Genomic DNA, 115,343 nt, shown 5'->3' with positions numbered 1-115,343 from the left:
ATTGACGGAAATCGATCGCTTTTGAGTTCTTTGGATAACAAATGAGTACGTCCTCCTCACATGTCTTCACCCGACTCCTTCAGGAAAAAGCGCGATGTTTTAACTCGCGCTGTCAGAGACGAACAAGACCCGGGTTCGTCATCCGAAGGATGAAGAAGACTGGCTTGTGTCTCGCCTGAGGAAAGCGGGTGAGAAGACAGTGAGGTGAATAGTGCGTTACATCGGTCATTTCGCATCATGGCCAAATGATATTACCTAGAAACATCATCCCAGCAAATAAACCAATCATTAAGAAGACAGTAGTTTGTGGTTGGAAACGTTTCTCCCGATAACGTCGAAATAAACGGTCCCCCAATGCCTGTATACAGAATAACAGACCAATAAAGAGTAGGAAGAATTGCCATCTTTCTAGAACATCGAGAGCATCAATGTAAAATAAAAAAACAATACATAAAGCTATTAATATAGACGTATAAAAGGTACTGTGTGACATATTTATCGCTCCCTCACAGCCGTCGTCTGAAAAGCAAATAAACACGAGAAAGCATGTGCTTGATCCAGTAATCGATGCCCCGTCATGACGGCTCCTTCCTTTTGGATGACTGCTTCATCGAGCAACGTCCAGCCACACTCTTTTGCCAGCTGCAACAATTCCCACGGCATCATCGTATTTCCCATCGCGACTTCTTCACCGTACAGACGACGATAAGCAAGTTGCCGTGGTGCGGCTGTCGGACCGAGTAGGCTGATGACGACAAGCGGGGCGACACGTTCGATTTCTTGCAACACTTGAACGGGACGTGTCGACCATTCGAGTGAGTTGACGGCGAGGACGACATCAAACGCATGATCGGCGAACGGCAATGCTTCACCCGTTCCAACGATGAACGTCTGCTCGGGTGACTTCTCACGGGCGATTCGGATCATCTCATCTGAAACATCAAGTCCGACTGTCTGAAAGTCCGGTGTCAGTAAGCGACAGGCTGCACCATCACCGCAACCGAGATCAAGCAAACGACCACCGGTGATCGTTTTTCGTAAGAACGGCAAAACGGTTTTTCGGCTGCCGTTCGTCCACATATCGTCAGCGCGATCCGCCCAGTCGGCGGCTTTTTGATTCCATACATGCTCGGTTTGACTCATTTTCAACCACTCCTTTTTATCAGTCTAACAGGAAAATTTGTCCATTGACTGATTTTTTATTGCTACTGAATCATTATTCATTTATGATGAAGATGTAGAAGAAGCACACCAAAGTCGTTGGGCTTCTTTTTTTGTCAGTATAATGAATGGTTATTCATTCAATTTAAAATCAGGGGGTATATCATGGCGAGTCAAATCGGTCAGCCGACCACAATCCAGTTGACGAAACACATCCAATTCGCCGTCATCATCGGTTCAGGGGTGATGGGTGCAGGCATCGCGGCACATCTTGCGAATGCTGGCATACGGACATTGATGCTTGATATCGTACCAAAAGAACTTACGGCACAAGAAGAGAAGCAGGGCTTGACGCTGAGTGATCCGCGCGTCCGCTCCCGCATCGCGCGCGATAACCGCGAAAAACTCTTGAAACAAAATCCAGCACCACTCGCGTCGAAAAAATTGATCGATTTCATCGAGGTCGGAAACTTAGAAGACGACTTAGAGCGTCTGAAGGAAGCGGACTGGATCGTTGAAGTCGTCGTCGAACGACTCGACGTCAAACAGCAATTGTTCGCAACGATCGAACCGTTCATTCGGGAAGACGCGATCGTCAGTTCGAACACATCCGGCATCTCGATTGAAGCGATGCGCAAAGGGCGCTCGGAATCGTTCAACCGTCGTTTCCTCGGGACACACTTCTTTAACCCACCACGTTATCTGAAGTTGCTTGAGTTGATTCCGACGTCAGACACGGATCCAAGTGTCGTTGACTTCATGAAGCAATTCGCAGAGGAACGACTCGGAAAAGGTGTCGTCATCGCGAAGGACACACCGAACTTCATCGGCAACCGAATCGGGACATACGGTCTCCTCGTGACGATGGATGAGATGAAAAAAGGTGGCTATTCGATCGGGGAGGTCGATTCGGTCACAGGTCCACTACTTGGTCGCCCAGGGTCAGCAACATTCCGGACACTCGACGTCGTCGGCATCGACACGTTCGTCCACGTCGCGAACAACGTCTATGACTTGTTGCCAGAAGGCGAAGAGAAGGAGACGTTCGCGGTTCCGTCTGAAATGCGTCGCCTTGTCGAACAAGAATCACTCGGTGCGAAGACGGGTCAAGGTTTCTATAAGAAAGTCGGAAAACAGATCCTTGAACTTGATCTCGAGACATTTGAGTACGTTGAAAAGAAAGCGCTTACTGAACCGTCAGTCGGACAAGCCAAAGCACTTCCGGGCGCAAAAAACAAACTGAAAGCCGTCGTCTTCGCGCAAGATCGTGTCGGCGCGTTACTCTGGCCAATCCACGCGAAAACATTGCTCTACTCGGCTCAGCTGACTGGTGAGATCGCAGACGACATCAAAGCGATCGATGAAGCAATGAAATGGGGCTTCGGCTGGAAGATGGGACCGTTCGAGACATGGGACGCACTAGGCGTCGAGAAGACGGTCGCGAAGATGAAACAAGACGGTTACGAAGTACCGGCATGGGTCGATGAGATGCTCGCGGCAGGGAAGACGAGTTTCTATGATGCGTCCGGTCGTCATTATGACACAACGACACAAGACTACGTCGGAGCAACGGTCAATCCGAAGGAGATCCGACTCCGCGACGTCCGGAAGTCAAACGGTGTTTTACTTGAGAACAACGGGGCACGCTTGCTTGATATCGGCGATGATGTCGCAGTCCTTGAGTTCACATCGAAGAGCAATGCGATCGGTGTCGACATCATGCAGATGATCGAACAGTCGGTCGATCTCGTTGAGAAAAACCACCGTGGTCTCGTCATCGCGAACGATGGCAAGAACTTCTGTGTCGGTGCGAACCTAGCGATGATGCTGATGGAAGCGGAAGATGAGAACTGGTTCGAACTCGACTGGATCATCAACAAGTTCCAACAATCGATTCAAAAGATTCGTTACGCATCGCGTCCGATCGTCGCTGCTCCACAAGGGATGACGCTTGGTGGCGGTACAGAAATCTCGCTTCCGGCAGCTCGCCTGCAAGCTGGTCTTGAAACGTACATGGGTCTCGTCGAAGTCGGTGTCGGTCTAATTCCAGGAGGCGGCGGAAACGTCAATACGTACCGTCGACTGTTAGAAAACACACCAGACGGACTCGTCAATATCGAAAAAGCAGCGCAAAAGACGTTCGAAAACGTCGCGATGGCAAAAGTCTCAAAATCAGCCTTTGAAGCACGTGAACTCGGATATGTCCGCTCCATTGATCAAATCTCGATGAACCGGGATCACTTGACGTATGATGCGAAACAACTCGTCCTTGAACTGGACCGGACCGGCTACACGGCACCAGCGAAAGCGAAGATTCCAGTCGTCGGTCGTGCTGGTAAAGCGACGCTGGAACTTGCAACACGCGAAATGTTCTACGGCGGTTATATCTCGGAACACGATTTGAAAATCGCAAGTAAACTCGCACACGTCATCGCCGGCGGTAACGTCGCCTTCGATAGCCACGTCGATGAACAATATATGCTCGACATCGAACGGGAAGCCTTCTTGAGCCTGATCGGTGAGATGAAGACACAACAACGGATGCAGCACATGCTCGTCAAAGGCAAGCCGCTTCGTAACTGAGGACTGGGGGGATTCGGATGAAGGAAGCAGTAATCGTCGCCGGTGCACGAACACCGGTCGGAAAAGCAAAAAAGGGCGCATTCAAATCGATGCGCTCGGATGAATTAGCAGGCATCGCCATCCAAGAAACGTTGAAACGGTCCGGTTACACGGGAGCGGTCGATGACGTCATTCTCGGATGTGCCTTACCGGAAGCAGAGCAGGGGATGAACATCGCCCGTTACGCTTCAGTCCTCGGTGGTTTATCCCATGAGGTACCGGCAATAACGATCAACCGGTATTGCTCAAGTGGACTACAATCGATTGCTGACGCAGCGATGAAGATCATGACGGGGCAAGCAACCGCTGTCGTCGCTGGTGGACTCGAATCGATGAGTCAAGTCCCGATGCCGGGTCACGTCGTCCGACCTAATCCGTCGATCGTCGACACAGCACCGGAATACTACATGAGCATGGGGCATACAGCGGAGCAAGTCGCAACGACCTACAATGTCTCACGAGAAGATCAAGATGCGTTTGCGTTGAAGAGTCACCAAAAAGCAGCGGCAGCAATTGCGGCTGGTAAGTTTGCTGACGAGATCGTCCCAGTAACGGTGACGGAACAATTCGTCAACGATGAACTGAAAATCGAAGAGAAGACATTCATCGTCGAGCACGATGAAGGCGTTCGCCCGGATTCGTCACCGGAAGGTCTCGCGAAACTTCGCCCAGCGTTCCGCCTCGGCGGCAGCGTCACGGCAGGGAATTCTTCGCAGACGTCAGACGGTGCGGCTGCCGTCCTCGTCATGGAACGGGAAGAGGCAGAACGCCAAGGCTTACCGATTCTCGGTAAGTTCAAATCGTTCGCTGTCGGTGGTGTCCGTCCGGAAGTGATGGGTATCGGACCAGTCGTCGCGATTCCAAAGGCACTCGAACTCGCAGGCATCACACTTGAAGACGTCGGTTTGATCGAGTTGAACGAAGCGTTCGCTTCGCAGTCGCTCGGTGTCATCCGTGAGCTTGGACTAAATGAAGACATCGTCAACGTCAACGGTGGAGCGATCGCCCTCGGTCACCCACTCGGCTGTACAGGAACGAAATTGACATTAACGCTCTTGCATGAAATGAAACGCCGGAATGTCCAGTATGGTGTCGTCTCGATGTGTATCGGTGGCGGAATGGGCGCAGCAGGTGTATTCGAACTAGTTGAAGGAGGAACAGGACAATGAGCCAAACGACAAACGAATTAATCAAAGGTGGCAGTTTCGTATTAGATGAGTTAGCACCAGAACGTCTCTTCACACCAGAGGATTTCTCAGAAGAACACAAAATGGTTGGTGATATGACAGCGAAGTTCGTCGAAGATCGTGTCGTTCCTGTCCTTGACCGAATCGAAAAACACGAGTTCGAACTGTCGGTTGGTCTACTCCGTGAAGCAGGCGAGCTTGGTCTACTCGGCGCAGATGTTCCGGAAGCATACGGTGGTTATCAGATGGATAAGATTTCGTCTTCGATCATCACGGAGAAGTTCGCGCGTGGTCGTTCATTCGCCCTCAGCTACGGCGCACACGTCGGAATCGGTTCGTTGCCGATCGTCTTCTTCGGTAACGAAGAGCAAAAGCATAAATACTTGCCGAAACTCGCTTCAGGGGAGTGGATCGCTTCGTACGCATTGACAGAGCCGGGCTCTGGTTCGGATGCCCTCGGTGCCAAAACGACAGCTGTCTTGAATGAAGCAGGGACGCACTATATCTTGAACGGTGAAAAACAATGGATCACGAACGCAGGTTTCGCAAGCTTGTTCGTCGTCTACGCAAAAATCGACGGTGACAAGTTCACAGCCTTCCTCGTCGAAGGATCGTATCCAGGTGTCTCGACAGGTGTCGAGGAGCAGAAGATGGGGATCAAAGGGTCATCGACACGGACATTGATCTTACAAGATGCAGAAGTACCAGTCGATAACGTCCTTGGTGAGATTGGACGCGGTCACGTCATCGCCTTCAACATCTTGAACGTCGGTCGTTACAAATTAGCTGTCGGTGCTGTCGGTTCGTCAAAACGAGCGATTGATCTTGCAGTCCAGTACTCGAACGAACGGAAACAGTTCAAGACACCGATCAGCTCGTTCCCATTGATTCAAGAAAAACTCGCGACGATGGCAGCACAGACGTATGCGATGGAAAGTTCAGTCTACCGGACGGGTGGTCTGTTCCAAGACAGTCTCGATCAGTTGTCAGAAGAAGAGAGCAAGGACGGTAAGAAAATTGCCGATGCAATCGCGGAGTACGCAATCGAATGCTCAATGAATAAAGTCTTCGCTTCGGAAACATTTGATTATGTCATCGATGAAGCGGTCCAGATCCACGGTGGTTATGGCTTCATGGCAGAATATGAAGTCGAGAACATGTACCGTGATTCACGGATTAACCGGATCTTCGAAGGAACGAACGAGATCAACCGTCTCCTCGTCCCAGGAACACTACTGAAGAAAGCGATGAAAGGCGAGTTGCCGTTGCTTGCGGAAGCACAGCGTCTACAACAAGAAGTGATGAGCTTCATGCCGACAGACATCGGAACAGCACCACTTGATCGCGAACGCCACTTACTCGCGATGATGAAGAAGATCTTCTTGTTGACTGCCGGAACAGCGGTCCAAAAATACCAGGACAAACTCCAAGGCGAGCAAGAAATTTTAGCGAATACAGCCGACATCATGAGTGCGATCTATGCGCTGGAGTCAGCAATCGTCCGGACGGACAAAGCGATTGCTGACAAAGGAATCGAGAAGAGCGAACTGAAAGTCCGTTACACGGAAGTCTTCGCACAACAAGCGTTCGAAGCTGTCGAGCGTGACGCGAAAGAGACACTCTACGCGGCAGCAAGCGGCGACGAACTCCGGATGTTGCTCTCGGCGCTGAAAAAATTCAGCCGTTACCAGCCAATCAACGTCATCGGTACGAAACGCGACATCGCAAAACGTCTCATCGAGTCAAACAAATATACGGTCTAAGTCAGGTTTACCGCTTCGCCTTTGCAGGGAAAATCTCTGTAAAGGCGAAGTTTTTGGTTGAGGAGGGAAAACGAGATGCGCCAAGAATTGGTTGAACTGCAATTTGCGATTGCCTACTATCAATCCCTTGAACGTTTGTCGTCGGAAGAATGGGATCTGCCGCTTGCGCTCAACAAGTGGACCGTCCTTGAGTGCGTCAGTCACCTCTATTTATGGGACCGGTTTTATTACGATCATGCCATCTCGAAGTTACCGGATGAACCGTTGACGCTCGTCGAGACGGATTTTGATCAGTTCAATCGACTGGCGGTCGAATATGCGCATCATATCGATCCGCTTGCTTTGTTGAAAAAAGCGATCAGTGTCCGGCGTGATATCGTCGATCACCTCAATCGTCTGTCTGATGAGCAATTTGCGGCGACCTATGAGAATTTCCGACCGCAAGAATTCGTTGAGTCGTTCGTCGCCCATGACGCCCATCATCAAGATCAGATCGACGGGGCGCTCGCACGCTTGAAGCAGAAGTGATCCATCTGCTACTCTTGGAAGTGAGGTGATGAACATGACAACAACAGTCACGATGTACGGCTACCCGAAATGTAGTACGTGCGTCAAAGCAAAAAAAGCACTCGAACAACACGGTGTCGAAGTCGATTACAAACATATCGTCGAGGAGACACCATCTGCAACGACGATTCAGGAACTCCACCAAAAAAGTGGGGAGCCATTGAAGAAGTTCTTCAACACGAGCGGTCAATCGTATCGTTCGCAAGGAATCAAGGACAAACTCCCTGAGTTATCAGAAGACGAGCAATACAAGTTGCTCGCAAGTGACGGCATGTTACTGAAGCGTCCGATCGTTACAGACGGAAAAGACGTCACGATCGGCTTCAAGGAAGAAATGTATCAAGGAAAATGGTATTAAGTTCAGAGTCGATTTTGGTATACTGAACACGTTAGTCCAAATTAGTCCACAGGGGGAATCGGAAATGAGTCAAGTAAAAGACAACTTACGCTATTCGGAAGAACATGAATGGGTCGAAGTATCAGAAAACAAGGCGCGCATCGGAATCACGGATTTCGCGCAACACGAACTCGGGGATATCGTCTTCGTCGAATTGCCTGAAGTCGGGGATACGATCACAGCAAACGAGCCATTCGGTTCAGTCGAGTCGGTCAAGACAGTCTCGGAATTATACGCACCGATCTCTGGTAAAGTCGTTGCCATCAACGAAAACCTTTCGGATTCCCCAGAACTCGTCAACGAGTCACCATTCGAAGGCGCTTGGATGGTCGACATCGAAATCGAAGATGCTTCACAAGTCGAGGCATTGATGGACGCTGCAGCGTACAAATCGATGATCAACGAGTAATACTTAACGAAAAGAGAGTGAACGAGGCGCTTGCGTTTCGTCCGCTCTCTTTTTTTTGTATACTGACGACAGATACCACGAAGAAAGGAGCGACCGTCATGCAAGAGGTCACGACCGTCCCGGAAAACGGGCTATTGTATGTCTATGCACCGATGTGCGGGACATGCGCCATCGCGGAACGTATGCTCGATATCGTCGAAGCGACGGAATCAGGTCAATCGATTCAGAAGGCGAACGGGAATTTCATTCCGGATTTCTTAGAAGAAGCCCGTGTCATGAGTGTTCCTGCGTTGTTGCGAATTGAAGAAAACCAAGTCGTAGAGCGACTTTATGCTTTCCAGTCCGTCCAAAACGTCTTTGCTTTCTGTCAAGAACGGTAAGAAAAGTCCGATTGGATTTTTCTTTTTGTTAAATTGTCGGAATATTTACAATAATCCGTTGACAACGCAGAAATATGAATGGTATATTCATAACAACTTCTAGAAATGCATTATAGGAAGTCTAGCAGAGATGATCGTTCAATACGATTCAAGTCCTGAACCCTTTCTCCCATCCTAAGCCGGTGTATTGTTTCCCCTTAAGTCGTCCCCCAAAGACGAAGCGGTGCAATGAACGGGTGGTGGATCGAAAGGACCGATCAGGAAGTGAACGTAAGCTGGCGATCATGTCGAACAGGCGCCGTCCTCCACGCGGAAGAGCGAACAATTCCGAATGGAGCTGGGTTTTCCTTCGTAGCATTTCTAACCACATTATTCGTGTTGTCGGTTCGCCGGCAACGCCTTTTTTTTGTTTTCTGGAAGTTTTTCGAGCCGGTCGCTTGCCAGGATAGAATCTCCTTGCTACAATGCGAATAAGGAAAATTACTTTAATTCATATCCGATTACTCGGAATTAACTGGTGAGATGGAGGACGACAAGGCATGACAGTACGTTTTATGGATGTTTTCACAGAATGGGCATCAACGTATGACGAGACAGTAACCGGACATGATCCGGAGTATAAAGAGGTTTTTCGTCGATACGATGAGATTTTGGATACAGTAGCGGATAAAGCGCAGTCGCCGGTCATTGAATTCGGAGCAGGCACAGGGAACCTGACACAACGTCTTCTGGCACGTCACGACGCCGTACTCGCCGTCGAACCAAGTCCGGAGATGCGGGCAATCCTGACGGAAAAGATTCCGTCACTTGATGTACAAGACGGTCACTTCCTCTCGTTCGAGGTGAAGGAAGCACGCAGTTTTGTTTCGACGTATGCGTTTCATCATCTAACAGATGAGGAAAAGGGAGAAGCAATCGAACTGATGGCATCACATTTACCGGCAGACGGAAAAATCGTCTACGCGGATACGATGTTCGTCTCAGAAGAGGCACGCCTGCAAACGATCCGTGAAGCACGTGCTCAAGGGTTTGATGCGTTAGCGGAAGATCTCGAACGCGAGTTCTACCCGTTGATTCCAGTCATGGAAGAATTGTTTACAGCACGGGGATTCACTGTTAAATTTATACAATACAATCACTTCGTCTGGCTCGTAGAAGCCGAGAAAATGGGGGAATAAATCATGGCACTTCAAAAAATGAACGTCGAAAGCTTTAACCTGGATCATACGAAAGTCAAAGCACCTTACATCCGCGTCGCAGGATATAAAGAAGGTAAAGTCGACCAAGTCGTCAAATACGATATCCGTTTCACACAACCAAACGTTGAGCAAATGCCGATGCGTGCGATGCACACACTCGAGCACTTACTTGCTGAAAACATCCGTAACTACTCGGATGATGTCATCGATGTCTCGCCGATGGGATGCCAAACAGGTTTCTATATGGCGATGATGAACTTCGACTCGGTCGAAAAAATGAGCGAACTCGTTGAGAAGACGTTGAAAGACGTCCTCGCAGCAGAAGAGATTCCAGCGCAAAACGAAGTCCAATGTGGATTTGCGAGCGCACATGACCTCAAAGGAGCGAAGCACTATGCCGAGAAAATGCTTGCCGGTCGTGATGAATGGGACATCGTCTTCGGATGATCGCGAACAACGTCCGCGACCTCGTCGGAAACACACCACTCTACGAGATCATTTCATTCGATTTGCCTGCTGGTACGCGCATTTTGGCGAAGCTCGAATGGATGAACCCTGGGGGCAGCGTCAAAGACCGCCTTGGCATTCAACTCGTTGATGCAGCAATCGAAAACGGACATGTGACACCAGGCGGTACGATCATCGAGCCGACAGCCGGGAATACCGGCATCGGCTTGGCGCTCGCCGCTAAAAAATACGATCTCCAAGTCATCTGTGTCGTTCCGGAAAAATTCAGTCAGGAAAAGCAGACGTTGATGCGGGCACTCGGCGCAACCGTCGTCAACACGCCGACTGAACTCGATATGCAAGGGGCCATCGACCGGGCAAAAGAACTCGGTCAGGAAATTCCGAATAGTTACGTTCCGTTACAATTCGAAAACGAAGAGAACCCAGTCACGTATCAGCGGACACTCGGTCCTGAGCTGATTGCGGACTTACCGCATATCGACTGGTTCGTTGCCGGTTGTGGTTCAGGTGGTACGTTCGCCGGAACAGCGGACTTCTTAAAACAACGTCTCGGTACAAAAGCAGCAATCGTTGAACCGGAAGGCTCCGTCTTGAACGGTGGTCCAGCCGGTCCGCATAAGACAGAAGGTATCGGTACAGCGAAATGGCCAAGTCTCGTGCCGCGTGAGCTCGTCGACGAGATTCATACGATTTCTGACCGTGATGCATTTGACGCGGTTCATACACTCGCTGCTCGCGAAGGATTACTCGTCGGTAGCTCAGCAGGGGCAGCGCTCGTTGCTGCGCTTGATATCGCAAAGCGTCACCCCGGCAGTACGATCGTCACCGTCTTCGCAGACAGTGCCGAACGCTATTTAAGCCAACAAATCTTTGAAAAGGTGGACGAAACTCATGCGTAAGAAGACAGCATTGATTCATGGAGGAACAGGTGTCGATCGGGCAACAGGAGCCGTCACACCTCCGATCTATCAAACAAGCACATACAAGCAAGATAAAATCGGTCAACTCAAGGACGGATACGAATACTCACGGACAGCGAACCCGACACGGACGAGCATCGAACGATTGATTGCGGATCTTGAAGGCGGCGCACGTGGTTTTGCGTTCGGTTCTGGGATGGCAGCGATTCATGCTGTCTTCCACTTGCTTGAGTCTGGCGACCACATCGTCATGACGGACGACGTCTACGGTGGTACGTTCCGTTTGATGCAACGCGTCTTACCGAAGTTCAACATCCAAGTGACGTTCGTCGATACGACGGATCTTGCGGCAACGGAAGCAGCGATCCAAGACAATACGAAGATCGTCTACGTCGAAACGCCGACGAATCCGTTGTTGAAAGTAACGGACATCGCAGCAATCGCAACGATTGCAAAACGTCACGATCTTAAACTCGTCGTCGACAACACGTTCGCGACACCATACCATCAACAACCACTCGCACTTGGTGCTGACATCGTCTTGCACAGTGCGACGAAATACATCGGCGGACATTCAGACGTCGTCGCTGGACTTGTCGTCGTCAAAGATGATGCGCTTGGCGAAGAGATGCACTTCATCCAAAACTCGACAGGCGGCGTGCTTGGACCGCAAGACAGCTTCTTGCTCGTCCGTGGTCTACGTACGCTCGGTATCCGGATGGATGCGATCGAAGAGACAGCACATGATCTCGTTGCGTTCCTACAAGCGCAAGACATCGTCTCGAACATCTTCTACCCAGGACTGGCATCACATCCTGATCACGACATCCAAGCGAAACAAGCGACTGGATTTGGTGGGATGATCAGCTTTGATGTCGGTTCAGCAGCGAACGCAGAAAAACTCGTCGAGGCGACACACTTCTTCACACTCGCTGAGAGTCTTGGTGCCGTCGAGAGTCTGATTTCGGTGCCGGCACGGATGACGCACGCGTCAATCCCAGCAGAACGTCGGGCAGAACTCGGTATCACGGACGGTCTCGTTCGGATTTCAGTTGGACTTGAGGATGCGGAAGATTTGAAAGAAGACTTAACACGTGCTTTCACGTTCCTCGAAAAAGTTTCTGAAAAAACTGTTTGACAACAAAAATAACCCCTGCTAATATTCAGAATATATTCTACAAACTTAATACCGAAACTCTTATCGAGAGTGGTGGAGGGACTGGCCCGATGAAACCCGGCAACCGCGGATCTAATCCGAAGTGGTGCTAATTCCAGCAGACAAAAGTCTGGGAGATGAGAGCAAATGGTTTTGTGTACTGAAAAGTGCGCGCGTTTGCTCTAAAACGCGCGCACTTTTTTTATTTTAGGAGGGACAGTTGTGATTCGTTTACAAGACGTAGGAAAGATTTATCGCTCAAAGCGCGGAGCGGTCGAAGCCGTCGCGAATGTCGATCTGACAATCGAGCGCGGTGAAATTTTTGGAATAATCGGTTATTCCGGAGCAGGGAAATCGACCTTGATCCGATTGTTGAATATGCTCGAAGCACCAACGAGTGGTTCGATTCAAATCGATGGTGTCGAAATGACATCACTGAAACCAAAAGAATTACGGGGCGTCCGCAAGAATGTCTCGATGGTCTTCCAGCACTTCAACTTACTTTGGTCACGAACAGTTGAAGAGAACATCATGTTCCCACTCGAACTTGGTGGCTTTCCGAAGGCACGCCGCAAGGAACGGGTCGCGGAACTGATTCAACTCGTTGGTTTGGATGGACGCGAAAAAGCCTATCCGTCGCAATTATCGGGTGGTCAAAAGCAACGTGTCGGTATCGCTCGGGCACTGGCATCGAACCCGGATGTTCTCTTATGTGACGAGGCAACAAGTGCACTCGATCCGAAGACGACGGACTCGATTCTTGAGTTACTCGTCGACATCAATGAAAAATTGAAACTGACGATCGTCTTGATCACACACGAGATGCACGTCATTCAAAAAATCTGTCACCGGGTCGCCGTCATGGAGGCCGGTAAAATCGTCGAACAAGGACCGGTCGCAGAAGTCTTCCGTCATCCGAAGCAAGCGATGACGAAGGAATTCGTCAAACAATTGACGTCGCCATCGGAAAACGAGTTGACGTTCGCGAAACTCCGCGAACGCTACCCAACCGGAAAAATCGTTCAGTTGACATTCGTCGGATCGACGGCGGAAAGTCCGATCCTCGCGGAAGTCATGAAGGATTCACCCGTCCTGTTCAATATCATCGGCGGAAACGTCGGTCAATCACAGGAAGGGGCGCTCGGTACGCTGTTCATTCAGTTAATCGGGGAAACAGAAGCAACACAAGCGGTCATCACGAAGCTTCAAGCCAGTGATGTTGAAGTGGAGGTGGATCACCGATGATTTCATTCTTTGACAACCTAGACTGGGACATGGTGTGGGAAGCGACAGGCAGTACGATCTATATGACGGCAGTCGCTGGTCTTTCGACATTCGTTCTCGGTTTGATCATTGGTTTATTATTGTTTGCGACAAATGAAGAATTGTTGTTCAAAAATCGGGCGTTTTATTCGATCTTGAGCTTGATCGTTAACGTCTTCCGTTCGATTCCGTTCATCATCTTACTGATCTTATTGATTCCATTTACGAAAGCAGTCGTCGGTTCGTTCCTCGGACCAACAGCAGCATTACCGGCACTGATTTTAGGAGCCGCACCGTTCTACGGTCGGATGGTTGAACTCGCACTTCGCGAAGTCGATAAAGGTGTCATCGAGGCAGCTGAATCGATGGGCGCGACGAAGTTCCAAATCATCTACAAAGTCTTAATCCCAGAAGCATTGCCTGCTATCGTTTCTGGTATCACGGTTACACTCGTTGCACTTGTCGGTTACACGGCAATGGCCGGAGTAGTCGGCGGAGGTGGACTCGGGGACATGGCCTTCATCGAAGGATTCCAGCGTTCTCAAAACGATGTCATCGTCATTGCGACACTCTTAATCTTAGCAATCGTCTTCGTCATCCAAATCATTGGGGACTTACTGATCCGAGCAATCGATAAACGTTAATTCAAATTTTATTCATATTGGAGGAATCATTCATGAAAGTTTGGAAAAAATTCGTAGGTACTGCCGCTGTATCCGTTTTAGCAATCAGTCTTGCTGCTTGTGGCGAAAAATCATCAGGAAGCGACGACAAGACACTCGTCATCGGTGCTTCAAACGTACCGCACGCTGAGATTCTCGAGCACGTTAAAAAGGAATATGAAGCAAAAGGCTACAAACTTGAAATCAAGAAGTTCCAAGATTATGTGCTTCCGAACAAAGCGCTCGCTGAAAAAGAACTCGACGCGAACTACTTCCAGCATGTGCCGTATCTCGAGCAACAAGAGAAAGAAAACAAATCGTATAAGTTTGCGAACGCAGGTGGCGTCCACGTTGAACCACTCGGTATCTATTCGAAGAAATACAAGTCACTCGATAAGTTGCCAAACGGTGCAACGATCTTAACGAGCTCAAACGTCGCGGAACGCGGTCGTGTCTTGACGTTCCTTCAAAATGAAGGGTTGATCAAACTTAAAGACGGTAAAACGACAGATGCACAACTCGGCGATATCGCGGAGAACCCGAAGAAACTTAAGTTCAAGACGAACATCGAAGCATCGCTTCTTCCGCAAGCTTACAAAAACAATGAAGGCGACGCCGTCCTCATCAACACGAACTACGCAATCGATAACGGTCTGAACCCGTTGAAAGACGCGATCGCGTCAGAAGATGAGTCGTCACCATACGTCAACATCATCGTTACACGTGATGGCGATGAAAAAGACAAGCGTGTCACAGCACTTCTTGACGTTCTACACGAAAAGAAAAACCAAGATTGGATTCTCGACAAGTACAAAGGTGCGGTCGTTCCAGTCAGCAAATAAGTTCACCGAAGCCGGCATCCTTCCTATATAATGGAAGGATGCTTTTCATTTGTCTGAAACAGGGGTTAGGGGGAATCATATGCAACGCATACGTCAACTGCATCCGTTGACACTCGGGGTCTTGTTCGGGACGTTTTTCTCACGTCTCGGAACATTCATTACGATGCCGTTTTTCGCTATCTACATGACGACCGTTCTGAAGTTTGATCCGGTCGATGTCGGCTGGGTGCTCAGTATTTCGGCGATCGCCAGTCTCGTTATGAGTTTCATCGGCGGTACATTGTCAGACCGGTATGGTCGCCGGGCGATGATGCTCGCCGGAACGATTGGGTTCGCGATCGTCTTCATCGCACTCGCGCAAGTCGAGACGTTCTGGGCATTCTTCATCCTCAGTGCCTTGAACGGTGTCTGTCGCTCGATTTTTGAGCCATCCGCTCGTGCCTTGATCAGTGATACGACGAACGAAGCGAACCGATTGTTCGTCTTCAATATCCGTTACGCGATGATCAACATCGCAGCAGCGATCGGGCCGGGAATCGCCTTGCTGCTGAGTGCGGGGAACACCTCCGCGACGTTTTACATCACGGCGTTCGTCTATATGGCATACGGGGTGATGATTGGATTCTTATTTAAACGTCATCCAATCACTGAGACACATGGTGGCAAGAAGGTCTCATTCGGAGCGACGGTTCGTCTGTTGCGGACGGATGTCGCCTTCACGCTGGCACTCGCCGGCATCATCTTCGGGGTCTTCGGCTACAGTCAGTTCAATTCGACCTTGCCGCAATTCTTGACTGAGACGTCACTCCTTGAAGGCGGGAAGACACTCTATGCGATCTTAATCACGATCAATGCGATCACCGTCTTGATCGTGCAGTATCCGATCATGAAGTTCGGCGTCAAGACGTCACCGCTCGTCTCGATCACGACCGGGATTGCGACTGTTGCGATCGGACTGTTCGTCATGGGGAATGCAAACGCGATCTGGTGGATGATCGTCGCGATGTTCATCTTCACGTGCGGGGAAGTCATGATGTTCACGATGACTGACATCTTGACCGATCGCTTCGCAAAACCAGAATTACGGGGCAGTTATTTCGGGGCGATGGGCTTGACGTCGATCGGACAATCAATCGGTCCAATTGCCGGAGGACATTTATTAAGTTTATATGGAGCGGACCGTCCGTTACCGATTTTCGGGATTTTAGCGGGCTTGACATTATTCGGAATACCACTGCTCCTACTGTCACAACGGATTCATCGGACTTCGACGATCGAGGAACTGGAGGAACCGGTGAAACTTTCGAATGATTCTCAACAAAACGCATGATTTTGAGAAAAAACAACGAGCGATGACGCTTGAATAATACGCCATGTTTCTTTAAGATTAGAATGATACTAAATTAGTAACGCTCGTGTTCTGAATCGTCAGTCACGAAATGAATAGATGGAGGGATTCTAACATGAAGGCTTCACACTTGAAGATTGAAGATCTACACGTCGCGATCGACGGCAAGGAAATCTTGAAAGGCGTCAACTTGGAAATCAAAGGCGGGGAAATCCACGCGGTCATGGGACCAAACGGGACAGGTAAATCAACACTCGCATCAGCATTGATGGGTCACCCATCGTACGAAGTGACATCTGGTTCAGTCACACTCGACGGCGAAGACGTCCTCGACATGGAAGTCGATGAACGCGCACAAGCAGGTATGTTCCTCGCAATGCAGTACCCAAGCGAAATCAGTGGTGTTACGAACTCAGACTTCCTTCGTTCAGCGATCAACTCGCGTCGTGAAGAAGGCGATGAAATCTCACTCATGAAATTCATCCGTGAACTTGATTCACAAATGGGTCTTCTCGAGATGCCTTCAGAAATGGCACACCGTTACCTCAACGAAGGTTTCTCTGGTGGAGAAAAGAAACGTAACGAAATTCTTCAGATGATGATGCTTAAACCAGCAATCGCGATTCTCGATGAAATCGATTCAGGTCTTGATATCGATGCACTTAAAGTCGTTGCAAAAGGTGTCAACGAAATGCGTTCACCTGAATTCGGCTGCTTGATCATCACGCACTATCAACGTCTCTTGAACTATATCGAGCCAGACTTCATCCACATCATGATGGGCGGAAAAATCGTCATGTCTGGCGGTAAAGAACTCGCACACCGTCTCGAAGCAGAAGGTTATGACTGGGTTAAAAAAGAACTCGGCATCGAAGACGTCGAAATCGAAACAAAAGCGTAAGACGAGGGAGGAAGCATGATGACTGTAGAACTGAATCTTGCAGTAAATCGCGAGGCAGTGGCAGAACGTGCGACTCGCTTAGGGGAACCATCTTGGATGATCGCAAAGCGTCAAGACGCGCTTGATCTTGCCCCAACGCTCGCATTGCCAAAAGTAGAAAAAATCAAGATCGAAGGCTGGAACTTCACAGAAGGTACGACGGAACTTGAAACCGTCACTGGTCTTTCTTCAGATATCGAAGCATTGATCGGCGAAAACCGTGATCACATGCTCGTCACGCGTAACGGACAACTCGTCCACGCGCAAAACAGTGAAGCGGCGAACGGCGTCATCTTCACGACGCTCGAAGACGCATTAAAACAACACCCGGAACTCGTCGAGAAGTACTTCATGACTGAAGGTGTTCAAGTCAACGAAGATCGTCTTGCGGCATTAAACGCAGCACTTCGTAACGGCGGTACGTTCCTTTATGTACCAAAAGGCGTCAAGCTGTCTGTACCGATGCAAGCAATCTATACGCTTGAGCAATCAGGCGCTGCCCTTTACCATCACGCAATCATCGTTGCAGATGCTGACAGCGAATTGACGTATATCGAAAACTTCGTCTCTTACGGTGACGAAGCGCATAACGTCAACGTCGTCACAGAAGTATTCGTCGAAGACAACGCAAAAGTTCTCTTTGGTGGTGTAGATACACTATCTAAGGGTGCCATCACGTATATGAACCGTCGCGGTGTCGTCAAACAAGGCGCGAAGCTCGAATGGGCACTCGGTCACATGAATGACGGTCACACGGTCACAGAAACAAAAACACACCTCGTCGGAAACGATTCGTTCTCAGATACGAAAGCCGTTACGGTCGGTCGTGGAGAGCAAAAACAAAACTTCAACGTCCGTACGGACCATTTCGGTAAAGGATCAGAAGGTTTCATCTTGATCCACGGTGTCCAAAAAGACGCAGCAACATCAATCTTCAACGGAACGTCGATGATCCATCACGGCGCTTCGAAATCAAACGGCGTTCAAACGGAACGTGTCCTCATGTTGTCGGAAAAGGCACGTGGGGATGCAAACCCAATCCTCTTAATCGATGAGGATGACGTCATGGCAGGACACGCGGCATCTGTCGGTCGTGTCGATGAACTACAACTCTACTACTTGATGAGCCGTGGTCTTTCACGGAAGGAAGCAGAACGCCTCGTCGTTCACGGATTCCTCCAGCCAGTCGTCTCGGAACTTGCGATTGACTCGGTGAAAGAACGTCTCGTTCAAGTCATCGAAGGGAAAGTAAACTAATATGGGAATCGATGCATCCATCCGCAATCAGTTTCCGATCCTCGACCAACAGGTCAACGACCGGAAACTCGTCTATCTCGATAGTGCGGCCTCTTCGCAGAAGCCGCTCGTCGTCATCAATGCGATTGACGACTACTATAAGACGATTCATTCGAATGTGCACCGTGGCGTCCATACGCTCGGAACACGAGCGACGGATGCGTACGAAGGTGCGCGTGAGAACGTTCGTCGTTTCATCCAGGCGCAACACCATGAAGAAATTATCTTTACCCGCGGCACGACGACGGCGATCAACATCGTCGCGTCAAGCTACGGCATGGAGCATGTCGAAGAAGGCGACGAAATCGTCGTCACGTACCTCGAACACCATGCGAATCTCATTCCGTGGCAACAAGTCGCTAAACGCAAAAAAGCGAAGTTGAAATACGTTGATTTGACAGCAGATGGTCGCGTGACGGTCGAAGCGGTCGAAGCACAACTGTCTGACCGGACGAAAATCGTCGCGATGGCACACGTCTCGAATGTTCTCGGTACAATCAATCCGATCAAAGAAGTCGCTCGTCTTGCGCACGCTCGTGGTGCCGTCATGGTCGTCGATGCTGCGCAAAGTGCACCACACCAACGGATTAATGTCACGGATCTCGACTGTGACTTCCTCGCTTTCTCCGCACACAAGATGTGTGGTCCGACAGGCGTTGGTGTTCTTTACGGGAAAAAGGCATTACTCAATGCGATGGAACCGGTCGAATTCGGTGGTGAGATGATTGATTACGTTGGTCTTGAAGAGTCGACGTTCAAACCGTCTCCATATCGTTTCGAAGCGGGTACACCGATCATCGCAGGTGCCGTTGGTTTATCGGCAGCGATTGATTTCTTAGAAGAGATTGGTCTAGAGAACGTCGAAGCACACGAACGTGAACTCGCGCAGTATGCGATGGCACAAATGCGTGACATCGACGGACTCACGATTTACGGTCCGGAAGAACGCGTTGGACTCGTCACGTTCAATCTCGGTGATGTCCATGCACATGACGTCGCAACCGTCCTTGATATGCAGGGAATCGCGGTTCGCGCCGGTCACCACTGTGCACAGCCCTTGATGCGTTGGCTCGGAGCGAGCTCGACGGCTCGCGCTAGCTTCTATCTCTACAACACGAAAGAAGAGGTTGACGCACTCGTGACAGGACTTCGCCAAACGAAGGAGTATTTCAGTCATGGATTTTAACAATCTCGATCACTTGTATCGTCAAGTGATCATGGATCATTATAAAACTCCCCGAAATCGCGGTGCGATCGAGGGGGGCGTCACGATCGACATGAACAATCCGACGTGCGGCGACACGATTCGTCTCCAGCTCGCGATTGAAGACGATGTCGTCCGTGATGCGAAATTTGACGGGGAGGGCTGCTCGATCAGCATGGCGTCTGCTTCAATGATGACGCAACTCGTCAAAGGTAAGACTATCGAAGAAGCCTTACGACTCGCGGATATCTTTTCGGACATGGTCCAAGGAAAAGACTATGACGACGAATCGTTCGACCTCGGGGACGTCGAGGCACTCTCGGGTGTCACGAAATTCCCGGCACGCATCAAATGTGCGACACTTGCCTGGAAGGCGCTCGAACGCGGCGTAGAAGAAGGGAAGTAAACTTCGGTCACAAGCAAGTAAGAGGAGGAAATGAACATGGCAAAGAACATGCCGGAAATTGGCGATTATAAATATGGTTTCCACGATCGCGATATCTCGATCTTCCGTTCTGGACGTGGCTTGACGACTGAAGTCGTCGAAACGATCTCGAAAATGAAGGAAGAACCACAATGGATGCTTGATTTCCGTTTGAAATCACTCAAGATCTTCAACGAACAAGCAATGCCAGCGTGGGGTGGCGATCTCTCAGAATTGAACTTCGACGATATCACGTACTACGTTAAGCCGTCTGAACGTGCAGAGAAATCGTGGGATGAAGTACCGGAAGAAATCAAACGTACGTTTGACAAACTCGGTATCCCAGAAGCAGAGCAAAAATACTTGGCAGGTGTCTCGGCTCAGTACGAGTCAGAGGTTGTCTACCACAACATGAAGGAAGACCTCGAAGAAATCGGTGTCGTCTTCAAAGATACAGATACAGCCTTAAAAGAGAACGAAGATATCTTCCGTGAGTACTTCGGAAAATTAATCCCGCCAACAGACAACAAGTTCGCAGCCTTGAACACAGCGGTCTGGTCAGGTGGATCGTTCATCTACGTACCAAAAGGCGTTAAAGTCGACACGCCGCTTCAAGCCTACTTCCGGATCAACTCGGAAAACATGGGTCAATTCGAGCGGACGTTGATCATCGTTGATGACGAAGCATCGGTTCACTACGTCGAAGGATGTACAGCACCGGTCTACACGACGAACTCGCTTCACTCAGCGGTCGTTGAGATCTTCATCAACAAGAACGCTTACTGCCGTTATACAACGATCCAAAACTGGGCGAACAACGTCTACAACCTCGTTACGAAGCGTGCGATCTGTGAAGCTGGCGCAACGATGGAATGGGTCGATGGTAACATCGGTTCGAAACTGACGATGAAATACCCAGCCGTCATCCTCAAAGGTGAAGGTTCACGTGGTATGACATTGTCAATCGCAATCGCTGGTAAAGGTCAACACCAAGATGCGGGTGCGAAAATGATTCACTTAGCACCGAACACATCGTCGACGATCGTCTCGAAGTCGATCTCAAAACACGGTGGTAAAGTCACGTACCGCGGTATCGTTCACTTCGGACGTAAAGCGACAGGCGCACGTTCGAACATCGAATGTGATACGCTCATCATGGATAACCAATCGACATCGGATACGATTCCGTACAACGAAATCCTCAACGATAACATTTCGCTCGAGCACGAAGCGAAAGTCTCGAAGGTCTCGGAAGAACAATTGTTCTACCTCATGAGCCGCGGGATTTCACAAGAGGAAGCAACGGAAATGATCGTTATGGGCTTCATCGAGCCGTTCACAAAAGAACTTCCAATGGAATATGCGGTCGAAATGAACCGTCTCATCAAGTTCGAGATGGAAGGTTCAATCGGATAATTCGTCTTACTCTCTCATCTGCGGATGAGGGAGTTTTTTCATGGTTGGAGGAAAACGGGTATAGGAGGGAAAAAGGAGGGGTTACTATGCGTGACATCGTCTATTCCTTTCAAGTCTCACTTGACGGTTATATCGAGGATGCGTCAGGCAGCATCGATTTCGCTTCACCGGATGCGGAACTGCATCAATACTTCAACGATTATGAGAGAGCGTTCGATACCCATGTCTATGGACGTCGTTTGTATGAAATGATGCAGTACTGGGAGACAGCGGATCAAGAAGACGAGCCGATCATCGTTGAGTATGCGAAAACGTGGCAGGCGCTTGAGAAGATTGTCTTCTCGCGAACGCTCGACGCTGTCGAAGGAAAGGCGCGTCTAGCGACCACGTCGCTTGCCGAGGAACTTCAAGCACTAAAAGCCCTACCTGGGAAGCAGATTGCGATCGGGGGGGCGACACTTGCTGCTGAAGCGATTGAGCTTGGACTCGTCGATCGCTATCATGTTGTGATCTATCCTGTTCTACTCGGAGATGGGAAACGAATGTTTCCAGTGTTTGATCAATCACAAGCGCTACGGTTAGTCGAGACACACGTCTTTAAATCGGGATGTATCGTGTTATCTTACGAAAAAATCTAGCCTTTATAAAAAGAGTCTCTTATTTCAAAAGAGATTCTTTTTTTTGTGACATTCAATAAAATTTGGATATTTTCATTTAATATGGGCGAAAATAGATTATAATAACTTTTGTAAAAAATCTATAAAACTGATTAAGGTGTGAAAAAATGAAATTTTATCAGGAAATTCCAGTCATTCGATCGATTGCGGCAATTTTGGTCGTCGCTGTCCATGTCATCGCTGGTCTCTATTATTCTCAAGGAGAATTTACAAACGAGGCAATCGGTTATATCAACCAGTTTGCTCGAATCGGTACGCCGATTTTTGCCATCATCAGTGCTTTTCTATTGATGTCGATGGTCCAGCGCAAAGGATTTAATCTTGGAACATTCGTTAAATCGCGTTTTTCTAAAATTTTCATTCCTTATCTGATTTGGAGTACCGTCTATCTCGTGTATCGTTTTCATGTAGAAGATAGTTTGAAGCCGGGTGTGCCGTTATCGGAGTACTTCCTTTACGGAACGGCGAACTTCCATTTGTACTTCATTTTGACTGTGCTTCAGTTTTATGTCGTCTTTCCATTTCTCGCAAGATTCAAGAAAGGAACCATGCTACTTGTTGCAACAGTGGTTGCGATGGGCGTCAACTATTTCTGGCTGACGTCAGGAAGCTTAACGACGAATAACGACTTCCTCAATCAAGTCGTCAACAGTCGCTCTTTCTTACTTAACTGGATCGCGTATTTCATGATGGGAATTACATACGCTGTTTATTATGAAGAAATACAACAGATTCTAAAACGTCATCGGACGATCTTGTTGCTCATCAGTGGATTGATTTTAGTTGATATTTGGGTCAGTATTGATTTGAACCGAATTTATACTTCTACGAATCTTGCGAACCTCGTGTATATCCCGTTCGTTCTTGTCGTTTTGAATTATGCTTTTCAATATGTGCAGAGAGATGCGACAGCAATGCGACTCTTTCAAACGATTGGAACACATTCGATGGGCATCTATCTGATTCATCCGCTCGTCATCCGCGGAATCGGTCGAACGGATCTCTTTGCTTACTTCGACTCTGCGAGTATGTTCGTTTGTGCGATGATCGTCACGCTTGCAGCTTCGATTTCTGTATCGTATGTCATCAGTCTATTGCCCTACGGTAACTATATCGTTCCGGTACCGAAACGAAGAGCGCCTGCTCCAAAAATCGTTGAGGCACAGACTTCTGCTTCATAATGAAAATCGTTAACTAGACATCCTTTTTCTTCCTGCATGAGCAGGGGGGAAAGGGATGTCTTTTTTCTGAAAAAGAGTGTTTGCTCAGGAAGCATCGAAGAAGAAATCCTGGATTCTGCTATGCTATGATAAATAGGTAGAATAGAACACGCGAGGGGGAAGAGAGCATGATATATATCGGTGTCACGGGCTGGGGAGATCATGATAGTCTCTACTTGACCCCGCAAGATCGAAAAGAAAAACTAGCTGCCTATGCTGGGCATTTTCCAGCAGTTGAGGTCGACTCGACGTTCTATGCGATTCAACCAGAACGAAACTATGAGAAATGGGTATCTGAGACACCGGACGGTTTCCGCTTCATCGTTAAGGTCCACCGCGCGATGAGTGGGCACGACCGGGAAAATAAAGATCCGCTCGGACCAATTTTTGAACAATATATCACGTCGATTGAACCGATGCGTAAGAGTGGAAAAATTGCGGCAATCCTTGTCCAACTTCCACCATGGTTCGATGTCAGTAAATTGCACTTGGAATACTTGCAAACGATCCGAAAATCGCTTGCTGGACTGCCAGTCGCGATCGAATTCCGAAATCCATCGTGGTACTCGGAAGCCTATCGTGAGCGGACGCTCCGTTTTTTGAAGGAACATCAGTTCATCCATACGATTTGTGATGAACCGCAGACGGAAGACGGTTCCGTACCATTCGTACCTGTCGTGACGCAGGAGACGGCATTCATTCGATTACATGGACGAAACAAGGCCGGTTGGTTAAAGAAACCGGGTCAAAGTAGTGACGATTGGCGAAAAGTCCGCTGTCTCTATCGTTACTCAGAAGATGAGCTACAGGAACTTGCAAGTCACATCCGCGACGTTGCAGCGGAAGCAAAGGATGTCTATGTCTTTTTCAATAACAACTCAGCAGGAGATGCTGCCCCGAATGCGAAACGATTAATCGAAATTCTTGATCTCGACTATGAACTCGCGCCGCGACAAATCTCTTTGTTTTAAATCATCAAGGGGGGCTTCTGCATGAAGTTACACATCATTCACTATAATGATTTGCACTCACACTTCGACATGTGGCCTCGCTACATGTCATTCGTCAAGGAACACCGGACGTATGATTCGCTTGTTTTTGATTTAGGCGATCATGCTGACCGTGTCGATCCAGCGACGGAAGCGACAAAAGGAAAAATTAATACGCATTTATTGAACGCGTTGATGCCGACTGCTGTGACGATCGGAAACAATGAAGGGATTACGTTTCCGCACGACTGGTTAGCAGACCTCTATACGGAAGCAGACTTTCCAGTCCTTGTCTCGAATTTAGAAGCACCATTCGCCAAGCAAGGTGTCATTCATGAGTTACCGACGGGAAAAGTCGGTGTTTTTGGTCTGACGGCACCTTATATTGAACTATACGGATTACTCGGTTGGACGATCGAAGAACCATTTGACGTCGCGGCGCGCGAGATCGAACGTTTGCGCCAGGAAGTCGACGTCCTGATTTGTTTAAGTCACCTCGGATTTTATCAGGATGAAGAACTTGCGATGCGCTTTCCAGAACTTGATTTAATCATCGGTGCGCATACGCATCATGTCCTCGATGATGGTGTCGTCAAGAATGGTGTCTTAATCACGCAAGCCGGAAAACACGGTCAGTATGCGGGTGAGATTTATATGAATACGGATACGGGTGAGAAAGAAGCAGTACTTCATTCCCTACACGATTACGTTGAGGATGAGGCAACAGCGAAATTACTCGATCGAGAACAATATCTGGCGGAACAACAGATGAAGGAACCGATTGGCGAGACAGCGGGTCTAGCCAATGATTGGTTCAGTGAGTCGCCGTTTTCACAGTTGCTCGTCGAGACGATGCGCGACTGGTGTGAGGCAGATATCGCTTGTGTACCAGCCGGTATTCTGCTCGGGTCGCTTCCACCAGGTCCCGTCTCTGCCTTTGATTTACATCGACTCTGTCCACATCCGATCAATCCTTGTAAAGTCACGATGACAGGAATGGAATTACAAACATTCCTCGATGAAGTCAACAAAGAACAGTTCGAGCACTTAAAGGTTCGTGGTCTTGGATTCCGAGGAAAGTTGATGGGACGGATGCATTATGCTGGTTTGGCGGATCATCAACCGCTTGAGCTAACACGCAATTATTCTGTCGTCTTGCCGGATATGTTTACGTTTGGTCCATTATTCCCGGCCATCAAAGAGATGCCAAAAGAATATTTCATGCCTGAATTGTTGCGTGATTTGTTGTTTGAACGCTTATCGGAGAAGTCGGAATATAATGAATTGCATGTTCGCAAACCCTGATTGTTTGTTATACTAAAGCAGACTTAATTGACTTTTTGGGGATGAAGGGGGAAGCGAAACCATGGGACGCGGAGAAATCCAACGTAAACCGGAATGGTTGAAAATCAAGCTGAATACGAATGAGACCTACACAGAATTAAAGAGTATGATGCGCGAGAAAAAGCTACATACTGTCTGTGAGGAAGCAAAGTGTCCGAATATCCACGAGTGTTGGGCGGTACGCCGGACGGCGACGTTCATGATCCTCGGAAGTATCTGTACACGTGCGTGCCGTTTTTGCGCCGTGACGACAGGACGTCCGAACGAACTCGATCTCGAAGAACCAAAACGTGTCGCGGAATCGGTCCGTTTGATGAACCTGAAGCACGCGGTCATTACAGCGGTCGCACGCGATGATCTGAATGATTTCGGAGCAGGCGTTTACGCTGAGACGGTTCGTGAAGTTCGTCGGATGAACCCGGAGACATCAATCGAAGTCTTACCTTCAGACATGGGTGGGAATTTCGAAGCTCTGAAAACATTGATTGACGCACAACCAGACATTATGAACCATAACATCGAGACGGTTCGCCGTCTGACACCAACTGTTCGTGCAAAAGCCACATACGACCGGACGCTTGAATTCCTTCGTCGTTCGAAGGAGCTCGCACCTGAAATTCCAACGAAGTCGAGCTTGATGCTTGGTCTTGGTGAGACATGGGAAGAGATTCTCGAAACGATGGATGATCTTCGCGCAAACAACGTCGACATCATGACGATCGGTCAGTATCTCCAACCGACGAAAAAGCACCTCGACGTCATCAAGTACTATACACCACAAGAATTCGCTGAACTGAAACAGATTGCGCTTGGTAAAGGCTTCTCACACTGTGAAGCTGGTCCACTCGTTCGTTCATCGTATCATGCAGATGAGCAAGTCAACGCAGCGAAAAAGAATAAAACAGCACTTCCGATCGACTAACGATCAACGACCGTTCGAGCAGCTGACTCGGACGGTTTTTCGTCTGTCAGGAGAAATGGAATATGCTATGATAAGAACAGCAGGAGGTGGGAATAATGATACAAGTCAATCGGGAACGTTATGAAGTCGTCGAAGAGAAACGGGAAGGCTTTAATGAAGAAGCCTTCATCGGTCGTTTCAGCGATGTCCTTGAAAAATATGATTATATCGTGGGCGACTGGGGGCACGGTCAATTACGACTACGTGGCTTCTATGAGGATCAACACGAGAAAGCGACATTCGATACAAAGATTTCGCATGTGGCTGATTATCTCTACGAATACTGTAACTTCGGATGTGCCTATTTCATCGTCAAGAAGGTCGGATTGGTAGAAGGAGAAGAAGCACCACCTCGCTTCGACGGTTCTTCATCCAATACGTTGAAGTTGAAACGGAAGTTCGCACCTGCACCAGACAAGACGGAAGGCGAGTAATCAAACTGTCATACAGAAAAGCGTTTTTATTGGAAGGAATTCGGCTATTACTATAAGTATCACGTACCTATAGGAGGAATCATCCATGCGAATCGTTGGAATTTACTCATCCGTACCAGAAGTCGTCAGTGCCGTGCACGATCTCCGTGTTGCGGGTGTCGTCTCGACTGATTTAAAAGTCTTAGCACACGACAAATACGATCTCGAACAAATCGAGGAATTGGCGGATCTAAACAACCAACAGACATCCACGCGTCTATCGCAGGAAGATCATCGTAATCTATGGCAGGAAATCAAGAGTATCTTCAAAAAAGATGAATCGGTCTCTCATGGAGATGCCATCCACGGAAGTGGCTTGACGAAGGAAGACGTCGATCGTGCGAATCATGCAGTCGAAAGCGGTCAATTCGTGTTACTTGTCGGTGATGAAGCGGATCAGCATTCAGAGCGCCGTGCTCATGACGAGTCAGATAATACGAATGTCTTTAGCGGACCGAACACACTAAATGAACGAAACGATCGTCTCTTATAAGACAAAAAAGCCTTCGTCCGCGACGAAGGCTTTTTTCATAGACCGATATAAGCGCGAAGATACATTTCGAGTTCCGTTGCCGCATCGTCTTCGACGTCAAACGCCGTTGCGATGTAGCCGGGTTCATCGAAATCATCCGCGCCGATGATTGCATACCGATTCGATAAGAGATTCAAGACGAGAATCTTACCGTAAAAATGTTCCGAATGCGTAATGGCGAGATCAAAGCGACTTGCTTCGCCAATCCAACTGACGAAGCGTGTCTTTGTTTGTTCGACATCATCGTATAAAAAATCACGTTCTTCCATCATTCAGCTTCCCTCATTTCCCTAACGTCTGTTTCAGATTAAAGGGTTTGGGGGACTTTTTGCAAGTATGGTTTACGCGATAAGCTATGCTCGGCGATCACTTTTCGGATTGTCCGTGTTTTCGAACGCATGACAAGAGATGTCGTTTCAACGATATCATCCGTCAAGAACTTCACGCCATCGAGCATTTCGCCTGTCGTGACGCCTGTTGCTGCGAAGATGCAGTCGTCGCTTTTGATCAGGTCGTCGAGCGTTAAGAGTTGAAGTGGATCCGCTAGACCCATTCGGATGACGCGAGCTGTTTCTTCTTCGTTCAATGGATGTAAGCGTGCTTGCATATCGCCACCCATCGCTTTGACGGCAGCAGCCGTGATGACACCTTCAGGCGCACCGCCTGTTCCGATGAAGATATCGATTCCTGTCGCAGGAGAAAGTGGTGCGATTCCAGCTGAGACATCACCGTCTTCAAACAGACGGACGCGTGCGCCCATCCGCATCGCTGCTTCGCGGAAATGATCATGACGTGGACGGTCTTGCATGATGACCGTGACGTCCTCGATCCGTTTATTGTTATATTGTGCTGCCTTTTCGATGATGACTTCAAGCGGGTCGTCGAGTGAGACGTGCCCTTTCAAGTTCGGTCCGACTGTTAATTTATCCATATACATATCGGGTGCGTGGAGCAGGGCGCCTTGATCGGCGACGGCGATGACGACCATCGCATTGCCAAGTCCTTTAGCGACGATATTCGTTCCTTCGAGCGGATCGACGGCGATATCAACGATTGGACCGTTCGCTGTTCCGACACGTTCGCCGATGAAGAGCATCGGTGCTTCGTCGAGCTCGCCTTCACCGATGACGACCGTTCCGTTCATGTTGACCGTATTCAAGACTTCGCGCATCGCAGTCGTTGCTGCGTCATCCGCTTCATTTTTCTTACCGCGACCAATCCATTGAGCAGAAGCTAGTGCTGCTGCTTCCGTAGCGCGTACGATTTCCAGTGCGAGTTCCCGTTCCATGTATATAACCTCCACGTCACCAATGTGACATACTATTTTCAGCAAAAATCTAAATTGAGGATAACACATTGGTGAATGTGATGCAAATGACCTTTCTGCTTTTCAGGATTGCTGGATAACGATAAAATGGAGAATGTGAGGGGGAATGAAGATGTATTTCGTCAATCGTCAAAAAATCGAAGAGACGGTCGTCTGTTATGAGACAGCACTTCGACAAAGTAAGGAAATTACGGGGGATCCGGTGACGACGGCACTGGCTATGGAGCGGATCGGTTTTTTAGTCATCGAGAGTGTCATCGATATCGGAAACAGTATGATTGATGGATTCATCATGCGGGATCCGGGAAGTTATGAAGATATCATCCTCATCCTAGAAGATGAGAAGGTGATTGATGGACCGCTTGCGACGAGTCTGAAAAAGCTCGTTGTGTTACGTACGTTGATCGTCCGGTCATTCACACAGTCGAGTATGGCGGAGATTCGGGCGATACTTGAGACAGAGGAAGCAGAACTACGTCGTTTTCCGGAAGCGATTCGCCGGTATATCGAGACAGAACTCGGACCGGTGTCTGCATTTTTACCAAACGAGGAGTGAGTCAGGATGAAGGCAAAAGGCTATTTATTTGATTTAGATGGAACGATGTATAACGGAACGGAACCGGTAAAAGAAGCGGTCGATTTCGTCAATCGTCTGCAAGCAGAGGGCATTCCGTACTTGTTCGTGACGAATAACGCGTCGATGACGGCAGAAGCCGTGGCAGAGAAACTACGCGGGATGGGTGTTCATTCCGATGCGAAACACGTTTTGACGAGTGCGATGGCGACTGGTCGTTATATTGCTGACCTGTCACCAAAAGCGCGCGTCTATGCGATCGGAGAAACAGGACTGATCGACGCGCTTGAACGAGAAGGGTTAGACGTCGTCGCAACCGAAGCGGCAGATTACGTCGTCATCGGTCTCGATCGTCAAATCACGTACGAAAAACTCGCTGTTGGTGCACTTGCGATTCGTGCCGGTGCCCGGTTTATTTCAACGAACGGTGATATCGCGATTCCGACCGAACGTGGTTTCCTGCCAGGTAATGGTGCTTTGACGTCCGTCCTGCGCGTGACGACGGAGAAGGAACCGTTCTTCATCGGTAAACCAGAACCAGTCATGGTCGATATCGCGACAGAAATGATTGGTCTGTCAAAAGAAGACGTCATCATGGTCGGAGACAACTACCATACGGACATTCTTTTCGGGATCAATGGAGGTATCCGGACGATGCACGTCAATTCTGGCGTCCATACACCAGTCTTCATTCAAGGGCAGGATCGTCAACCGACATACATGGTTGATACGTTAGCTGAATGGATTCTATGAATCAAAAAATCCCGAACGAGAATTCGTTCGGGATTTCATGTATTAGAAGACTTGTTCGACTTCGACGACGCCAGCGACTTCTTCAAGAAGGGCACGTTCGATACCGGCCTTCAATGTGATTGTTGAACTTGGGCAGCTACCACAAGCTCCCATCAAACGGAGTTTTACGATTCCGTCTTCTACATCTACGAGTTCAACGTCTCCTCCATCACGAAGAAGGAACGGACGCAATTTTTCAAGAACTTCATTCACTTGATCAAACATTTCCATGCGTAAACACATCCTTTCGTATAGTTTCATTGTAACAGGGTTGAAAAATGTTCTCAATCTGGAAAACTTGTATACTAAAGAGGAGTGAATTGAAAAGGGGGACTTCAAGATGGAAATCACGGTTTACGGAACAGCGGTCACCTGTCCGAGTTGTGTCGGGGCACCTAGCTCGGAAGAGACATTCAGTTGGCTACAAGCCGTCCTCGGGCGGAAATATGAGCAAGCGATGACGCTTCGCTATGTTGATTTCGAGACAGCAACATCAGATCAATGGACGGAAGCGCTGAAAGAGGATGTCTATTTTTATCCACTGATCGTGCTCGATGATGAGATGATTGATGAGGGGTACGTCAAACTCAAGACGATCACAGCGGCAATCGATGCGAAGCTGAATCAGGCGGGATGAACGAAAAAGAGGTATCCCAAAGCCTGGGACACCTCTTTTGCTCATTTAATCTTTTTGTGTTTCCATAAGACACCGGACTTCAAGAGACGTGGGACTTTCCCCGTCAGTGCTTGTTTGCCCATGACGATTCCGAAACCATCTGATTTTCCGAGTGAACCGAGCATCCCGCGCAGTTTAATTTCTGGCAGCTTCGGTAATTTCTTTCCTTGCCACTTGGCTTGTAAGACATCGACGACTTGTTCTGCCTGATGTTCTGCGAGTTGACCACTTGGTGCATACGGTAGACTTGCACAATCACCGATGACGAAGACGTTATCGTATTCTGGTACGTGATGATGTTCCGTCAATTTGATCCGACCGCCACTATCCGCAGCAAAGCCGAGATCGCGTACAACTTTGACCGGCTGCGTACCAGCTGTCCAAATCGTTAAGTCGGATGGATACGTATCGTCGCCGTTTCGCACATCGTCCGCTGTGACGAGCGTGACATTCGAGTTGTTGATGACTTCAACATCATGTTCCTCGAACCATTCCTGAACGTAAGACGAGACTTTATCGGATAGGAAAGACAAGACAGATGGACCGCGGTCGAATAGACGAATCGTCAAATCCTTCCGGCTCTCATGTAGTTCACTGGCGAGTTCGACACCAGATAGACCAGCACCGACGATCGAGACAACGGATTCCGGTGACAGACCATAAATCGCTTGTTGTGTCTTCCGTGATTCTTCTAGTGTCTGGATGCTGTATGTAAATTCTTGAGCACCCGGAATGTTGTGGTATTTATCCTCGCAACCGAGGGCGATGATTAAGTCATCATAGAATAATTCTGATCCGTCCTGCAGATGGACTGTATTCGTCTCTGGTGAGATTTTGATGACATGTCCATATTTATAGGTAAGATGTTTCCCCTCCGGAAATTCAATCCGGACATCCCGATCTGATAATGTACCTGCTGCGAGTGCGTAGTATTCCGTTTTGAGTGCGTGGTACGGTAGACGGTCGACGAGCGTGACGGCAACTTCCTCGTCCTTGAATCGCTCACAAATCCGCATTCCACCATAACCTCCGCCGAGTACGACCAATTGCTTCATAACGTAAAATCCCCCTTAGTTCCCCTAAATCAGTCTGACCTTGTATAATACGACATGAGGCAGGTCGTTTCCTGCTTGAAGGAGGAAAAAAAGTGAATCCGATTATTGAATTTTGTATTAGTAACTTAGCGGCTGGTACACAGGTCGTCATGGAGCAACTTGAACGTGACCCGAATGTTGACGTCGTCGAATACGGTTGCCTCGGTTATTGCGGGATTTGTTCGCTTGACCATTTTTGTCTCGTAGATGGTGAGACCGTCGTAGGTGAAACGCCGGAAGAGTTGCTTGAAAAGATTTACCTGAAAATCGAAGAGAATGAGCTGTGAGCATGGACAGCCAAAAAATCCCCTCGTTCGTCTGAACGAGGGGATTCGTGTCCGTCAGCGGGCGCAGCTTTTCGGATCAGGCAGATTGTTGACGGCGCATCATCCATGGGCGTAGTTTCAAGAACAGTGGAATGAAGAGTGCCGAGATGAACAAAGCCTTGATGACGTTAAACGGTAAGATACCGGCAGTGATCGCTGTCCATTTGACAGCTGGATCCGCCATGTAATCCATACCGAGGAACCATGCATACGCTGGAAGGATCAAGATATAGTTGAGGATCGCAAGACCGAGTGCCATCGTGATCGTACCAGCGACGAGACCAGTTGCGAGACCTTGTGTTGATTTCTTTTTGTGGTAGAACCAGCTGACAGGTAGTACGAATGCGACGCCTGCAGCGAAGTTCGCGAATTCTCCGACCGGAACACCACTTCCGCGGAAGATGTAGTATAACACGTTCTTCAATGCTTCGACGATGACACCTGCGACCGGTGAGAACATGATCGCTGCGACAAGAGCAGGAACATCACTGAAGTCGATCTTCAGATAGTTTGGTAAGAACGGTAGTGGAAAATTGATAAGCATAAGAACAAATGAGATTGAACCTAACATTGACAGAGTGACCATTTTTTGTGTGCGTTTCATACGAGTATTGTCTCCTTTTGCTCGTTCCTCTCGATGAAGTATTGGCATGACTGCGACCATAAAGAAACCCCTATTGATCAGATCAACAGGGGAGAAGTCCGCATTAAATAAACCTAATCGATTATTGCAAAATCGATCAAATTCAAACTCATGCCGCCATCTTCTCCCATCCAGACTGTACTGTCGGCTCCTGAATTACACAGAATCAGCAAATAGCGCCCTATTCGCTCGCGGGCTTCAACTTAAAAAGAGTTGTTTACCGCCGGTCGGGAATTTCACCCTGCCCTGAAGATGGAACGATTATTTTATTGTACATACCATTTATACAACGAATTCAAGATAGTTTCAAGCAACTAGGTTTCGATTCGCTCAGAAGTTGCGTATACTAAAGAAAAGGAAGGTGATGACATGATCCATTTAACGGAGGCAGCAGCGCTACAAGTCCAGGACATGATGGCGCAGGCACCAGCAGATGAACGAAATCTTCGGATGCTCGTCCAAGGTGGTGGATGTAGTGGTCTGTCGTACGGAATGGGATTCGATCAACAAAAAGAAACGGATCTCGTTTTTGAACAGCACGGCGTGACCGTCATCGTGGACGAAAAGGATTATCCGGTCGTCAAAGGACTGGAAATCGATTATAAACAGTCAATGCTTGGTGGCGGATTCACGATCACGAATCCGAATGCCATCGCAACGTGTGGTTGCGGAACGTCATTCCGGACAGCAACGAATGCCGGGACACCAGGTGGCTGTTAATGAATCCAATCGTGGACATCGTCCACGATTTTTTTTGTTGCTCTCATACAGGAGACTTGTTGAGTTTACTCGAAATATTACAGAGAGTGAATGCTACTACGAACAGGGAGGGCTTCAGGATGAGAAAAGTATTGATCTTCGGGGGAACACGCTATTTCGGACGACGCTTAGCAATTCGTTTAGCCGATTCGGGGGATGATGTGACGATCGTCACACGCGGTGAGCATACTCCACCGGTCGCGAAGGGCTTGACATTTTTCAAAGGAGACCGGACGTCAAGTAGTACGATGAAGGATTTAAGCCAACAGCACTGGGATGTCATCTATGACAACATTTGCTTCACGCCGTATCAAGCCAAGCTCGCGATCGACGCATTTGAAGGAAAAGTCGGACGCTATGTGTTGACGTCGACGATGTCTGTTTATGAAGACGGTGGTGCGAATATTTCGGAACGCGCCTACAATCCGTTTCCCGGGAAATATGATCTTGAGAAGGAACATGGGTATGGCGAAGGAAAGCGCCAAGCGGAGAGTTATTTCTTCCAACGGGCGATCTTCCCTGTCGTTGCCGTTCGTTTTCCTGTTGTCCTCGGACCAGACGATTATACGGAACGACTTGTCTTCCATATCAAACGCGCGCTTGACGGTCGTCCGATTATCGCTGAAAACAACTATGCGAAGATGGGCTACATCTCAAGTTACGAAGCCGCTGCCTTTCTGGAATGGTGTGGTCGTTCGGAATTGACAGGACCGATCAACGCTGCGAGTGACGGCGTCCTATCGATTCAAGACCTGATGGATAAAATCGACCGTATTGCGGGAACGACGAGCCAAATCGTCGCAAAAGGAGAGGATGAATCGCCACTTGCGCCAGAACGCGATTTCTATATGGATACGACAGCTGCGAAAGAAGCGGGCTATCTGTTCCAACATATCGATGACTGGCTCGATCGTTTGATTGAAGAGGAGGTGCGCAATCACCAATGATGCAGTTGATGAAACCAACTCTTGCGTGGGAAACGGAGTACCGCGCCTTTTTAGAAGACTGGCGAGAGTCAGGCGAAACGATCGTACCGGAAGCGGTCGGGGATACGTATGAACCGCTCGCTACCTATTTCGCGGAGCTTAAAGAAATGGAAACGACAGTCAGAGAAGGTCTTGTCACGCATTCGACGTACTGGATGGTCGACGGACAACGAATCGTCGGCGCGTTAAACTTCCGGCATGACTTGACGGAGAACTTAAAATTGTACGGCGGACATATCGGATACGGCATCCGACCATCCGAGCGTCAGAAAGGATATGCGACGACCGGTCTTCGATTGGCGCTTGAAGAAGCGTGGCAACGTGGACTCGATCAAGTGCTGTTGACGTGTGGCGTTGATAATCTAGCATCTCGCCGTGTCATCTTGGCGAACGGCGGACGAGAAATTGAGCCGACTGTTCGTAATGGACGCGAGACACGTCGCTTCATCATCCCGTTATGAGAATTCGTGAAGCACGTCTTGAAGATGCGTCGACCATTGCGCGCGTTCATATTGATGCCTGGCGGGAGACATATCAAGATGTCATCCCGGATTCGTATTTAGCGCAGTTGTCGTACGAGAAACGGACGAAACAATGGGAGCAGACGTTAGTCGATCAGCGCGTGTATGTTGTGGAGTTAGAAGACGAAGTCGTTGGCTTCGCGCAAGGTGGACCAAGTCGAAGGGATGCGCGTGAAGGAGAACTCTACGCGATTTATGTTTTGCGAGCTTCTCAAGGGCAGGGGCTCGGGAAGGCATTGTTTCAACGTATCATCGAGGACTTGGCGGAATACGAGGCAATGCAGGTTTCTGTCTTGCGGGATAATCCGGCGTGCCAGTTTTACGAGCGGTTCGGCGGTCAGCTCTTCGAAGAATCGATGATTGAGCGTGGTGGGGTAGAACTCGTGCAGCGGGTTTACCGGATGCCTGTTAAAAGATCATTCGTATGAAATCGGACGTTTCAACATCTTCGCTTTCCTCAGGCGGGATGTAAGCCGCGCCAGTTCCCATTCCATGTGATCTGTCGGGTCTTCCTTATCCCTGACGGAAGCACACATCGTGCTTCCTTTTCCTGTAGGAGTCAAAGATGTTTGGTCACGTCCTAGGTGTGATTCCATCAAAATAAGAGGTCGGACTCCGGTATGTTATCCAGAATTCGACCTCTTATTTGTTTGCAGCCATTCATTTATCTCAAGAATGGTTCGTTACTTTTTCGAACAGACTCGTCGAGTGTTGCGGGTGACGAGCCGATGGATCGACAAGAAGTTTCGCCTGGTTGACGGCAATCGGTGCTTCACCGAAGCCTGTTGCGATCAATTTGACGCGTCCTTCGTAAGTCGCAATATCTCCACAAGCGAAGACGCCTGGAATCGCAGTCTCCATCTTCGAGTTGACGCGAATCGAATTGCGTTCGAACTCGACTTCCCATTCTTTGAGCGGCCCAAGTGACGAGACGAAACCAAAGTTGCAGACGACATCGTCAGCAGCAACGACGACGACTTCGCCACTTTCAGCATGTTTGAACGTCATCGTCTCGATGTGCGTCTCACCTGTGACCGATTCGAGCGTATACGGCGTCATGACGTTAACGGATGAGTCATGTAATAGTTCGACCGAATGTTCATGGGCACGGAACTTATCGCGACGGTGGACGAGCGTGACAGATTTGGCAATCGGTTCAAGCATCAATGACCAGTCGACTGCTGAATCGCCACCACCAAGCAGGACGACTTGACGATCCTTGAAACGTTCCATGTCGTTGACGAAATAGTGCAAGTTTGTTTCCTCGAAGCGTTCCGCGTCCGCGACACCGAGTGGGCGCGCAGCGAACGAACCGTTCCCTGCTGTCAAGATGACGGTCTTCGTATAATGCTCGCCTTTGTTCGTGACGAGGCGGATGATCCCATCATCCATCCGTTCATAAGCGATGACTGTCTCACCGAGCACATACGTCGGATCAAATTCATTTGCTTGTTCAAGTAGCCGGTCGACTAGTTCCTGCGCTTTTACTTTTGGAAAACCGGCGATATCGTATATATATTTTTCAGGATAAAGCGTAGCGAGTTGACCACCTAATTGAGGTAGACTCTCGATGACCTTCGTCTTCATCTGGCGCATTCCTGAATAAAACGCGGTGAACAGTCCTACCGGACCGCCGCCGATGATCGTGACATCATATGGTTGGTACATCTGATTCCCTCCTAGCATTGGATAGGTCTATTATATAGGAAGTAGGGGGTTCAGGTGCAAGTACGGAACATCTCACATTTTTTTAAAGGAAATTACATTTTTCTTTTGCAATCATTCTTAAAAAGTGTTTCAATAGGCTTATAGACATGTGAACATTATTTGAACAAAGTTTTTGAACATTCGTCTGTAATTGAATGTGAAGAAAATCACAACAAAACTACGATTCGTAAGGAGTATCAGAACATGAACACACCTAACATTGTTATTCTTGGAGCGGGCTACGGTGGATTGATCACAGCAGTCAACCTTCAAAAGAAACTCGGCGTCGATCAAGCGAACATCACGTTGATTAATAAACACGACTATCATTACCAAACAACTTGGTTGCATGAACCAGCTGCAGGTACGATGTCTGCGGAGCAAGCACGCATCTACATCAATGATGTCATCAACCCATCACGCGTCAAACTTGTCAAAGGTATCGTTGAGAAAGTCGACACGGCTGCTAAAACGGTTCTTTTACAAGATGGCGGAACAGTTCCTTACGATTACGTCGTCGTTGCTCTCGGTGGCGTTCCTGAAACATTCGGTATCAAAGGATTGAAGGAACACGCATTAACGATCAGCTCGTTGAACAGCGTCCGTAAAATCAAGGAACATATCGATTACTCATTCGCACAGTACAAAACAACAGGATCACAAGATCGTTCACTCTTGACGATCGTCGTCGGTGGTGCTGGATTCACAGGAATCGAGTTCATGGGTGAGCTCGTCAACCGTATTCCAGAACTGTGCAAACAATATGATATCCCACGCGAACTCGTTCGTGTCGTTAACATCGAGGCAGCGCCAACAGTCCTTCCAGGATTCGATGCTGATCTCGTCAACTACGCACACAAATGGCTTGAGCGCCAAGGCGTCGAGTTCAAACTCGGTAACGGCATCAAGGAATGTGGACCAGGAAGCGTCACGTTCGGTCCGCTTCAAGGCGACACGACTGAAACGATCGAAGCAAGTACAATCATCTGGACAGGTGGCGTCAGCGGTAACCCTGTCGTTGCAGCATCTGGTTTCGAAGCGATGCGTAACCGTGTCGTCGTCGAAGAAGATCTTCGTGTTCCAGGACACGATAACGTCTTCATGATCGGTGACTGTTCAGCAGTCATGGATCCAAGTTCGAACCGTCCGTACCCACCAACTGCACAAATCGCGACACAACAAGCACACAAAGTCGCTGAGAACATCGCAGCACTCATCGCGGGTCGTCAAACATCGACGTTCACGTACGAGAACAAAGGAACGGTTGCTTCACTTGGTCATAAAGATGGTATCGGCATGGTCTTCGGCAAGAAGATTTACGGTCGTAACGCATCATTCATGAAAAAAGTCATCGACAACAAACACTTCTTTGAACTGAAAAAACTTGGTCTTGCGATCAAAAAAGGGAAGTTCTAAGTTCACGTTTTAGGCAAATGTACACTCGTGCATTTGCCTTTTTTGTCGGTTATACTAGAAGAGATTCAAAGGGGGAACAGTATGCATATCATTCAAGCCGTGATCGGGAGTGTGCTTTATCTCGTCATGTTCTTTAGTATCGGATTCATTTTAAACATGTTGTTACGGAGTACATGGGTGATGCTCGTACTCTATCCGATCATCCTCATCATGATGATCGATAACCAATCTACGCTCGAATACTTCACGAATGCTCGTGAAGCGATTCCGAATCTTGGGGACCGGATTGCTGGACTGCAGGCAGCGGATATCACGATGTTCGCAGCTGGGTTTGCTGGAATCATCATCGCCGGTCTATCGATTCGCTTCTTGCGTAAGAGCGGTTACCAAATGTTTTAAAGTCTACTTGAGTAAGTAGGCTTTTTTCGTGCTTGAAAAACCGTTATAATAAAAACAATGTCTTTAAATAAATGTGTAAGAGCAGATTGGGTTGAGAGCGAATGGATAAACAAATGTACCACGTTATCAAGGTATTGAATAATAATGTCGTCATTTGTTCAACTGGTGCGAATCAGGAAGTCATTATCCTCGCGAAAGGGATTGGCTTCGGTCGGAAGCCAGGCGATCAACTGACAGATCTCGACAAGTTGGAAAAAGTCTACACGTTGAAGGATAAAGAAGAACAGGATCAATATAAGGCGCTCGTCGGTCACCTCGATGAAAATTTCATCGCGTTGATGAATGAAATCGTTTCAATGATCGAGACACGGTTTGGGAAAAAAGTCGATGAACATATCCATATCGGATTAACGGATCATTTGACGTTTACGTTCAAACGACTGGAACAAGGAATGGAAGTCACCAATCCGTTTCTTGCCGAAACGGAAGCCTTGTATCCGGAAGAGTACGCACTTGCAGAAGAAATCGTCGAGTTCATCAGTGCCGAGATGAATTTTTACCTGCCTCCAGCCGAGATAGGATTCATTGCACTTCATATTCATTCTGCGACGAACTTCAAAGACGTACTTGAAGTTAACCGCCATCATCAGCTCGTCGGTTTAATTGCTAGTCATATCGAACAGCGACTGGAGATTAAAATCGACCGAAAATCGCTTGATTACAAGCGTCTGATTCGGCATCTTCGTTCAGCGATTGAAAGGGTTTCCAATGGGGAGTATCTAGAGGCTCCAGAAAAAGTAGAAAAGCTATTGCGTGAAGAATATCCGCTATGCTATGATACTGCTTGGGAGCTGATGTCCATCATGGAACGTCAGTTGAAGAAAGCGGTACCGCGCGGTGAGGCGACGTATCTTACGATGCATCTGCAACGCTTAGTGCAGTACGATTCAGGTAAATGACCGCACGGACTACGTGTTACTGATACGATCAGGCATGAGTGGGATGTCGGGCAAGAAGCTTTATTTCCGTTATGCAACGGGATAAGTCTATTGTCTACAATCCGCTCGTGCCTGATTTTTTTCTGTAAAAAAACGGTCAGATGTCTGACTTTTTTCGTCTCAATCATTGGCATTATTCATCATACTTCGCTCTTAACAGGAAAAGGAGGAAACACACATGTTTAAACAGATTTTTGCTGTTCTTCAACGTGTCGGTAAAGCGTTGATGCTTCCTGTAGCGATTTTGCCAGCTGCCGGTATCCTACTCGGATTCGGTAACGCGATGCAAAATCCGAACTTGACGTCAAAACTCGAGTTCTTAAAAAATGATGCAATCATCAAGGTTGCAAAATTGATGGAAGCAGCTGGGGATATCATCTTCGGTAACTTAGCACTCTTATTCGCGGTCGGTGTCGCGATTGGTCTTGCAGGGGACGGCGCAGCCGGACTTGCGGCAATCGTCGGATTCTTGATCATGAACAAAACAATGAGCGTATGGCTCGGCGTTACACCTGAAATGGTTGCTAACGGTCAAGGATATGCAAACGTACTCGGTATCCCAACACTTCAAACTGGGGTATTCGGTGGTATCATCATCGGTCTAATCGCAGCTTGGGCGTACGGGAAGTATCATAATCTCGAATTGCCACAGTTCCTTGGATTCTTTGCTGGTAAACGTTTCGTTCCAATCGTCACAGCAGTTGTTTCATTGGTTGCAGGTCTCGTTCTCGTATTCGTCTGGCCGTTCGCGCAAGATGGATTGAACACGTTCTCTCACTTCATGATGGAGAAAAACCCAACACTCGCAGCATTCGTCTTCGGTCTCATCGAACGTTCGTTGATTCCATTCGGTCTTCACCATATCTTCTATGCACCATTCTGGTTCGAATTCGGTTCGTATAAGAATGCAGCAGGAACAGTCGTTCATGGTGACCAAGCGATCTTCTTCGCACAATTGAAAGACAACGCAAAATTAACAGCTGGTACGTTCATGACTGGTAAATTCCCGTTCATGATGTTCGGTCTTCCAGCAGCAGCACTTGCAATGTACCACGAAGCTCGCCCAGAGCGTCGTGCAGTCGTTGGTGGTCTTCTTGGATCAGCAGCACTTACAGCATTCTTGACAGGTATCACAGAGCCAATCGAATTCGCGTTCTTATTCGTAGCTCCAATCTTGTTCGCAGTTCACGCAGTTTTCGCAGGTCTTTCGTTCATGACAATGCAATTGTTGAACGTTAAGATCGGTATGACATTCTCTGGTGGTTTGATCGACTTCCTTCTCTTCGGTGTTCTTCCAGGACGCACGCAGTGGTGGCTTGTCATCGTCGTCGGTCTTGCACTTTCTGTCATCTACTATGTTGGATTCCGTTTCGCAATCCGCAAATTCAACCTGAAAACTCCAGGTCGTGAAGATGCAGTTCAAGAGACTTCATCTGCTCAAGGTTCTGAACTTGCTGAAGGTATCCTCGACGCACTCGGTTCAGAGTCGAACATCAAACACTTGGATGCATGTATCACACGTCTTCGTGTTGAGGTTCTCGACAAATCGAAAGTCAACAAAGATGAGTTGAAAAAATTAGGTGCTGCTGGTGTCCTTGAAGTTGGTAACAACGTCCAAGCGATCTATGGACCGAAATCAGACAACATCAAGTCTGAGATTCAAGCTGTCATCGCGTCACGTAAACAAGAAAAAACAGTCTAATGTTTTTTAAGATGAGTCCTTCTGCGGAAGGGCTCATTTTTTTTTCGAAATCGTTTAGAATCGTTTTGCACTAGAATATTTTAGGGTATGAATTAAGTAGTTTGTTTAAAAAAAGGAGGGAATATGCGCATGTGGAAAAACGTGTTTGGTGTCTTACAGCGGATCGGTAAGGCCCTGATGTTACCGGTAGCGATTTTGCCGGCAGCGGGGTTATTGCTTGCGTTCGGGACAGCGTTTCAAAACCCGAACTTAACACAATATTTACCGTTTCTAGAGAACGATTCGCTTGTCGTCATCTGGCGAGTCATGCAGGATGCGGGTGACATCATCTTTGCGAACCTCGGATTATTGTTCGCTGTAGGGGTCGCAATTGGCCTTGCGAACGGAGAAGGGGTCGCCGGCTTAGCAGCCATCGTTGGTTTCCTGATCATGAACAAGGTCATCAGTTCATTCTTGCAGATTACACCAGAAAAAATCACAGAAGCACAAAAGGCGAGTGATTTGTCGTATGCGACGGTCCTTGGGATACCGACCTTGCAAATGGGGGTATTCGGGGGGATCATTGCCGGTTTGATAGCAGCGTACAGTTATAATAAATTCTTTAAAATCAAACTGCCTGATTTCCTCGGATTCTTTGCAGGGAAACGTTTCGTTCCGATTGCGACCGCCTTGTTCAGTCTTGTCGCAGGTTTTGCTTTGTCATATATTTGGCCACCAATCGGAACAGGCATCAATACGTTCTCCAAAACAATCATCGAAGCGAACGAACCGTTGTCTGCCTTCATCTTTGGACTCGTCGAACGTTCATTGATTCCGTTCGGTCTTCACCATATTTGGTACTCAAGCTTTTGGTTCCAATTCGGTGAATATACGGATAAAGCAGGAACGATCATCAATGGGGACCAGCGAATCTTCTTTGCACAATTAAAGGACGGTGTACCATTTACAGCAGGGACATATATGACTGGGAAATATCCATTCATGATGTTCGGTTTGCCCGCAGCCTGTCTTGCAATGTACCATACTGTCGCAAAAGATCGTCGAAAAGCTGTTGAAGGTCTTTACTTCTCAGCTGCATTGACGTCTTTTCTAACCGGGATCACGGAGCCAGTCGAGTTCTCATTCGTATTCGTTGCACCGCTTTTGTTCGCTGTGCACGCTGTTTTTGCAGGTCTATCGTTCATGATTATGGACTTGCTAAACGTTAAGATTGGGATGACGTTCTCCGGCGGATTAATTGACTACACGTTGTTCGGGATTTTACCGAATCGCACTTCGTGGTGGCTTGTCATTCCAGTCGGTCTCGTTTTCGCCGTCATTTATTACTTCGGTTTCCGTTTCGTCATCACGAAATTCGATCTGAAGATTCCAGGACGTGAAGCGATTAAAGAAGGTGCTGCGACATCGACGGCACAAGCAGGTGATCTTCCGTATGAAATCCTGCAGGCGTTTGGTGGTCCATCAAACATTAAACATTTAGATGCTTGTATCACACGACTTCGGATTACCGTCAATGATAAATCAGGTGTCAACAAGGATCGCTTGAAAGAGCTCGGTGCTGCCGGTGTCCTTGAAGTCGGAGATAACGTCCAGGCAATCTTTGGACCGAAATCCGATGGGATCAAGTCAGAAATGGCAGATATCATGAAAGATCCAAATTACAAACCGAAAGAGACACCGGAAGCTGATCCAATTCCACAAGTTCCAACAGGAGATGAAGCGCGAACTTCTGGATCGGTTACAACCGATACGGGACCACTCGCTGGAGATCGTGGGGGTGCTTATGTGCCTGAAGATGGATACGTCGCACCACTGAGCGGTATCATTCGTTCTCTGGATGATGTACCGGATCAAGTATTCTCCGGTCGTATGATGGGTGACGGATATGCGATCGAACCGACGGAAGGATATGTCGTCTCTCCCGTCTCTGGTGAGATCACAACCTTCTTCCCGACGAAACACGCAATCGGTATTCTTGCAGATAACGGAGATGAGATCTTAATTCACATTGGTATTGATACAGTGTCACTTGAAGGAAAAGGATTTGAGGCATTAGCGAAAGCTGGAGATCGTGTCGAACCGGGGACACCACTTCTCAATGTCGATCTCGAGCAAGTACGACCACTCGTGCCATCGTTACTGACACCGATCATCGTCACGAACATTGGCGATCGAAAAGTCGACGTCGATGTCGGACAGACGGTCGAAGCCGGAGAAGCGATTTCGTATCGTGTAGAGTAAAGGAAGAAAAGCGACGGATCGTCACGAACGATCCGTCTTTTTTATGTGAAAATATCATAAAGCACATTTGATAGTGAGATTTTGCACATATGATGATACAATGAGTTAGCTATTATAAGAGTTAGCTAATTTTTTAGAAATGAGGTGCGTCGATGTCTTCGACTACAACAAAAACGAATACGACACCTGTCGTCATCGGATTATTGATTGGTATTTTAGTCGCAGCGATGGATAACACGATCGTTGCGACGGCGATGCCGACGATCGTCAGTGAACTGAATGGGTTTGATCAGTACGCTTGGGTCACGTCGGCTTACATGATCGCAACCGTTGCCGGGATGCCGATTTTCGGTAAATTGAGCGACATGTATGGAAGAAAACGCTTCTTCCTCTTTGGGATGCTTATCTTCATGATAGGGAGTATCTTGTGTGGAATGGCAGACTCAATCATTGAATTATCTGCGTATCGTGCCTTGCAAGGGCTTGGTGGCGGTGCGTTGATGCCGATCGCCTTTACGATTATTTTTGATATCTTCCCACCGGAGAAACGTGGGAAAGTCAGTGGATTGTTCGGAGCGGTCTTCGGGATTTCGAGTATCTTCGGACCGTTGCTTGGTGCCGTATTGACGGATTCCCTCGACTGGCGCTGGGTATTTTATATCAACATCCCACTCGGATTGATTGCCCTTGGTCTCGTGACGGTCTTCTATCAGGAATCACCAGTTCACCGGACACAGAAAATCGACTACGTCGGTGCCTTTACGCTTGTTGCAGGATTGGTTTTATTCTTACTCGCGCTCGAAATGGGTGGGAAAGAGTATGCATGGTCTTCACCACAAATTCTTGGTCTGTTCGGAGCAGCACTCGTTGCGTTCATTGCTTTTGCGTTTGCAGAACGCCGTGCCGCGGATCCCGTCATTACGTTCAGTCTATTCCGTCGTCGTTTATTTGCGGCAACACAAGGCGTTGCGTTCTTTTATGGATTCGTCTTCATCTCGGCCAGTGTGTTCATTCCAATCTTCGTTCAAGGTGTCTTTGGTGGCAGTGCGACGAACTCAGGTCTGATTCTGATGCCGATGTTGATTGCCTCAGTCATCTCGGCGCAGCTCGGTGGCCAGTTGCCGAATAAGTTTGGTTTCCGAAATGTCATGATCGTCTCAGCTGTCTTTTTCCTACTCGGTGTCTATCTCCTCAGTACAATGACGCTTGAGACATCGCGTACAGCGGTAACGATCTATATGATCATTCTTGGGTTCGGTGTTGGCTTCAGCTTCTCGTTGTTGAACCTAGCAAGCATCAATGGGATCGAGATGCAACGTCGTGGTGCTGCGACGTCGATGGGATCGACATTCCGGACGATCGGGATGACGCTTGGTGTCACGGTCCTCGGCATCATTCAATCACGAACGTTCACATCGGCTGTAGCGGATCGATTGCCGCAAGGTGGAGCGCCGTCAGGTGGGCAGTTCCCGACGGCAGCTGCGTTTGCGAAGATGCCACCAGAAGTCGCGACAGCAATCAAGACGTCGCTTGCAGAATCCATTTCTACCGTCTATTTCTGGGCCTTGATTCCAGCAGTACTCGGTGTCATCTTTATCTTCTTAATGGGGAACGAGCGTCCGATTTTATCGGAACAAGCGACCCCAGCGAAGAAAAAACAAGCTCAATAATCAGGTTTCAACAACGCCTTCTTTCTTATTTAAAAGAGGGCGTTGTTTTTTTGTTAATCGGTATAAAAAAAGACGAACCTGGATTACTCCAGATTCGTCTAACAGAAATTATTTTTTGATATCGAATGTCGTGCTGAGGAAGTCGACGACTTCTTCTGCTGTATCCATATCAAGCACTTGCTCGACGATTGCTTCACATTCTGACTTGTTGAGGCGTGTCATCAAGCTACGTGCGCGAAGGACAGATGAAGCAGACATCGAGAACTCATCAAGACCAAGCCCAAGAAGGATTGGGAGTGCCAATTCTTCTCCTGCCATCTCACCACACATGCCGACCCATTTGCCTGCTTTGTGTGCTTCTGTGATGACGTTGTTCAAGAGGTTCAAGATCGCAGGATTGAACGGTTGGTACAGGTACGATACTTTTTCGTTCATCCGGTCTGCCGCCATCGTGTATTGAATCAAATCGTTCGTTCCGACAGAGAAGAAGTCGACTTCTTTTGCGAACTGACGAGCCATGACCGCAGTTGCTGGGATCTCGACCATCATACCGACTTCGATGTCTTCTGATACAGTGACACCTTGACCTTGGAGATTTGCTTTCTCTTCAAGGAGAAGTGCTTTTGCAGCACGGAACTCTTCGATTGTTGCGATCATTGGGAACATGACAGCGAGTTTACCGTATGCACTTGCACGAAGAAGTGCGCGCAATTGTGTACGGAACAAGTCTGTTTGATCGAGACAGAGACGGATCGCACGGTAACCGAGGAACGGGTTCATCTCGTGTGGGAGATCAAGGTACGACAATTCTTTGTCGCCACCGATATCGAGCGTCCGAATGACGACTTTTTTATCGCCCATTGACTCGAGAACTGTTTTATATGCTGTGAACTGCTCGTCTTCCGTTGGGAATGTCTCTGCATCCATGTAGAGGAATTCTGTACGGTAGAGACCGACAGCTTCTGCTCCGTTTTCAAGCACGCCTTTGACATCGTTTGGTGTACCGATGTTTGCAGCGAGCTCGACGTGCTGACCGTCAGCCGTCATTGTTTTTTCGTTCTTGAGTTTTTTCCACTCTTCTTTTTGTGCGATGTATGCTGCACGTTTTGCTTCATACTCAGCGACTTGCTCTTCACTTGGGTTGACGATGACATCACCTTCCGCACCGTCAAGGATGAGAAGATCGCCGTGTTTAACGTCCGTCAAGACAACTTTTGTTCCGACGACTGCTGGGATTTCGAGTGAACGTGACATAATGGCAGAGTGCGATGTCCGGCCACCAATGTTCGTTGCGAAACCTTTAGCATACTTACGATTCAATTGTGCCGTATCTGAAGGAGTCAAGTCTTCCGCGATGATGATGACTTCTTCGTTAATTTGAGCTGGAGTGACGAACGTGATACCGAGAAGGTGAGCCATCGTCCGTTTCGTGACGTCGCGGACGTCCGCTGCACGTTCACGCATGTATTCGTTATCCATTGATTCGAAAATCATGACCATCATGTTCGCGACTTCATCGAGTGCTTTCGCAGCATTTGCTTGCTCGTCCTCGATTTTTGCGTTCACCTGACTAACGATTTCCGGATCTTCTAGGATTAGAAGGTGAGCCGAGAAGATCTCCGCTTTATCTGGACCTAATTCTTTTAAGGTATTTTCACGAATGACTTCGAGTTCCGTCTTCGATTTTGCGATCGCTGCTTGGAAACGTTCTTTTTCCGCAGCCGCATCCTCGATTTTGTGCGATGGAATCTCAAAGACCGGTGTTTCCATCACGAATGCCTTTGCAATCGCGATCCCTGCAGAAGCGCCAATTCCTTTGATGTGTTGTGCCATGTGCATTACCCTCTTTTCAGTAAGTTTTTTTAACGCGACGACTTCGTTTCTTAGCTATCTATAGATACCCATAAACGCCTCTCTCTTAACGAGCCTTCTGCGCACTCTCCCTTGAATGAAAACGTAGACATTTCCCGGAACAGCAAACGCATCGTTTCTTGAAGTGTCTCAATATTTCACCTGTTTAATCCTATCATATTGTGAAACGGGCAACAATTGTTTGAAACCAAGCATTTCGACAAATTGGCAAACAAGAATTGTGTAAGCGTTTGCGATTCGTTGAGAGGCTATCATTTGGAAAATGACTGAAAACACTTCATACTAATAGGTATTAGATAAAGGGGGAATTTTTATGCAAACGAATCAACCCGTAGACGTACTGATCGTCGGGATATCAGGGAATCAACCGTTTGATGAACGATTACAAGCACTGTATGGTGACAAACTAGAAGAGTGGGTCCGTCAAGGTGATATCTCAACGAAACGGGGAGAACTTCGTCTGTTGCCGACGTTATCGGGAGACGTCGCACGTGTGCTGTTCGTCGGACTTGGGAAAGTCGATCAACTCTCGCAAGACAATTTACGACGTTTGCTCGGAAAAGCCGCACAACATGTCAAAGCACGCCGCTTAGAACAGGTGACAGTCGACGCGACGACGTTTCCAGGTCAACCGGTCGAACTGATTGCTGAGACATTCACCCTCGCTACATATGAGGTCAAACATTATAAAACATCTCCTTCTAAAGCGTACACGCTTCATCTGACGGTCTTACCTTCTGAAGACGAGGCAGTGCGTCGCGGAACAGCCTTAGGGGAAGCAACGAACTTGGCGCGACGTCTCGTAACGATGCCGGGAAATCTTTTGACGGCACCAGCGCTTGCGGACGAAGCACGCTTCATCGCGGAGCGTCATGGACATGATCTCCGAATCATCGATAAGGAAGAGATGGAAGCACTTGGCATGGGTGCCTTGCTTGCCGTCAATCAAGGATCGGTCATTCCGCCGAAATTGATCGTCCTTGAATACAAAGGCTCAGTAGAAGCACCGATTGCTGTCGTCGGAAAAGGTGTCACGTTCGATACAGGTGGTTATTCGATCAAACCAAAAGACGGGATCGTCGGGATGAAAGGAGATATGGGAGGCGCAGCAGCAGTTCTTGGTCTGTTTGAAGCACTCGGTCAACTCAAACCTGATGTTCACGTCATTGGCGTCATTCCGGCAACGGATAACATGATTTCTGGGGATGCCTTCAAACCGGATGATGTCATCACATCGATGGCAGGAAAAACGATTGAAGTCTTGAACACGGATGCAGAAGGACGACTTGTCCTCGCAGATGCAGTCACGTACGTGAAAGAGTACCAGCCAAAAGCCATCATCGACCTCGCAACATTGACAGGTGGTGTCCTTGTCGCCCTTGGAACAGAAATCACAGGTGCGTTGACGAATGATGCGTCACTTTACGAACGCTTTGAACAGGTGACGAAAGAGACGAACGAGATGGTTTGGCAAATGCCATATGTCGATGCGTTCATAAAACAAGTCCGCCGCTCAGATGTCGCAGATTTGAATAACTCACCGGGACGCATGGGACACATGATCTTCGGTGGTGCGTTCGTCGGGGAATTCGTCGGCGACACACCATGGTTGCACCTCGATATCGCGGGAACATCGGAACAGAATCAAGCGTCTGAGATTGGTCCAAAAGGAGCAACGGGTGTCATGGTTCGTAGTCTGTATCGATTCGTCGAGCAAGAAAAATGAGACGTTGGAATCTACTCGGCGTCTTGTTGACGATTCTTACCGTCGTCTGGTACTTGGATGCACGAGATCGTCTATCGCTCGGTCTTGCGACATTTATCGGTATCTTCACGGTCTTATCACTACTGCGTTCTTTCCGGGAGAAGACGAATGCACGTCATCGGGATTGATGCGGCAAAGGCAGGATGGGTCGTCGTCAGGTACGAAAATGAGACGTACTCAGGATCAATCGAACCGACGCTTGGACAGATCCCGCCAGCCGACCGAATTTGGATCGATATGCCGATCGGTTTGATGGAAGGACGACGCGAAACAGATCAGCTGTTGCGACAGGAACTGCGCCCCGGACGAACGAGTAGTGTCTTTAATGCACCATTTCTCAGTGCGTTGACAACATCAAGTTATATGGAAGCAAATGATTTAGCGAAACAACATGCTGGTATCGGACTTTCGAAACAAGCGTGGTATCTATTGCCGAAAATCCGAGAAGTCCGTCATGCGTATCGATCTGAAATGATCGAATCACATCCGGAAGTCTGCTTTGCACGCCTCGCCGGTCATCCGGCACGTTTTTCCAAGAAAACAAGGGAAGGCATCGCGGAACGAATCGAATTACTTGAACAATACGATTGTCCCCCGTTATGGGAACAGCGTCAGCCGAACGTCGCGATTGATGATTGGCTTGATGCTTGTCTGCTTGCGACCGGTGCACGTTTTCCATGCGATTACTTTCCAGCAAGTCAACCAGTGGACACGGAAGGATATCCTTTATATGCCGCTGTACCCCAAAAATCACCCTCACCGAAATGGTGTGGGTGATCCTTTCACGAAGTCCCAGATGTAATGGAAAATCTGTGCATTGTAGAGTGCTTTTAAGATGACGGCAATCAATGGTCCGAGGATTAACCCGAAGACGCCGAAGAATTTGATACCGACGAACAACGCAATTAATGCCGTAATCGGTTGAATGCCGATGTTATCGCCGACGATCTTCGGTTCCATGATGTTGCGCTGGAGAATGACGATGGCGTACAAAATGCCAAGTCCAATCGCAAGCGTCGTATCTCCAGTAATCACCGAGTAGGCGATCCAAGGCAGGAAGACGGAACCAGTACCGAGATACGGTAAGATGTCGAAGAAGGCAGCGATGAAAGCAACTGCGAATGGATGATCGACACCAATGATGAACAAACCAATCAAGACGATGAAAAACGTGATCGTGATCAACGTGAGCTGCGCTTTAAGATAGCCAAATAAGGCAGATCGTAAGCTCAAGAAGACCGACTCGACACGAGCGAACCAAGGAAGCATCTCGTAGCGCTTCAATCGCATTTCGTACTGGTGCCAATCCTTTGCGATAAAGAACCAAGCGAGTAAGACGATGACGAAAATCAACGCAATCGATGGCAAAGTCGCAAGAACAGATTGAAGCATCATCGCAACACTTTTTGAGCCTTCTCCAATCGCACTCGCAAGCGAGCTACCGAGCGATTGAATACTGTTTTGGACCGTATTTTGTTGGGATGGTTCTAATGAACGTAATGCTTCGGACGCATCGTTCCAAATCGGTGCCAGTTTTTCGTTGTATAGCTTTTGAAAATACAGACTCAACTCCTGGATTTGTGCCGGTAATTGATTGGCGACAAATACGAGACCGCGAATCAACTGCATGATGATCAAGGCAAGCGAACCGATCAATAAACCACTGATCAAAATGATGGACAACAACGCACCCCATCCACGATTGATCCGTAATCGCTTTTGAAAGAAATCGACGAGCGGACGGCTGAAAAGAGCAAGCAGAAACGCAAAGACAAACGGGTACAAAATGGACGAGAGGCGGATGAGTAACCATCCAACAGCTACGAAGGCGAAGATCACCGTCAAGAACCGGGCCATTTGCCAAAGACGTTCAGTCGACACAAGCAACACCTCTTACTGGATTATGTAGAATTGATATCATCATATCATGTTTAGGTAGGGAACGAGTCATTCAAAAGGAGGAGAAAGCGATGCGTAAAAGAGAAATCGGATTATTTGCTGCATTGATTGCTGCGACATCCGTTGGAATCCGAGAATGGAAGAAAAATCAGGCGTTTGCCAAACGTGTCAAACAAGAGACGGAGGCGCAAGTACGTCAAGCAATCATGGAGGATCAGACAGATGGAACAGATGAAGATACTGCAACAAAAGGTTGATGCGACGATTCGTTCACTCGGAGGTTATTTTCGACCGCTATCTGGTCTCGCACGCTTGACAGAAGAAATCGGTGAAGTCGGCGAAGCACTCGAACAAAGAGAACAAGAAGCTCTTCGTTCAGAACTTGTCGACGTTTTGATGATCTCGACGTGTCTTGCCAATCAATACGTGACGGATCTTGCGGTGCAACATGAGACACTCGGAACGGTAAACGATGATCAGGATGGTTCCTTTTATCGACTTGTGCATGAAGCTGGTCAAGTCGCACGCGTCATGAATGGATACGAAGGGGATAAACCGCCTAAAGCGAAGGATACAATTGTTCCAATCGGTCATTCCATCGCACGTCTGCAACGGGAATTATTTCGTTTAGCACGACCACTTCAACTCGATTTACTGTCGGAAATCGATCGGACGAATGAAAAGAATCTCAAGCGGGATAAAACACGCTTTGCCTTGACACGTGATCCCATTACCGAAAAAACGATTGATCACTTCCGGAGTGCGACAGGAAGTGAGGCACGTCTCTGGGGAGCCCCTGCGTACGAAGAGGATCAAACGCTAAAGGAGAATATGGAGACGGCACTTCCTTCGCTCCGGCGTTTCCTACGTTGTGCAACGATTGAAGGAATCGAGGCGTTCGTCTTCGAAGCACCGATGGAACGCTCGCGTAGTCTAGTTGAAGTCAAAGAGCTGGCGGATGAAATGGGACGTTTGATCAAGGAACGGACACCGCTTGACTTTAAGGACTCACCGTATCGGTTGGAAGTCTTTGCGCCACAACTCGGTCCAGTCTCGCCGTATCATGCGGAAGACGACTATCGGATGTTTCTTGTTTTCTATGTCGATTAAAAATAAGCCGCCTGCTCGTTTGAGCAAGCGGCTTATTTTTAGTGTGAATGAGACGATGTTGTCTCATCCTGAGTCTGCCATTTTTTCATGAAGCGCTGAATGCGCGCGATGGCTTCTTGCAGTTGTTCGATTGAACTCGCGTAACTTGCTCGGACATAGCCTTCACCGCTTGCTCCGAAGACGGATCCTGGAACGACGGCGACGCGCTCAGCGAGCAACAATTGCTCAGCGAACTGCTCACTCGTCAGCCCGGTATGACCAATGTACGGAAAAGCATAAAAGGCACCGCCTGGTAAGTGCGTCGGGAGACCCGCATCGTTTAACGCCTTGACGAAGTAATTCCGGCGTTGGCGATAACTTGTCACCATATCAGGGACCGTCTTATGACGAGAACGGAGCGCTTCAATTCCTGCAAACTGGACGAGTGTTGGTGCACACATCATTCCATATTGGTGGACCTTCAGCATCGATTGCGTGATCGCAGGTGGTGCGCAAGTGAAGCCAAGCCGCCAGCCCGTCATCGCGAAGGCTTTCGAGAAACCATTGATGATGATTGTCCGCTCCCGCATACCAGGAAGGGTCGCAAAACAAATCGCTTCCGTTTCGTAGGATAGCTCCGCATAGATTTCATCACTGATGACATATAAATCATGCTTTTGAACAAGTAACGCGAGGTCCGCTAATTGATCATGTGTCATCGTCGAGCCTGTCGGATTCGATGGGAAACAGAAAATGATTGCTTTCGTTTTGTCCGTCAGCAACTGTTCGATCGTTTCCGGTTGAATCGCAAAACCGTCTTCTGCGTAACATGCAGCGGCGACAGGAATTCCTCCAGCAAGTTCGATCAAGGGGGCATATGAAACGAACGCCGGTTCAACGACGATGACTTCATCTCCCGGATTGATCAAACTACGAAACGCAAGGTCAAGTCCTTCCGAAGCTCCGGTCGTGACGATGATCTCTTCCGTCGTCGAATAGGAGATGGCGAACTTTTCTTGCATGTAAAGCGCGATTTCCTGACGTAACTCGAGTAAACCGGCGTTAGCACTGTATGCTGTGTAGCCCTGTTCAAGTGCTGCAAAGCTTGCTTCTCGGACGTTCCATGGCGTGACGAAATCGGGTTCACCGACACCAAGTGAGATGACATCTTCCATCGATCCAGCTAAATCAAAGAAACGACGAATGCCGGATGGCGCTAGCTGTTCGACACGTGTTGATAAAGATTTCATGGAGACACCTTCAATCGTTTGTCGTCATCATCCTGACTGAAGAGAACGCCATCGTGCTTATACGTCTTTAAGCGGAAATGGGTCGTCGTCGAGATGACGGAGTCGAGTGTCGATAATTTTTCAGAAACGAATTGAGACACTTCTTGTAGCGATTTGCCATCAAGTACGACTTGTAAGTCATATGCGCCTGACATCAGATACAGGGACGTCACTTCCGGGAAACGATGGATTCGCTCTGCGACTTCATCAAAGCCGCGTCCCCGTTTTGGTGTGACTTTGACATCGATGAAAGCTGTCACGCCGTGATGGGCATGAATCTTTTGCCAGTCAATGACGGCGGTATAACCGAGTAGGACACCGTCACGTTTGAATGTTTCGATCGAAGCTGCTACTTCTGACGCTTCCCAATCGAGCATCTGCGCAAGTAAGTTTACGTCCATCGGACCATTTTGTGTTAATAGTGCTAATAATTCGAGTTGTTTTTCGGTGTACATGGAATCACTCACTTTCTGTCAATTGACCATTGAAGGTACGGCGTGTCTGTCGCAATCGTGCGCGTCGTTCTTCCTGAACAATATGGAAGTTCTTCATTTCACGTGTCGGAAGTTGATGTTTTTCGACCAGGCGGTCAAAATAGACGCGTCGCGTTGCGTCTTGTCGTGCCGACTCATGATTGCCGGACGGGTTGAAGGCGTACAGGACGGTTGCTCGTGCCGGATGTAACACTAAATGATCCTTACCGACGCGTAAAATCCAGTCCCAGTCCCAGTAGTTGAAGACGTCTTCATCAAACAGACCGAGTTGATCGTGGAGCGATTTACGGTAGAGCGATCCGGACGGAATGTACGTCGAGTCTTCTCGGATCGTCTCCGGATCATACGGGTACGCGAACGGTTCGGAATGGAGTGCAATCCGGTGACCGTCTTCCCAGCGATACGTAAAGAGCTCCGCGTCCGTATACGTTAGATCCGCGCCGGCTTCGAGATCACCGACTGCCTCTTCGAGATGACTCGGTAATAAGAGGTCATCGTCATCATGAAGTAAGATATACCGACCGGAAGCGAGCATGACACCGTGATTTCGAGCACGGACGTGATGATTTTCAGGTAACTCGACATATGTGATCTGCAGACGATCCTGATAGGCAGAGGTCACTGCTGAGACATCGTCGCCATTATTGTTTAGGACGATGACATCGAAGTCCTGATAGTGTTGACGTGTCAACGCTTCTAGCGCTTCTGCTAGTTCGCGAGGACGATTGTATGTCGGGATGATGATGGATACGGTTGGCATCAGCGATCGCTCCTTGAACAAAGACACCTGTTCAGGAACAGGTGTCTTCTTGTTTTTTTACATGTTTGCTTCGATACGTGGTAGCAGCTCATTCCATTCTGCTTCTGGTTCTTTCGTGACCGTCACGAAGTCGCCGTAAGCGAATAGATTATCGATGCCGTCGATCGCGATCAAAGATGCGAGCAACGTATCTTCCGGTGTATCTTCTTTTTTGACACTCGTACTTTTCGCACCGAAGCGCTGTTCCTCGAGCGTGATTTTGACGGAATTCGGGTTTGGTGTGTAATCGACTTGCATAGGTAAGCTCCTTTCAACGTACATACGTATATGCCATATGTCATCTTTTCGTGATAGTTGGATTCAATCCTTCTTCCTCCAAACGGAAGATCGGTACGTTCAGTATATCAGAAAATTCGAAGAGATTATTTTTCTTCTGATAGGAGAAATGACTCATCTTTATTTTAAGGGTTCGCGTGAACTTATAATATGTTTTACTCGCTATCTCAATATATCTCAAAAGGCGTCATGATGCCTTTTTCAAATTGTTTGACCTGAATTTCAAAGCAAGGGGTTATTTTTTTAGATTTCAGTGATAACCTATATCTTGTACATTAACAGGTTTAAAAACGTCTAAAACGTCTATATATAGAGTGATACTTGTAGAGTTCTTTCTATATGTAGGACGTCTTTTTTTAGTTTAGCGTATTTCATCGTGTAATGCGAACCTGTTTAACGATAGAGAATGGGAGTGGTTCATAGTGGCATCTCCACTGAATACAGCACGCATCTTTAAGGGTGCAATGACAATAGAAGACGTATATGTCGTGATTCGACAAGCGACGGAAACGTATCCGGAACTTGATATCGACCGCTATACAGAACGTGCCATCCGAGCGCTTGAAGGGAAGTCCTTACAAGCAGATCAAGTCTATGAACTGTTAACGATGCATGCACTCGATATGTTGAAGGCAGAAGAGCCGAACTGGACATTCGTAGCGACAGCGACTTACTTAAATCGGTTATATCTAGAAGCGGGTGAAAACCGCGGATATGCAGCGGAAGAACGATATGGTTCGCTGTATACATTGATTGAAAAGCTGACAGAAATCGGTATCTTCACGAAACATTTACTGGATGCGTATTCGAAAGAAGACATCAACGAACTGTCGGCAACGATTGATCCTTCCCGCGACCACCTGTTCACATACATTGGCCTTCGGACACTGGCAGACCGGTATCTTGCACGTGATCACGTCAAAAATTTGTACGAGCTACCGCAAGAACGATTCATGGTCATCGCGATGACGCTGATGCAGAACGAACCGAAGGAACGTCGTTTAGAACTCGTCAAAGAAGCCTACTGGGCATTGTCGAACCTCTACATGACGGTCGCGACACCGACGCTTTCGAACGCCGGTAAATCATATGGTCAACTCTCATCATGCTTCATCGATACAGTCGATGATTCGCTACGCGGCATCTATGACTCGAACACGGATGTAGCGACACTTTCTAAGGGTGGCGGCGGAATCGGTGTCTACATGGGGAAAATTCGCTCACGTGGATCAGACATCAAAGGCTTTAAAGGTGTTTCAAGTGGTGTCATCCCATGGATGAAACAATTGAACAATACGGCAGTCAGCGTCGATCAGCTCGGTATGCGCCAAGGATCAATCGCCGTGTATCTTGACATCTGGCATAAGGACATCCTCGAGTTCTTAGATGCGAAGCTCAACAATGGGGACGAGCGACTTCGGACACATGACTTGTTCACGGGCGTTAACTTACCAGACCGCTTCATGCGTGCTGTAGAAGCACGAGAAGACTGGCACCTGTTTGACCCACACGAAATTCGGACGATTATGGGCTTCAGCCTTGAAGATTATTTCGATGAGACAGAACAAGGCGGTAGCTTCACGGAACGATACGAAGCATGTGTCAACGAACCGCGTCTCAGCAAAAAAACAGTCCCAGCGATTGATCTCGTCAAACGCTACATGCGTTCGCAACTTGAGACAGGGACGCCATACATGTTCTTCCGTGACGCCGTTAACCGTGCGAATCCGAATAAACATGCAGGCATGATCTATTCATCAAACCTGTGCTCGGAAATCATGCAAAACATGAGTCCGACGACCGTGACAGAAGAATATACAGAAGACGGTAAGATCATCGTCACGAAGACACCAGGTGACTTCGTCGTCTGTAACTTATCATCGATTGCGCTTGCACGTGCGGTTCGTTCAGATGTTCTCGAACGATTGATTCCGATTCAAATGCGGATGCTTGATAACGTCATCGACTTGAATACGATCGATGTTCCACAAGCACAACTGACGAATCAAAAATACCGTGCCGTTGGTCTTGGAACATTCGGTTGGCATCATCTGCTCGCGCTCGAAGGTATCCGTTGGGAATCGGTCGAAGCGGTGCAATACGCAGACCGTCTCTACGAGAAAATCGCTTACTTGACGATCGATGCGTCGATGCAACTTGCGAAAGAGAAAGGCGCGTACCGTCTCTTCGAAGGTTCAGAGTGGCAAACAGGAGAGTACATCAAACGTCGCCACTACAAAACGACGGATGAACTCGATTGGGATCGTCTCCAAGCCGACATCACGGCGCACGGGATGCGGAACGCTTACTTGATGGCAGTCGCACCGAACTCATCGACGGCGATCATTGCGGGAAGTACGGCATCGATTGATCCAATCTATAAAAAAGTCTACTCAGAAGAGAAGAAAAACTATAAGATCCCAGTTACCGTTCCGGATTTAACACCGGAAACGAACTGGTTCTATAAATCAGCGTTTGAGATTGACCAGTTATGGAGCATTCGTCAAAATGCTTCGCGTCAGCGTCACATCGACCAAGCGATCAGCTTTAACCTGTACGTGAAAAATAACGTCAAAGCAAAAGAATTACTCGAGATGCACATGGAAGCATGGCAACTTGGGATGAAGACGATCTACTACACGCGTTCGACGACGGTTGAGATCGACGAATGTGAATCGTGTTCATCATAAGATAAGGAGGACGATATCATGAAGGCAGCAATCGTATATGCGTCATTGAGTGGAAACACGGAGGAGGTGGCAGAACTCGTCGCGAAGACGTGTTCTGAGATGGGAATCGAGCCGACGATGTTGTTTGCGGACGAAGTGACGACGTATCAGTTAATGCCTTATGATATCGTCTATTTTGGTTCGTATACGTGGGGAGATGGGCAATTACCCGACGATATGCGCGACTGTCTTAGAACGGTTTTGAAGGAGAGCACGCATGCGATTCCGCAGGCAGCTGTTTTTGGAACAGGGGATAAGATGTTCGTCAAATATTGTCGCGCCGTCGATGAGATGGCGTATCACCTCTCGAAATTCGGGGTCCCGCTTGCCGGAGAACTGTTGAAAATCGAACAGTCACCACGCAATCGCCCGCATCTCGTCAAGGAATGGACAAGACGGACCATTCTTCAATTACAGCAAGAAGGAGTCGAAGCACATGGAACAGCTACAAAAAATCAAACTGCTTGATGCACGTCATCCAAATCGCGCGACAGCGATCATCGGTGGCGAAACAAGTGCCATCGTCAACTGGAACGACATTGCGTATCCACAGTTTTATTCGATTTACAAACAACTGTTATCGAACTTTTGGATTCCAGATGAGATTTCAATGTCAAAAGACATGCAACAATGGAATCAATTGAGCGAACGAGAACAAGATGCATTCAAACGAATCATTGGGCTACTCTCGATCCTTGACTCGGTTCAGACACGCTACATCTTGGAATCAGCGATGTTCACATCAGACTCATCCGTTCATGCAATTCTCGCTATCATCGCGCAACAGGAAGTCGTTCATAATCAATCGTATAGCTACGTCTTATCCAGCTTAGTTCCATTGGCTGAACAAAACCGGATTTTCGATATCGCAAAAGACGATGACATGGTCATGAAGCGTAATGCATTCATTCTTGATTTATACGAAGATTTCCAAAATGACCGGACGCCAGAGAACTTCGCGAAATCACTCGTTGCTTCAATCGTTCTTGAAGGGATCAACTTCTATTCTGGCTTTGCTTTCTTCTATAACCTAGCGCGCCATCAGAAGATGGTCGGAACATCGACGATGATCAGCTATATTCAACGTGATGAATTGCAACACTCGTACTTTATCAGTCAATTGTTACGCGCTGTTCTGTCAGAGCATCCGGAAATCGATGCAGATGGCTCATTCACACAATTCGTCTACGACACGTTCAAGCGTGCCGTGGATCTTGAAATCGAGTGGAGCGAATATGTCTTGCGTGATCTAGATGGTCTTGATGTTAGTGAAATGCGTGACTACGTCAAATATCTCGCAAATAAACGTCTTCGCGTTATCGGTTTGTCGGATCTCTACGAAGGACACGACGAAGACGTCATGCCGTGGATTCGTGCATATTCAGATGATTCGATGAACGCGACGAAATCGGACTTCTTCGAACAAAAATCACGTTCATATGCGAAAGTAACGGATGCGAATGGATTCGACGATTTATAAGTGTACACAAAAAAGTAGGCATTATAATTATGCCTACTTTTTTTAAGATTCTATAAAATATTTAATTTGTTTCCTCAGATATTTTTATTGCTACTTGTTCACTTATAGTATTAATATCTTTTTCATTTTCAATAAAATGTATTTGTAAATTGTCTACATTTTTTCTTAACGTGCTTGCGACATTCCTAATAAATTGACTATTTTTATTATTGTCTGAGTCTAAAAATATTAATGCTTCTACATTGAAGTCTTTGTTTAAATCTATAGTGTACTGAAAATTGCTCATCCATTCCTTAATTACCTTAGGGCCGTGTGAACTACTTACATCTAGAGATTTAATAAATAAATTGTTTTTAGGTACTGATATATCAAATTTTACTTCGCTATTTTTAACTAATGTGTTATCTTTTTTCGTAGAAAAGTGCAGATTATTTTGATCAAAGTATTTTTTTAAATTATTTATAATCTCTTTTTCAGATAATCTTTCTAACTTCTTTACTTCGTAATGAACATACAATTTGAAAAGTTGATCTAAATGTTTTTCTAGAGGCTGATCGTCTAAAGAAACTTTTTTTATCGGAGAAAATCGAATAGTATTTACAAATCGTTTAGTTTTTTTAGAAAGAAAATCGCAGTCAGATAGTTCTTCTAAATCAAATAAATCATATTGTTCATGGTTTTTAAAATTTAGTGCTATGTTATTTATCACTTTTTTTAACATGTGTCCGTTAATTTCGTCATCAAAAGATGTAATACGTTTAATCGACTCTAGCGTTTTTATAGAAATGTATTTATCTTTTGGAGAATGAAGAACTAAACCTATATTTATAAATTCTTCTCTTAAACTACTAGGCATGTATCTCAAAATAGATATAAAACCAGTCTTCATTGTATCCTCCTTGTTAGGAAATAGAGTAATTTTGTCATTTATATATTAATCTTAACTTTCAATGTGTTAACTATAGTGTCTAAATTCTTTAATCTATCAGTTAAGAAACTTAAAATATTTTGAGAATAAGCTCTAGGCACTCTCCATTCAGAAGGTATGGAATTAATAATTTCATTCAAATCAGAAGTCGTAATTTTACTAAATCTAGATTGGAATAAATCAAATTGACTTGAATTATTTATAAGTTTTAATAACTTTGCATAAACTTGATCATTTAGATTCATAATTTGAAAGTTGCTCGGATAAGGAATCCAGTTATTAATTACACGATCTACTGATGTGGAACAGAAGCTACCGCCATGATCAATAGCATAAATTTGATTATCCGCCATAGAGTATAAAATATTGCCTTCATTGTCTCCGCGATCTTCATTTTGAATTAAATGATCAAATAACAAGATTGAAGCAGCTACTTCAGGATTGTTGATAGTGTCTAGAGGACTATCAACAAAATGAATAGGCTTGGGTACTTCTTTAAAAGCAATGTGAACCCCAGGCTTTATAGTCTCATCATTATTATGGGTGGGGAGTTCATTTCTATATTTCTCTATAAACTCATTTGATACAGACATTAATACCATATCTGGGACTGCAATATTAGTGAATTGTTTTAAAAGATGATAACAAATCCACTCATTGGCCGATGAAATATGACCTTCTTCACTTTGGAGTGCTTTTAAATAATAAACTTGATGATCAGACCCCGATATTTTTAAAGGGACAGTCATTCCTAATTCAACTATTTCCAAAAAAGTATCAGCTTCTATTAATTTTATCAATCAATTCACCGTCCAGAACACAATTGTAGTTTTTAGTAATTATAATGCTTGTCACTAAAATTGTCGTCTACAAAAAAAATAAAAAAGGGCCGAACTCGGAAAGTTCGGCAGAATCAGGGGGAATACTTGAAGTCTTGCTACTAAAATGTTCCCTTGTGAAATAAAAAATAAACAAATTCCAAAAATATTTTTTACGATACAAGAAAAGTGTGTTATTATAAGTTGATGAATTTAGTTAGGGAGTGTATACATTATGGCAAACTTTGAAAAAGACCAAGTCGTTACTGGTAAAGTAACTGGTATTCAAAACTTCGGTGCTTTCGTAGCACTTGACGAGCAAACACAAGGTCTCGTCCACATTTCAGAAATCTCACACGATTACGTAAAAGACATCAACGATTACGTAAAAGTTGGCGATGAAGTAACTGTTAAAGTTCTCGACATCGACGAAGCTAACAAAAAAATGAAGCTTTCGATCAAAGCAACTCAGGAAGCTCCAAAACGTGAAGCACGCGCGAAAGGTCCACGCAAAAACGCTGGACGTCGCGATGCAGGTCCTGCTTTCAAACAAGAAGAAGCACCTGGATTCAACGTTCTTAAAGGTAAATTGGAAGAATGGATTGAAAAATCAAACTTCCAAAAATAAGCCACATGAGAGAATCGACATCGGTCGGTTCTCTTTTTTTGCGCAATTTTTACATACAATAAGCATTAAATTAGATGCGAAAGGGGAATGTGTGGATAATGTAAGGTGTTCATTACTTATTGAGGAGGCAACACAGATGGAAAACTTTGAATATCGCAATCCAACAAGACTTATTTTTGGTGACGGTCAAGTCAGCCAACTGAAACCACAACTCGAGTCACTTGGTGCGAAGAAAGTCATGCTTGTCTTTGGCGGCGGAAGTATTAAACGTAACGGCGTCTATGATGATGTCACACGTGAACTCAATGCGGCAGGAATCGAGTACGTCGAATGCGACGGTGTCGAACCGAACCCGCGCATCGAAACTGCAGAACGTGGAATTAAAATTGCACGTGAAGCAGGCGTTGACGCACTACTTGCACTTGGTGGCGGTTCTGTCATCGACTGCACGAAATTGATCGCAGCAGGTATCCCGTATGAAGGCGAAGCATGGGATCTCGTCATCGGTAAAGCGACACCAAAAACAGTCATTCCATTCGGAACAGTCTTGACGCTTGCAGCGACAGGTTCTGAGATGAACTCAGGATCGGTCATCACGAACTGGAAAACACAAGAGAAATATGGTTGGGGTAGTCCGCTTACGTACCCAACATTCTCAATTCTTGATCCAAAATACACAGTCAGCGTACCGAAAGATCAAACGATCTACGGTATCGTCGATATGATGAGTCACTGTCTCGAACAATACTTCCATCCTGCACATGCACCGGTTCAAGAACGCATGACAGAAGGTGTCATGAAAGCAGTCGTCGAAGCAGCACCAAAACTCGTTAACGATCTCGAAAACGTGGAACTCCGTGGAACAATTCTCTTCGCTGGTACGATGGCGCTCAACGGTGTTCTTCAAATGGGAGCACGCGGCGACTGGGCATCACACAACATCGAACATGCTGTCTCGGCTGTTCATGACATCCCACATGCAGGTGGACTCGCCATTCTCTTCCCGAACTGGATGCGCCACGTACTCGACGAATCAAACGCACATCGTTTCGTCACACTCGGTGAGAACGTCTTTAACGTCGACACGGAAGGTAAATCAGAGATGGAAGCAGCACATGCGACAATCGACGCGATTAGTGCTTTCTGGACATCACTCGGCGCACCAAACCGTCTTGCGGATTACGACATCAAAGAAGATACAGTCGATTCAATCGTCAAGTCAGCAATGACTCGCGGCGACTTCGGAAACTTCAAATCACTCGGAAACGAGGATGTTCGTCAAATCGTGACAGCTGCCCTATAACAACTCGTAACATTTGCTAATCTTTTCACAAAAGACTTGAACGACCTTCCTTCTTGCGTTTTAATGAAAAGGAAGGTCGCATTTCGTTGCGAATGAATAAGGAGGACGATGGCATGTCAACAGTACGTTTTGATTATTCGAAAGCCCTACAATTCGTAGGTCAACATGAAGTAGATCACATGACGGAGACCGTAAAGACGCTCCACCATGCGATTCATGCAGGAACAGGTGCAGGAAGTGATTTCTTAGGATGGGTAGATCTTCCGACGAACTACGATCAAGCGGAGTTTGCACGTATCCAAGCGTCTGCAGAAAAAATCAAGTCGGATTCTGATGTGTTGCTAGTCGTCGGAATCGGCGGTTCGTATCTCGGTGCACGTGCGGCAATCGAGATGCTTGGACACTCATTCCATAACTTGTTATCAAAAGATGAGCGTAAAGCACCACAAATCATCTATGCAGGGCATAATATCTCATCAACGTATCTGCATGATTTATTTGAAGTACTTGAAGGAAAAGATGTATCGGTCAACATTATCTCGAAATCAGGTACGACGACAGAACCAGCAATCTCGTTCCGTCTCTTGAAAGCATTCATGGAAGAAAAGTACGGTAAAGCAGAAGCGAAACACCGGATTTACGCAACAACGGACAAAGCCCGCGGTGCATTAAAAACACTCGCAGATTCTGAAGGATACGAAACATTCGTTATTCCAGATGATGTCGGCGGACGTTTCTCTGTGTTAACGCCAGTTGGTCTATTACCGATCGCAGCAGCAGGAATTTCGATCGAAGAGTTAATGCAAGGGGCACGTGACGCACAAGAGCGCTACGCGAGCGAAAACCTAGCTGACAACGAAGCGTACCAATACGCAGTCGTTCGAAATGCATTGTATGCGAAAGGGAAAACGATCGAGCTACTCGTCAACTACGAACCAGCACTTCATTACGTATCAGAGTGGTGGAAGCAATTGTACGGCGAATCTGAAGGAAAAGACTTCAAAGGGATCTTCCCAGCAGCAGTTGATTTCTCGACCGATCTTCATTCAATGGGACAATATGTCCAAGAAGGTCGTCGTGATCTGTTTGAGACAGTCATTAAAGTCGGACAAGCGCGTCACGCGTTGACGATTGAAGAAGACGCTCAGGACCTTGATGGATTGAACTTCCTCGCAGGACAGTCGATTCAGTTCGTCAACGATAAGGCAGCAGAAGGCACATTGCTTGCGCACACGGACGGACAAGTTCCGAACCTGACAGTCGAACTTCCAGAGATGACACCGTATCACCTCGGATTCCTGTTCTACTTCTTCGAAAAAGCATGTGCGATGAGTGGTTACCTCCTTGGAGTAAATCCATTCGATCAGCCAGGCGTCGAAGCGTACAAGAAAAATATGTTCGCTCTTCTTGGAAAACCAGGATTCGAAGCAGAAAAAGCAGAACTCGAAGCACGTTTGAAGTAATACAAAACGACAGTCGATTGTTCCTTAGTGGAACATCGGCTGTTTTTTTTACGTTCACGAGATGAGGACGAGTAATCATTTTCCAGATTTATAGGCAATCCTAGCGTTTTCACTTTTAGAATACCCGTGAAACAGGTAAAGTGAAGTTAGAAGAAGAAATGAGGTGCACGTACGTGATTACATTCTTGGATTATTATCAAAATCAAGTGGAGTTAAGTTTTGAGGACCATCCGTTCTCGGATCGCCCTCTACATGTGTGGGTCATTGCCGTGTACGAAGGGAAATGGTTGCTGACCCATCATAAGCAACGCGGATATGAATTTCCGGGTGGGAAGGTTGAACCGGGTGAAACGGCAGAAGAAGCCGCACGTCGTGAAGTGATGGAAGAGACAGGCGGAAAAATCGATTCCTTGAAGTACATCGGGCAATATCGTGTTGCCGGAAAAGGGGATACGATCATTAAAAATATCTACTTCGCGCAAATCGAATCGCTGTCATCCCATTTGGCTGTAGATGAAACAGATGGTGCTTTTCTGTTCGAGGAACTCCCTGATCGTCTCGATACGAACCGACAATACAGTTTCATGATGAAGGACCGCGTCCTTCCGGAGACACTCCGTGTACTTAGCGAACGCCGATTGGTTTGAACTTCCGCGGCAAGGTCCGTTTCGGACGTTTCGGATGTTCTATACGACGACAGACGGGGAGCGCGTCGGTGCCTATATCGTACTTCCGCAAGTCGCGAACGGACAGGGAATTCTCTACTTGCGAGGTGGCACACGATCTATCGGAATGGTTCGACCGACACGGCTGCTCGCGTTCGCGCAGGCTGGTTTTTTCGTCATGGCACCTTTCTATCGGGGAAACTTAGGCGGAACAGGAAAAGAAGATTTCGGACATCGGGATGTCGAAGACGCATGCAGTGCTTTCGATTGGTTGCAACAACGTGTCTCGCATGTTCATGCATTCGGATTTTCTCGTGGGGGGCAAATGGCATTACTCCTGGCTCATCATCGTCCAGTTTCGCGGACGGTGTCGTGGGCAGGCGTGACCGAGTTGACATGGACCTACGAGGAACAGAAGACGATGCAAAAGATGTTGCGTCGCTATACGGGGGGGACACCAGACACCGTACCTGAGGCGTATAAGGTGCGCTCGCCGCTTCATGTCGCTCCTCAAGGTGAAGTATTATTGATTCATGGTGCGTATGATGAGAACGTTCGTTTACGACATGCGACGGCTTATGCTGCACGTCATCCCGACCAAACCCTGCTTCAGACTTATGCGTATGCACATCAGTTCCCGATCCATGAAAAATTACGTGTGACGCGTGATATTTTGACTTGGTTCGAGACAGGCATTTGGAACCGATATGATACATGATTCAAGCAATACGACGTTTGTCGTATTGCTTTTTGTATTTTGGAAGATGAAGCATAGAGATTGAAAAAACAGACCATTGATACATTGTAAAAAACAATAATCTCCTAAAAAGTAAACTTTGATATAATAGAAACCATCTGAGGACAATGGAGGGGGCAGGAGAACGATGGATATCTTATTAGCACGTCAACCCATCGTTAATCGAGTTGGATCAATTGATGCATTTGAATTATTGTATCGTTCGATTGAACAAATGACTATTTTTGATGGGGATTTAGCGACGATGGATGTATTGACGAATACACTCGTCCATATGGGGGTGGAACATGTCGCGGAAGGAAAAAAACTTTTCGTCAACTTTACGTCAGATTTGTTGAAAAGTGATCTGATTCATTATTTAGATCCTAACCGATTCGTCATTGAAATTTTAGAGACAGTTGATATTGATACTGAAATGTTGTCGGTTCTGCATAGTTGGAAAGAAGCAGGCTTCACATTAGCACTTGATGATTTTGTGACAGATTTACTTCGACAGCACGGAGCGGAATTGTTTGCGTTGATCGATTTAATTAAAATCGACATCGAGGCAATTTCCCCTCGCGAGCAAAGTGCCATTTTGCATATCGTTCGACGTAATTATCCTCATATTAAGATGCTTGCTGAACGTGTCGAGACGCACGAGGATCATACACGTTGTCTTGATATGGGGTATGACTGGTTCCAAGGCTATTTTTATGCTAAACCGATGCTGATGAAAGGGAAAGCTGTTCCACCACAATTGCCGGTGTTGTTAAAGATGCTGAAGTGGCTTGATACGGATGAGAAGTACGATGAAGTCATTGATGAAATCGAAGCCAATCCGTATATCAGCATCCAGGTATTACAACTAATCAATTCTCCGGGAGTGGGATTACGCAATACAGTTAGTTCCGTTCGTCAAGCGATCTCACTACTTGGCTTCGCTCAACTTAAAAGCTGGATTTCGTTGATTGTCTTACGTGAAATGAAGCTCGCAAGTCCTTATGAATGGTCGAATGAGTTGCTGCGTTCTTCCTTACATTGCGCAAAGCTCTGTGAGTTGTTTGCAACAGAAACAAGGACGCTGCAACAAGAGAGTGCCTATATGATCGGCTTGTTATCGCATATCGATGCGTTATTGTCCGTTGATATTGACGACATCATCGATCAATTGCCAATCGAGGATTCCTTGAAGATTGTCCTCCAAGGAAAAGACCATCCGTTCCGGGATTGTCTAGTGCTTGCGATCAGCGCAGATCGCGGTGATTTCGAACAGTTCGAATTGCTCAGTCAACGGTTAGGTGTATCACTTCCGCGAGCATATGCGTTACTTACGGAAAGTCAGGAGTGGCTTATGCAAAAAGAGATGCATCTTCAAGAAGAGACAGATGCCATTCTATAAAAAAAAGAGCCCTGAGGCTCTTTTTTTTATAGACATGGACCTGCTGACTTGATCGCATCCGTCGCACTTTCGAAACGAAGGAAATTATGTTGGAATTTCTCAGCAAGCGAACGCGCTTGTGTGTTGTATTCGTCAGGATTTGACCAGACGCGTACCGGATTGAGTAATTCACTTGGAACACCAGGAACTTCAAGTGGCATATGAAGTCCGAAGATTGGGTGCTCTTCTGTTGGAATCGCTGCAAGTGTTCCGTTGACGGCAGCGTTGACCATCGTCCGTGTATACGATAGCTTCATTCGACTACCTGTCCCGTAAGCACCGCCTGTCCAGCCTGTGTTGACGAGATAAACGGTCACACCGTGACGATCAATCAGTTCTCCGAGCATCGTCGCATACTTTTCAGGTATCAGTGGAAGAAATGGTGAACCGAAGCATGTCGAGAACGTTGCTTCCGGTTCCGTGATACCACGCTCTGTTCCAGCAAGTTTTGATGTATAACCTGATAGGAAATGATACATCGCTTGTTCTTTCGTCAATTTACTGATCGGAGGCAAGACGCCATACGCATCAGCCGTCAAGAAGACAATCGTCTTCGGATGACCAGCCCGTGATGGAACAGCGATGTTATCGATCGCTGTGATCGGATAAGCAGCACGTGTATTTTCTGTCAACGATGTGTCATCGTAATCAGGATGACGAGATTCATCGAGCACGACGTTTTCAAGGACAGTTCCGAAACGGATCGCATCAAAAATTTGCGGTTCTTTTTCGCGTGACAGATTGACCGTCTTCGCATAACATCCACCTTCAATGTTGAAGACGCCATCATGCGACCAACCATGCTCATCGTCACCGATCAATTGACGGCTATCGTCTGCTGACAGGGTGGTCTTACCAGTACCGGATAGACCGAAGAACAAGGCGACGTCGCCTTCGTGTCCGACGTTTGCTGAACAGTGCATCGAAAGGACATTTTCTTGTGGTAAGAGGTAGTTCATGACGGAAAAAATCGATTTTTTGATTTCGCCCGCATATTCGGTTCCGCCGATCAAGACGATCCGGTGTTCAAACGACATGGCGATGAATGTCTCGGAATTCGTTCCGTCAACGGTAGGATCTGCTTTGAAATGTGGCGCGTAGACGACCGTGAACGGTTCGAAGGCAGCCACTTCAGGATACTCGCGTAAAAAGAGTTGTTTGGCAAACAGGTTATGCCAAGCGTATTGTGTGAGCACACGAACCGGAAGGGTGAAGTGCGTATCTGCCCCAGCAGCAGCTTCTGTGTAGTAGAGCTGATCGGCTTCGTTCATGTAACGAAGAACCTTTTGTAACAATTGTTCAAATTTGTCTCCATCCATCGGTTGGTTAACATGACCCCAATCAATGTGAGACTCGCAGGAAGAATCACGGACGATGAACTTATCTTTTGGTGAACGACCTGTAAATTTCCCCGTTTCTACAGATAGTGCGCCGTTCTCAGCAAGGACACCTTCTTCGTTTCGAATCGCATGTTCGACAAGTTCAGCAACAGATAGTTGTTTGAACACATGCTCTTTCTTGAGTAGTTCTTCGATATTCAGGACCGTCATCGGCATCCTGACCCCACCTTTCCCCTACGTTGGTTTTGGCTCACTGCATTTAGTATGACACATTCATTATATATGACATACTAAAGGGAGCGCAATCATTTTCTAGTGCTGATTTCTATTTATCTGGAAACGCTTTCAGCATTAATAGTTTAACATCTCTTTTAAAAAGTTTCGACTAGAATTTGAAACCTTGCTTGACAGAGTAGGTACAACTTTATATCATGTAATTCGTAACGGATACTCTTATTCTGAGCAGGTGGAGGGAACAAGGCCCGAAGAAACCCGGCAACCGTCCTACATTAATTCATATATTAATGAGGGAAAAGGTGCTCTCCTGAAGCGAAGTAAACACTTCGAACGATAAGAGGGTAAAGGAAGAACGCACAACCTTTCCCTGACCATTTTTTGGACTTGGAAAGGTTTTTTTCATTTTACCGTCCCACTCAACTAGGGGAAATGAGTACACCGTCAAATTCTTTTTTGGGAGGGTCATACATGACAAACCTTAATCGCCGACTATTCACGTCGGAGTCAGTCACTGAAGGTCATCCAGATAAAATCTGTGACCAAATTTCGGATTCAATCCTCGATGCGATTCTTGCAGCGGATCCAAACGCACGTGTTGCGGCAGAAACTTCTGTTACAACAGGTCTCGTTCTCGTTGCAGGTGAGATCACGACATCCACTTACGTCGACATTCCAAAAGTCGTTCGTGAAACGATTCGTGAAATCGGCTACACACGCGCGAAATACGGTTTCGATGCGGATACATGTGCTGTATTGACATCGATCGATGAGCAATCAGCAGATATCGCTCTTGGTGTCGACCAAGCGCTTGAAGCACGTGAAGGTAGCATGTCTGATGCAGAAATCGATGCAATCGGTGCAGGAGACCAAGGTCTTATGTTCGGTTACGCAACGAAAGAAACACCAGAACTCATGCCACTTCCAATTTCGCTTTCGCACCGTCTCGCACGCCGTTTGGCAGAAGTGCGTAAAAACGGTCAACTCGACTACCTTCGTCCGGACGGAAAAACACAAGTCACGGTCGAATACAACGAGAACAACGAGCCGGTTCGTGTCGATACGATCGTCATCTCGACACAACATGCGGAAGAAGTTACGCTTGAGCAAATCCAAGCTGATTTGAAAGAACACGTCATCACACCGGTCATCCCGGCTGAATACATCGACGCAGCAACGAAATTCTTCATCAACCCAACTGGTCGTTTCGTCATTGGCGGACCACAAGGAGATGCTGGATTGACTGGTCGTAAGATCATCGTTGATACGTATGGTGGATACGCACGCCACGGCGGTGGAGCATTCTCAGGTAAAGATCCAACAAAAGTCGACCGTTCAGCTGCATACGCAGCACGTTACGTCGCGAAGAACCTCGTTGCTGCAGGTCTTGCAGACAAAGCAGAAGTTCAACTTGCGTACGCAATCGGTGTCGCGCACCCTGTATCAATCGCAGTTGATACATTCGGCACAGGAAAACTTCCTGAAGCACAACTCGTCGAATTGGTTGCTGAAAACTTCGATCTTCGTCCGGCTGGAATCATCAACATGCTTGATCTCCGTCGTCCGATCTATCGTCAAACAGCTGCATACGGTCACTTCGGTCGTACAGATGTTGAGCTTCCATGGGAGCAAACAGATAAAGCAGCAGTTCTTGAAGAACAAGCAAAACGTTTCGCATAATCAAAAAGTCCGGAAATCCTACGTGGGTTTTCGGGCTTTTTTGTTTCCGCGGAACTTTGCAGGAAACGAATGTTTTTTCTAGAAAAGGGTAAAAGTACATGAGTCGATTTGTATGAGTATAAAGGGGGGTTCCGATTATGGAAATACGCGAAGCTATTCCAGCTGATGCAGGACGTATTCATGACATTGCTATCACATCTTGGTTGGATACGTATGAAGAAATCTATTCCGAACGTTCGAAAGCGCATTTCGTGCAGGAGGCGTATCCGCAAGAAGAAGTCGTTCGTGCGATCCGGACGGCGGAAGAAGCACGGGGAGAGTATTTTTATGTCGGAATCATCGACGAGGAAATCGTCGGTTTCATTCATGCTGTTGATGTCGAAGGAACATGGGAAATCATTCGACTTTACGTCTTGCCGGAATATCAGCAAAACGGAATCGGAAGACGTCTGATTCGTGAACTCGAACGACAAGGAGCCGTCCCACTCGAAGTCTACGTGGAAGCACGTAACTATAAGGCGCGTCAATTCCTGACCTCATTTGGTTTTGAAGAACTTAGTGAGATGACGGAAGAAGTGTTTGGGCAAGCGGAATCAGTCGTTCGTCTTCGCCATGTTGCCTCGTGAAATCCGTCTCGGGACGGTTTCGTTTGCGTTTGAAATAAGGTATCGTGAAAAGGAAGTATGAAGTGAAGAGGTGAGTTTGTGGTTGAACAACCAACAGGAATCATCGTATTAGTCTATCCGTTACAACTGCGTGCCCGTCCGAGTGAAGCTTTGATTCGAGTACTCGAAAGAGAGTATGAAGTGCTACTCGTCGACGCACCACGTCGCATTTCGTTTGAAGAGCACGGTCAACTGTTAAAAGAAGCATTACGCGAAGCAGGAAAACGAAAGCTACCGATTCATATCATCGCCTGTAGCATGGGGGCACTCGTCGTCAATCGTCTGTTGCAAGAATATGAACTACCAGTCGCAAGTCTTGCGTTCGTTTCACCATTGTTTGATTGGCATCCGTCGAAACAACTCGGAGGTGTCAAACAAGTCTTCGCGAGTGCGTTTGATCGTTTCCGTCCCGATGCGCCACTCGGTACGTTGCCGTTTGGTCAAAGTACGGAAGATACCGTTCGCATCGGTGAACTGACGTATGCGCAGTACCGGGAAATCGAAGAAGAGATCGTCGTACATGACGAGGAACGAAAAAAACTGCCTCGTGTAAACTTGGCTTGTTTTTATGCACCAGACGATCAGTTCGCAGACGTCAAACTGACACTCGAAGTATGTCGGAAAATGGGTGGCGATCAGATTTACTTACAACGTCTACACGGTTTCCCGCATTTCAGCTTTGAACGGTTGAATACACGGTTTGCGGAAAAATTATTGTTGTTTTTTAAATTAGTCGAAGAATGAAAAAAGTGATGGTTTCCATAGCGGAAGCCATCACTTCTTTATTTCTACTGTCAGCGCACTTTTTTCTCGATCGCGATGATGAACGGTGGATGATTCTGTTGATTCAAGAAGCGGTACTGAAGAACGGCATAACCTTGCTGATCAAGGGCTGTGACGTAATCTAGGACAGCATCGCGTTCCCGTTTTCCTTCAAGATGACCGTGATAGACGACAAGGACGACAAGACCACCAGGTGCAAGTACCGGGAGGAGAGCGTCGAGTGCTTCAAGCGTCTCTTCACCTGTCGTCGTGATCGATTTATCACTTCCAGGCAAGTATCCGAGATTGAAGACGCCGGCACGAACAGGCCGTCGTTCGTCCGAAAGACGCGCACCAACATGGATGTGACTTTCGTGATAAAGATCGACGCGTTCTAACATTCCGGCTTCGTCGAGACGTCGTGTCGATTCCTCGATGGCTTGAGCTTGGACGTCGAACGCAAGGACTCTACCTTCTGGACCGACGCATTCTGCTAAGAACTGCGTATCATGTCCATTTCCGGCAGTCATATCGACGACGCAGTCACCAGGTTCGATGACGGACTCCAGTAATTGTTTCGTATAAGGTAGTACACGGGCAAGTGACATGGCATAGACTCCTGTTCCTATGGGCTGTTTTTCTCTTTATACATGATCATCGTATGTATGATTCCTCCTGCATTATACCATCTTTTGAGTCATTGACGAAAAGTGAAGTGGCTTGACAGGCGGGGGAGGGATTGCGTAAAGTGGCAAGGTTGAGAATGAAATAGGAGGACCAAAGGTATGCCAAAATTACCAAAAGCGGTCTGGATCCTCGTCCTTGCGATGGCCATCAATACGACGGGATCCTCTTTTTTATGGCCGTTCAATACATTATATATTCATGAATATTTAGGGGAGTCGATGACAAAAGCCGGAATGGCGTTATTCGTCAACTCAGCCTTAGCAATCGTTGGGAACTACTTAGGCGGAAAAGCGTTTGACCGACTCGGCGGAAAGAAGACGCTTGTCATCAGTGTCATCGGACTTGTCCTGTCTTCCGTCGGCTTGTTGCTATTTCATCAGACGTATATTGGATACGTCGCGATGCTTGGATTGATTGGATTCGTCGGTGGGATGGTTTTCCCAACGATCTACGCAATGACGGGCGTCATCTGGCCGGAAGGCGGACGCCGCGCCTTTAATGCGATCTATGTCGCGCAAAACGTCGGTGTAGCCCTCGGGACAGCTGTTAGTGGTCAAATTGCTGCTTTTTCGATTCAGTACATCTTCATCGCCAATCTCGTTCTCTATATCGTCTTTGCCATCATTTTGTTTGTCGGTTTGTCCTGGATTCAGGCGCCAGCGCGGATGCATGCGGCACATGACGAGATCGAAACGACACGCACACCACTTTCGCGCGGATCCGCACGGACGATGTTGCTCGTTTCGATCGGTTATGCCTTACTTTGGTTCGTTTATGTGCAATGGCAAGGGACCTTTGCTGTCCATACGAAATCGCTCGGTGTCACGATTTCCGAGTACTCGATTCTTTGGACAATCAATGGAGCGCTTATCGTGTTCGCACAACCTTTATTAACACCAATTCTTCGTTGGTTTGGAGATGATTTGAAACGCCAACTGATGACCGGGACAGGCATCTTCCTTCTCTCTTATCTGATTGTTCCGTTTGCAGGCGGCTTCAAGATGTTCCTCGTGGCGATGATCATTCTGACAATCGGTGAGATGTTCATCTGGCCAGCGGTTCCTGCAATGGCGGCGCGACTTGCGCCAATCGGAAAAGAAGGAGAATTCCAAGGATACGTTAATATCGCTGCTTCAGCAGGGCGGATGATCAGTCCGACAGTTGGAGGTTTGATCTACGATTTATCAGGTATGTCAGCAGTTTTCTTGACCTTAATTGGATTGATCCTGTTAGCAGGAGTTGTTTTCCTTCGTGCTATTCCTAAAACCACATCATGAGCTTTATCTTGTGAGACAGCGGACAATAGATCAGCTGTCTTTTGTTACATCATTCGTTCGAAAATTATAAAACAAACATTTAATAATATGGAATATTTCGGCAAAGAAACGGGTACTTTCTAATCAAGAACTTGAAAAGAAAGGTCATATGAACGTTGCTTCTTTTGACTGGAGGTGCACGGATGGAAAGGTGTCAATTCATCACAGATGCCGCAACTTGGACGACACACGTACAGAAACAGCCTCTTGATATCTTCTATAGTCACCAATACGTCACGCTCAACGCTAGACCGTCTGAGCAAGCGGTATTATTTCTTTATGAAGGTCATGCAGGAACACTGTTTTATCCTTTTTTGAAGCGTCGTATTTTTGATACGCCTTATTCAGATCTCATTACCCCGTACGGCTATGGCGGACCGGAAATCATCGGTCGACTGACTGCGTCCGAGATCCAGCAGGCTCGTTTATCCTTTGAGAGGTGGGCGGAGCAAGAATCGATCGTCTCGGAAATGATCCGCTTTAATCCATTAACAGGTAATGAACGGTTTATGCAGGACTGGACAAAAGTTTCCTTCATCCGTCATACGACGAGTATTGATTTGCGTCCTTCACTTGAAGATATCATGCAGACATTTCATAAGAAGACGAGAAGCATGATTCGTAAATCGCTTGCTTCACCCTTAACCGTCAGAACAGGAACACGGGACGATCTACCTGTTTTTTTAGCGTTGTATCATGAAACGATGGACCGGAAGAATGCCTCGGCTCATTATTATTTTACCGCGACGTATTTTGAGCAATTGATGGAGACGAACCCACTTTGTGAGCCCTTATTACTGATGGCGGAAATCGACGGAAAAGCGGTTGGGGGATACTTCGTATTGCTTGGAAAAGAATACGCCCACGGTCATTTGATCGGCTGTAAGCGGGATGAAGCGAAGATGTTCCCGAATCAGCGACTTGAGTACGAAGCAATTCTTCAGGCAAAAGCACGGGGACTCGTCGAACAACATCTTGGGGGCGGGTATCAAGAACGGGATAGTCTTTTTGAGAGTAAATGCCGTTACACTGGATATCGACTATTTGAGTATCATCAAGGAAAATCCATCCTGCAGCCATCACTATATGATTTGCTCTGCGTACGATACGGATCAAATGCTGATTCCGATTATTTTCCGGCGTATCGACAAGCTGGTATTCAGGTGGCAACTAGTTAAATAGATAATGAGAGTATGAAAACGACTACATCGTGTAGTCGTTTTTTTGATATGCTGAAGTCAGGATCGATCAATAAAGGGGGAGTTATCGTGAAAAAACGCGGTCTGATTTTTGATATGGACGGGGTTATCTTAGATAGTGAGATTCGCTACTTTGAAGTGCATCAACAGATGTTCAAAAGGTTATCGATTCCGCTTGATCCGGTTCAGTATGCGACGTTCATGGGAAAAACAGGAGATGAAATGTGGGAAGAACTTGTCGCCCAGCATCAGCTGAAAGAAACAGCTAGTGCGTTGCTTGAGGAAGAACATCGCTTGTTTCAAATTTATGCAAAGCCGGAGGAGTGTGGATTAAAAAAAGGCGTCACACAAGTCATCGAACAAGCGGCGACTCTTGGTTACGATATCGGCATTGCTTCTTCGAGTTCACTTCAGAAAATCGAACGTGTCATCCGTCATTATGGGCTTCCGATCACGCACTACGTCAGTGGAGAAGAAGTCATCCGTTCGAAACCGGATCCCGCGATTTTTCGACTTGCGGCAGAGCGGATTGGACACGCACCCGAGAACTGTCTCGTCATTGAAGACGCTGCGAACGGGATGATTGGTGCGAAAGCAGCAGGCATGGAAGTGATTGCGCTTCTTGATGACCGGATGCCAACGCAACGCTTAGAGCAAGCGGATCATGTCGCGCAATCACACGCAGAAATCGAGGAAATTTTACGGAAGCGTTGACGCTTGAGGAAGAAACAGATTACACTAGAAAAAGATAGTCAAATGCATGGAACTGAAGTAGTAGGGGAAAGGTGCCGTCAAGAGAGCTGGTGGAAGGTGCGAACCAGTCGGTAACAACCGTGAACTCGTCAGGGAGCACGATTCGTGAAGTCGTAGTAGCGAATCCGGTCTTTCACACCGTTATCCGTGAATCAAGCGGTCTGTCATAGACAGACAACGTGGGTGGTACCGCGGAAGCCAAACCGGTCTTTCGTCCCTTTTCTTAGGGGCGGAAGACCGGTTTTTTTAGATTAGAGGAGGAAAAGACATGCCGTACAATCATCGCGAAATTGAACCGAAATGGCAGGCGCGTTGGGATCAAGACAACGCCTTCGTCACGACAGAAGATCCAGAAAAAGAAGGGTTCTATGCCCTTGATATGTTCCCGTATCCGTCAGGTGCTGGACTCCACGTTGGTCATCCGGAAGGTTACACAGCAACGGATATCCTCGCACGGATGAAGCGGATGCAAGGATACAATGTCCTTCACCCAATGGGATGGGATGCGTTCGGATTACCAGCAGAACAATACGCGCTCGATACAGGAAACGATCCACGCGAATTCACAGCGAAAAACATCGAGACGTTCAAGCGTCAGCTTAAAGAACTTGGATTCTCGTATGACTGGGGTCGTGAAATCAACACAACGGATCCAAAATACTACAAATGGACGCAGTGGATCTTTACGAAGTTGTATGAAAAAGGACTTGCCTTCGTAGACGAAGTCGCAGTCAACTGGTGCCCGGCACTTGGAACTGTCCTTGCGAATGAAGAGGTCATCGACGGATTATCCGAACGCGGAAATCATCCGGTTGTGCGTGTTCCGATGCGTCAATGGGTCTTGAAAATCACGGAATATGCGGATCGCCTTCTTGAAGATCTGGATGATCTCGATTGGCCGGATTCTGTCAAAGAGATGCAACGCAACTGGATCGGGAAATCTGAGGGTGCTGAGATTGATTTCACGATTGATGGACATAAAAAACAAGTCACGGTCTTTACGACACGTCCGGACACGATCTTCGGTGCGACGTATCTAGTACTTGCACCGGAGCATCCATTCGTAGCTGACATCACGACAGCAGATCACAAGGAAGCCGTCGATGCGTACATTTCGCAAGTCCAAACGAAGTCAGATCTCGAGCGAACGGATTTAGCGAAGGAAAAAACGGGTGTCTTCACGGGTGCTTTTGCGGTCAATCCGATCTCAGGCGATCGTCTTCCAATCTGGATCGCTGATTACGTCCTTGCTTCTTACGGAACAGGTGCGATCATGGCTGTTCCAGGACACGATGAGCGCGACCACGAATTCGCGAAACAATTCGACTTACCGATCGTTGAAGTCGTCGCGGGTGGAAATGTCGACGAAGCAGCCTACACAGGAGAGGGCGAACACGTCAACTCGCATATGCTTGATGGACTTGGGAAACAAGAAGCAATCGAGACGATGATCGCTGAACTCGAAACGAACCAAGTCGGTCGTAAAAAAATCACGTATCGACTCCGAGACTGGTTGTTCAGTCGTCAACGGTATTGGGGCGAGCCGATTCCAGTCGTTCATATGGAAGATGGTTCAATGAAAACACTCAATCAAGAGGAATTACCGCTTGAACTTCCAATCATTCCAGAAATCAAACCGTCTGGTACGGGCGAATCACCACTTGCGCTTGCTGAAGACTGGTTGGATTACACAGATCCTGAAACAGGAATGAAAGGCCGTCGCGAGACGAATACGATGCCACAATGGGGCGGAAGTTGCTGGTACTACCTTCGTTTCATCGATCCACACAATGAAGAAGCGATTGCGGATCCAGAAAAATTAAAATACTGGCTTCCAGTCGATATTTATATCGGTGGGGCAGAGCATGCTGTTCTCCATTTGTTGTATGCACGGTTCTGGCATAAAGTCTTGTATGATGCAGGCGTCGTACCAACAAAAGAACCATTCCAGAAGTTATACAACCAAGGAATGATCCTTGGAGAGAACAACGAGAAAATGTCAAAATCTCGCGGTAACGTCATCAACCCAGATGAAATCGTCAAGTCGCATGGTGCTGATACGTTACGTTTATACGAAATGTTCATGGGACCACTCGATGCATCGGTTGCCTGGTCTGAGAACGGTCTTGACGGAGCGCGTCGTTTCCTCGATCGCGTTTGGCGCTTGTTCGAACGGACAGCAGACATTCAAGACGTCACGGAAGTCGATGCTGACTTCGAACGGACATACCACCAGACCGTCAAGAAGGTCACGGAAGACTTCGCGAACATTCAGTTCAACACCGGGATTTCGCAACTCATGGTCTTCGTCAACGAAGCGAATAAACAGCCGGTTCTCCCGCGTCACTTCCTTCGTGGATTCATTCAATTGTTAACACCGGTCGCACCGCACCTTGGTGAAGAACTGTGGGAACAACTTGGCTTTGAAGAGACATTGACGTATGCGGCATGGCCAACATTCGATGAATCAAAACTTGTCAGCGATACGATGGAATTCGTCATTCAAGTGAACGGTAAAGTTCGCTCGAAAATCGAAATCAACATCGATGCGACAAAAGAAGAAATCGAAGCACTTGCCTTTGCTGATGAAAAGACACAAGAATGGATTGGCGACAAGACGGTTCGGAAAGTCATCGTCGTACCGAAAAAATTGATCAATATCGTGGCGAACTAAGCCATAACCCCTTTCATTCACTTGATGCGAATGGAAGGGGTTTCTTCATTTCCGTCGCAAGTCCGCTTTTTTTTTGAACGTCCTTCTGCTACACTGAATCAGAAACCGAGAAAGAAAGGCGATTATCATCAATGAAACGATCTTATATAGTCTATACAACGATTTTTGCTGTCGTTTCGGGGTTGATCCTTTGTATACTGCTCGTCTTCTCGAAGCCAGAGACGTTGTCACGTATTCAGGAAACGTTCGCGAAAATCGAGACGCAATCGAAGCATCAGGCAGCTGTCAAACAGGTGCCACCGAAAACGCCTTCAGCCATTCCGAATCCAGAAGAACCGTTAATTAAAAATGTTCAACAGATGTTATATGATGATTCCATAGGTTCGTACCTCGTTGTAACAGAGGACTACCGTTTCTTTGAAATCAGTGGAACTGGAGAACGTATCAATGCGACGTTTCAGTTGGAAGAAGGGAAACTCTTATTGTCTGGTCTTGACGGGATGACACTCGTTGACGGAGAGACAGTCGCTTTATTGACGTCGAATCAAATTCTAGTCACGATTAAACGAAAAGATGGCGTCTGGAGTGAAGAAAAACGCGAAAAAGTACAAGGGACGACGATTCGAGACAGTTTCCATGGTCTTGGATATGATGCGAAGAAAAAAGAATTCTATACAATCAATCAAATTCGCTCGATTGGTCGTGTTGAATTGACTTACTTTGCAATGAAAGAGGACAAAATCAAGATTGATCCAGATGCTTCGGAAAAGAAGAAGCGTGCCTTAAAGAAAAAGCAAAAACCACCGTACTTGTCGATCATCAAACGAGAGAAAATCGAAGCGGCGAGCGGAATGCGAAGTGATGCGAAAAAAGCATTTGAATCCAGATTCCGTCCGATTGGTCTTGCAGAACGGCAAGGTCGGATCTATACGTTAGATTCAGAAGCACTTTATCTTTATTCGATTGATCAGAAAGAGAAAACGATTACGGGGGAGACAGCGAGTCCGAAAGTGTATGGATCAAAAGGAATCTTTGTACAAGATAATGAATTGTTCGCCTTAGTCGTCACGGATAAATTCTCAAGTCGATCGTTCACACCGATTGACTGATGTAGAAAAAAGACCCGGTTTCTCTGATTAACAGAGACAAATCGGGTCTTTTTTGTATTAAGAGACAGTGTCACGTGCCATCTCTGCAGCGTGACTACCGGCACAATGCCCCGTCACGAACGCAGCTGTGATATTGTATCCACCTGTATAGCCATGGATATCAAGAATTTCGCCAGCGAAGAATAATCGCTCTGCCTTTTTCGACATCATCGTTTTGGGATCAATCTCTTTAATCGAGACACCGCCACCCGTGACGAAGGCCTTATCGAAATCGAGCGTTCCTATTGCTTTGAGTGGGAATCGTTTCAATTGTTGCAGGAAGTCCGTCCAGTCCTGTTTCTTTACTTGTGTACAAACTTCATCGCCAAAGCCGATTCGAGCGAACAGGAGTTCAAGCAATCGTTCTGGTACAAAACCACGAAGGGCATTCCGAACCGATTTCTTCGGATTTGCCGCAAGTGCTGCCTGGAAGCGTTCTTTTAATGCACCAAGCGACTCATCCGGGAAGAGATCGATCGATAGATGAACGATCGTCTCTTTCGATCGTTTGCGCTCTTTGATCGTATATTGGCTACACCGTAAAGCGATCGGACCACTTAAACCGAAGTGTGTGAACAGTAGATCACCCGTATGTGTCTTGATTGCTTTGTCCTTTTTACCGTGAACCGTTAAGGCAACGTCACGCAACGACAGTCCTTGTAATGTTTTTTCATGAATGAACGTATCACCTAACAAAATCGGGACTTCCGTTGGGAAAAGTTCCGTGATCGTATGACCCGCTTTTTCAGCCCACGGATAGCCGTCACCCGTCGAACCCGTGTGCGGAACAGATTGTCCGCCGACCGCTACGATACAACTTTTTGCTTCAAGACGCATGCCGTTTTCTAAGATGACAGCTGCAAAAGAACCATCTGGATGGAAGTCGAGCGTAGCGACTTGCGCGTCTGTTTGAATCTCGGCGCCATGTGCACGGATTTGATCGATCAATACACGAACGACGTCTACCGCCTTATCCGAGACCGGGAACATCCGACCGTTATCCTCTTCTTTGAGTGCGACACCAAATCCTTCGAACAAATCGATGATCGATTCATTATTAAATTGAGAAAAGGCGCTATAAAGGAAACGTCCGTTTCCTGGAATCGACTGGACGAGCTCATCGAGTGGCTTTCGGTTCGTGACGTTACACCGTCCGCCGCCAGAGATTGCGAGCTTTCGTCCTAATTTATTTCCTTTATCGAGCAGGAGCGTCCGGGCTCCGGCTTGTAAAGAGGCGAGCGTCGCCATCAAACCGCTCGGTCCGCCTCCGATTACGATTACATCGTACATAAGGTCACCTCATTCATAGAATTCTGCTTGTTTCACTTTAGCAGAAGTTGCGACTGTAAACAAACCGTCTCTTTCAATTCAAGATAGACAGCGGTATAATGATTTGCAATTGTGTACGAGAGAACTTGTATAATGAGACAGTCACGATTAGAGTGTCGATTTAAAAATTAGAAAGCGTGAGGGATGTTACCATGTCCACAGTCAGTAATAAGCAGTCTACTTCTTCCGGCAATGCAGGATTCGTTCGTGGAACGATGCTCCTGTCCGGTGCGTCACTGATTTCCCGCGCACTGGGTTTGATTTATCTCTTTCCGTTTCAGTTCATGGTCGGTGCGACAGGTATCATGTTTTATACGTATGCCTATAACTATTACACGATCATGATTGGTGTCGCGACAGCGGGGATTCCTGTTGCCGTCTCAAAATTCGTCGCCAAATACAATGCGTTAGGAGAATATGATACGAGTGAACGATTGTATCGATCTGGTCTAAAGATCATGTCCTTGACCGGGGTTGTTTCTTTTCTTGCCTTATTCTTCCTTGCACCGTATTTAGCGCACCGGGCCATTCCGGGCGGTGACGTCGATTCAGCCTCATACGTCGATGCCGTCACGATGACGATTCGAGGGGTTAGTTTTGCGTTACTCTTGATTCCACCGATGAGTATGACGCGTGGATATTTCCAAGGATATCAATCGATGGGTCCAACTGCGATTTCGCAAATCCTAGAACAAATCGTTCGGATCATCTTCTTGCTTGCAGGAGTCAGCATCGCCATCTATTTATTTGATTCTGGGGTTGCATGGGCAGCGACGATTGCAACATTTAGCGCCTTTATTGGCGCAATTGGAAGTATAGCCGTGCTGGTTTATTACTTCCGCAAGCGTGCCAGTGGTTTACAGGAACTACGCGCTACACAAACCGTCCGTTCGCCGGATCGCCCGTTAACGGATTTGTATAAAGAGTTGTTAGCATATGCGATTCCGATCGTCATGGTTGGAGTTTCAACGCCGCTTTATCAAGTCATCGATCAGAACACGATGAATGCCGCGTTACAAAGTATCGGTTATACACTCGAAGCTGCTGGAAATGCGACGGCCTATCTGATTGCGGATAGTCATAAGATCGTCTTGATTCCGGTCTCTGTCGCAACGGGCTTATCTTTGTCTGCGACGCCACTATTGACAGCCTCATTTACGCAGGGGGATATGCGAAAGGTACGGGCTCAAATTTCACAGATCTATCAACTCGTATTCTTTATTACGATTCCAGCTGTCGTCGGTATGATTCTCCTCAGTGAAGAAACGTTCCACGTCCTGTTCCCGAAAGATCAGGCAGCATGGGTCTATCTGTTGAGTTATGCACCAAGTGCCTTGTTCCTTGCCCTTTATTCAGTCACGGCAGCGGTCCTTCAAGGGATTAACCGTCAGTACTTTACGATCATCGCAACACTTGCTGGATTACTTGCGAAGTATCTTTTGAATGCACCGTTGATTCATTTGACGGGTGATGGAACAGGTGCTGGATATGCGACGATCATCGGCTATCTCGTTGCGACCGGTTTGATGTTCTTCCGGATCACACAAACGGTGAAGTTCCCATTCAGTACGGTCTTACGCCGGACGTCGTTGATCTTGATCATCAGTGCCTTGATGGGAGCGGGTGTCGCGCTCGTCAAATGGGGAATGGTATCCATCTTGCCAGAGACGACATGGGCGTCTCTATTGATTCTGATCGTAGGTGCAGCAGTCGGAATCGTGATTTTTGCAGGACTCTCGATTTGGAGTGGCTTAGCAGAAGTCGTATTAGGACGTAAAATTTCATTGAAACGAGGACGAGGTCATGCGTCTAGATAAATTGTTATCTAACATGGGAGCAGGCTCCCGAAAAGAAGTGAAGCTGCTGCTGAAGGCAGGGGCGATTCAAGTCGATGGAGAGATCGTGCGTGATCCGAAACAACATGTCGATGTCGAGACGCAACAGGTTCTGATGTATGGGGAACCGGTTACGTATCAAAAATACATCTACTTGATGATGAATAAACCACCGGGTGTCATTAGTGCAACAGAAGATAAACGAGATGAGACCGTCATTGATCTGTTGTTTGAAGACGTGACGTATTTCAAACCGTTCCCGGTCGGACGACTCGATAAAGATACAGAGGGTCTATTGCTGTTGACGAATGATGGGTCGTTTAATCACGCTTTAATGTCTCCAAAGAAACACGTCGAAAAAACGTATTACGCAGAAGTGACAGGAGTGTTGACGCAAGAAGACATCGAAGCGGTTGCGGCAGGCGTCACGTTAGAAGACGGCTACCGAGCAAAACCAGGAAAACTTGTCATCTTATCGACGACAGAAACGGACTCGACGCTTGAATTGACGATCACGGAAGGGAAGTTCCATCAAGTCAAACGGATGATGCTTGCGCTCGGGAAAGAGGTCACGTTCTTGAAACGGCGCTCGATTGGCCGCTTGGAACTCGATCCGGCACTTGCGCTCGGAGATTATCGTGAACTGACGCCAGCGGAACTGTCTTTGTTTGATTGGCAACCTGAATAAGCAAAACGAAAAGGCGGTGGAATGAGCGTACATTCCATCGCCTTTTGTTATGGGTTTCGATTATTGATTACGCAATGCTTCTGCGATTGGATAAGGACCACTGAGTACTTCGAATACACGAGATTGTGTCGGATGATCGATCAAATGAACGAATAATGCTGCGATATCATCACGCGACACTTTACGATCTTCGTATGAATCGAAATGCTCTTTCGTTTCGACAGTGCCTGCAGGGTCGTCATAGCTGAGTGGACCAGGACGTACGATCGTATAATTGAGTCCGCTTTCCTGGAGGTGTGCGTCTGCTGTTGCTTTAGATTCGAGATATACTTTCAATTCACCTTTTGGTTCTTCGGTACCTATTGAACTGAGCATCAGGAAACGATCGATACCGTTGGCTTTTGCTGCATCGATGACTTTAATTGCGCCTTCTTGATCGACGGCGCGCGTCAATTCGTCTGATGCGCCACCAGCACCCGCTGCAAAGATGACGACGTCCGCATTACTGATGACACCACTGACATCCTTCGTCAAATCCCCAAGTCTGACTTCAGATGCACCGAGTGCAATCAAATCGTTGATTTGATTTTCTTCTCGTACGACCGCGATTGCTTGATGATCACCTTGTTTAGCGATCAATTCGACCATCTTGCGTCCAGTCGTTCCGTTTGCTCCAATGATTAAAATGTTCATTCTTCTCAACTCCTTCTCCCAATAGCTATACCCCACGTTTTAAAAAAGATAACAAAAAAAGACGCGAAGAATCGCGTCGTCGAAAGATATACATAGTGAAACAGTGGATCAACCCGCTTGCTTTTGTTTCTTGCTCGACGTCCATGTACCGCGTCGAGGGCTCACAATGAGATTGTTGTATTCGAGCACGTTCAAATCCCGCTGAACGGTCCTTGAAGTGATGCCAAACTCTTCAACCAACTCTGCTGTCGTAGTAGCTCCGTTCTCTTGGATGTAGAGATAAATCGATTTAATCCGGGTCAACATACGGTCTGTAGAATCTTTCATTGGTATAACCACTCCCCCAATGGATAGAATAGTGTTCTAAAGCTTCGGGTGACAAAAGACAATGCAATATCCAGTTGTTTCGCCTTTAGTATAACGTTTTGATGTTAAATTGCAAGTGATTTAACCGAACGTTTGCATAAAAAACATATTCAAACAGATTGTAAAGTCGATAATTGGAGTTTTAATATCGTTTAATGTTCGTTATTTAAACAAATAAAAAAGAAAACAGAATTTGGATGTTCGTATCTGAACGAATATTCGCTATACTAGAAAGGTGTATAGGAAACGAATTCAACCCAGAATGAAGGAGCGAAATCAGATGGTGAATTGGAAAGAAGAAGTACTCGCGCGTCGCGAGGACTTATTAGAGGATTTAAAAGAACTACTGCGGATTCCGAGTATACTTGATGAATCAACAATCGAAGAAGGTGCACCGTTTGGTCAAGAAGTCAAACGAGCCCTTGATTGGATGCTCGCGACAGGGGAACGAGATGGATTCAAGACAAAAAATGTTGATGGATACGCCGGACATTTGGAATATGGTCAAGGGGAAAAGTTACTCGGTATTCTTTGTCACTTAGACGTCGTACCAGCTGGTGGCGATCACTGGACATACGGTCCATTTAACCCAACGCTTGTCGATGGGAAACTGTATGCGCGCGGTGCAATCGATGATAAAGGACCGACGATGGCAGCTTATTATGCCTTGAAGATCGTCAAAGAACTCGGATTACCGCTCTCAAAACGTATTCGTTTGATTGCTGGAGGAGATGAAGAGAGTGAATGGCGTTGTGTGAATCATTACTTCAAACATGAAGAAATGCCGACTCTCGGCTTTGCACCAGATGCCGACTTCCCGATCATCAATGCGGAAAAAGGACTGTATGATGGGTTATTGATTCAAGGGAAACCAGCGCAAGCATCTGATACAGGCTACCATCTCGTTCGTTTTGAAGGCGGCGAACGTCCGAACATGGTTCCGGGTCATGCCCAAGCACTTCTTCGTGTCGTCGAATTGGGGACGCTTGAAACGGATTTCCATACGTATCTTGAAGAACAAGGCTTGTCTGGGACGGTCAAGCAAGAAACGGAAGGTCTTGTTCTTGATGTGAACGGTGTCGCAGCCCATGCGATGGAGCCGGATAACGGTAAAAATGCTGCCTTACATTTAGCACGTTTTCTCAATACGCTTCACTTGGATTATAACGGTCGTCGTTATATTCAGCTTGTCACGCACATGTTCCGTGATTCTCGCGGTGTAGCGATTGGTGTCGCTGCTTCAGACGAGACAGGTGACTTAACGATCAACGGTGGTGTATTCCGGTATGCAGAAGAGCAAGGAACAGCGTCGATCAACATCCGTTATCCTTATTCAGCAGACTTCACGGAACGCTTGCAAATCATCAAGGAAGCGGCAGCGGGATATGGCTTCGAGTTACAGACTCGAACACATATGACACCACACCATGTCGATCCGGATCATGAATTGATTCAGACACTGAGTGCCGTGTATGAACGTCATACGAACCAACCAGCTGATCTGATTGCTATCGGTGGTGGTACATATGCACGTTCGTTGACGGCAGGGGTTGCATTTGGACCAGTCTTCCCAGGTGGTCCTGAAGTTGCCCACCAAGTCGATGAATATGTTGATTTTGAAGAACTCTTGCTTGCTGTCGCGATTTATGCAGAAGCAATTTATGAACTCGCAAAATAATGACTGATGATCCCCCGCATCGTGAAGATGGGGGGATTGCTTCTTGAAAGGAAGTTCCGTGTGAAAAATCGTCAAACTTATCATTTCCAAGCGTTATATTTCTTTATTTTCTTTGGACAAGGTGCACTCATTCCGTATCTTGCGCTTTATTTCTCAAGCGATGCGTTCGGTCTGTCCGCTTCAGAGATTGGTACAATCGTTGCGATCGGACCGATTCTCTCTATTTTCTTACAGCCCGTTTGGGGCATCGCGGCAGATCGACTCGGAAAGCCGAAACGTCTCTTACTCGTTGCCATGCTCGCCGCTGGAGTATTTACATTAAGTTACTTACTGACGTCCGCTTATCTACTTTTACTGTTGATTTCATGTGTCTGGGCATTATTCCAGTGCGCGCATATTCCACTCGTTGATACATTAGCGATCGAATATACACGAAAACGTAAGGTAGATTATGGCGCCTTGCGTCTTTTTGGATCAGCTGGTTTTGCTTTAGCCGTCTTCATCCTTGGACAAATCACTGAGGAGGGCGGACTTGGTCTGATTTTTTATGCGACCGGTGCAGCGTGGGTTCTTGGTTTTCTTGTGTTGATCGGTATTGAAGAAACGGGGAACGTACACATTTCACATCAACAACAGGTACCGTTGAAACAACTCTTTTCGAATCGACGCTTCTTGTTATTCTTAGCGGGAGGGAGTTTGATCTTCGGACCGATCTTCGCCAATAACTATTACTTTGGCAGCTACGTCACGATTCGTGGAGAGACAACCGCGCTCGTCGGGACCTTGTTCTTCGTCGCCGTTCTGTGCGAAATCCCGTTCATGCGCATCGCTTCGCGTCTATTGTTACGATTCGGAGCGATTCCAGTTCTTGTCTTCATTTCCTTGCTGTCAGCTGCTCGTACGGCGATGATCGCATTAGAGCTTCCGATCGTCATGCTTTGGGTATTGTCTGCGATGCAAGGAATGATCGTCGGATTGTTGATCCCTGTTGCATTAGACTATGTTCGGTCACTCGTTCCAGAGACGATGGTCGCAACAGCTGTCAGTACATATATGGCAACGACGACAGGGCTAGCGACAGCGCTGTTTAACTTGATGAGTGGGTTTGTGCTAGACCAAAGTACAATCTATACCGTCTTTTGGGTATATACAATTAGCAGTATTCTTGGTGCCGTCCTGTACAGTGTCAGTGGTCGAATGAAGGAGTGAAGATACGATGAGACAGGAACGACACTTTTTCGTTGCCTTACCGATTCCTTCTGAAGATTTAGCAAATATCGCTAATCGTTTATCTCTATCTGATTACTTTCGAAATGTCTATACGTTAGAAGAGTACCATTTGACGCTTCGTTTTTTTGGCCCGCTGGAGGAAGAAGAACAACGATCGTGGAAACAGCAACTGCAGGAGATTGCGCGCACGATCGAACCTTTCGTACTTCGATTAGATCGTCTAATTACCTTTGGACAAAGCGAGCGACCACGTGTCGTCGGATTCGGAACAGAAGCAGAGGAATTGTTTCGATTAGTGCGTCTGATTGATCCAAGTGCGACTAAACCATTCGTTCCGCATGTCACGATCGCGAAGAAGTGGCGCACGGAGGCGGAAGAATGGACGACGAATCCGATACAACCGGTGGAATGGACTGTTCGTGAACTTATTCTGTTTGAAGTACGACCAGGCGTTTCGCCGCGATATGAACCGGTTTACCGGATTCATCTAGGTAAAGAGGAATGAGGTGATCCCCATCGCAATCTTGATGAAACTATATGACTTAGATAGTCGATTTGAAAAAAATCCGCTTGAGATGACAAAACGGTTCGGTGAACATCAGGCGCTTGATTACGCTCATGTCTATCGTAGATGGGAGGCTGGAGAATTATTTCCCGGGGAAACGCTCATCCGTCCGAAGAAGTGGTGGCAAGTGATGAAAAAAAGCGAAGTCATTCAACTTCCGGGTAAACAATTATCTCGAAGAGCGTTTGATAAATGGTACAAAAAACGTCTCGAGTTACAAAAATTATTAAACGTCACTGGTGGAGCGGGCGAAGAGGACATTTGGCGGATTCCGTTAAAACGTCATTTAGACTTTTATCAGATGTTACACCTCTTGAATGAACAGTATGCGATGTTTTATCGCGCCGTCATTCAATATCAAGTCGGGGAAGTCGAATTGAGTCCGTTCGTCGTCGGTCCATCCGCGATTTATATCATGGAATGGCTTGACGGTGACGAAAGTATCTATCATATCCGGCGAGATAAGTTGTGGCGGGAACAACCGTTCAAGGCATCCACAAAACAAATTTTGAATCCGAACATCGGTTTAAAGCGGACGGAAGATATTCTACGAGTCGTACTTGGGCGAGATTATGTCTTGCCGATCGAACGAGTCATTTTAGCACCTTCAGGTTATTTTGATCAGATTCCAAAAGAGACGACGACGACTTACGTCAATAAAGTCGAGTTTCCAAACTGGCTGCAACGAATGAATGCAAGTGCGCCGCATACAAAAGCGTTTCAGATGCGGGTGTGTGAAAAAATCCTAAAAGAGACCGTATCGATCCCGTTTCAAATGGCAATTCTAAGTGAAGGGCAGTCACGAATTCAAGAGTAGGGGAGGAAGCGACGGCATTGTCGTTGCGAAAGACATGACGAACCAAGAGGTGGTAATACCGGTGATCCGGGCAGAGTTCTCATCGTTTCGAAGCATCCGAGTCGAGGTCGAAGGCAATCCGTCAATCCACTGGTCGCTTGAATGTGATGGGAAACCGCTTGAAATTCAACAGACCGAAACGCATCGAGAGGAACAGTTCGTGATTTATGAGTTAACGGTTCTTGAACCAGTCGAGTTAGAATGCCGCTATGAGGTGTTCGGAGCAGGCAGGTCAATCCGTGTCGTTCCTGATCGATTAGTTCGGACGGAAGCGTTCGAGCGAAAGTACCGTTACGAAGAGAAGCTCGGTGTCTGGGAAGAAGACGATACGTATCATTTTGCTGTCTGGTCGCCTGTCGCAGAGCAAATCGTGTGTATCGTATACGATCAAGATGAAAAGGTACTCGGAAGACACAAGATGGAGCGACAAGAGCAAGGTACCTATCACCTTCGACTTGGGCAAGAATCAGCAGAACGATGGTACCGCTATGAAGTGACGACGTACGTTGGCACACATGAAGTCGTCGATCCATACGCTCATGCGATATCGGAGAACGGTCGTTACGGTGTCATCGCCGACGTTGAACAGACGATTTCCGAGTGGTTTCCAAAGCGAGTCGCGCGTCCTCTGTTCGTCAAACCGTCGGACGCTGTCATCTATGAAGCAAATATTCGCGATTTTACGATTGATCGTTCCGCTGGTTCAAGTCATCCGGGACAATATGCAGGGGTGGCGGAACGTGGAACAGTTTCTTCTCGTGGACATGCGACAGGTCTTGATTATCTTCTTGATCTCGGGATTACGCATCTGCAGCTGTTACCGGTCCACTTCTTCGAAACGACCGATGAACGAACAAGGTCGCCATATAACTGGGGATACGATCCGATGCTTTGGTTCGGATTAGCTGGGAGCTACGCGAGTTCGGTCGCACCGCTCGTTCGCGTCCGAGAATACGCGGATATGGTGGAGCGACTCCATGAAGCAGGGATTCGTGTTACGTTCGATGTCGTCATGAACCACGTTTTTGTTCGGGAGCGTTCCTCTCTTGAACAGCTCGTTCCGGGTTATTATTTCCGTTACGAAGTAGACGGCACGCTCTCAAACGGAACGGGTGTTGGAAACGATACCGCATCCGAGCGATTCATGATGCGTCGACTCATCGTTGATTGCTTGACGTACTTTGCTCGTGTCTACCGCATTGATGCGTTTCGATTTGATTTAATGGGCATTCATGACATTGAGACGATGAATGAAGTACGTGCAGCACTCGATGCGATTGATCCTACGATTCTTGTGTATGGAGAGGGCTGGGATCTTGCGACGGCATTGCCGGAACGATTCAAAGCGATGAGCGCCTCGGCTGCGCAAATGCCGCGAATCGCTCATTTTAATGACGTGTTCCGTGATGCCTTGAAAGGATCGACGTTCAGTGCATACAATCGAGGATTCGTTGCCGGAGACGGATGGAAAGAAGGAGAGGTCCGAAACGGGATTGCGGGTAGTGTTCATATCGATAACCAAACGTATGGACGTTTTCCGGAACCGACGTATTCGATCAACTATGTCGAGGCGCACGATAACCATACGCTGTACGACAAATTGAAGATCTCATGTCCGGAAGCGGACGAACTTCAGTTATTACGGATGAGTCGATTAGCTCAAACGATCGCTTTGCTTGCGCAAGGCATTCCGTTTCTGCATGCGGGTCAAGAGTTCTTGCGTACGAAACAAGGTGTCGAAAACAGTTATAATGCATCGGACGAAATCAACCGAATGGACTGGGAACGCCGGGATGATCATCTCTCACTCGTTACGTATATCAAGACGATTTTACAAATTCGCAGAATGCATGGCGGATTCCGTCTACACCGGGCGAATCAGGTTCGAGAACTGCTTCGTTTCATCAACTTACGTCCGGGTGTCATCGCCTACGAAGTCGAAGCGATCCATTCGTACGATGCGTGGCAACGCACGCTCGTTGTCTACAATACGACGCACGAAATCGTGGAAGTCTCACTCGATCACTCGCGCTGGAATGTACATGTCCAAGGGGATGATGCCTCGGTCGACCCGCTTCTGAAAGGTGTCGATAGGATTCAAGTCCTTCCGTTGTCAACGACGATTGCGACGTGTTAAGATAAGCATTGTGCCTTAGGCAAATCTACTAAAAAAGTTGAGCGGATTATAATGGAAATAGATATTTTAGATGCGCTTGGCGAAGGCTGGACCCTTACGCCAGCAGGTGGAATCACAGGAGAAGCGTACATCGCTTCAACCGGACAATCAAAATTGTTCTTAAAACGAAATTCATCGCCGTTCTTGGCGATTTTATCCGCGGACGGAATCGTCCCGAAATTATTATGGACGAAACGAATCTATAGCGGGGATGTCATCAGTGCGCAACAATTCATTGAAGGCGACGAGTTGGAGCCGGAAATGATGGAACGTCCGGAAGTGGCGCGTTTGCTTGGGAAAATCCATGATTCGAAGGAATTGCTGTTCATGCTACAACAGCTTGACCAACGTCCGATCGAGCCTGATGAGTTATTGCGCCAATGTCACTTATATTTTCAACCAGAAGACTTAGAGAATCCAGAACTGGTAGAACTTGCGATGGATTATCTCGAACGAAATCTGGAGCAAGTAAGAACGGATGAACAAGTCGTCTGTCATTCAGATCTAAATCATAATAATTGGTTGACGGGAGCGGACGGTCAACTCTACCTGAACGACTGGGATGATGCGATCATTGCCGACCGTGCGTATGACCTCGGGATGATGTTATACAGTTATGTCGATGAAGCGGCTTGGCCCGAATGGTTTGAGCATTATGGTCATCCGTTGACGAATGATCTGAAACAACGAATGCATTGGTATGTCGTAGCGCAAGCTGTATTATCCTTGTATTGGTATGAAGATATGCGTCATCCGGATGTCGAGGACAGCTATCATTTTCTAGAACAGTTACTTGAATACTCGAACGACTAAAAAGCGTGTCATTCCGAAAAGGAACGACACGCTTTTTTGATTAACCTTCTGCGATTTTAATCTCTTTTTCAATATCATGACTTTCAAGATCCGCCGACCGATACGCTTCAGTCGTTGGTAAACGTAAATCAAGCTGCGGTTTTTCTTCGAATGTGACGGTGACGTTCTTGACCGTGTAGTCAAAGACATGGCCTCCGCCCGCGCGTTCAGCATCGATGAAATGAAGATGATATCCAGCGACGGCGATACCGTGACCGAACCGTGGTGTGTAGTAACCGGCGAGTGTTCCTTCCGTTTGTTCGAAAGTACGCGCGCTTTGAGAGGCGACAGCTTCCGTGATTGGAACGAACGGTTTCTCTTGACGTGCGACGGTACGTGTCTGCACCTCTGTGAACGTTCCATCAATTCGAACGGCATAAAAACTATTGATCGTCGGTAGTTGTTCATTCAACCAGTGTTCGAATTCCGATTTTGACATCTCTTCTGTCACGGAGAGCGCTTGCTCTGGCACGAAACGGGTCAATGTCGCAAACGGCGTTGTCGTCTCAGGCTGAAGTGGCCGAGCGCTACCGTCTGAACGGAGCTGGTAGAACTGACCATCAAAACCAATCATCTCACCATCCAAGTGGTCGAACGTTCCAATACCAAAATTCCGTTGATCAAGAACGGACGCGTATGTGACTTCACTCTCGAATACTCCGTCGAGTAGTGCCATCATCGTTGAAATCTGGACGAGCGTTTTATCGTGTGTCATGTGAATCCTCCTCAGTTCAATTGATCGAGATGAACTTGTTCTCCGAGCGCGATGTTGTCGCGATAATCAATCGGAACATCGACGATGACTGGTCCTTCTGTCGCGAGTGCTTCATCCATGATTGCGGCTAGTTCAGATGGATGATTGACGCGTAATCCTTTTGCTCCGAAACTCTCAGCATATTTGACGAGATCGACGTCACCAAATGACGTACCGGATTTCCGTTTGTATTTCATCTCTTGTTGGAACGCGACCATGTCGAATCCGCTATCACGCCATACGAAGTGGACAAGTGGTGAGTTCAAACGAACAGCTGTCTCAAGTTCCATCGCCGAGAAGAGGAATCCACCATCACCTGAAATCGAGACGGCCTTCTTACCAGGACGTACGAGTGTTGCTGCGATTGCCCAAGGAAGCGCGACACCAAGCGTTTGCATCCCATTACTAAAGAGAAGGTGACGTGGTTCGTACGAACGGAAATGACGTGCCATCCAAATATAGTGAGAACCAACGTCGACTGTGACCGTGACATCATCCGCAATTTTTTCACGTAACGTCTTCATGAAATAGAGTGGGTGCGTCAACGGAGAATCCGCGACAGGAGGAACATCGCGATCGACAAGACGTTGATGTAATCCTTCAAGGAATTGAGCTGAACTTTCAGGTAATGTGAGTGGTTGCAGGCGCTCGGCGATTGCATCGACCGTTTTCGCCATATCACCGACAAGCTCGCGGTCTGGGCGATAGAAGTGGTCAATTTCAGCACGCATTTGATCAATATGGACAAGCGTCCGGTCGTGCGTCGGTTGGTTCCAGAATTTCGGATCATAGCCAATTGGGTCATAGCCGATCGAGAGGACGAGATCCGCTTCTGCGAGCAGTGCATCTCCCGGTTGATTACGGAATAGTCCGACGCGTCCATAGAAATTCGATTCAAGCTCACGTGATAATGTGCCGGCCGCTTGGAACGTCTGGACGACAGGAATCGAGACGTGTTTGAGCAGGGAACGAATCGCATGTACGACGTCCGGCTGACTCGCACGCATACCGAGCAACAAGACAGGTAGCTTCGCATCTTGGATCAAACGAGCTGTTTCTTCAACCCAAGCTTCTGGTGCAACACCGAGCTTCGGTGCTTCAACCGCACGGAATGCCGTGACGTTCGCTTCGCTCAATCCGACGTCTTGCGGGATACTAACGAAAGCAGCCCCAGATGTTGTTTCCGCTGTTCGGAAAGCATTGGACAGTACTTCTGGAATATTATCGGCATCTTGCACTTCTGCACTGAAGTTCGTAATCGGTGTAAAGAGTGCCTGATTGTCCATGGACTGATGTGTTCGTTTTAAGCGGTCTGCTCGTGTAACGGCTCCGGCGATTGCGACAACTGGGTCACCTTCAGAGTTTGCTGTCACAAGACCTGTCGCTAAGTTTGATGCGCCTGGGCCAGATGTTACAAGTACAACGCCTGGTTTGTCTGTCAAGCGACCAATGGCTTGAGCCATGAATGCAGCATTTTGTTCGTGACGTGCAACGATGAGTTCAGGTCCCCGATCCTGTAACACATTGAAGACGGAATCAATTTTGGCGCCAGGAATACCAAAAATGTAATCTACACCCTGTTCGATGAGTGAATCGACGACTAAGTCTGCACCTGTTTTCTTCTGTACTAGTTCTTTTGAATCACTGTTTTTATTTTCGTTCATTACAATTCTCCTTTTTACCAACGTTTTTTGGTGTTCGATAGCTGTAATAAATAATCTGTTTCGAAAAAAGTATACATCTGTTTCATGGTAAATCCAACCTAAATTCGTTTAGAGAATAAAAAAAGTACCTTGTGTACGATTACACAAGGTACAGAGATTGCGCTTATTCAACGTCGACTTTTCCGAAAGTCGCCCAGACGAATAAGGCACAGATGCCCATGACGAGAACGATGGGGGAGCCCCAAGCAATCAAGAAGTCTTCCATGGTATAGCCCTCCTTTTTAGTTCTTACGTACCTTTAGTGTAGTAGATTGCTCACTGTTTCTCAAGTGACGAACTGCTGAACATTCTTCAATCGGGATTGAAGAAGTTCTTATATAATTACCCGAATCATGATAAACTTATCTGCGGATAATTTAAGTTTGGAAAGGATGAACGATAGTGCGTTTACGACATAAACCATGGGCACAGGATTATATGAAGGAACAATCCTCGATCTATATAGCAGAACCAGCATCCCTGAAAGGAAACTGGGCGACAGAGTTTAAAAATGATAATCCGATCTACATCGAAGTGGGGTCAGGAAAAGGAGCCTTCATTACAGGGATGGCAAACCAACATCCGGAGATCAACTTCATCGCGATTGAACTTTTTGAGAGCGTAGCAGTGACGATCGTTCAAAAATTAGTAGAGGCTCCACAAGCAAATGTTCGCGTCTTGACGGTCGATGCTAAAGATTTACGTGATTACTTCGAAAAAGGTGAAGTAGCGCGCGTTTATTTGAACTTCTCGGATCCTTGGCCGAAGACACGCCATGCGAAACGTCGTTTGACGTATAAAACGTTCCTCTCAACGTATGAAGACATCTTACCTGCGAAAGGACAAATCCATTTCAAGACTGACAATCGAAAGTTGTTTGAATCGAGTCTGATGACGATGTCGGCATACGGTATGCGTTTTGACTGGATGTCGCTTGATCTACATGCGAATGAACCGGAGGATAACGTCCGGACAGAGTATGAAGAGCGCTTTTCTTCAATGGGTCAACCAATTTATCGGATGGAAGCAACATACCAAAATTAATTTAGACAAAAAGTTTTCTTATTTTCCTGGTATTTCTTTCACACTTTTTTCTTATTAATTGGTACAATGTTGTTGACTGAAGAACTTGTACTTATAGGTAAAGGGGGAATTTGGGGATGTGGCAGAAAAGCTTAGCCTTCGTAACGGCGCTCTTTCTCGCGTTAAGTATCGGTCAATCGGTACTTGCTGCGGTTGATACCTCAGAAATGACAAAAGCATTAAATGAGGAATTACCAACGACGCATTACGATTATAAAAAAGGTTCGGTCAAAATCGAGGATCCGAAGACGTTCACGAACGGAAAAGGAGAAGAAGTCATTGGCGGAATCGCTGTCATCAAGACAGTTCGTGACGGCATCTTCATCACAATCAAACGTGAAATTCACTTCTTCAATGCCGATAGCGGTAAATTGTTGACGAATGCCGACGCTGCAAAAGTTGATGGCGTAAAAGAATACATCGACAGCAACTCGGATAATCTTCATCAAAAAGTCGTTTACTGGTTACCGGTACTCTTGATGTTGTTGATCATCGCTGTACCAGCGATCGTCTTATACATCGTCGTACCACGTTTGTACTCTACTTCGGAATACATGAATCCGATTTATGAGCGCAACGATAACCCGCGCTAATCAAAAAAACCTCTACCCGTTTGGGTAGAGGCTTTTTTTATGCTAACAACACAAAGATGAAAGCGAGTATGGCGGGTAATCCTTGTTTAAGTAAAATGGAACGATTAGCCGTCAAGGCGCCATAGAGTGCGGCGATGATCACACAAGCTAAAAAGAACAGTTGGACAGCAATATCTTCACGGATCAGACCAAACAGAAGACCAGCAGCTAAAAATCCATTGTAGAGACCTTGATTGGCAAAAAGCGTCTGGATTTGCTTAGATGCGACCGCTTCATCCGTCAGTCCGAATGTACGTCGTGCCGCCTTAGAGGATAAAAAGAACATTTCAAGAGCCATGATATAAAAGTGCTCTAAGGAAACAAGTAAAACGAAGATAGTAGCAAGAATGGACATGAATCATACCTCCTTTATAGGAACGTGAAAAAAAGACCGTACTTCATCGATTGAAGCACGGTCTTCTGATTAAGCGTATTCGAGTAATGCGCCAGTTTCGGCATCGACTGTGAATTGATACGTTTTTTCGTCATCACCTTCAAGGACCGAGATGCCACCTTTATAGCTTTGGTAGTCACGTGACTCATATGCGTAAGCCTCCGGTGTTGCAGAGATCCATGCACCTTGGACACGTCCTTTTGCTGAAAATGTGCGTTTCGTGATTTCGAGCGCTTCTTCGGCAGAAAGTTGTTTATTGTCAACGGCCTTCTTCACTGCGAAAGCGGCGACGACAGCTGCTGCCAATCCGATAATCCAATAGCGTTTTTTCATTAAAATTCCCCTCCTTACAGGTTCTATTCCTACTGTACCAAATAATTCGTTCAGAGAGAAACAAAAGGTTAAGTGATTGAAGCAATTTTTTGTATAATGGGTAACAGGAGGCGATACATATGAATGAAAAAACGAGAGAGTTATTTCGAACACTGACGGAATTAAATGGGGCACCAGGGTTTGAACACGATGTTCGTCAGTTCGTTCGCGAACGCATTACACCTGTCACGGATGAGATCGTTACAGATGGACTGGGTTCGATTTTCGGGAAGCGAACAGGGGATGCGACAGGACCGAAAGTCATGGTTGCCGGACACATGGATGAAGTGGCATTCATGGTGACGCAAATCACGAAGAATGGGATGTTACGGATCCAACCGCTCGGTGGTTGGTGGAGTCAAGTATTGCTTGCCCAACGGTTCTCGATCTGTACAGACAACGGTATCATCCCTGGTGTCATCGCGTCGATTCCACCACACTTATTAACAGAAGAAGTACGCAATAAGCCAATGGCAATCAAAGACATGTTCATCGATATCGGTGCGGATTCAAAAGAAGAAGCGGAATCGTTTGGTGTACGTCCGGGTATTCCGGCAGTACCATTTTTCCCGTTCACACCGATGGCGAATCCGAAGAAAATCATGGCGAAAGCATGGGATAACCGCTATGGTGTCGGAATGGCAATCGAATTGTTGGAGGAGACGACAGCAGCGGATCATCCGAACATTTTGTTCTCTGGTGCAACGGTTCAAGAAGAAGTCGGATTGCGCGGTGCCCAAACAGCGACGACGCTTATCGATCCTGATGTGGCGTTCGTCGTCGATGCGTCTCCTGCCAATGATGCGTCAGGAGACAAAACGGAATTTGGTCAACTCGGACAAGGACCATTACTCCGTATTAAAGACAGCGTCATGATTCTTTCGAAAGAGATGACGGATTATGTCCTTGATACGGCAGAATCGAACAAGATTCCGTATCAATACTACGTCGGTGCAGGTGGAACGGACGGCGGTGTCATCCATCGCTCGAACAATGGTATTCCAACAACAGTCGTTGGTTTACCGGCACGTTATATCCATACGCACGCATCGATCATGCATACAGATGATTATGATGCGGCGAAGGAATTGCTACGAAAACTCGTCACGAATCTTGATACGACGACGCTTGCAACATTGCAAGTCAAGTAAATAACGAACGGGGAGGACCATCCTCATGAAATAGACGGCGGACTTATAATCCGTCGTCTATTTTATTGTAGTGAGAACATAATGATGTTGATTGTCTTGTCAGTTGGAAAAACAGCCTAGTCGAATCGAAAGTGGATTTGGTATAATGATACGCGATGTTGAGTAAAGGACGTGACAAGATGTTCAAGCAAAAGGGAATTTCACTTAGCCCTAAAGTATATTTCATCACTGTATTAAGTTATATGGCGCTTGGTTTATTCAGTTCGCTGATCATGGGCTTGATTGTTCAAACAATCGGAGAAGGGTTGGTAGATCGTGGTATCGAAGCAAGGTTTCTTATTCAATTAGGCGAGCAGGCGATTGCTCTGACGGGACCAGCGATCGGTGTCGCCGTAGCGTTTGCGCTTGAAGCACCGCCACTCATCTTATTTGCAGCAGTTGCGGTTGGAGCATTTGGATATGAAGCTGGCGGACCGGCAGGTAGTTACATTGCGACGCTACTTGCAACAGAAATCGGAAAACTCGTGTCAAAGACGACGCGACTCGATATTCTGTTGACGCCGTTCGTCACGTTGCTAGTTGGATTCGTTGCTGGACGTTATGCCGGGAAATGGATTGGAAAAGGCATGACCGATCTGGGTGAAATAATTCGCTGGGGGACGGAACGCGAACCGTTGTTCATGGGTATCTTCATTGCTACCGTCATGGGACTTGCATTGACAGCGCCGATTTCAAGTGCCGCACTTGGAATCATGCTTGGATTGGATGGACTTGCTGCGGGTGCTGCGACGATCGGCTGTGCCGCTCAAATGATTGGTTTTGGTGTCATCAGTTATCGTGATAACGGAATCGGGGGCGTCATCGCACAAAGTATCGGCACATCGATGCTCCAAGTCGGAAACATCATCCGCAATCCTTGGATTCTCATTCCGCCTACGATCGCAGGTGCTATCCTAGCGCCATTCGCGACTGTTCTGTTGATGCTTGAGAGCAACCCAGAAGGCTCAGGCATGGGGACGAGTGGTTTTGTTGGTCCATTGATGTTGTTGAAGACGATGGGATTTGAAATGGAATACTATGTAGCCGTCATCGTATTATGTTTTATTGCGCCTGGCATCATCAGTTATCTCATCTATCGGTTATTACTTCGACTCGGTCGGATTCAAGATGGTGACTTGAAAATCGAATATTAAGTACAAAAAGCTGATTCTAAAGAATGTGTCTGTTTGACCGAATGGTGGATAAACAAGGACATGCCTTTTGAATCAGCTTTTTTTCATTTCATAAAGAGAATCCGAATGAACTCGAATAAAAACTCGTGAAGAAGATGTAAAGATAAACGAGATAGAGGGGTATCAAGTAACGCATGCGCACGACAGGTAATTTCCGAGCAAGTCGTTTTCCGAGTGCTTCGAGTAGAATGATGACCGCGAAACCGACAACTAAATATAAAAAGATTTCGGGTAAGCTCCGTTCGGAATCAATGAAGGAATAGCCGTAACGTAAACAACTCGTCATGCCGATGAAGCCGACGAAGCGTTCGAACGGATGTTTGATTGGTTGATCTGCCATAGTGAAGTCCTTTCAAGGTGTTTTCTAGTTGCAGTATAGCAAACCGAGCACAAAAACGCACAGTCACATTTGAATATGCTATGATGAGGGCAATGACTTCTAGGGAAATTAAAGGAGGAAACCATCATGAAAACATTACAATCCAAACAAGAATTCGATACAGCAAAACAAGGCAAGGCCGTCTTTTTATTCTCAGCAAACTGGTGCCCGGATTGTCGCTTTTTAGATCCGTTCATGCCGGAAATCGAGCAGACGTTTGACGCGTTCGAATTTTACTATGTCGATCGCGACGATCACATTGAAATTGCCCAGGAAATGGACATCTTCGGAATTCCAAGCTTTGTCGCGTTCCGAGATGGTGAAGAAACAGGGCGTTATGTCGGCAAAGAGCGGAAGACACCAGAACAAGTGACAGCATTTTTAGAAACGGTTTAAGAAAAAAGCGAGCGCTGACTCGCTTTTTTTCATGATAGAAAGGATGAAATCAAGTGGAACTACAACAAATCCGAAGAATGATGACACAAACATTCGAAGAAGAAGGTTATACAACGTATTTCGATCGTGAAAAGTCCGTGTTACGAATTGAGCGGAAGCATGATAAATCAGGCGTTGATGTCGGATTGAACCCGCTCGTCGCAAAAGCAAAACGAAGAGGTGTCATCGCAGTCGAAGAGACGATCGAATACATCCGTGCTGTGCTCGGACAAACGGATCAAATTTCACTCGTTGGACAAGAACAGAAAATATTCCCTGTCATTCGGGCTAAATCGTTTGCTGATACGACAAAAGAAGGAAAAACGCTTGTTAGCACACCACATACTGGTGAGACGAAAATCATGTACGCACTTGATTTAGGGGCGACATATCGTTTGATTGACGAGGAGTTATTGGCATCTGCAGAATGGACGGCTGAACAGCTGTCGGAAGCTGCACGTTTTAACCTGAAATCGCTCGATGCGCCATTTAAACAAGATGAAGTAGCGGGGAACATCTTTTATTTCTTGAGTCTTGGAGACGGATATGAGGCGAGTCGTGTCTTGAACAAGACATTGTTAGCTGATTACGCGGCGCGGATCGAAGGGGAATTCGCTGTTGGTATTCCACACCAGGATGTCTTGATTTTTGCCGATATCCGCAATGACGCTGGATATGATGTCTTACAACAACTCATGTTTGATTTCTTCTCGAACGGTCGTGTACCTGTTACGGCATTGCCATTCTTATATGAAGATGGCAATCTTGAGCCGGTCTTCGTCCTTGCGAAAAACAAGCAGCCGAAAGAGTAAAGAATCTGATACAATAGGCATTGTGAGAAAGACGGAAGGGAGTCATGGATTGAATGAATGTGTTTTATAATAAAGAGGGCGTCGGTGACGTCTTAATGATCATTTTAGAAGACGCACCACGTGCGGAAGTGACGGCGACTCGTGAAGGAGACGTAGCAACAATCAAGCATGGTGATCGTATTGTTGGTTACAACTTGTTTGAGGCGTCGAATACATTTACGATTGAGTCACAAGGACCGGTTGAATTGACGGAAGAATTGGCAGCACGCATCCAAAAGGAACTTGCAAACCGAGATATCGAATTGTCACTCGAACAAGTTGACTATTCTCCGAAATTCGTTGTCGGGTTTGTTGCTTCTTGTGAGAAGCATCCGGATGCTGACAAATTATCGGTCTGTCAGGTAGAGGTGGATAACGGAACTTTACAAATCGTTTGTGGAGCGCCGAATGTAGCAGCGGGTCAAAAGGTCGTCGTCGCTAAACCGGGTGCGGTCATGCCGTCTGGGTTAATCATTCGTCCTTCAGCATTACGTGGCGTACCGTCAAGTGGTATGCTCTGTTCAGCGCGTGAGCTCGGACTTGCCAATGCGCCACAAGAAAAAGGGATTCTTGTACTTGATGATACATCAGCAGTAGGGGAAGCATTCTCAATCGGTCGATGATTCGACCGATTTTTTAACAAGATGGAGGGGTGAACGTATGAGTAATCGTTATGAACAGTCACTAAAGGAGCAGGCTGCCCGAATTCGTCGAGAGCTTGCGGGGGAACGTGAGACAAAGCCGGTAGAGCGTCCGAAAAAAGAGGAGCGCGAAGACCGCTTCGTTTTAACAGATGTTCCTTCACCGATTTATGGATTCCAACGTCCGAAACAATCTGTATCTGAAACGGTAGAAGCTGCGGAAGAAACAAAAACCGTTGAACAGGTTTCAGATGCAGATGAACAGGGAATTACTGATGAGGTTACTTTGACGGAGCAGGAGGCTGTTGCGCCGGAAGAAGTTGTCTTAGACAATGCAGAAGCAGATGCTGGCTTTGTACCGGTGACGGACGTTGAATTACTTGTACCGGAACCTGAAGCCAATCAAGATCACGTAAGCGAAGTCGAATTGCCGACCGTACCTGAAACAGAAGAAACGGTTGTAAAAGAGCGGGTAAGTGAAGCGCCTTCTACACGTGAAACCGTAGAAGAGCAAACTGTTCCGATGGATACATCGAGCGAGGCACTTCTTGATGATCAAGAAGCAGAGAAGCAACAATCGGAAGAAGTCACTTCGATTTTGGATCCATCTGTTGCTGAAGCGGAAGCAGTAGCACCCGTTCAGTCGGAAGTGAAAAAGCCGGTTGGACCGCCTGTCAATGTCGTTATGACGACAAAAGACTTGATGGCGATGTATCGTGCGCGTCGAGAGCAAAATAATTTACATGGTAAAAAATAAATCGGTTTGCTATAATGGTACAGGTTTTGTACCCGAGCCCGATGGTACGGACCGGAACGTGAATTGGAGGGCTTTTATATGACAAAGTATCATTTTGTTGGAATCAAAGGAACAGGGATGAGTGCGCTCGCCCAAGTACTACATGAGATGAATCATGAGGTACAAGGTTCAGACATCGAAAAGCACATTTTTACTGAAGACGCGTTACGGGCTAAGGGAATTCCATTTTTCCCGTTCAATGCGGATAACATCAAAGAAGATTATGTCATCATCCAGGGGAATGCCTTTGGAGATGATCATCCAGAAATCGCACGGGCAAATGAACTTGGTTTAACGATCCATCATTATTACGATTTCTTAGGACACTTAGCAAATGAATATCGTTCGGTCGCCATTACAGGCTCACACGGAAAAACGTCGACGACAGGTTTGCTTTCACACGTCTTGAGCGGTATTACACCGACGGCCTTCTTGATCGGAGACGGAACAGGGGCAGGAGTAGAAGATGCGAAGGCATTCGTCTTCGAGGCATGTGAATACAAACGTCACTTCTTATATTACAAGCCGGATTACGCTATCATGACGAACATCGACTTCGATCATTCGGATTATTTCACGGGAATCGATGATGTCGTTTCGGCTTTTCAAGAGATGGCGATGCAGGTCAAGCAAGCAATCGTTGCTTGTGGAGATGACGAACATCTTCAAAACATTCAAGCGAATGTACCTGTTCTTTATTATGGATTCGGAGAAAACAATGATTTCCGAGCTGAAAATGCGACATCAACGCCAGACGGCACATCGTTTGATGTCTATTTACGTGATGATTTCTATGGCACGTTCCTGATTCCAGGATTCGGTCGTCATCATGTCTTGAACGCATTATCTGTCATTGCGATCTGTCAGTACGAAGGATTGAGTAAAGAAGACGTTGCTGAACGTTTAGCAACATTCGGTGGAGTGAAACGCCGCTTCAGTGAGTCAGAATTTGGCACACAAATCTTAGTAGACGACTACGCACACCATCCAAAAGAGATCAGCGCAACGATCGAGTCGGCACGGAAGAAATATCCGGATCGTGAAGTCATCGCGATTTTCCAACCGCATACGTACACACGCTTGAAATCATTCATGGATGATTTTGCGACATCTTTACGTGAAGCAGATGCGACATATCTATGTGAAATCTTTGGTTCAGCACGTGAGCAGGAAGGGCAAGTTCGAGTCGAAGATTTGCAGGAGAAAATTCCGCAAGCTTCTATTCTGACGCGCGACAACGTTTCTGTCCTACGTCAGCATGAAAATGCTGTGCTTCTATTCATGGGAGCGGGCGACATTCAAACGTATCAGCATCAATATCAAAGTGTAAAATAAGTGAGAACCAAAAGTGTCACTCGATTAGAGTGGCATTTTTTTGTCGTAAATTTGAATTGTGATAGTAAAATCAAAAAACTGATAGGGAAAATCTAAAATAGGATTGCATCTTGAAATAAAGTTTGAAATAGTGTGTATGTGTTGAAGTTATTATAGAGAGGAAAGACACCATGGGACAGATTTTACTCATCTTATTGCTCCAGTTGATTTACGTTCCTGTTTTGACATTACGGACGATCATGCTTGTCAAAGGACGGACCGTCATTGCCGGACTCTTTGGGACGGTCGAAACATTGATTTACATTTTTGCATTAGGAATCGTGTTCCAAGACTTAACGACACTTGGTATGGTCGTTTATGCACTCGGATTCGGACTTGGTATACTCATTGGTGGATATGTCGAACGAAAACTAGCCATCGGTTACAATATGATCCAAGTACACACACAAGAATTTCCGGCAGAACTCATTCAAGTCATCCGTGATAATGGTTTCGGTGTGACGCATTATCAAGGACAAGGTCGAGACGGTGTTCGTTACCGATTAGATGTCCTTGCGGCACGAACACGTATGAAAGTGCTCCGTAACCTCGTCGAGGAGTATGAACCGAAAGCATTTCTCGTTGCCTTCGATTCCGTCGACTTCAAAGGCGGATATATGCTAAAGGGATTAAAACGTCCGCGATAATCCAATCTTCCTGAAAATGATGTTTATCCTTTGTTATTTAAGGATAAAGATGAATTAGAACGTCATTTGAAATCAGGAAAGGGGAATATCAGATGATCAGTAATCATGCAAAATCAGCCTTGAATCAACAGGTCGCAAACTATGGGGTCCTATTCGTTAAGCTCCATAACTACCATTGGTATATTAAAGGTCCAGACTTCTTGACGCTTCACGAGAAGCTTGAAGAACTCTATACATGGGTGTCTGAGCAGTATGATGTCGTTGCGGAACGTCTCTTGATGAATAACGGGACACCTTCAGCGACGCTAAAAGAATATTTAGAACAAACGACACTCGAAGAAGCAAAATCAGGTTTGTCAGCAGATGAGATGATCGATTCGGTCATTAAAGACTTCCAACAAGTCCGAAAAGAGATGCTTGATGCGATTGAACATCTTGAGGCACAAGACGTAACAGTGGAAGATGATCTGCTTGGTCAAGCGAAGGAAATCGAAAAACAAATTTGGATGCTTCGTGCGACATTGAAAAAATAAGATATAGAAAACGGATGCCCCTGTCCTATGAAGGACGAGCCATCCGCTTTTTCTTATTTCAGGTTTTCAGGATTGAGGACTTCGAGTTCAGGAAGGACGAAACGACCGTCTTTACGAATCAATACGTCGTCAAACCAGATCTCCCCACCACCGTAATCAGGGCGTTGGATATTGACGAGATCCCAGTGAACGGATGAATCATTACCGTTGTAGGCTTCTTCGTAAGCTTGACCCGGCGTGAAGTGGAAGCTGCCATCGATTTTCTCATCGAACAGAATATCCTTCATTGGATGCTGGATAAAGGGATTGACGCCAATCGCAAATTCACCGACGAAACGAGAACCCGCATCTGTATCGAAGACTTGGTTGATACGATCCGTATCGTTCGCCGTCGCTTCGACAATTTTACCGTCTTTGAACGTCAGTTTGACGTTTTCAAACGTGAATCCTTGATACGGAGATGGTGTGTTATATGAGATGACACCGTTGACGGAATCTTTAACGGGTGCCGTAAAGACTTCACCGTCCGGAATATTGGCATTTCCGGCACATTTGATTGCTGGGATGTCTTTGATCGAGAACGAAAGGTCCGTTCCTGGTCCGACGAGACGAACACGATCCGTCCGGTTCATCAAATCGACGAGCGGTTCCATCGCTTGTCCCATTTTTTCGTAATCAAGCGTACAGACATCGAAGTAAAAGTCTTCGAATGCTTCTGTCGATTGATTGGCAAGTTGAGCCATCGATGCTGTCGGGAAGCGAAGGACGACCCATTTCGTTCCTTTGACGCGATCCTGTGTATGCATCTTACCAATCGTTTGACCGTACAGTTTCATTTGTTCAGCTGGTACATCCGATAGTTCATTGATATTATCACCAGCTCGTAATCCGATGTATGCATCCATCGCCTGCATCTGCTTACGTTCGATGTCTGCCATCAATTGGAGTTGCTCTTCTGAAGCATTTCGGTATAATTTTCGTAGGATACGATTATCCTTAAGTAAGACGAACGGATGACCGCCAGCCGCGTAGGCAGCTTCTACGAGTGCTTCGACTAGTTCACGTTCGATACCGAAATTTTCAATCAATACTTTTTCACCAGGTTCAAGGGCAACCGAATAGTTGATCAGATTCGTTGCCAGTTGAGTAAGACGTGGGTCACGCATGAAATTTCCCCCTCGAAATGGATGATGTAGGTTTCAATTATCATTGTAACGGAAATAAACCATTTGGAGTAGCAGGAACGACTTGCTACATGTCGAACTAACAACAAAAGACTACGCAAAAAATTGGAGGCAAGAACCATGGAAATCACATTAGGCGGAATCGCCGGATTAGTCGCTGCGATCGCATTCGTAGTACTCGTCATTTTCCTTGCCCGTGTACTAAGTGCTGCAAGTAAGACGCTGAACAATGTAGCCAACACGACAGCAGGACTTGAACGTCAATTGGACGGTATCATGATGGAGACGACAGCGTTGTTACATAAGACGAATCGTCTTGTCGATACGATTGAAGAAAAAACCGAGTTGCTTGCACCTGTTGCAAACTCGATCGAAGAGCTTGGTACGTCCTTGAATAAAGTAACAGATTCTGTCCGGACGGTATCCGATACGGTCGCTGGTGCGGCAGATACGAATAAAGACCAGATTGCACAAGCAGTCCGTTGGGGCTCAGTCGCTGTAGAATTATTCAAAAAAAATAAACCGGCAGAAACAACAGTTTCAAATCATACGACAGCAACGACGACAGTTGAGAAAAAACCACGTCGTCGATTCCGGAAAAAAGCAGAGACACCGGTTACACCGGAAGTCGTATCCGTCCCGGACGTCGAAAGCATTCCAGATGAGTTGAAAGGAGATCGTAAATCATGACGAAACAACATCCATATCAAGCACAAGATTCTTCTAAAGGAGGAGGTTTCCTTGCGGGAATCATCGTTGGTGGATTGATTGGTGCCGCGGCAGCTCTCCTTTCTAGTCCGAAATCAGGTCGTGAGATGCGCGACTTAATCGACGAGCGTACGGCTCCTGCACGTCAACGTTTGACAGAACAGACGCAAGTTGTTCGCGAAAAAGCAGAACCACTCGTGGGAGAATGGATTCAACTGGCAAAAGACAAAGCAGCACCTGTCATTGAAAAAGCAAAGAATAATTCGACAGTTCAAGAAGCGGCACAATACGCTGGTTTTGAGAAGGATCAGGCAAGTATCGATGCAGCTCTCGCAGAAGCAGAACAGCTTGTACGTGACATCGAGCGTGAAATTGGGGACGAAGTCGATGGCGCATCCGTGGCAGAAGAAATCGATACGGAAACGGTCGTTGATCTTTCAGAGCTACGGGAACAGTTAGCGGAAGAGCAAGAGGAAGACAATGACCCACAATCTGATGTGAATCATAAGAAATAAGAAGTGAATACGGAGCTCTCATCATGAGGGCTCTTTTTCTATGTTTCTTTATAGAGAAAACGTAGAAAAAATTATATGAAAAAACGTAATTTATTTTCATATTTTAAGAAATCATGCAGCTTCTTTATGTACAACATGGAAAGAGTTCGTTATAATTAGTTGCTATTACGAGCTATATGCTGATTAGGGAGTGGTAGGACATGGATCAACACGCAGAATTAAAAAGATTACGGGATGAACTCGATTTAGTGAATGCAGAATTATTGGAATTGATGAACCGACGTGGTCAAATTGCTGTCGAAATCGGAAAAGTCAAACGAGCACAAGGGCTTGACCGTTACGACCCTGTTCGGGAACGTCAAATGCTCGAATCAATTGCTGCTAATAACCATGGACCTTTTGAAACAGGACGCCTTCAGCATGTATTTAAAGAAATTTTCAAAGCTTCTCTTGAATTACAAGGAGAAGATCGGACTCGGAAATTACTCGTATCACGGAAACAAAAACCGACGAACACGATCATCCGAATCGGAGATGCTGTCATCGGAGATGGTTCTCAACAATTGATTGCTGGACCATGTGCGGTCGAGAGCGAGGAACAAGTATTCGAAGTCGCGGAACAACTCGCGAAACACGGCGTGAAGTTCATGCGAGGTGGAGCGTACAAACCACGCACATCACCTTACGACTTCCAAGGTCTTGGACTCGAGGGTCTAAAAATGTTGAAAAAAGCAGCGGACGCGCACGGTTTGCATGTCATCACTGAAATCATGACGCCGAGTGCGGTTGAATCTGCTTTACCATATGTCGACATTATCCAGGTTGGCGCACGCAACATGCAAAACTTCGATTTACTAAAAGAAGTCGGTCGTACAAATAAGCCGGTTCTTTTAAAACGAGGACTTGCTGCAACACTCGAGGAGTTCATGTACGCGGCTGAGTACATCATGGCAAGTGGTAACGATCAAGTCATTTTGTGTGAGCGCGGCATTCGGACATATGAACGTGCAACACGGAACACGCTTGATATCTCAGCAGTTCCAATTCTGAAGCAAGAGACACATCTTCCTGTCATGGTCGATGTGACGCATTCGACAGGACGGAAGGATCTTCTGTTGCCAACGGCGAAAGCGGCTTACGCGATCGGTGCTGATGCTGTCATGGTTGAAGTCCATCCGTTTCCGGCACTCGCACTATCTGATGCGAACCAACAACTTGATTTCCAAGAATTCGATACGTTCGTCGAAAACTTGACGACTACCTTTCCGGCACTAAACGTTCAATGATTTTCGAAAAAGGGTGACCTAAAGCGAATGAAAACGTTTTACAATGAAGGAAGAATGGGAAAAGAAAACTATCTTTTCCTGTCTTCCTTTCGTGTTGCCTAAAAATGAAAACGAAATGAAAACACTTGAGATGGATCATACTAAAGGAGGAATTTGTTTTGAATAGTAATATTACGATTTATGACGTCGCACGAGAGGCGGCTGTCTCGATGGCGACCGTATCGCGTGTCGTCAACGGGAATCCGAACGTTAAACCATCCACACGAAAGAAGGTCCAAGATGCAATCGAACAACTGGGTTACCGCCCAAACGCTGTTGCTCGTGGACTTGCAAGTAAAAAAACGACGACTGTCGGTGTCATCGTACCCGATATCTCGAACATCTTTTTTGCGGATTTAGCACGGGGAATCGAAGATGTTGCGACGATGTATAAATATAACATCATTCTTTGTAACTCCGACCAAAATCGGGAAAAAGAAATCCATTTGCTCAATACATTACTTGGAAAACAGGTTGATGGGATCATCTTCATGGGTGGGCGTCTACATGAGGATCTCGTTCGTGAATTCAAGACATCACCTGTGCCCATCGTTCTCGCTGCGACACTAAATCAAGATTATGACCTTCCTGCCGTCAACATCGATTACGAAAGTGCTGCACATGACGCCGTCAAATCATTGATTGACCGTGGACATGAACGGATCGGGTTCATCACTGGTCCACTTGAACAGCAAATCAATGGTGAAAAGAAATTTGCTGGTTATCGTCGGGCGCTCGAAGAGGCGAACCTTCCGTTCAGCGAACAAAACGTCGTCCTTGGAAACTATACGTATGATTCAGGAATGAAGGCGATGAACCAATTGCTTGAACTTGGAGAAGATTGCCCACGTGCGATTTTTGCTGGAACAGATGAGATGGCTCTTGGTGTCATCCATGCCTTACAAGATGCCGGACACCGTGTTCCAGAAGACTTCGAAGTCATCGGACACGATAATACACGTCTTGCGACGATGATTCGTCCGAAACTGACGACTGTCGTTCAGCCGATGTATGATATTGGAGCAGTCTCGATGCGTCTTTTGACGAAGATTTTGAACAAAGAAGAAATCGAAACGAACGATGTCACGTTACCACACCGAATCGAACAACGGGATTCGACACGCCCTTAATCGAAAAAGCGTCTCTTCTCTCAAGCAAGCTGCTTGAAAAAAGAGACGCTTTTTCATTTTGTGACGGTGATGAGTTCATCTTGGTGATGGTGGAGTTGATCATTTTCGACGTGCAGACGCACCGTCGTCTGACCGGGGGCGTTCAATGTGACTTTTCCGCTGTATGCATCACCTTTTTTAGTTAATGGAACATAATTATGTTTTTCAATACCGGTTTCAATGACTTCGACTTGAACGTTCGCCTTTAATGGTTTTCCATCGAGAAAAACGTGAAAGGAGACAGGGAGGTCAGCACCAGCCTTTACTTTCGTCGCACCCATATAATGGACAGACAGACCATCGACGGCTTCGTGTTCATGCGATGCTTCCTCTTTTTCATGTGAATGATCCATGACGACAAAAGAGATCTTATCCATGTGATGGAGTCCTTTTTTATCATTAATATGATAGAGACCTTCGTATTCACCTTCAGCAAGTTTGGCTTCTGCTTGATAGAAACCTGTCTTTTTCAAGGTTGCTTTGAATTTTTGATGTGCCCCATCTTGTTTTCCAGCTTTCCAAACTTCAAACGTCACGTCCTCAAGGTTGACGGGCTTTTTCTTTTCGACCGCGGATGCTTTAAAGACGACGGCATCTTCATCCATTGTCTTTGCTGGGATATCGACAGTGACGTCGACGGTCGGTTTTCCGGCCCCTTGCATGTTATCGTGATCCATTGCCTGCTTTTCATTCCCGCACCCTGCAAGTACGATCCCTGTCGACAGAATGAGACCGGAGTAAAGCCATGCCTTTTTCATGATGATTCCCCCAACTATTCGTTTACTAAGTAAAAATTCCATATTTAGTATAGCAACAAGATGTGAACTCCGAACGAAATAAATGTGAAGATAAAAAGTCAATTAATCAGCGGAATAGGGGGAAATCGCTGTCAGTTGTTTTTTACGTTCATCGTTTACGAATGGCCAAATCAATCGTTTGACGGTCTCCCAATTTTTTTCTTCAATTTCAGGACGTCTTGGAATTGCGGGATAAAGTGGTGACGGATCATGCCAGTGCGTGGGTGGCGCTATTTCCTGTCCGCCCCATCGTTCTTGCCATGCAATTGGAATTTCCCCGTGAAAAGGATCTTGTCCTGTCATGGCAGCAAAAACCTGACTCCACGCGCGAGGAACGACACGATACCAATCATAACCACCGCCGCCTAAAGCAACGATTTTTCCATCTGTATACTTTTCTGCCGCAGCCACAGCGATTTGAGGAATCTTTTCATAACTTTTCATCGTTAAGGATAGATGCGTCAATGGGTCAAGCACGTGCGCATCAGCGCCATTTTGTGTGATGATGAGATCCGGTTGAAACAACTCGCATGCTTCAAAGAGTGCCGTCTCATAAGCAAGTAAAAACGAATCGTCTTCCGTAAAAGCATCCAGTGGTACATTCCAGCTAAAACCGTATCCTTCTTCAGATCCTCTCTCCGTTACCATCCCCGTTCCTGGAAATAAGTAGCGCCCCGTTTCATGGAGAGATAGTGTCATGACATCATTTCGATTATAAAAGGCCCATTGCACACCATCCCCGTGGTGAGCATCCGTATCGACATAAAGGATTTTACAGTGATATTTTTCAATCATCGCCGCCATGGCGACAGCCGTATCGTTATAGACACAAAACCCTGAAGCACGTCCGCGGAACCCGTGATGTAATCCACCGCCGATATGAAAGGTGCGTTTATACTGACCAGATAAGACGAGGTCACATGCTTCAATCGTTCCGCCGACAAGGAGGGAAGCACCCGAATGCATGTCTTGAAACAAGGGAGTATCTTCCGTACCAAGACCGTACATCTGTGCCTTGAGTGGTGATAATACTCCGGTTCCGGCTGCTTTGACAGCAGCAATATAATCCTGATCATGAACGAGTGCCAATTCTTCATCGGTCGCATGACGTGGGGCGATACAAGGGATGTCATCTAATTGATGCATCGATTCAAGCAAGGAAACGGTTAATTCGAGACGGATTGGGTTAAATGGGTGGGTCTCGGAAAATCGATAGGTTGCTTCTTCAGGACTATACAGATAAGCAAAATCCTTCATCTGCTCACATCCGGTCCAAGTACATCGAATCCTTCTTTGCGTAACTTCTCGATGATCCGAATTGGATTCATCGTCTGAACACGAAACGCAACAATCCGGACATACGGATCGTCTGTTGGATACACGAGTACATTTAAAATATTAATATTCGTTTTAGCAAGCAGTGCGGAAATCTTCGCTAATGTACCTGCTGTATTCTCGACACGGATCTCGATTTGGGAACTTGGTTCGAGTGCACCCGTCAACTGAACGAATGTCCGTAACAGATCCGTTTCCGTGACGATACCGACAAGACGTCGACCGCGGACGATTGGCAAGCAGGATAAGCGATATTCATAAAACAGCACAGCCGCATCTTCTAGAAAATCGAGCGGATGGGCCGTGATAGGGCTTTCGATCATAATGCTTGAAACGGGATACTGTAGGTCTTGTTTTGCTGTGTCCGGATGAAAGATGCTACTCGCGCTTTGAATTTCCTTTAGTCCGACAAGACCGACGAGTTCATGACGGGCATTAACGACGAGAATATGACGAATCTGATGACGTTGCATGAGTTCAACCGCATGCGCGATGGAATTCGTCGGTTGCATCGTGATGCACGTCGTATTCATGATTTGTTCGATTAACATGACGATTCCTCCTCGAGCTCAGTCATACATGAAGCGTCTTCTCAAGCGTAGCGCATCAAAATGAGCGACGACTTCAGGTGAGACGTGTTTTCCGATACGTGCCATCAGGCAGTTAGCAGGGTGGGAGGCGATTTCCGGATCATCGGTCGGGAAAAAGACAAGACCCCCATGGTTCATCATCTTCTCCATGATCTTCCGGTAATCCCACACTGATAGTCCACTCCCTTTTAAGTCCCAATGCCAATAATATTCAGTCGTTAGAATTAAATAATGTTCCATGGCAGGATCTAGCATGGAGATTTCAAGCAATTTTTTACCAATCTGTTGTCCGCGGAACCGAGAGGAGACTTCAATCGCCCCGAGTTCCAAGATGTACGGATTGTTTCCCTCACTCCATGTTTCATAGGGATCAGGATATAAGTAAGTCACATAACCGATGATTTCCGTTCCTTGACGAGCGACGATGATCCGTCCTTCTTCAAGGTCCGCAATCTCAACGAGCGCTTGATGTTGTTCAGCGGGTGGACGAAAAGCCGTTAACCCTGAATCGAGTGTATACGTTGCTAGTGTTTGACTCGGTACGGGACCTTCGATGTCAACAGGACCGAGTGATGTTTCATGCGTCCGATGATTGAATTGTTTTTCAAACATGTAAGCGTCACCACCTTCCTATTCATTATAGACGAAAGCGCTTGAGTAAAGAGAGGGATTTTTTAACAAATTGACGGCAAATGGATTGAACTGACGGATAACTAGCTTATAATAAAGAGGAAAACATAGAAGGGGAGGAACGAGACATGAAAGTTTTGAAAGCGCTTCCGGGGAAGCATTGGTTAGCAGAGTATGATGAAACGAACACGTACGACTGGAAAGATGCTGAGCAGTACTTTTCATGGGCGACAACGGGGAAAGTCAACATGGCCTATGAAGCAATCGACCGCCACGCAGAAGGCGAGCGGGCGAACAAGGATGCGCTGATCTATTTCGATGGAATGACGGAACAACGATTCACCTATGCAGACATGAAACGATTGACGAATAAAGCGGCAAACGTATTAGTCGATGCAGGAGTCAAAACGGGTGACCGGATTTTCATCTTCATGCCACGCTCACCAGAACTGTACTTTGCCCTACTTGGTGCACTGAAAGTAGGAGCGATCATCGGTCCGTTGTTTGAAGCATTCATGGAACAAGCTGTTCGTGATCGTTTAGTTGATTCTGAAGCGAAACTACTCGTGACAACGAAAGCGTTGCTCCCGCGTGTTCCAGTTGGGGAACTGGAATCACTTGAAAAAGTAGTACTCGTTGATGAAGGCGTTGAAGAATCAGAAACATTACTTGATTTCCGAAAAGCGTTCAAGCAAGCATCCGATGTATTCGAACCGGTCTGGTTGGATCGTGAAGACGGATTGATCTTGCACTATACTTCAGGATCGACAGGGAAGCCAAAAGGTGTCCTCCATGTTCAAAATGCGATGATTCAGCATTTAATGACAGGACGTTGGGTACTCGATCTACAAGAAGACGATGTCTACTGGTGCACGGCTGATCCAGGGTGGGTCACAGGAACAAGTTACGGTATCTTCGCACCGTTCTTAAATGGGGCAACGAACGTAGTTGTCGGTGGACGTTTTAATCCAGATTTCTGGTATAGTGTTATCGAGAAGTATAACGTAACGGTCTGGTATAGCGCGCCAACTGCTTTCCGGATGTTAATGGGAGCGGGGGCGGACGTCGCGAATCACCATGATCTTTCAAGTCTTCGTCATGTGTTGTCTGTCGGAGAACCATTGAATCCAGAAGTTATTCGTTGGGGAAAAGAAGCATTTGACCAACGCATTCATGATACATGGTGGATGACAGAAACGGGCGCGATGATGATTTGTAACTACAAGTCGATGGACATTAAACCGGGATCGATGGGGAAACCAATTCCAGGAACCCAAGCTGCGATCATTGATGATCAAGGAAACGAGTTACCACCGTTCCGGATGGGTAACCTTGCCTTGAAAACACCGTGGCCATCGATGATGCGTCAAATTTGGAACAATCCACAAAAATATGAATCCTATTTCTTTAAAGGATGGTATGTGTCAGGCGATTCTGCCTATATGGACGATGAAGGCTATTTCTGGTTCCAGGGGCGTGTTGATGACGTCATCATGACGGCTGGAGAACGGGTCGGTCCGTTTGAAGTTGAAAGCCGTCTCGTTGAGCACCCAGCAGTCGCGGAAGCCGGAGTCATCGGGAAACCAGACCCGGTGCGAGGCGAAATCATTAAGGCATTCATTGCCTTACGTGATGGTTATGAGCCAACGGATGAATTAAAACAAGAAATCCAAGCATTCGTCAAGGAAGGTCTAGCTGCTCACGCTGCCCCAAGAGAAATTGATTTCCGAGATAAGTTGCCGAAGACACGAAGTGGTAAAATCATGCGCCGTGTCCTGAAAGCATGGGAGTTGAACTTGGAAACGGGCGATTTATCGACGATGGAGGATTGAACATGAAAAAAGGATGAATCACCGAAACAGGTGATTCATCCTTTTTGTTAGTTTTCAGAAGCAGCATCTTTTTTCTTTTCATCTTGTTTCTTTTGTTGCTCTTGCTGTTTCTTTTGTTGCTCTTGCTGTTTCTTCGCATCTGCCTCTTTTTTCTTAGCGTCCGCTTCAGCTTTCTTTTTTGCATCGGCTTCGGCTTTTGCTTTTGCGTC

At 46.9% G+C, this 115,343-nt stretch carries 117 protein-coding genes, 1 pseudogene, 3 riboswitches and 1 other annotated feature; of the genes and pseudogenes, 87 read left to right on the top strand and 31 right to left on the bottom strand.

What is annotated here, in order from left to right; all coding sequences use genetic code 11:
• Positions 1-495: 495 nt before the first annotated feature.
• Entirely contained in the window at positions 496-1,143 is a 648-nt protein-coding gene (locus B2U10_RS02925; RefSeq protein ID WP_290785481.1) for a class I SAM-dependent methyltransferase, read from the bottom strand.
• Between the two features lie 183 nt (positions 1,144-1,326).
• Between B2U10_RS02925 and B2U10_RS02920 the strand changes: the two genes are divergently transcribed.
• The 27 genes from B2U10_RS02920 to B2U10_RS02790 all read left to right on the top strand — a co-directional run bounded on the left by B2U10_RS02920 (position 1,327) and on the right by B2U10_RS02790 (position 27,781).
• Complete coding sequence (locus tag B2U10_RS02920; RefSeq protein WP_290785478.1) at positions 1,327-3,744, top strand: 3-hydroxyacyl-CoA dehydrogenase/enoyl-CoA hydratase family protein; 2,418 nt, start codon at positions 1,327-1,329, stop codon at positions 3,742-3,744.
• A 17-nt stretch (positions 3,745-3,761) separates the two neighbouring features.
• Entirely contained in the window at positions 3,762-4,952 is a 1,191-nt protein-coding gene (locus B2U10_RS02915) for an acetyl-CoA C-acetyltransferase (protein ID WP_290785475.1), read from the top strand.
• On the top strand, positions 4,949-6,733 hold the full coding sequence (locus B2U10_RS02910) for an acyl-CoA dehydrogenase family protein (RefSeq protein ID WP_035405982.1): 1,785 nt from the start codon (positions 4,949-4,951) through the stop codon (positions 6,731-6,733). Before B2U10_RS02915 ends, B2U10_RS02910 begins: the two co-directional genes overlap by 4 nt.
• 75 nt (positions 6,734-6,808) lie before the next feature.
• Positions 6,809-7,261: a DinB family protein gene (locus tag B2U10_RS02905; RefSeq protein WP_290785470.1), complete on the top strand. Its 453-nt coding sequence runs from the start codon at positions 6,809-6,811 to the stop codon at positions 7,259-7,261.
• Between the two features lie 34 nt (positions 7,262-7,295).
• Complete coding sequence (locus B2U10_RS02900) at positions 7,296-7,658, top strand: arsenate reductase family protein (protein ID WP_290757620.1); 363 nt, start codon at positions 7,296-7,298, stop codon at positions 7,656-7,658.
• Between the two features lie 64 nt (positions 7,659-7,722).
• The gene (gene gcvH, locus B2U10_RS02895) at positions 7,723-8,106 is read left to right on the top strand and encodes a glycine cleavage system protein GcvH (protein ID WP_290785467.1); all 384 of its coding nucleotides are present in this window, start codon (positions 7,723-7,725) and stop codon (positions 8,104-8,106) included.
• 98 nt (positions 8,107-8,204) lie between these two features.
• A complete protein-coding gene (locus B2U10_RS02890; RefSeq protein ID WP_023469167.1) occupies positions 8,205-8,486 on the top strand; it encodes a thioredoxin family protein in 282 nt (93 codons plus the stop codon).
• Positions 8,487-9,025: 539 nt separating this feature from the next.
• Positions 9,026-9,664, top strand: coding sequence for a class I SAM-dependent methyltransferase (locus tag B2U10_RS02885; protein WP_290785464.1), 639 nt, complete (start codon positions 9,026-9,028; stop codon positions 9,662-9,664).
• A 3-nt stretch (positions 9,665-9,667) separates the two neighbouring features.
• Positions 9,668-10,132: an S-ribosylhomocysteine lyase gene (locus tag B2U10_RS02880; protein WP_023469165.1), complete on the top strand. Its 465-nt coding sequence runs from the start codon at positions 9,668-9,670 to the stop codon at positions 10,130-10,132.
• On the top strand, positions 10,129-11,052 hold the full coding sequence (locus B2U10_RS02875; RefSeq protein ID WP_290785811.1) for a PLP-dependent cysteine synthase family protein: 924 nt from the start codon (positions 10,129-10,131) through the stop codon (positions 11,050-11,052). Before B2U10_RS02880 ends, B2U10_RS02875 begins: the two co-directional genes overlap by 4 nt.
• Positions 11,045-12,211: a bifunctional cystathionine gamma-lyase/homocysteine desulfhydrase gene (locus tag B2U10_RS02870; protein ID WP_290785461.1), complete on the top strand. Its 1,167-nt coding sequence runs from the start codon at positions 11,045-11,047 to the stop codon at positions 12,209-12,211. Before B2U10_RS02875 ends, B2U10_RS02870 begins: the two co-directional genes overlap by 8 nt.
• A gap of 57 nt (positions 12,212-12,268) precedes the next feature.
• A riboswitch (SAM riboswitch) is annotated at positions 12,269-12,373 on the top strand.
• Positions 12,374-12,451: 78 nt separating this feature from the next.
• Positions 12,452-13,474: a methionine ABC transporter ATP-binding protein gene (locus B2U10_RS02865; RefSeq protein WP_029342433.1), complete on the top strand. Its 1,023-nt coding sequence runs from the start codon at positions 12,452-12,454 to the stop codon at positions 13,472-13,474.
• Positions 13,471-14,136, top strand: a complete 666-nt coding sequence (locus B2U10_RS02860) for a methionine ABC transporter permease (RefSeq protein ID WP_035406001.1) — start codon at positions 13,471-13,473, stop codon at positions 14,134-14,136. Before B2U10_RS02865 ends, B2U10_RS02860 begins: the two co-directional genes overlap by 4 nt.
• A gap of 32 nt (positions 14,137-14,168) precedes the next feature.
• Complete coding sequence (locus B2U10_RS02855) at positions 14,169-14,996, top strand: MetQ/NlpA family ABC transporter substrate-binding protein (RefSeq protein WP_290785458.1); 828 nt, start codon at positions 14,169-14,171, stop codon at positions 14,994-14,996.
• Between the two features lie 79 nt (positions 14,997-15,075).
• Positions 15,076-16,326, top strand: coding sequence for an MDR family MFS transporter (locus B2U10_RS02850; RefSeq protein ID WP_290785457.1), 1,251 nt, complete (start codon positions 15,076-15,078; stop codon positions 16,324-16,326).
• Between the two features lie 133 nt (positions 16,327-16,459).
• Positions 16,460-17,245: a Fe-S cluster assembly ATPase SufC gene (gene sufC, locus B2U10_RS02845; RefSeq protein WP_023469158.1), complete on the top strand. Its 786-nt coding sequence runs from the start codon at positions 16,460-16,462 to the stop codon at positions 17,243-17,245.
• Between the two features lie 18 nt (positions 17,246-17,263).
• Positions 17,264-18,541, top strand: coding sequence for a Fe-S cluster assembly protein SufD (gene sufD, locus B2U10_RS02840; RefSeq protein WP_290785453.1), 1,278 nt, complete (start codon positions 17,264-17,266; stop codon positions 18,539-18,541).
• Position 18,542: 1 nt separating this feature from the next.
• Complete coding sequence (locus tag B2U10_RS02835) at positions 18,543-19,766, top strand: cysteine desulfurase (RefSeq protein WP_035396382.1); 1,224 nt, start codon at positions 18,543-18,545, stop codon at positions 19,764-19,766.
• Positions 19,756-20,190 carry a Fe-S cluster assembly sulfur transfer protein SufU gene (sufU, locus tag B2U10_RS02830; protein WP_023469155.1) on the top strand — a complete coding sequence of 145 codons (435 nt, stop codon included), beginning with the start codon at positions 19,756-19,758 and terminating at the stop codon, positions 20,188-20,190. The genes B2U10_RS02835 and sufU overlap by 11 nt, the downstream gene beginning before the upstream one ends.
• Before the next feature lie 36 nt (positions 20,191-20,226).
• Complete coding sequence (gene sufB / locus B2U10_RS02825) at positions 20,227-21,624, top strand: Fe-S cluster assembly protein SufB (protein ID WP_023469154.1); 1,398 nt, start codon at positions 20,227-20,229, stop codon at positions 21,622-21,624.
• An 86-nt stretch (positions 21,625-21,710) separates the two neighbouring features.
• Positions 21,711-22,262, top strand: a complete 552-nt coding sequence (locus tag B2U10_RS02820; RefSeq protein ID WP_290785450.1) for a dihydrofolate reductase family protein — start codon at positions 21,711-21,713, stop codon at positions 22,260-22,262.
• A gap of 146 nt (positions 22,263-22,408) precedes the next feature.
• Complete coding sequence (locus tag B2U10_RS02815; protein WP_290785447.1) at positions 22,409-23,482, top strand: acyltransferase; 1,074 nt, start codon at positions 22,409-22,411, stop codon at positions 23,480-23,482.
• A 167-nt stretch (positions 23,483-23,649) separates the two neighbouring features.
• The gene (locus tag B2U10_RS02810) at positions 23,650-24,492 is read left to right on the top strand and encodes a DUF72 domain-containing protein (protein ID WP_290785444.1); all 843 of its coding nucleotides are present in this window, start codon (positions 23,650-23,652) and stop codon (positions 24,490-24,492) included.
• A 21-nt stretch (positions 24,493-24,513) separates the two neighbouring features.
• The gene (locus B2U10_RS02805; RefSeq protein ID WP_290785441.1) at positions 24,514-25,815 is read left to right on the top strand and encodes a bifunctional metallophosphatase/5'-nucleotidase; all 1,302 of its coding nucleotides are present in this window, start codon (positions 24,514-24,516) and stop codon (positions 25,813-25,815) included.
• 61 nt (positions 25,816-25,876) lie between these two features.
• A complete protein-coding gene (gene lipA, locus B2U10_RS02800; protein ID WP_035406024.1) occupies positions 25,877-26,776 on the top strand; it encodes a lipoyl synthase in 900 nt (299 codons plus the stop codon).
• 95 nt (positions 26,777-26,871) lie between these two features.
• Positions 26,872-27,249: a YutD family protein gene (locus B2U10_RS02795; protein ID WP_056062847.1), complete on the top strand. Its 378-nt coding sequence runs from the start codon at positions 26,872-26,874 to the stop codon at positions 27,247-27,249.
• Between the two features lie 85 nt (positions 27,250-27,334).
• Entirely contained in the window at positions 27,335-27,781 is a 447-nt protein-coding gene (locus B2U10_RS02790) for a general stress protein (protein WP_214727844.1), read from the top strand.
• A gap of 35 nt (positions 27,782-27,816) precedes the next feature.
• Here B2U10_RS02790 and B2U10_RS02785 read toward each other — a convergent pair whose 3' ends face one another.
• Together B2U10_RS02785 and glpX are read right to left on the bottom strand one after the other, a co-directional pair.
• Entirely contained in the window at positions 27,817-28,092 is a 276-nt protein-coding gene (locus B2U10_RS02785) for a DUF3055 domain-containing protein (protein ID WP_023469147.1), read from the bottom strand.
• Positions 28,093-28,127: 35 nt separating this feature from the next.
• Positions 28,128-29,108: a class II fructose-bisphosphatase gene (gene glpX / locus B2U10_RS02780; RefSeq protein ID WP_035406031.1), complete on the bottom strand. Its 981-nt coding sequence runs from the start codon at positions 29,106-29,108 to the stop codon at positions 28,128-28,130.
• Between the two features lie 151 nt (positions 29,109-29,259).
• Here glpX and B2U10_RS02775 point away from each other — a divergent pair, with 151 nt between their 5' ends.
• Both B2U10_RS02775 and B2U10_RS02770 read left to right on the top strand, forming a co-directional pair.
• The gene (locus tag B2U10_RS02775; RefSeq protein ID WP_290785438.1) at positions 29,260-29,703 is read left to right on the top strand and encodes a DUF86 domain-containing protein; all 444 of its coding nucleotides are present in this window, start codon (positions 29,260-29,262) and stop codon (positions 29,701-29,703) included.
• Between the two features lie 6 nt (positions 29,704-29,709).
• On the top strand, positions 29,710-30,474 hold the full coding sequence (locus B2U10_RS02770; protein WP_023469144.1) for a TIGR01457 family HAD-type hydrolase: 765 nt from the start codon (positions 29,710-29,712) through the stop codon (positions 30,472-30,474).
• Between the two features lie 42 nt (positions 30,475-30,516).
• Here B2U10_RS02770 and B2U10_RS02765 read toward each other — a convergent pair whose 3' ends face one another.
• Positions 30,517-30,744 carry a NifU family protein gene (locus tag B2U10_RS02765; protein ID WP_012371190.1) on the bottom strand — a complete coding sequence of 76 codons (228 nt, stop codon included), beginning with the start codon at positions 30,742-30,744 and terminating at the stop codon, positions 30,517-30,519.
• Positions 30,745-30,853: 109 nt separating this feature from the next.
• On the opposite strand from B2U10_RS02765, the gene B2U10_RS02760 reads away from it, so the two are divergent.
• Positions 30,854-31,150 carry a DUF1462 family protein gene (locus B2U10_RS02760; RefSeq protein WP_035406035.1) on the top strand — a complete coding sequence of 99 codons (297 nt, stop codon included), beginning with the start codon at positions 30,854-30,856 and terminating at the stop codon, positions 31,148-31,150.
• A gap of 41 nt (positions 31,151-31,191) precedes the next feature.
• On the opposite strand, the gene B2U10_RS02755 is transcribed toward B2U10_RS02760, so the two are convergent.
• A complete protein-coding gene (locus B2U10_RS02755; RefSeq protein ID WP_290752211.1) occupies positions 31,192-32,244 on the bottom strand; it encodes an NAD(P)/FAD-dependent oxidoreductase in 1,053 nt (350 codons plus the stop codon).
• A gap of 92 nt (positions 32,245-32,336) precedes the next feature.
• On the opposite strand from B2U10_RS02755, the gene B2U10_RS02750 reads away from it, so the two are divergent.
• On the top strand, positions 32,337-32,570 hold the full coding sequence (locus tag B2U10_RS02750; RefSeq protein WP_023469141.1) for a YuzB family protein: 234 nt from the start codon (positions 32,337-32,339) through the stop codon (positions 32,568-32,570).
• 76 nt (positions 32,571-32,646) lie between these two features.
• Here the strand turns inward: B2U10_RS02750 and B2U10_RS02745 are convergent, their stop codons facing one another.
• Positions 32,647-33,213 carry an ECF transporter S component gene (locus B2U10_RS02745; protein ID WP_029342415.1) on the bottom strand — a complete coding sequence of 189 codons (567 nt, stop codon included), beginning with the start codon at positions 33,211-33,213 and terminating at the stop codon, positions 32,647-32,649.
• A 154-nt stretch (positions 33,214-33,367) separates the two neighbouring features.
• Positions 33,368-33,510, bottom strand: a riboswitch (FMN riboswitch).
• A gap of 111 nt (positions 33,511-33,621) precedes the next feature.
• On the opposite strand from B2U10_RS02745, the gene B2U10_RS02740 reads away from it, so the two are divergent.
• The 4 genes from B2U10_RS02740 to B2U10_RS02725 all read left to right on the top strand — a co-directional run bounded on the left by B2U10_RS02740 (position 33,622) and on the right by B2U10_RS02725 (position 35,946).
• A complete protein-coding gene (locus B2U10_RS02740) occupies positions 33,622-33,972 on the top strand; it encodes a HesB/IscA family protein (protein ID WP_029342414.1) in 351 nt (116 codons plus the stop codon).
• A 119-nt stretch (positions 33,973-34,091) separates the two neighbouring features.
• On the top strand, positions 34,092-34,958 hold the full coding sequence (locus tag B2U10_RS02735; RefSeq protein WP_290785435.1) for an NAD-dependent epimerase/dehydratase family protein: 867 nt from the start codon (positions 34,092-34,094) through the stop codon (positions 34,956-34,958).
• On the top strand, positions 34,955-35,458 hold the full coding sequence (locus B2U10_RS02730) for a GNAT family N-acetyltransferase (RefSeq protein ID WP_290785432.1): 504 nt from the start codon (positions 34,955-34,957) through the stop codon (positions 35,456-35,458). The genes B2U10_RS02735 and B2U10_RS02730 overlap by 4 nt, the downstream gene beginning before the upstream one ends.
• Complete coding sequence (locus B2U10_RS02725; RefSeq protein WP_290785430.1) at positions 35,455-35,946, top strand: GNAT family N-acetyltransferase; 492 nt, start codon at positions 35,455-35,457, stop codon at positions 35,944-35,946. The genes B2U10_RS02730 and B2U10_RS02725 overlap by 4 nt, the downstream gene beginning before the upstream one ends.
• A 241-nt stretch (positions 35,947-36,187) precedes the next feature.
• Here B2U10_RS02725 and B2U10_RS02720 read toward each other — a convergent pair whose 3' ends face one another.
• Entirely contained in the window at positions 36,188-37,186 is a 999-nt protein-coding gene (locus tag B2U10_RS02720) for an NAD(P)/FAD-dependent oxidoreductase (protein WP_035406045.1), read from the bottom strand.
• 243 nt (positions 37,187-37,429) lie between these two features.
• On the opposite strand from B2U10_RS02720, the gene B2U10_RS02715 reads away from it, so the two are divergent.
• From B2U10_RS02715 to B2U10_RS02690, 6 genes and pseudogenes are all read left to right on the top strand, one after another.
• Positions 37,430-38,641: an NAD(P)/FAD-dependent oxidoreductase gene (locus tag B2U10_RS02715; protein WP_023469134.1), complete on the top strand. Its 1,212-nt coding sequence runs from the start codon at positions 37,430-37,432 to the stop codon at positions 38,639-38,641.
• Positions 38,642-38,722: 81 nt separating this feature from the next.
• Positions 38,723-39,040 carry a YuiB family protein gene (locus B2U10_RS02710; protein ID WP_035406048.1) on the top strand — a complete coding sequence of 106 codons (318 nt, stop codon included), beginning with the start codon at positions 38,723-38,725 and terminating at the stop codon, positions 39,038-39,040.
• Positions 39,041-39,141: 101 nt separating this feature from the next.
• Positions 39,142-39,999, top strand: a complete 858-nt coding sequence (gene glcT / locus B2U10_RS02705) for a glucose PTS transporter transcription antiterminator GlcT (RefSeq protein WP_035406051.1) — start codon at positions 39,142-39,144, stop codon at positions 39,997-39,999.
• 217 nt (positions 40,000-40,216) lie between these two features.
• Positions 40,217-41,719, top strand: a pseudogene (gene ptsG, locus B2U10_RS02700) (glucose-specific PTS transporter subunit IIBC); the annotation flags it as partial.
• Between the two features lie 150 nt (positions 41,720-41,869).
• Complete coding sequence (gene ptsG, locus B2U10_RS02695) at positions 41,870-43,981, top strand: glucose-specific PTS transporter subunit IIBC (protein WP_290785423.1); 2,112 nt, start codon at positions 41,870-41,872, stop codon at positions 43,979-43,981.
• 152 nt (positions 43,982-44,133) lie between these two features.
• Complete coding sequence (locus B2U10_RS02690; RefSeq protein WP_290785420.1) at positions 44,134-45,651, top strand: MDR family MFS transporter; 1,518 nt, start codon at positions 44,134-44,136, stop codon at positions 45,649-45,651.
• Between the two features lie 108 nt (positions 45,652-45,759).
• Here the strand turns inward: B2U10_RS02690 and ptsP are convergent, their stop codons facing one another.
• On the bottom strand, positions 45,760-47,484 hold the full coding sequence (gene ptsP / locus B2U10_RS02685; protein WP_290752179.1) for a phosphoenolpyruvate--protein phosphotransferase: 1,725 nt from the start codon (positions 47,482-47,484) through the stop codon (positions 45,760-45,762).
• 352 nt (positions 47,485-47,836) lie between these two features.
• Between ptsP and B2U10_RS02680 the strand changes: the two genes are divergently transcribed.
• The 3 genes from B2U10_RS02680 to B2U10_RS02670 are packed head-to-tail and all read left to right on the top strand — an operon-like array spanning position 47,837 to position 50,065.
• Positions 47,837-49,249 (top strand): leucyl aminopeptidase, encoded by a 1,413-nt coding sequence (locus tag B2U10_RS02680; protein ID WP_290785417.1) that lies wholly within the window; start codon positions 47,837-47,839, stop codon positions 49,247-49,249.
• Positions 49,246-49,416, top strand: coding sequence for a hypothetical protein (locus B2U10_RS02675; protein ID WP_156358998.1), 171 nt, complete (start codon positions 49,246-49,248; stop codon positions 49,414-49,416). The genes B2U10_RS02680 and B2U10_RS02675 overlap by 4 nt, the downstream gene beginning before the upstream one ends.
• Positions 49,397-50,065 (top strand): DUF429 domain-containing protein, encoded by a 669-nt coding sequence (locus tag B2U10_RS02670; protein WP_290785414.1) that lies wholly within the window; start codon positions 49,397-49,399, stop codon positions 50,063-50,065. Before B2U10_RS02675 ends, B2U10_RS02670 begins: the two co-directional genes overlap by 20 nt.
• On the opposite strand, the gene ytvI is transcribed toward B2U10_RS02670, so the two are convergent.
• The gene (gene ytvI / locus B2U10_RS02665) at positions 50,045-51,169 is read right to left on the bottom strand and encodes a sporulation integral membrane protein YtvI (protein WP_056062778.1); all 1,125 of its coding nucleotides are present in this window, start codon (positions 51,167-51,169) and stop codon (positions 50,045-50,047) included. The two genes, B2U10_RS02670 and ytvI, sit on opposite strands and share 21 nt — an antisense overlap.
• An 89-nt stretch (positions 51,170-51,258) precedes the next feature.
• On the opposite strand from ytvI, the gene B2U10_RS02660 reads away from it, so the two are divergent.
• Together B2U10_RS02660 and B2U10_RS02655 are read left to right on the top strand one after the other, a co-directional pair.
• On the top strand, positions 51,259-51,444 hold the full coding sequence (locus B2U10_RS02660; RefSeq protein WP_035406076.1) for a hypothetical protein: 186 nt from the start codon (positions 51,259-51,261) through the stop codon (positions 51,442-51,444).
• Positions 51,410-52,297: a MazG nucleotide pyrophosphohydrolase domain-containing protein gene (locus tag B2U10_RS02655; protein WP_290785411.1), complete on the top strand. Its 888-nt coding sequence runs from the start codon at positions 51,410-51,412 to the stop codon at positions 52,295-52,297. Before B2U10_RS02660 ends, B2U10_RS02655 begins: the two co-directional genes overlap by 35 nt.
• A gap of 38 nt (positions 52,298-52,335) precedes the next feature.
• Here the strand turns inward: B2U10_RS02655 and B2U10_RS02650 are convergent, their stop codons facing one another.
• Genes B2U10_RS02650 through B2U10_RS02635 form a run of 4 tightly spaced genes read right to left on the bottom strand, consistent with a single transcriptional unit; the run spans position 52,336 to position 55,116 of the window.
• Positions 52,336-53,526 (bottom strand): aminotransferase, encoded by a 1,191-nt coding sequence (locus B2U10_RS02650; RefSeq protein WP_290785408.1) that lies wholly within the window; start codon positions 53,524-53,526, stop codon positions 52,336-52,338.
• Positions 53,523-54,020, bottom strand: coding sequence for an Lrp/AsnC family transcriptional regulator (locus B2U10_RS02645; protein ID WP_035406085.1), 498 nt, complete (start codon positions 54,018-54,020; stop codon positions 53,523-53,525). The genes B2U10_RS02650 and B2U10_RS02645 overlap by 4 nt, the downstream gene beginning before the upstream one ends.
• 4 nt (positions 54,021-54,024) lie before the next feature.
• Positions 54,025-54,819, bottom strand: coding sequence for a glycosyltransferase family 2 protein (locus tag B2U10_RS02640; protein WP_035406088.1), 795 nt, complete (start codon positions 54,817-54,819; stop codon positions 54,025-54,027).
• Between the two features lie 57 nt (positions 54,820-54,876).
• The gene (locus B2U10_RS02635) at positions 54,877-55,116 is read right to left on the bottom strand and encodes a NifU N-terminal domain-containing protein (RefSeq protein WP_035406091.1); all 240 of its coding nucleotides are present in this window, start codon (positions 55,114-55,116) and stop codon (positions 54,877-54,879) included.
• A 461-nt stretch (positions 55,117-55,577) separates the two neighbouring features.
• Here B2U10_RS02635 and B2U10_RS02630 point away from each other — a divergent pair, with 461 nt between their 5' ends.
• From B2U10_RS02630 to B2U10_RS02620, 3 genes are read left to right on the top strand one after another with little or no spacing between them, the layout of a single operon-like run.
• Positions 55,578-57,845 (top strand): ribonucleoside-diphosphate reductase subunit alpha, encoded by a 2,268-nt coding sequence (locus B2U10_RS02630; protein ID WP_056062774.1) that lies wholly within the window; start codon positions 55,578-55,580, stop codon positions 57,843-57,845.
• 18 nt (positions 57,846-57,863) lie between these two features.
• Positions 57,864-58,352, top strand: coding sequence for a flavodoxin domain-containing protein (locus tag B2U10_RS02625; protein ID WP_056062771.1), 489 nt, complete (start codon positions 57,864-57,866; stop codon positions 58,350-58,352).
• Positions 58,321-59,364 carry a ribonucleotide-diphosphate reductase subunit beta gene (locus B2U10_RS02620; protein ID WP_035406099.1) on the top strand — a complete coding sequence of 348 codons (1,044 nt, stop codon included), beginning with the start codon at positions 58,321-58,323 and terminating at the stop codon, positions 59,362-59,364. Before B2U10_RS02625 ends, B2U10_RS02620 begins: the two co-directional genes overlap by 32 nt.
• A gap of 61 nt (positions 59,365-59,425) precedes the next feature.
• Here B2U10_RS02620 and B2U10_RS02615 read toward each other — a convergent pair whose 3' ends face one another.
• Positions 59,426-60,253, bottom strand: coding sequence for a DUF3037 domain-containing protein (locus tag B2U10_RS02615; protein ID WP_290785405.1), 828 nt, complete (start codon positions 60,251-60,253; stop codon positions 59,426-59,428).
• 38 nt (positions 60,254-60,291) lie between these two features.
• Positions 60,292-61,092: a HipA family kinase gene (locus B2U10_RS02610; RefSeq protein ID WP_290785402.1), complete on the bottom strand. Its 801-nt coding sequence runs from the start codon at positions 61,090-61,092 to the stop codon at positions 60,292-60,294.
• A gap of 253 nt (positions 61,093-61,345) precedes the next feature.
• Between B2U10_RS02610 and yugI the strand changes: the two genes are divergently transcribed.
• The 6 genes from yugI (at position 61,346) to B2U10_RS02580 (ending at position 67,307) form a co-directional block, all read left to right on the top strand.
• A complete protein-coding gene (gene yugI, locus B2U10_RS02605) occupies positions 61,346-61,738 on the top strand; it encodes a S1 domain-containing post-transcriptional regulator GSP13 (protein WP_012371159.1) in 393 nt (130 codons plus the stop codon).
• Positions 61,739-61,874: 136 nt separating this feature from the next.
• A complete protein-coding gene (locus tag B2U10_RS02600; RefSeq protein ID WP_035406102.1) occupies positions 61,875-63,041 on the top strand; it encodes an iron-containing alcohol dehydrogenase in 1,167 nt (388 codons plus the stop codon).
• 113 nt (positions 63,042-63,154) lie between these two features.
• Positions 63,155-64,504, top strand: a complete 1,350-nt coding sequence (locus tag B2U10_RS02595; RefSeq protein ID WP_290785399.1) for a glucose-6-phosphate isomerase — start codon at positions 63,155-63,157, stop codon at positions 64,502-64,504.
• A gap of 173 nt (positions 64,505-64,677) precedes the next feature.
• Positions 64,678-65,151 carry an RNA deprotection pyrophosphohydrolase gene (ytkD, locus tag B2U10_RS02590; protein WP_035406108.1) on the top strand — a complete coding sequence of 158 codons (474 nt, stop codon included), beginning with the start codon at positions 64,678-64,680 and terminating at the stop codon, positions 65,149-65,151.
• Positions 65,123-65,887 (top strand): alpha/beta hydrolase family protein, encoded by a 765-nt coding sequence (locus B2U10_RS02585; RefSeq protein WP_052018981.1) that lies wholly within the window; start codon positions 65,123-65,125, stop codon positions 65,885-65,887. Before ytkD ends, B2U10_RS02585 begins: the two co-directional genes overlap by 29 nt.
• 166 nt (positions 65,888-66,053) lie before the next feature.
• Positions 66,054-67,307: an EAL and HDOD domain-containing protein gene (locus B2U10_RS02580; protein WP_290752142.1), complete on the top strand. Its 1,254-nt coding sequence runs from the start codon at positions 66,054-66,056 to the stop codon at positions 67,305-67,307.
• A gap of 26 nt (positions 67,308-67,333) precedes the next feature.
• Here the strand turns inward: B2U10_RS02580 and pckA are convergent, their stop codons facing one another.
• Entirely contained in the window at positions 67,334-68,902 is a 1,569-nt protein-coding gene (pckA, locus tag B2U10_RS02575; RefSeq protein ID WP_197026209.1) for a phosphoenolpyruvate carboxykinase (ATP), read from the bottom strand.
• A gap of 234 nt (positions 68,903-69,136) precedes the next feature.
• Positions 69,137-69,263, top strand: a riboswitch (SAM riboswitch).
• A gap of 128 nt (positions 69,264-69,391) precedes the next feature.
• Between pckA and metK the strand changes: the two genes are divergently transcribed.
• The 3 genes from metK (at position 69,392) to B2U10_RS02560 (ending at position 72,009) form a co-directional block, all read left to right on the top strand.
• Complete coding sequence (gene metK / locus B2U10_RS02570) at positions 69,392-70,600, top strand: methionine adenosyltransferase (RefSeq protein ID WP_023469108.1); 1,209 nt, start codon at positions 69,392-69,394, stop codon at positions 70,598-70,600.
• 137 nt (positions 70,601-70,737) lie between these two features.
• Positions 70,738-71,226 carry a GNAT family N-acetyltransferase gene (locus tag B2U10_RS02565; RefSeq protein ID WP_035406114.1) on the top strand — a complete coding sequence of 163 codons (489 nt, stop codon included), beginning with the start codon at positions 70,738-70,740 and terminating at the stop codon, positions 71,224-71,226.
• 78 nt (positions 71,227-71,304) lie between these two features.
• On the top strand, positions 71,305-72,009 hold the full coding sequence (locus B2U10_RS02560; protein WP_035406117.1) for a serine aminopeptidase domain-containing protein: 705 nt from the start codon (positions 71,305-71,307) through the stop codon (positions 72,007-72,009).
• 50 nt (positions 72,010-72,059) lie between these two features.
• On the opposite strand, the gene B2U10_RS02555 is transcribed toward B2U10_RS02560, so the two are convergent.
• Complete coding sequence (locus B2U10_RS02555) at positions 72,060-72,656, bottom strand: class I SAM-dependent methyltransferase (protein ID WP_255344364.1); 597 nt, start codon at positions 72,654-72,656, stop codon at positions 72,060-72,062.
• Between the two features lie 156 nt (positions 72,657-72,812).
• Here B2U10_RS02555 and B2U10_RS02550 point away from each other — a divergent pair, with 156 nt between their 5' ends.
• From B2U10_RS02550 to B2U10_RS02530, 5 genes are all read left to right on the top strand, one after another.
• Positions 72,813-73,991: an MDR family MFS transporter gene (locus tag B2U10_RS02550; RefSeq protein ID WP_056062761.1), complete on the top strand. Its 1,179-nt coding sequence runs from the start codon at positions 72,813-72,815 to the stop codon at positions 73,989-73,991.
• 182 nt (positions 73,992-74,173) lie between these two features.
• On the top strand, positions 74,174-75,208 hold the full coding sequence (locus B2U10_RS02545) for a peptidoglycan bridge formation glycyltransferase FemA/FemB family protein (RefSeq protein WP_056062759.1): 1,035 nt from the start codon (positions 74,174-74,176) through the stop codon (positions 75,206-75,208).
• Positions 75,209-75,298: 90 nt separating this feature from the next.
• Positions 75,299-75,943, top strand: coding sequence for an HAD family hydrolase (locus B2U10_RS02540; RefSeq protein ID WP_290785397.1), 645 nt, complete (start codon positions 75,299-75,301; stop codon positions 75,941-75,943).
• A 38-nt stretch (positions 75,944-75,981) separates the two neighbouring features.
• Positions 75,982-76,204, top strand: a binding site (T-box leader).
• A gap of 46 nt (positions 76,205-76,250) precedes the next feature.
• Complete coding sequence (gene leuS, locus B2U10_RS02535; RefSeq protein WP_290785394.1) at positions 76,251-78,656, top strand: leucine--tRNA ligase; 2,406 nt, start codon at positions 76,251-76,253, stop codon at positions 78,654-78,656.
• A 131-nt stretch (positions 78,657-78,787) separates the two neighbouring features.
• Positions 78,788-79,765, top strand: coding sequence for a hypothetical protein (locus B2U10_RS02530; protein ID WP_035406133.1), 978 nt, complete (start codon positions 78,788-78,790; stop codon positions 79,763-79,765).
• Between the two features lie 57 nt (positions 79,766-79,822).
• On the opposite strand, the gene B2U10_RS02525 is transcribed toward B2U10_RS02530, so the two are convergent.
• The gene (locus B2U10_RS02525) at positions 79,823-81,094 is read right to left on the bottom strand and encodes an NAD(P)/FAD-dependent oxidoreductase (RefSeq protein ID WP_290785391.1); all 1,272 of its coding nucleotides are present in this window, start codon (positions 81,092-81,094) and stop codon (positions 79,823-79,825) included.
• Between the two features lie 191 nt (positions 81,095-81,285).
• On the opposite strand from B2U10_RS02525, the gene B2U10_RS02520 reads away from it, so the two are divergent.
• On the top strand, positions 81,286-82,950 hold the full coding sequence (locus B2U10_RS02520) for a putative polysaccharide biosynthesis protein (RefSeq protein ID WP_290785388.1): 1,665 nt from the start codon (positions 81,286-81,288) through the stop codon (positions 82,948-82,950).
• Entirely contained in the window at positions 82,937-83,656 is a 720-nt protein-coding gene (locus B2U10_RS02515) for a pseudouridine synthase (protein ID WP_290757743.1), read from the top strand. The genes B2U10_RS02520 and B2U10_RS02515 overlap by 14 nt, the downstream gene beginning before the upstream one ends.
• A gap of 60 nt (positions 83,657-83,716) precedes the next feature.
• Here the strand turns inward: B2U10_RS02515 and B2U10_RS02510 are convergent, their stop codons facing one another.
• The gene (locus tag B2U10_RS02510) at positions 83,717-84,349 is read right to left on the bottom strand and encodes an SDR family oxidoreductase (RefSeq protein WP_290785385.1); all 633 of its coding nucleotides are present in this window, start codon (positions 84,347-84,349) and stop codon (positions 83,717-83,719) included.
• A gap of 108 nt (positions 84,350-84,457) precedes the next feature.
• Positions 84,458-84,676 (bottom strand): DeoR family transcriptional regulator, encoded by a 219-nt coding sequence (locus B2U10_RS02505; RefSeq protein WP_023469095.1) that lies wholly within the window; start codon positions 84,674-84,676, stop codon positions 84,458-84,460.
• 319 nt (positions 84,677-84,995) lie between these two features.
• Between B2U10_RS02505 and pepV the strand changes: the two genes are divergently transcribed.
• The 6 genes from pepV (at position 84,996) to B2U10_RS02475 (ending at position 92,033) form a co-directional block, all read left to right on the top strand.
• Positions 84,996-86,393, top strand: a complete 1,398-nt coding sequence (gene pepV, locus B2U10_RS02500) for a dipeptidase PepV (protein ID WP_290785382.1) — start codon at positions 84,996-84,998, stop codon at positions 86,391-86,393.
• Positions 86,394-86,453: 60 nt separating this feature from the next.
• Positions 86,454-87,602, top strand: a complete 1,149-nt coding sequence (locus B2U10_RS02495; RefSeq protein ID WP_290752119.1) for an MFS transporter — start codon at positions 86,454-86,456, stop codon at positions 87,600-87,602.
• A 7-nt stretch (positions 87,603-87,609) separates the two neighbouring features.
• Positions 87,610-88,128, top strand: coding sequence for an RNA 2',3'-cyclic phosphodiesterase (gene thpR / locus B2U10_RS02490; protein WP_290752116.1), 519 nt, complete (start codon positions 87,610-87,612; stop codon positions 88,126-88,128).
• Between the two features lies 1 nt (position 88,129).
• Positions 88,130-89,005: a hypothetical protein gene (locus tag B2U10_RS02485; RefSeq protein ID WP_290752113.1), complete on the top strand. Its 876-nt coding sequence runs from the start codon at positions 88,130-88,132 to the stop codon at positions 89,003-89,005.
• Between the two features lie 61 nt (positions 89,006-89,066).
• Positions 89,067-91,181: a type I pullulanase gene (gene pulA, locus B2U10_RS02480; RefSeq protein WP_290785379.1), complete on the top strand. Its 2,115-nt coding sequence runs from the start codon at positions 89,067-89,069 to the stop codon at positions 91,179-91,181.
• A 51-nt stretch (positions 91,182-91,232) separates the two neighbouring features.
• A complete protein-coding gene (locus tag B2U10_RS02475; protein WP_056062733.1) occupies positions 91,233-92,033 on the top strand; it encodes a phosphotransferase family protein in 801 nt (266 codons plus the stop codon).
• 40 nt (positions 92,034-92,073) lie between these two features.
• Here the strand turns inward: B2U10_RS02475 and budA are convergent, their stop codons facing one another.
• The 3 genes from budA to cydS form a co-directional block, all read right to left on the bottom strand.
• Positions 92,074-92,787: an acetolactate decarboxylase gene (gene budA, locus B2U10_RS02470; protein WP_290785376.1), complete on the bottom strand. Its 714-nt coding sequence runs from the start codon at positions 92,785-92,787 to the stop codon at positions 92,074-92,076.
• Between the two features lie 11 nt (positions 92,788-92,798).
• Positions 92,799-94,490, bottom strand: a complete 1,692-nt coding sequence (gene alsS, locus B2U10_RS02465; protein WP_056062730.1) for an acetolactate synthase AlsS — start codon at positions 94,488-94,490, stop codon at positions 92,799-92,801.
• Positions 94,491-94,653: 163 nt separating this feature from the next.
• A complete protein-coding gene (cydS, locus tag B2U10_RS15530; protein ID WP_414651135.1) occupies positions 94,654-94,755 on the bottom strand; it encodes a cytochrome bd oxidase small subunit CydS in 102 nt (33 codons plus the stop codon).
• 176 nt (positions 94,756-94,931) lie between these two features.
• Between cydS and trmB the strand changes: the two genes are divergently transcribed.
• Positions 94,932-95,573 carry a tRNA (guanosine(46)-N7)-methyltransferase TrmB gene (gene trmB / locus B2U10_RS02460; protein WP_035406161.1) on the top strand — a complete coding sequence of 214 codons (642 nt, stop codon included), beginning with the start codon at positions 94,932-94,934 and terminating at the stop codon, positions 95,571-95,573.
• A 116-nt stretch (positions 95,574-95,689) separates the two neighbouring features.
• Positions 95,690-96,205: a hypothetical protein gene (locus B2U10_RS02455; protein WP_035406163.1), complete on the top strand. Its 516-nt coding sequence runs from the start codon at positions 95,690-95,692 to the stop codon at positions 96,203-96,205.
• A 37-nt stretch (positions 96,206-96,242) separates the two neighbouring features.
• Here the strand turns inward: B2U10_RS02455 and B2U10_RS02450 are convergent, their stop codons facing one another.
• Positions 96,243-96,599: a DUF1304 domain-containing protein gene (locus B2U10_RS02450; protein WP_035406166.1), complete on the bottom strand. Its 357-nt coding sequence runs from the start codon at positions 96,597-96,599 to the stop codon at positions 96,243-96,245.
• 69 nt (positions 96,600-96,668) lie between these two features.
• The gene (locus B2U10_RS02445) at positions 96,669-96,971 is read right to left on the bottom strand and encodes a PepSY domain-containing protein (protein ID WP_012371126.1); all 303 of its coding nucleotides are present in this window, start codon (positions 96,969-96,971) and stop codon (positions 96,669-96,671) included.
• Positions 96,972-97,090: 119 nt separating this feature from the next.
• Here B2U10_RS02445 and B2U10_RS02440 point away from each other — a divergent pair, with 119 nt between their 5' ends.
• Both B2U10_RS02440 and B2U10_RS02435 read left to right on the top strand, forming a co-directional pair.
• Positions 97,091-98,161, top strand: a complete 1,071-nt coding sequence (locus tag B2U10_RS02440) for a M42 family metallopeptidase (protein ID WP_056062727.1) — start codon at positions 97,091-97,093, stop codon at positions 98,159-98,161.
• 179 nt (positions 98,162-98,340) lie between these two features.
• Positions 98,341-99,354, top strand: coding sequence for a PTS transporter subunit IIC (locus B2U10_RS02435; protein ID WP_214852777.1), 1,014 nt, complete (start codon positions 98,341-98,343; stop codon positions 99,352-99,354).
• 88 nt (positions 99,355-99,442) lie between these two features.
• On the opposite strand, the gene B2U10_RS02430 is transcribed toward B2U10_RS02435, so the two are convergent.
• Complete coding sequence (locus B2U10_RS02430) at positions 99,443-99,733, bottom strand: hypothetical protein (protein WP_056062721.1); 291 nt, start codon at positions 99,731-99,733, stop codon at positions 99,443-99,445.
• Positions 99,734-99,859: 126 nt separating this feature from the next.
• Here B2U10_RS02430 and B2U10_RS02425 point away from each other — a divergent pair, with 126 nt between their 5' ends.
• From B2U10_RS02425 to B2U10_RS02395, 7 genes are all read left to right on the top strand, one after another.
• The gene (locus B2U10_RS02425; RefSeq protein ID WP_035406177.1) at positions 99,860-100,168 is read left to right on the top strand and encodes a thioredoxin family protein; all 309 of its coding nucleotides are present in this window, start codon (positions 99,860-99,862) and stop codon (positions 100,166-100,168) included.
• A gap of 53 nt (positions 100,169-100,221) precedes the next feature.
• Positions 100,222-101,019 carry a DUF1444 domain-containing protein gene (locus B2U10_RS02420; protein ID WP_056062718.1) on the top strand — a complete coding sequence of 266 codons (798 nt, stop codon included), beginning with the start codon at positions 100,222-100,224 and terminating at the stop codon, positions 101,017-101,019.
• Positions 101,020-101,072: 53 nt separating this feature from the next.
• Positions 101,073-101,681 carry a YtpR family tRNA-binding protein gene (gene ytpR / locus B2U10_RS02415; RefSeq protein WP_035406183.1) on the top strand — a complete coding sequence of 203 codons (609 nt, stop codon included), beginning with the start codon at positions 101,073-101,075 and terminating at the stop codon, positions 101,679-101,681.
• A 37-nt stretch (positions 101,682-101,718) separates the two neighbouring features.
• Complete coding sequence (locus tag B2U10_RS02410) at positions 101,719-102,456, top strand: hypothetical protein (protein ID WP_056062712.1); 738 nt, start codon at positions 101,719-101,721, stop codon at positions 102,454-102,456.
• A 78-nt stretch (positions 102,457-102,534) separates the two neighbouring features.
• The gene (gene murC / locus B2U10_RS02405) at positions 102,535-103,830 is read left to right on the top strand and encodes a UDP-N-acetylmuramate--L-alanine ligase (RefSeq protein ID WP_035406189.1); all 1,296 of its coding nucleotides are present in this window, start codon (positions 102,535-102,537) and stop codon (positions 103,828-103,830) included.
• A gap of 170 nt (positions 103,831-104,000) precedes the next feature.
• Positions 104,001-104,516, top strand: coding sequence for a DUF2179 domain-containing protein (locus B2U10_RS02400; RefSeq protein WP_035406192.1), 516 nt, complete (start codon positions 104,001-104,003; stop codon positions 104,514-104,516).
• 92 nt (positions 104,517-104,608) lie between these two features.
• Positions 104,609-105,049, top strand: coding sequence for a Dps family protein (locus B2U10_RS02395; protein ID WP_023469073.1), 441 nt, complete (start codon positions 104,609-104,611; stop codon positions 105,047-105,049).
• Positions 105,050-105,102: 53 nt separating this feature from the next.
• Here B2U10_RS02395 and B2U10_RS02390 read toward each other — a convergent pair whose 3' ends face one another.
• The gene (locus tag B2U10_RS02390) at positions 105,103-106,215 is read right to left on the bottom strand and encodes an aminopeptidase (RefSeq protein WP_035406195.1); all 1,113 of its coding nucleotides are present in this window, start codon (positions 106,213-106,215) and stop codon (positions 105,103-105,105) included.
• A 138-nt stretch (positions 106,216-106,353) separates the two neighbouring features.
• Here B2U10_RS02390 and B2U10_RS02385 point away from each other — a divergent pair, with 138 nt between their 5' ends.
• The 4 genes from B2U10_RS02385 (at position 106,354) to ccpA (ending at position 109,911) form a co-directional block, all read left to right on the top strand.
• Entirely contained in the window at positions 106,354-106,923 is a 570-nt protein-coding gene (locus B2U10_RS02385; protein WP_035406198.1) for a DUF948 domain-containing protein, read from the top strand.
• Complete coding sequence (locus B2U10_RS02380) at positions 106,920-107,456, top strand: YtxH domain-containing protein (protein WP_035406201.1); 537 nt, start codon at positions 106,920-106,922, stop codon at positions 107,454-107,456. The genes B2U10_RS02385 and B2U10_RS02380 overlap by 4 nt, the downstream gene beginning before the upstream one ends.
• Before the next feature lie 200 nt (positions 107,457-107,656).
• On the top strand, positions 107,657-108,742 hold the full coding sequence (locus B2U10_RS02375) for a bifunctional 3-deoxy-7-phosphoheptulonate synthase/chorismate mutase (protein ID WP_035406204.1): 1,086 nt from the start codon (positions 107,657-107,659) through the stop codon (positions 108,740-108,742).
• A gap of 158 nt (positions 108,743-108,900) precedes the next feature.
• A complete protein-coding gene (ccpA, locus tag B2U10_RS02370) occupies positions 108,901-109,911 on the top strand; it encodes a catabolite control protein A (protein WP_035406207.1) in 1,011 nt (336 codons plus the stop codon).
• 53 nt (positions 109,912-109,964) lie between these two features.
• Here ccpA and B2U10_RS02365 read toward each other — a convergent pair whose 3' ends face one another.
• The 4 genes from B2U10_RS02365 to B2U10_RS02350 form a co-directional block, all read right to left on the bottom strand.
• Entirely contained in the window at positions 109,965-110,708 is a 744-nt protein-coding gene (locus tag B2U10_RS02365) for a FixH family protein (RefSeq protein ID WP_155960138.1), read from the bottom strand.
• A gap of 102 nt (positions 110,709-110,810) precedes the next feature.
• A complete protein-coding gene (locus tag B2U10_RS02360; protein WP_056062706.1) occupies positions 110,811-112,004 on the bottom strand; it encodes an acetoin utilization protein AcuC in 1,194 nt (397 codons plus the stop codon).
• Positions 112,001-112,633: an acetoin utilization AcuB family protein gene (locus B2U10_RS02355; RefSeq protein ID WP_290785369.1), complete on the bottom strand. Its 633-nt coding sequence runs from the start codon at positions 112,631-112,633 to the stop codon at positions 112,001-112,003. Before B2U10_RS02355 ends, B2U10_RS02360 begins: the two co-directional genes overlap by 4 nt.
• A gap of 18 nt (positions 112,634-112,651) precedes the next feature.
• A complete protein-coding gene (locus tag B2U10_RS02350; RefSeq protein WP_023469064.1) occupies positions 112,652-113,284 on the bottom strand; it encodes a GNAT family N-acetyltransferase in 633 nt (210 codons plus the stop codon).
• A gap of 146 nt (positions 113,285-113,430) precedes the next feature.
• Here B2U10_RS02350 and acsA point away from each other — a divergent pair, with 146 nt between their 5' ends.
• A complete protein-coding gene (gene acsA, locus B2U10_RS02345) occupies positions 113,431-115,134 on the top strand; it encodes an acetate--CoA ligase (protein WP_290785366.1) in 1,704 nt (567 codons plus the stop codon).
• The last annotated feature ends 209 nt before the right edge of the window (positions 115,135-115,343 follow it).

This window comes from Exiguobacterium sp. UBA7533, from assembly GCF_002479335.1.
GTDB lineage: Bacteria > Bacillota > Bacilli > Exiguobacteriales > Exiguobacteriaceae > Exiguobacterium_A.
Note: the sequence above shows the minus strand (reverse complement) of the source record. Positions and strands in the feature narration are given on the sequence as shown.

Coding starts and splice junctions, on each gene's coding strand:
- B2U10_RS02925 (WP_290785481.1), bottom strand. CDS start 1,143: ATGAGTCAAACCGAGCATGTATGGAATCAAAAAGCCGCCGACTGGGCG.
- B2U10_RS02920 (WP_290785478.1), top strand. CDS start 1,327: ATGGCGAGTCAAATCGGTCAGCCGACCACAATCCAGTTGACGAAACAC.
- B2U10_RS02915 (WP_290785475.1), top strand. CDS start 3,762: ATGAAGGAAGCAGTAATCGTCGCCGGTGCACGAACACCGGTCGGAAAA.
- B2U10_RS02910 (WP_035405982.1), top strand. CDS start 4,949: ATGAGCCAAACGACAAACGAATTAATCAAAGGTGGCAGTTTCGTATTA.
- B2U10_RS02905 (WP_290785470.1), top strand. CDS start 6,809: ATGCGCCAAGAATTGGTTGAACTGCAATTTGCGATTGCCTACTATCAA.
- B2U10_RS02900 (WP_290757620.1), top strand. CDS start 7,296: ATGACAACAACAGTCACGATGTACGGCTACCCGAAATGTAGTACGTGC.
- gcvH (WP_290785467.1), top strand. CDS start 7,723: ATGAGTCAAGTAAAAGACAACTTACGCTATTCGGAAGAACATGAATGG.
- B2U10_RS02890 (WP_023469167.1), top strand. CDS start 8,205: ATGCAAGAGGTCACGACCGTCCCGGAAAACGGGCTATTGTATGTCTAT.
- B2U10_RS02885 (WP_290785464.1), top strand. CDS start 9,026: ATGACAGTACGTTTTATGGATGTTTTCACAGAATGGGCATCAACGTAT.
- B2U10_RS02880 (WP_023469165.1), top strand. CDS start 9,668: ATGGCACTTCAAAAAATGAACGTCGAAAGCTTTAACCTGGATCATACG.
- B2U10_RS02875 (WP_290785811.1), top strand. CDS start 10,129: ATGATCGCGAACAACGTCCGCGACCTCGTCGGAAACACACCACTCTAC.
- B2U10_RS02870 (WP_290785461.1), top strand. CDS start 11,045: ATGCGTAAGAAGACAGCATTGATTCATGGAGGAACAGGTGTCGATCGG.
- B2U10_RS02860 (WP_035406001.1), top strand. CDS start 13,471: ATGATTTCATTCTTTGACAACCTAGACTGGGACATGGTGTGGGAAGCG.
- B2U10_RS02855 (WP_290785458.1), top strand. CDS start 14,169: ATGAAAGTTTGGAAAAAATTCGTAGGTACTGCCGCTGTATCCGTTTTA.
- B2U10_RS02850 (WP_290785457.1), top strand. CDS start 15,076: ATGCAACGCATACGTCAACTGCATCCGTTGACACTCGGGGTCTTGTTC.
- sufC (WP_023469158.1), top strand. CDS start 16,460: ATGAAGGCTTCACACTTGAAGATTGAAGATCTACACGTCGCGATCGAC.
- sufD (WP_290785453.1), top strand. CDS start 17,264: ATGACTGTAGAACTGAATCTTGCAGTAAATCGCGAGGCAGTGGCAGAA.
- B2U10_RS02835 (WP_035396382.1), top strand. CDS start 18,543: ATGGGAATCGATGCATCCATCCGCAATCAGTTTCCGATCCTCGACCAA.
- sufU (WP_023469155.1), top strand. CDS start 19,756: ATGGATTTTAACAATCTCGATCACTTGTATCGTCAAGTGATCATGGAT.
- sufB (WP_023469154.1), top strand. CDS start 20,227: ATGGCAAAGAACATGCCGGAAATTGGCGATTATAAATATGGTTTCCAC.
- B2U10_RS02820 (WP_290785450.1), top strand. CDS start 21,711: ATGCGTGACATCGTCTATTCCTTTCAAGTCTCACTTGACGGTTATATC.
- B2U10_RS02815 (WP_290785447.1), top strand. CDS start 22,409: ATGAAATTTTATCAGGAAATTCCAGTCATTCGATCGATTGCGGCAATT.
- B2U10_RS02810 (WP_290785444.1), top strand. CDS start 23,650: ATGATATATATCGGTGTCACGGGCTGGGGAGATCATGATAGTCTCTAC.
- B2U10_RS02805 (WP_290785441.1), top strand. CDS start 24,514: ATGAAGTTACACATCATTCACTATAATGATTTGCACTCACACTTCGAC.
- lipA (WP_035406024.1), top strand. CDS start 25,877: ATGGGACGCGGAGAAATCCAACGTAAACCGGAATGGTTGAAAATCAAG.
- B2U10_RS02795 (WP_056062847.1), top strand. CDS start 26,872: ATGATACAAGTCAATCGGGAACGTTATGAAGTCGTCGAAGAGAAACGG.
- B2U10_RS02790 (WP_214727844.1), top strand. CDS start 27,335: ATGCGAATCGTTGGAATTTACTCATCCGTACCAGAAGTCGTCAGTGCC.
- B2U10_RS02785 (WP_023469147.1), bottom strand. CDS start 28,092: ATGATGGAAGAACGTGATTTTTTATACGATGATGTCGAACAAACAAAG.
- glpX (WP_035406031.1), bottom strand. CDS start 29,108: ATGGAACGGGAACTCGCACTGGAAATCGTACGCGCTACGGAAGCAGCA.
- B2U10_RS02775 (WP_290785438.1), top strand. CDS start 29,260: ATGTATTTCGTCAATCGTCAAAAAATCGAAGAGACGGTCGTCTGTTAT.
- B2U10_RS02770 (WP_023469144.1), top strand. CDS start 29,710: ATGAAGGCAAAAGGCTATTTATTTGATTTAGATGGAACGATGTATAAC.
- B2U10_RS02765 (WP_012371190.1), bottom strand. CDS start 30,744: ATGGAAATGTTTGATCAAGTGAATGAAGTTCTTGAAAAATTGCGTCCG.
- B2U10_RS02760 (WP_035406035.1), top strand. CDS start 30,854: ATGGAAATCACGGTTTACGGAACAGCGGTCACCTGTCCGAGTTGTGTC.
- B2U10_RS02755 (WP_290752211.1), bottom strand. CDS start 32,244: ATGAAGCAATTGGTCGTACTCGGCGGAGGTTATGGTGGAATGCGGATT.
- B2U10_RS02745 (WP_029342415.1), bottom strand. CDS start 33,213: ATGAAACGCACACAAAAAATGGTCACTCTGTCAATGTTAGGTTCAATC.
- B2U10_RS02740 (WP_029342414.1), top strand. CDS start 33,622: ATGATCCATTTAACGGAGGCAGCAGCGCTACAAGTCCAGGACATGATG.
- B2U10_RS02735 (WP_290785435.1), top strand. CDS start 34,092: ATGAGAAAAGTATTGATCTTCGGGGGAACACGCTATTTCGGACGACGC.
- B2U10_RS02730 (WP_290785432.1), top strand. CDS start 34,955: ATGATGCAGTTGATGAAACCAACTCTTGCGTGGGAAACGGAGTACCGC.
- B2U10_RS02725 (WP_290785430.1), top strand. CDS start 35,455: ATGAGAATTCGTGAAGCACGTCTTGAAGATGCGTCGACCATTGCGCGC.
- B2U10_RS02720 (WP_035406045.1), bottom strand. CDS start 37,186: ATGTACCAACCATATGATGTCACGATCATCGGCGGCGGTCCGGTAGGA.
- B2U10_RS02715 (WP_023469134.1), top strand. CDS start 37,430: ATGAACACACCTAACATTGTTATTCTTGGAGCGGGCTACGGTGGATTG.
- B2U10_RS02710 (WP_035406048.1), top strand. CDS start 38,723: ATGCATATCATTCAAGCCGTGATCGGGAGTGTGCTTTATCTCGTCATG.
- glcT (WP_035406051.1), top strand. CDS start 39,142: ATGGATAAACAAATGTACCACGTTATCAAGGTATTGAATAATAATGTC.
- ptsG (WP_290785423.1), top strand. CDS start 41,870: ATGTGGAAAAACGTGTTTGGTGTCTTACAGCGGATCGGTAAGGCCCTG.
- B2U10_RS02690 (WP_290785420.1), top strand. CDS start 44,134: ATGTCTTCGACTACAACAAAAACGAATACGACACCTGTCGTCATCGGA.
- ptsP (WP_290752179.1), bottom strand. CDS start 47,484: ATGGCACAACACATCAAAGGAATTGGCGCTTCTGCAGGGATCGCGATT.
- B2U10_RS02680 (WP_290785417.1), top strand. CDS start 47,837: ATGCAAACGAATCAACCCGTAGACGTACTGATCGTCGGGATATCAGGG.
- B2U10_RS02675 (WP_156358998.1), top strand. CDS start 49,246: ATGAGACGTTGGAATCTACTCGGCGTCTTGTTGACGATTCTTACCGTC.
- B2U10_RS02670 (WP_290785414.1), top strand. CDS start 49,397: ATGCACGTCATCGGGATTGATGCGGCAAAGGCAGGATGGGTCGTCGTC.
- B2U10_RS02660 (WP_035406076.1), top strand. CDS start 51,259: ATGCGTAAAAGAGAAATCGGATTATTTGCTGCATTGATTGCTGCGACA.
- B2U10_RS02655 (WP_290785411.1), top strand. CDS start 51,410: ATGGAACAGATGAAGATACTGCAACAAAAGGTTGATGCGACGATTCGT.
- B2U10_RS02650 (WP_290785408.1), bottom strand. CDS start 53,526: ATGAAATCTTTATCAACACGTGTCGAACAGCTAGCGCCATCCGGCATT.
- B2U10_RS02645 (WP_035406085.1), bottom strand. CDS start 54,020: ATGTACACCGAAAAACAACTCGAATTATTAGCACTATTAACACAAAAT.
- B2U10_RS02640 (WP_035406088.1), bottom strand. CDS start 54,819: ATGCCAACCGTATCCATCATCATCCCGACATACAATCGTCCTCGCGAA.
- B2U10_RS02635 (WP_035406091.1), bottom strand. CDS start 55,116: ATGCAAGTCGATTACACACCAAACCCGAATTCCGTCAAAATCACGCTC.
- B2U10_RS02625 (WP_056062771.1), top strand. CDS start 57,864: ATGAAGGCAGCAATCGTATATGCGTCATTGAGTGGAAACACGGAGGAG.
- B2U10_RS02620 (WP_035406099.1), top strand. CDS start 58,321: ATGGAACAGCTACAAAAAATCAAACTGCTTGATGCACGTCATCCAAAT.
- B2U10_RS02615 (WP_290785405.1), bottom strand. CDS start 60,253: ATGAAGACTGGTTTTATATCTATTTTGAGATACATGCCTAGTAGTTTA.
- yugI (WP_012371159.1), top strand. CDS start 61,346: ATGGCAAACTTTGAAAAAGACCAAGTCGTTACTGGTAAAGTAACTGGT.
- B2U10_RS02600 (WP_035406102.1), top strand. CDS start 61,875: ATGGAAAACTTTGAATATCGCAATCCAACAAGACTTATTTTTGGTGAC.
- B2U10_RS02595 (WP_290785399.1), top strand. CDS start 63,155: ATGTCAACAGTACGTTTTGATTATTCGAAAGCCCTACAATTCGTAGGT.
- B2U10_RS02580 (WP_290752142.1), top strand. CDS start 66,054: ATGGATATCTTATTAGCACGTCAACCCATCGTTAATCGAGTTGGATCA.
- pckA (WP_197026209.1), bottom strand. CDS start 68,902: ATGCCGATGACGGTCCTGAATATCGAAGAACTACTCAAGAAAGAGCAT.
- metK (WP_023469108.1), top strand. CDS start 69,392: ATGACAAACCTTAATCGCCGACTATTCACGTCGGAGTCAGTCACTGAA.
- B2U10_RS02565 (WP_035406114.1), top strand. CDS start 70,738: ATGGAAATACGCGAAGCTATTCCAGCTGATGCAGGACGTATTCATGAC.
- B2U10_RS02550 (WP_056062761.1), top strand. CDS start 72,813: ATGCCAAAATTACCAAAAGCGGTCTGGATCCTCGTCCTTGCGATGGCC.
- B2U10_RS02545 (WP_056062759.1), top strand. CDS start 74,174: ATGGAAAGGTGTCAATTCATCACAGATGCCGCAACTTGGACGACACAC.
- leuS (WP_290785394.1), top strand. CDS start 76,251: ATGCCGTACAATCATCGCGAAATTGAACCGAAATGGCAGGCGCGTTGG.
- B2U10_RS02530 (WP_035406133.1), top strand. CDS start 78,788: ATGAAACGATCTTATATAGTCTATACAACGATTTTTGCTGTCGTTTCG.
- B2U10_RS02525 (WP_290785391.1), bottom strand. CDS start 81,094: ATGTACGATGTAATCGTAATCGGAGGCGGACCGAGCGGTTTGATGGCG.
- B2U10_RS02520 (WP_290785388.1), top strand. CDS start 81,286: ATGTCCACAGTCAGTAATAAGCAGTCTACTTCTTCCGGCAATGCAGGA.
- B2U10_RS02515 (WP_290757743.1), top strand. CDS start 82,937: ATGCGTCTAGATAAATTGTTATCTAACATGGGAGCAGGCTCCCGAAAA.
- B2U10_RS02510 (WP_290785385.1), bottom strand. CDS start 84,349: ATGAACATTTTAATCATTGGAGCAAACGGAACGACTGGACGCAAGATG.
- B2U10_RS02505 (WP_023469095.1), bottom strand. CDS start 84,676: ATGAAAGATTCTACAGACCGTATGTTGACCCGGATTAAATCGATTTAT.
- pepV (WP_290785382.1), top strand. CDS start 84,996: ATGGTGAATTGGAAAGAAGAAGTACTCGCGCGTCGCGAGGACTTATTA.
- thpR (WP_290752116.1), top strand. CDS start 87,610: ATGAGACAGGAACGACACTTTTTCGTTGCCTTACCGATTCCTTCTGAA.
- B2U10_RS02475 (WP_056062733.1), top strand. CDS start 91,233: ATGGAAATAGATATTTTAGATGCGCTTGGCGAAGGCTGGACCCTTACG.
- budA (WP_290785376.1), bottom strand. CDS start 92,787: ATGACACACGATAAAACGCTCGTCCAGATTTCAACGATGATGGCACTA.
- alsS (WP_056062730.1), bottom strand. CDS start 94,490: ATGAACGAAAATAAAAACAGTGATTCAAAAGAACTAGTACAGAAGAAA.
- cydS (WP_414651135.1), bottom strand. CDS start 94,755: ATGGAAGACTTCTTGATTGCTTGGGGCTCCCCCATCGTTCTCGTCATG.
- B2U10_RS02455 (WP_035406163.1), top strand. CDS start 95,690: ATGTGGCAGAAAAGCTTAGCCTTCGTAACGGCGCTCTTTCTCGCGTTA.
- B2U10_RS02450 (WP_035406166.1), bottom strand. CDS start 96,599: ATGTCCATTCTTGCTACTATCTTCGTTTTACTTGTTTCCTTAGAGCAC.
- B2U10_RS02445 (WP_012371126.1), bottom strand. CDS start 96,971: ATGAAAAAACGCTATTGGATTATCGGATTGGCAGCAGCTGTCGTCGCC.
- B2U10_RS02440 (WP_056062727.1), top strand. CDS start 97,091: ATGAATGAAAAAACGAGAGAGTTATTTCGAACACTGACGGAATTAAAT.
- B2U10_RS02435 (WP_214852777.1), top strand. CDS start 98,341: ATGTTCAAGCAAAAGGGAATTTCACTTAGCCCTAAAGTATATTTCATC.
- B2U10_RS02430 (WP_056062721.1), bottom strand. CDS start 99,733: ATGGCAGATCAACCAATCAAACATCCGTTCGAACGCTTCGTCGGCTTC.
- B2U10_RS02425 (WP_035406177.1), top strand. CDS start 99,860: ATGAAAACATTACAATCCAAACAAGAATTCGATACAGCAAAACAAGGC.
- ytpR (WP_035406183.1), top strand. CDS start 101,073: ATGAATGTGTTTTATAATAAAGAGGGCGTCGGTGACGTCTTAATGATC.
- B2U10_RS02410 (WP_056062712.1), top strand. CDS start 101,719: ATGAGTAATCGTTATGAACAGTCACTAAAGGAGCAGGCTGCCCGAATT.
- murC (WP_035406189.1), top strand. CDS start 102,535: ATGACAAAGTATCATTTTGTTGGAATCAAAGGAACAGGGATGAGTGCG.
- B2U10_RS02400 (WP_035406192.1), top strand. CDS start 104,001: ATGGGACAGATTTTACTCATCTTATTGCTCCAGTTGATTTACGTTCCT.
- B2U10_RS02395 (WP_023469073.1), top strand. CDS start 104,609: ATGATCAGTAATCATGCAAAATCAGCCTTGAATCAACAGGTCGCAAAC.
- B2U10_RS02390 (WP_035406195.1), bottom strand. CDS start 106,215: ATGCGTGACCCACGTCTTACTCAACTGGCAACGAATCTGATCAACTAT.
- B2U10_RS02385 (WP_035406198.1), top strand. CDS start 106,354: ATGGAAATCACATTAGGCGGAATCGCCGGATTAGTCGCTGCGATCGCA.
- B2U10_RS02380 (WP_035406201.1), top strand. CDS start 106,920: ATGACGAAACAACATCCATATCAAGCACAAGATTCTTCTAAAGGAGGA.
- B2U10_RS02375 (WP_035406204.1), top strand. CDS start 107,657: ATGGATCAACACGCAGAATTAAAAAGATTACGGGATGAACTCGATTTA.
- B2U10_RS02365 (WP_155960138.1), bottom strand. CDS start 110,708: ATGAAAAAGGCATGGCTTTACTCCGGTCTCATTCTGTCGACAGGGATC.
- B2U10_RS02360 (WP_056062706.1), bottom strand. CDS start 112,004: ATGAAGGATTTTGCTTATCTGTATAGTCCTGAAGAAGCAACCTATCGA.
- B2U10_RS02355 (WP_290785369.1), bottom strand. CDS start 112,633: ATGTTAATCGAACAAATCATGAATACGACGTGCATCACGATGCAACCG.
- B2U10_RS02350 (WP_023469064.1), bottom strand. CDS start 113,284: ATGTTTGAAAAACAATTCAATCATCGGACGCATGAAACATCACTCGGT.
- acsA (WP_290785366.1), top strand. CDS start 113,431: ATGAAAGTTTTGAAAGCGCTTCCGGGGAAGCATTGGTTAGCAGAGTAT.